The 115,343-nt window shown below is 50.8% G+C and carries 108 protein-coding genes and 1 riboswitch (1 of these 109 running past the window's edge); of the genes, 47 read left to right on the top strand and 61 right to left on the bottom strand.

The annotated features are described in order from the left end of the window. The 9 genes from EYB30_RS04925 to EYB30_RS04965 all read right to left on the bottom strand — a co-directional run. The coding region (locus EYB30_RS04925; RefSeq protein ID WP_166837753.1) for a calcium-binding protein at window positions 1-2,972 on the bottom strand (2,972 nt) is incomplete at its 3' end. 4 nt (window positions 2,973-2,976) lie between these two features. Beyond that, window positions 2,977-3,486 (bottom strand): hypothetical protein, encoded by a 510-nt coding sequence (locus EYB30_RS04930; protein ID WP_166837755.1) that lies wholly within the window; start codon window positions 3,484-3,486, stop codon window positions 2,977-2,979. 292 nt (window positions 3,487-3,778) lie between these two features. After that, window positions 3,779-4,489 (bottom strand): hypothetical protein, encoded by a 711-nt coding sequence (locus EYB30_RS04935; RefSeq protein ID WP_166837757.1) that lies wholly within the window; start codon window positions 4,487-4,489, stop codon window positions 3,779-3,781. Further along, complete coding sequence (locus tag EYB30_RS04940) at window positions 4,486-5,877, bottom strand: HlyD family type I secretion periplasmic adaptor subunit (RefSeq protein ID WP_166837759.1); 1,392 nt, start codon at window positions 5,875-5,877, stop codon at window positions 4,486-4,488. Before EYB30_RS04940 ends, EYB30_RS04935 begins: the two co-directional genes overlap by 4 nt. After that, complete coding sequence (locus EYB30_RS04945; RefSeq protein ID WP_166837761.1) at window positions 5,874-8,090, bottom strand: type I secretion system permease/ATPase; 2,217 nt, start codon at window positions 8,088-8,090, stop codon at window positions 5,874-5,876. Before EYB30_RS04945 ends, EYB30_RS04940 begins: the two co-directional genes overlap by 4 nt. Before the next feature lie 147 nt (window positions 8,091-8,237). Next, a complete protein-coding gene (locus EYB30_RS04950; RefSeq protein ID WP_166837763.1) occupies window positions 8,238-9,635 on the bottom strand; it encodes a DUF4397 domain-containing protein in 1,398 nt (465 codons plus the stop codon). 132 nt (window positions 9,636-9,767) lie between these two features. Further along, window positions 9,768-10,913: a ribonuclease D gene (gene rnd, locus EYB30_RS04955; protein ID WP_166837765.1), complete on the bottom strand. Its 1,146-nt coding sequence runs from the start codon at window positions 10,911-10,913 to the stop codon at window positions 9,768-9,770. A gap of 68 nt (window positions 10,914-10,981) precedes the next feature. Then, entirely contained in the window at window positions 10,982-12,637 is a 1,656-nt protein-coding gene (gene fadD / locus EYB30_RS04960) for a long-chain-fatty-acid--CoA ligase FadD (RefSeq protein ID WP_166837767.1), read from the bottom strand. Window positions 12,638-12,791: 154 nt separating this feature from the next. Further along, the gene (locus EYB30_RS04965; RefSeq protein ID WP_241697970.1) at window positions 12,792-13,640 is read right to left on the bottom strand and encodes a class I SAM-dependent methyltransferase; all 849 of its coding nucleotides are present in this window, start codon (window positions 13,638-13,640) and stop codon (window positions 12,792-12,794) included. A 245-nt stretch (window positions 13,641-13,885) separates the two neighbouring features. Between EYB30_RS04965 and EYB30_RS04970 the strand changes: the two genes are divergently transcribed. After that, window positions 13,886-15,184, top strand: coding sequence for an alkaline phosphatase (locus tag EYB30_RS04970; protein ID WP_166837769.1), 1,299 nt, complete (start codon window positions 13,886-13,888; stop codon window positions 15,182-15,184). 5 nt (window positions 15,185-15,189) lie between these two features. Here EYB30_RS04970 and EYB30_RS04975 read toward each other — a convergent pair whose 3' ends face one another. From EYB30_RS04975 to dapA, 13 genes are all read right to left on the bottom strand, one after another. Further along, on the bottom strand, window positions 15,190-15,690 hold the full coding sequence (locus EYB30_RS04975) for a chalcone isomerase family protein (RefSeq protein ID WP_166837771.1): 501 nt from the start codon (window positions 15,688-15,690) through the stop codon (window positions 15,190-15,192). Further along, window positions 15,674-16,174, bottom strand: coding sequence for a DUF2878 domain-containing protein (locus tag EYB30_RS04980; protein ID WP_166837773.1), 501 nt, complete (start codon window positions 16,172-16,174; stop codon window positions 15,674-15,676). Before EYB30_RS04980 ends, EYB30_RS04975 begins: the two co-directional genes overlap by 17 nt. Continuing rightward, window positions 16,171-16,911: an SDR family NAD(P)-dependent oxidoreductase gene (locus tag EYB30_RS04985; RefSeq protein ID WP_166837775.1), complete on the bottom strand. Its 741-nt coding sequence runs from the start codon at window positions 16,909-16,911 to the stop codon at window positions 16,171-16,173. Before EYB30_RS04985 ends, EYB30_RS04980 begins: the two co-directional genes overlap by 4 nt. Window positions 16,912-16,972: 61 nt before the next feature. Further along, on the bottom strand, window positions 16,973-17,275 hold the full coding sequence (locus tag EYB30_RS04990) for a hypothetical protein (RefSeq protein ID WP_166837778.1): 303 nt from the start codon (window positions 17,273-17,275) through the stop codon (window positions 16,973-16,975). Between the two features lie 130 nt (window positions 17,276-17,405). Further along, window positions 17,406-18,092 (bottom strand): tRNA (adenosine(37)-N6)-threonylcarbamoyltransferase complex dimerization subunit type 1 TsaB, encoded by a 687-nt coding sequence (gene tsaB, locus EYB30_RS04995; RefSeq protein ID WP_166837780.1) that lies wholly within the window; start codon window positions 18,090-18,092, stop codon window positions 17,406-17,408. A 78-nt stretch (window positions 18,093-18,170) separates the two neighbouring features. After that, entirely contained in the window at window positions 18,171-18,767 is a 597-nt protein-coding gene (locus EYB30_RS05000) for a hypothetical protein (RefSeq protein WP_166837782.1), read from the bottom strand. Further along, window positions 18,767-19,696: a hypothetical protein gene (locus EYB30_RS05005; protein ID WP_166837784.1), complete on the bottom strand. Its 930-nt coding sequence runs from the start codon at window positions 19,694-19,696 to the stop codon at window positions 18,767-18,769. Before EYB30_RS05005 ends, EYB30_RS05000 begins: the two co-directional genes overlap by 1 nt. 82 nt (window positions 19,697-19,778) lie before the next feature. Beyond that, window positions 19,779-21,698, bottom strand: a complete 1,920-nt coding sequence (locus EYB30_RS05010) for a DNA repair helicase YoaA (RefSeq protein WP_166837786.1) — start codon at window positions 21,696-21,698, stop codon at window positions 19,779-19,781. Window positions 21,699-21,786: 88 nt separating this feature from the next. Further along, entirely contained in the window at window positions 21,787-22,038 is a 252-nt protein-coding gene (locus EYB30_RS05015) for a hypothetical protein (RefSeq protein WP_166837788.1), read from the bottom strand. 96 nt (window positions 22,039-22,134) lie between these two features. Next, on the bottom strand, window positions 22,135-23,331 hold the full coding sequence (locus EYB30_RS05020) for a M24 family metallopeptidase (protein WP_166837790.1): 1,197 nt from the start codon (window positions 23,329-23,331) through the stop codon (window positions 22,135-22,137). Further along, window positions 23,328-24,833: an aldehyde dehydrogenase (NADP(+)) gene (locus tag EYB30_RS05025; protein ID WP_166837792.1), complete on the bottom strand. Its 1,506-nt coding sequence runs from the start codon at window positions 24,831-24,833 to the stop codon at window positions 23,328-23,330. Before EYB30_RS05025 ends, EYB30_RS05020 begins: the two co-directional genes overlap by 4 nt. Before the next feature lie 2 nt (window positions 24,834-24,835). Then, window positions 24,836-25,837: a 4-hydroxyproline epimerase gene (locus EYB30_RS05030; RefSeq protein WP_166837794.1), complete on the bottom strand. Its 1,002-nt coding sequence runs from the start codon at window positions 25,835-25,837 to the stop codon at window positions 24,836-24,838. A gap of 15 nt (window positions 25,838-25,852) precedes the next feature. Then, the gene (dapA, locus tag EYB30_RS05035) at window positions 25,853-26,776 is read right to left on the bottom strand and encodes a 4-hydroxy-tetrahydrodipicolinate synthase (RefSeq protein ID WP_166837796.1); all 924 of its coding nucleotides are present in this window, start codon (window positions 26,774-26,776) and stop codon (window positions 25,853-25,855) included. Between the two features lie 80 nt (window positions 26,777-26,856). On the opposite strand from dapA, the gene EYB30_RS05040 reads away from it, so the two are divergent. The 3 genes from EYB30_RS05040 to EYB30_RS05050 all read left to right on the top strand — a co-directional run bounded on the left by EYB30_RS05040 (window position 26,857) and on the right by EYB30_RS05050 (window position 32,662). After that, window positions 26,857-28,095, top strand: a complete 1,239-nt coding sequence (locus tag EYB30_RS05040; protein WP_166837798.1) for an NAD(P)/FAD-dependent oxidoreductase — start codon at window positions 26,857-26,859, stop codon at window positions 28,093-28,095. 94 nt (window positions 28,096-28,189) lie between these two features. After that, window positions 28,190-31,162: a TonB-dependent receptor gene (locus tag EYB30_RS05045; protein ID WP_166837800.1), complete on the top strand. Its 2,973-nt coding sequence runs from the start codon at window positions 28,190-28,192 to the stop codon at window positions 31,160-31,162. A 93-nt stretch (window positions 31,163-31,255) separates the two neighbouring features. Beyond that, window positions 31,256-32,662, top strand: a complete 1,407-nt coding sequence (locus EYB30_RS05050) for a peptide MFS transporter (protein ID WP_166837802.1) — start codon at window positions 31,256-31,258, stop codon at window positions 32,660-32,662. Between the two features lie 38 nt (window positions 32,663-32,700). On the opposite strand, the gene EYB30_RS05055 is transcribed toward EYB30_RS05050, so the two are convergent. Then, window positions 32,701-34,941 carry a S9 family peptidase gene (locus tag EYB30_RS05055; RefSeq protein WP_166837804.1) on the bottom strand — a complete coding sequence of 747 codons (2,241 nt, stop codon included), beginning with the start codon at window positions 34,939-34,941 and terminating at the stop codon, window positions 32,701-32,703. Window positions 34,942-35,057: 116 nt separating this feature from the next. On the opposite strand from EYB30_RS05055, the gene EYB30_RS05060 reads away from it, so the two are divergent. Then, window positions 35,058-37,787 carry a M9 family metallopeptidase gene (locus EYB30_RS05060; protein ID WP_166837807.1) on the top strand — a complete coding sequence of 910 codons (2,730 nt, stop codon included), beginning with the start codon at window positions 35,058-35,060 and terminating at the stop codon, window positions 37,785-37,787. Between the two features lie 42 nt (window positions 37,788-37,829). Here the strand turns inward: EYB30_RS05060 and EYB30_RS05065 are convergent, their stop codons facing one another. Continuing rightward, a complete protein-coding gene (locus EYB30_RS05065; RefSeq protein ID WP_166837809.1) occupies window positions 37,830-38,480 on the bottom strand; it encodes a GntR family transcriptional regulator in 651 nt (216 codons plus the stop codon). 141 nt (window positions 38,481-38,621) lie between these two features. On the opposite strand from EYB30_RS05065, the gene EYB30_RS05070 reads away from it, so the two are divergent. The 11 genes from EYB30_RS05070 (at window position 38,622) to EYB30_RS05120 (ending at window position 51,593) form a co-directional block, all read left to right on the top strand. Next, entirely contained in the window at window positions 38,622-39,695 is a 1,074-nt protein-coding gene (locus EYB30_RS05070; RefSeq protein ID WP_166837811.1) for a M24 family metallopeptidase, read from the top strand. Window positions 39,696-40,085: 390 nt separating this feature from the next. Next, complete coding sequence (hisG, locus tag EYB30_RS05075) at window positions 40,086-40,994, top strand: ATP phosphoribosyltransferase (protein WP_166837813.1); 909 nt, start codon at window positions 40,086-40,088, stop codon at window positions 40,992-40,994. A gap of 2 nt (window positions 40,995-40,996) precedes the next feature. Further along, window positions 40,997-42,316 carry a histidinol dehydrogenase gene (gene hisD, locus EYB30_RS05080; RefSeq protein WP_166837815.1) on the top strand — a complete coding sequence of 440 codons (1,320 nt, stop codon included), beginning with the start codon at window positions 40,997-40,999 and terminating at the stop codon, window positions 42,314-42,316. A gap of 7 nt (window positions 42,317-42,323) precedes the next feature. Further along, entirely contained in the window at window positions 42,324-43,424 is a 1,101-nt protein-coding gene (gene hisC, locus EYB30_RS05085; RefSeq protein WP_166837817.1) for a histidinol-phosphate transaminase, read from the top strand. Continuing rightward, window positions 43,421-44,491: a bifunctional histidinol-phosphatase/imidazoleglycerol-phosphate dehydratase HisB gene (gene hisB / locus EYB30_RS05090; protein WP_166837819.1), complete on the top strand. Its 1,071-nt coding sequence runs from the start codon at window positions 43,421-43,423 to the stop codon at window positions 44,489-44,491. Before hisC ends, hisB begins: the two co-directional genes overlap by 4 nt. Beyond that, on the top strand, window positions 44,491-45,084 hold the full coding sequence (hisH, locus tag EYB30_RS05095) for an imidazole glycerol phosphate synthase subunit HisH (protein WP_174978726.1): 594 nt from the start codon (window positions 44,491-44,493) through the stop codon (window positions 45,082-45,084). The genes hisB and hisH overlap by 1 nt, the downstream gene beginning before the upstream one ends. Beyond that, window positions 45,081-45,818, top strand: a complete 738-nt coding sequence (hisA, locus tag EYB30_RS05100) for a 1-(5-phosphoribosyl)-5-[(5-phosphoribosylamino)methylideneamino]imidazole-4-carboxamide isomerase (RefSeq protein ID WP_166837824.1) — start codon at window positions 45,081-45,083, stop codon at window positions 45,816-45,818. Before hisH ends, hisA begins: the two co-directional genes overlap by 4 nt. Continuing rightward, window positions 45,800-46,573 (top strand): imidazole glycerol phosphate synthase subunit HisF, encoded by a 774-nt coding sequence (hisF, locus tag EYB30_RS05105; RefSeq protein ID WP_166837826.1) that lies wholly within the window; start codon window positions 45,800-45,802, stop codon window positions 46,571-46,573. Before hisA ends, hisF begins: the two co-directional genes overlap by 19 nt. A gap of 272 nt (window positions 46,574-46,845) precedes the next feature. Next, window positions 46,846-47,493, top strand: coding sequence for a bifunctional phosphoribosyl-AMP cyclohydrolase/phosphoribosyl-ATP diphosphatase HisIE (hisIE, locus tag EYB30_RS05110; protein ID WP_277816726.1), 648 nt, complete (start codon window positions 46,846-46,848; stop codon window positions 47,491-47,493). Window positions 47,494-47,589: 96 nt separating this feature from the next. After that, on the top strand, window positions 47,590-49,290 hold the full coding sequence (locus EYB30_RS05115) for a PocR ligand-binding domain-containing protein (RefSeq protein WP_166837830.1): 1,701 nt from the start codon (window positions 47,590-47,592) through the stop codon (window positions 49,288-49,290). 146 nt (window positions 49,291-49,436) lie between these two features. Continuing rightward, window positions 49,437-51,593, top strand: coding sequence for a S46 family peptidase (locus tag EYB30_RS05120; protein ID WP_166837832.1), 2,157 nt, complete (start codon window positions 49,437-49,439; stop codon window positions 51,591-51,593). A 138-nt stretch (window positions 51,594-51,731) separates the two neighbouring features. On the opposite strand, the gene EYB30_RS05125 is transcribed toward EYB30_RS05120, so the two are convergent. Beyond that, the gene (locus EYB30_RS05125; RefSeq protein ID WP_166837834.1) at window positions 51,732-52,160 is read right to left on the bottom strand and encodes a CBS domain-containing protein; all 429 of its coding nucleotides are present in this window, start codon (window positions 52,158-52,160) and stop codon (window positions 51,732-51,734) included. Window positions 52,161-52,373: 213 nt separating this feature from the next. On the opposite strand from EYB30_RS05125, the gene EYB30_RS05130 reads away from it, so the two are divergent. After that, window positions 52,374-52,859: a fasciclin domain-containing protein gene (locus tag EYB30_RS05130; RefSeq protein WP_166837836.1), complete on the top strand. Its 486-nt coding sequence runs from the start codon at window positions 52,374-52,376 to the stop codon at window positions 52,857-52,859. A 7-nt stretch (window positions 52,860-52,866) separates the two neighbouring features. On the opposite strand, the gene EYB30_RS05135 is transcribed toward EYB30_RS05130, so the two are convergent. Continuing rightward, entirely contained in the window at window positions 52,867-53,745 is an 879-nt protein-coding gene (locus EYB30_RS05135; RefSeq protein WP_166837838.1) for an EamA family transporter, read from the bottom strand. A gap of 312 nt (window positions 53,746-54,057) precedes the next feature. On the opposite strand from EYB30_RS05135, the gene EYB30_RS05140 reads away from it, so the two are divergent. Together EYB30_RS05140 and EYB30_RS05145 are read left to right on the top strand one after the other, a co-directional pair. Next, on the top strand, window positions 54,058-55,341 hold the full coding sequence (locus EYB30_RS05140) for a DUF3422 family protein (protein ID WP_166837840.1): 1,284 nt from the start codon (window positions 54,058-54,060) through the stop codon (window positions 55,339-55,341). A gap of 65 nt (window positions 55,342-55,406) precedes the next feature. Then, entirely contained in the window at window positions 55,407-56,105 is a 699-nt protein-coding gene (locus EYB30_RS05145; RefSeq protein ID WP_174978727.1) for a lytic transglycosylase domain-containing protein, read from the top strand. Here EYB30_RS05145 and EYB30_RS05150 read toward each other — a convergent pair. The 3 genes from EYB30_RS05150 to EYB30_RS05160 are packed head-to-tail and all read right to left on the bottom strand — an operon-like array spanning window position 56,102 to window position 58,744. Then, the gene (locus EYB30_RS05150) at window positions 56,102-56,533 is read right to left on the bottom strand and encodes a CBS domain-containing protein (protein ID WP_166837843.1); all 432 of its coding nucleotides are present in this window, start codon (window positions 56,531-56,533) and stop codon (window positions 56,102-56,104) included. The genes EYB30_RS05145 and EYB30_RS05150 overlap by 4 nt on opposite strands. A gap of 27 nt (window positions 56,534-56,560) precedes the next feature. Next, the gene (locus EYB30_RS05155; RefSeq protein WP_166837845.1) at window positions 56,561-57,685 is read right to left on the bottom strand and encodes a PilT/PilU family type 4a pilus ATPase; all 1,125 of its coding nucleotides are present in this window, start codon (window positions 57,683-57,685) and stop codon (window positions 56,561-56,563) included. 6 nt (window positions 57,686-57,691) lie between these two features. Further along, entirely contained in the window at window positions 57,692-58,744 is a 1,053-nt protein-coding gene (locus EYB30_RS05160; RefSeq protein WP_166837847.1) for a type IV pilus twitching motility protein PilT, read from the bottom strand. 30 nt (window positions 58,745-58,774) lie between these two features. Between EYB30_RS05160 and EYB30_RS05165 the strand changes: the two genes are divergently transcribed. The 8 genes from EYB30_RS05165 to EYB30_RS05200 all read left to right on the top strand — a co-directional run bounded on the left by EYB30_RS05165 (window position 58,775) and on the right by EYB30_RS05200 (window position 65,342). Next, a complete protein-coding gene (locus tag EYB30_RS05165) occupies window positions 58,775-59,446 on the top strand; it encodes a YggS family pyridoxal phosphate-dependent enzyme (RefSeq protein WP_166837849.1) in 672 nt (223 codons plus the stop codon). A 6-nt stretch (window positions 59,447-59,452) separates the two neighbouring features. Next, window positions 59,453-60,307: a pyrroline-5-carboxylate reductase gene (gene proC / locus EYB30_RS05170; RefSeq protein WP_277816727.1), complete on the top strand. Its 855-nt coding sequence runs from the start codon at window positions 59,453-59,455 to the stop codon at window positions 60,305-60,307. Between the two features lie 20 nt (window positions 60,308-60,327). Continuing rightward, complete coding sequence (locus EYB30_RS05175) at window positions 60,328-60,867, top strand: YggT family protein (RefSeq protein WP_166837853.1); 540 nt, start codon at window positions 60,328-60,330, stop codon at window positions 60,865-60,867. Further along, window positions 60,864-61,160: a DUF167 family protein YggU gene (gene yggU, locus EYB30_RS05180; RefSeq protein ID WP_166837855.1), complete on the top strand. Its 297-nt coding sequence runs from the start codon at window positions 60,864-60,866 to the stop codon at window positions 61,158-61,160. Before EYB30_RS05175 ends, yggU begins: the two co-directional genes overlap by 4 nt. 41 nt (window positions 61,161-61,201) lie before the next feature. After that, entirely contained in the window at window positions 61,202-61,624 is a 423-nt protein-coding gene (locus EYB30_RS05185; protein WP_166837857.1) for a DUF4426 domain-containing protein, read from the top strand. Between the two features lie 9 nt (window positions 61,625-61,633). Beyond that, on the top strand, window positions 61,634-62,233 hold the full coding sequence (gene rdgB / locus EYB30_RS05190; RefSeq protein ID WP_166837859.1) for an RdgB/HAM1 family non-canonical purine NTP pyrophosphatase: 600 nt from the start codon (window positions 61,634-61,636) through the stop codon (window positions 62,231-62,233). A gap of 3 nt (window positions 62,234-62,236) precedes the next feature. Beyond that, window positions 62,237-63,379, top strand: coding sequence for a radical SAM family heme chaperone HemW (gene hemW, locus EYB30_RS05195; RefSeq protein WP_166837861.1), 1,143 nt, complete (start codon window positions 62,237-62,239; stop codon window positions 63,377-63,379). Between the two features lie 118 nt (window positions 63,380-63,497). Further along, on the top strand, window positions 63,498-65,342 hold the full coding sequence (locus EYB30_RS05200) for a DUF885 domain-containing protein (protein ID WP_166837863.1): 1,845 nt from the start codon (window positions 63,498-63,500) through the stop codon (window positions 65,340-65,342). Between the two features lie 50 nt (window positions 65,343-65,392). On the opposite strand, the gene EYB30_RS05205 is transcribed toward EYB30_RS05200, so the two are convergent. The 4 genes from EYB30_RS05205 to EYB30_RS05220 all read right to left on the bottom strand — a co-directional run bounded on the left by EYB30_RS05205 (window position 65,393) and on the right by EYB30_RS05220 (window position 67,453). Next, on the bottom strand, window positions 65,393-65,926 hold the full coding sequence (locus EYB30_RS05205) for a DUF924 family protein (RefSeq protein ID WP_166837865.1): 534 nt from the start codon (window positions 65,924-65,926) through the stop codon (window positions 65,393-65,395). Between the two features lie 44 nt (window positions 65,927-65,970). Then, window positions 65,971-66,378 (bottom strand): VOC family protein, encoded by a 408-nt coding sequence (locus EYB30_RS05210; RefSeq protein ID WP_166837866.1) that lies wholly within the window; start codon window positions 66,376-66,378, stop codon window positions 65,971-65,973. A 74-nt stretch (window positions 66,379-66,452) separates the two neighbouring features. Further along, window positions 66,453-67,001 carry an NADPH-dependent FMN reductase gene (locus EYB30_RS05215; protein WP_166837867.1) on the bottom strand — a complete coding sequence of 183 codons (549 nt, stop codon included), beginning with the start codon at window positions 66,999-67,001 and terminating at the stop codon, window positions 66,453-66,455. Next, window positions 66,998-67,453, bottom strand: coding sequence for a VOC family protein (locus EYB30_RS05220; protein ID WP_166837868.1), 456 nt, complete (start codon window positions 67,451-67,453; stop codon window positions 66,998-67,000). Before EYB30_RS05220 ends, EYB30_RS05215 begins: the two co-directional genes overlap by 4 nt. A gap of 100 nt (window positions 67,454-67,553) precedes the next feature. On the opposite strand from EYB30_RS05220, the gene soxR reads away from it, so the two are divergent. The 5 genes from soxR to EYB30_RS05245 all read left to right on the top strand — a co-directional run bounded on the left by soxR (window position 67,554) and on the right by EYB30_RS05245 (window position 72,511). Next, on the top strand, window positions 67,554-68,030 hold the full coding sequence (soxR, locus tag EYB30_RS05225) for a redox-sensitive transcriptional activator SoxR (protein ID WP_166837869.1): 477 nt from the start codon (window positions 67,554-67,556) through the stop codon (window positions 68,028-68,030). Window positions 68,031-68,105: 75 nt separating this feature from the next. Next, window positions 68,106-69,068: a magnesium transporter CorA family protein gene (locus EYB30_RS05230; RefSeq protein WP_166837870.1), complete on the top strand. Its 963-nt coding sequence runs from the start codon at window positions 68,106-68,108 to the stop codon at window positions 69,066-69,068. A 20-nt stretch (window positions 69,069-69,088) separates the two neighbouring features. Continuing rightward, the gene (gene mgtE, locus EYB30_RS05235) at window positions 69,089-70,438 is read left to right on the top strand and encodes a magnesium transporter (protein ID WP_166837871.1); all 1,350 of its coding nucleotides are present in this window, start codon (window positions 69,089-69,091) and stop codon (window positions 70,436-70,438) included. A 100-nt stretch (window positions 70,439-70,538) separates the two neighbouring features. Further along, window positions 70,539-71,456: a 30S ribosomal protein S6--L-glutamate ligase gene (gene rimK, locus EYB30_RS05240; protein WP_166837872.1), complete on the top strand. Its 918-nt coding sequence runs from the start codon at window positions 70,539-70,541 to the stop codon at window positions 71,454-71,456. After that, on the top strand, window positions 71,456-72,511 hold the full coding sequence (locus tag EYB30_RS05245) for a succinylglutamate desuccinylase/aspartoacylase family protein (RefSeq protein WP_166837873.1): 1,056 nt from the start codon (window positions 71,456-71,458) through the stop codon (window positions 72,509-72,511). Before rimK ends, EYB30_RS05245 begins: the two co-directional genes overlap by 1 nt. Window positions 72,512-72,526: 15 nt before the next feature. Here the strand turns inward: EYB30_RS05245 and EYB30_RS05250 are convergent, their stop codons facing one another. From EYB30_RS05250 to EYB30_RS05265, 4 genes are all read right to left on the bottom strand, one after another. After that, window positions 72,527-73,288 carry a DUF2884 family protein gene (locus tag EYB30_RS05250; RefSeq protein ID WP_206674571.1) on the bottom strand — a complete coding sequence of 254 codons (762 nt, stop codon included), beginning with the start codon at window positions 73,286-73,288 and terminating at the stop codon, window positions 72,527-72,529. A 98-nt stretch (window positions 73,289-73,386) separates the two neighbouring features. Beyond that, window positions 73,387-75,045, bottom strand: coding sequence for a DUF342 domain-containing protein (locus EYB30_RS05255; RefSeq protein ID WP_166837874.1), 1,659 nt, complete (start codon window positions 75,043-75,045; stop codon window positions 73,387-73,389). Window positions 75,046-75,152: 107 nt separating this feature from the next. Next, on the bottom strand, window positions 75,153-75,488 hold the full coding sequence (locus EYB30_RS05260) for a hypothetical protein (RefSeq protein ID WP_166837875.1): 336 nt from the start codon (window positions 75,486-75,488) through the stop codon (window positions 75,153-75,155). A gap of 59 nt (window positions 75,489-75,547) precedes the next feature. After that, complete coding sequence (locus tag EYB30_RS05265) at window positions 75,548-76,222, bottom strand: DUF2982 domain-containing protein (protein ID WP_241697971.1); 675 nt, start codon at window positions 76,220-76,222, stop codon at window positions 75,548-75,550. Between the two features lie 200 nt (window positions 76,223-76,422). Between EYB30_RS05265 and EYB30_RS05270 the strand changes: the two genes are divergently transcribed. From EYB30_RS05270 to EYB30_RS05285, 4 genes are all read left to right on the top strand, one after another. Further along, window positions 76,423-77,475: an efflux RND transporter periplasmic adaptor subunit gene (locus EYB30_RS05270; RefSeq protein WP_166837876.1), complete on the top strand. Its 1,053-nt coding sequence runs from the start codon at window positions 76,423-76,425 to the stop codon at window positions 77,473-77,475. A 2-nt stretch (window positions 77,476-77,477) separates the two neighbouring features. After that, window positions 77,478-80,603: an efflux RND transporter permease subunit gene (locus tag EYB30_RS05275; protein WP_166837877.1), complete on the top strand. Its 3,126-nt coding sequence runs from the start codon at window positions 77,478-77,480 to the stop codon at window positions 80,601-80,603. A 220-nt stretch (window positions 80,604-80,823) separates the two neighbouring features. Then, on the top strand, window positions 80,824-81,366 hold the full coding sequence (gene msrA, locus EYB30_RS05280; RefSeq protein WP_166837878.1) for a peptide-methionine (S)-S-oxide reductase MsrA: 543 nt from the start codon (window positions 80,824-80,826) through the stop codon (window positions 81,364-81,366). After that, window positions 81,356-82,147 carry a substrate-binding periplasmic protein gene (locus EYB30_RS05285; protein WP_166837879.1) on the top strand — a complete coding sequence of 264 codons (792 nt, stop codon included), beginning with the start codon at window positions 81,356-81,358 and terminating at the stop codon, window positions 82,145-82,147. Before msrA ends, EYB30_RS05285 begins: the two co-directional genes overlap by 11 nt. Window positions 82,148-82,167: 20 nt before the next feature. On the opposite strand, the gene EYB30_RS05290 is transcribed toward EYB30_RS05285, so the two are convergent. Both EYB30_RS05290 and EYB30_RS05295 read right to left on the bottom strand, forming a co-directional pair. Continuing rightward, the gene (locus tag EYB30_RS05290) at window positions 82,168-83,931 is read right to left on the bottom strand and encodes a TonB-dependent receptor domain-containing protein (protein ID WP_166837880.1); all 1,764 of its coding nucleotides are present in this window, start codon (window positions 83,929-83,931) and stop codon (window positions 82,168-82,170) included. 37 nt (window positions 83,932-83,968) lie between these two features. Then, window positions 83,969-84,154, bottom strand: a riboswitch (cobalamin riboswitch). A 74-nt stretch (window positions 84,155-84,228) separates the two neighbouring features. Further along, complete coding sequence (locus EYB30_RS05295) at window positions 84,229-84,711, bottom strand: YajQ family cyclic di-GMP-binding protein (RefSeq protein WP_166837881.1); 483 nt, start codon at window positions 84,709-84,711, stop codon at window positions 84,229-84,231. A gap of 93 nt (window positions 84,712-84,804) precedes the next feature. Between EYB30_RS05295 and EYB30_RS05300 the strand changes: the two genes are divergently transcribed. Continuing rightward, complete coding sequence (locus tag EYB30_RS05300) at window positions 84,805-85,161, top strand: VanZ family protein (protein ID WP_166837882.1); 357 nt, start codon at window positions 84,805-84,807, stop codon at window positions 85,159-85,161. Beyond that, window positions 85,128-86,030: a ketopantoate reductase family protein gene (locus EYB30_RS05305; protein WP_166837883.1), complete on the top strand. Its 903-nt coding sequence runs from the start codon at window positions 85,128-85,130 to the stop codon at window positions 86,028-86,030. The genes EYB30_RS05300 and EYB30_RS05305 overlap by 34 nt, the downstream gene beginning before the upstream one ends. A gap of 3 nt (window positions 86,031-86,033) precedes the next feature. Here EYB30_RS05305 and thiI read toward each other — a convergent pair whose 3' ends face one another. The 3 genes from thiI to pomA form a co-directional block, all read right to left on the bottom strand. Then, window positions 86,034-87,491 carry a tRNA uracil 4-sulfurtransferase ThiI gene (gene thiI / locus EYB30_RS05310; protein WP_166837884.1) on the bottom strand — a complete coding sequence of 486 codons (1,458 nt, stop codon included), beginning with the start codon at window positions 87,489-87,491 and terminating at the stop codon, window positions 86,034-86,036. Window positions 87,492-87,592: 101 nt separating this feature from the next. Continuing rightward, complete coding sequence (locus tag EYB30_RS05315; protein WP_166837885.1) at window positions 87,593-88,549, bottom strand: flagellar motor protein MotB; 957 nt, start codon at window positions 88,547-88,549, stop codon at window positions 87,593-87,595. 3 nt (window positions 88,550-88,552) lie between these two features. Then, the gene (gene pomA / locus EYB30_RS05320; protein ID WP_166837886.1) at window positions 88,553-89,317 is read right to left on the bottom strand and encodes a flagellar motor protein PomA; all 765 of its coding nucleotides are present in this window, start codon (window positions 89,315-89,317) and stop codon (window positions 88,553-88,555) included. Window positions 89,318-89,515: 198 nt separating this feature from the next. On the opposite strand from pomA, the gene xseB reads away from it, so the two are divergent. The 3 genes from xseB to dxs are packed head-to-tail and all read left to right on the top strand — an operon-like array spanning window position 89,516 to window position 92,524. Then, the gene (xseB, locus tag EYB30_RS05325; protein ID WP_166837887.1) at window positions 89,516-89,761 is read left to right on the top strand and encodes an exodeoxyribonuclease VII small subunit; all 246 of its coding nucleotides are present in this window, start codon (window positions 89,516-89,518) and stop codon (window positions 89,759-89,761) included. A gap of 1 nt (window position 89,762) precedes the next feature. Continuing rightward, on the top strand, window positions 89,763-90,650 hold the full coding sequence (ispA, locus tag EYB30_RS05330; RefSeq protein ID WP_166837888.1) for a (2E,6E)-farnesyl diphosphate synthase: 888 nt from the start codon (window positions 89,763-89,765) through the stop codon (window positions 90,648-90,650). Between the two features lie 14 nt (window positions 90,651-90,664). Beyond that, window positions 90,665-92,524, top strand: a complete 1,860-nt coding sequence (gene dxs, locus EYB30_RS05335; RefSeq protein WP_166837889.1) for a 1-deoxy-D-xylulose-5-phosphate synthase — start codon at window positions 90,665-90,667, stop codon at window positions 92,522-92,524. 38 nt (window positions 92,525-92,562) lie between these two features. Here the strand turns inward: dxs and EYB30_RS05340 are convergent, their stop codons facing one another. The 10 genes from EYB30_RS05340 to glyA form a co-directional block, all read right to left on the bottom strand. Continuing rightward, a complete protein-coding gene (locus EYB30_RS05340) occupies window positions 92,563-95,598 on the bottom strand; it encodes a ligand-binding sensor domain-containing protein (protein ID WP_166837890.1) in 3,036 nt (1,011 codons plus the stop codon). A 26-nt stretch (window positions 95,599-95,624) separates the two neighbouring features. Next, window positions 95,625-96,104 carry a phosphatidylglycerophosphatase A family protein gene (locus EYB30_RS05345; RefSeq protein ID WP_166837891.1) on the bottom strand — a complete coding sequence of 160 codons (480 nt, stop codon included), beginning with the start codon at window positions 96,102-96,104 and terminating at the stop codon, window positions 95,625-95,627. After that, complete coding sequence (gene thiL, locus EYB30_RS05350) at window positions 96,101-97,063, bottom strand: thiamine-phosphate kinase (RefSeq protein WP_166837892.1); 963 nt, start codon at window positions 97,061-97,063, stop codon at window positions 96,101-96,103. Before thiL ends, EYB30_RS05345 begins: the two co-directional genes overlap by 4 nt. A 33-nt stretch (window positions 97,064-97,096) precedes the next feature. Further along, complete coding sequence (gene nusB, locus EYB30_RS05355) at window positions 97,097-97,510, bottom strand: transcription antitermination factor NusB (protein WP_166837893.1); 414 nt, start codon at window positions 97,508-97,510, stop codon at window positions 97,097-97,099. 15 nt (window positions 97,511-97,525) lie between these two features. After that, on the bottom strand, window positions 97,526-97,990 hold the full coding sequence (gene ribH, locus EYB30_RS05360; protein WP_166837894.1) for a 6,7-dimethyl-8-ribityllumazine synthase: 465 nt from the start codon (window positions 97,988-97,990) through the stop codon (window positions 97,526-97,528). 117 nt (window positions 97,991-98,107) lie between these two features. Further along, entirely contained in the window at window positions 98,108-99,217 is a 1,110-nt protein-coding gene (gene ribBA, locus EYB30_RS05365) for a bifunctional 3,4-dihydroxy-2-butanone-4-phosphate synthase/GTP cyclohydrolase II (RefSeq protein WP_166837895.1), read from the bottom strand. Window positions 99,218-99,229: 12 nt separating this feature from the next. After that, window positions 99,230-99,880, bottom strand: a complete 651-nt coding sequence (locus EYB30_RS05370) for a riboflavin synthase (RefSeq protein WP_166837896.1) — start codon at window positions 99,878-99,880, stop codon at window positions 99,230-99,232. 21 nt (window positions 99,881-99,901) lie between these two features. Next, a complete protein-coding gene (gene ribD / locus EYB30_RS05375; protein WP_166837897.1) occupies window positions 99,902-101,020 on the bottom strand; it encodes a bifunctional diaminohydroxyphosphoribosylaminopyrimidine deaminase/5-amino-6-(5-phosphoribosylamino)uracil reductase RibD in 1,119 nt (372 codons plus the stop codon). Then, a complete protein-coding gene (gene nrdR, locus EYB30_RS05380) occupies window positions 101,020-101,475 on the bottom strand; it encodes a transcriptional regulator NrdR (RefSeq protein ID WP_040552497.1) in 456 nt (151 codons plus the stop codon). The genes ribD and nrdR overlap by 1 nt, the downstream gene beginning before the upstream one ends. A 95-nt stretch (window positions 101,476-101,570) precedes the next feature. Continuing rightward, window positions 101,571-102,824 (bottom strand): serine hydroxymethyltransferase, encoded by a 1,254-nt coding sequence (gene glyA / locus EYB30_RS05385; RefSeq protein WP_166837898.1) that lies wholly within the window; start codon window positions 102,822-102,824, stop codon window positions 101,571-101,573. 228 nt (window positions 102,825-103,052) lie between these two features. Between glyA and dinB the strand changes: the two genes are divergently transcribed. Next, complete coding sequence (dinB, locus tag EYB30_RS05390; protein WP_166837899.1) at window positions 103,053-104,117, top strand: DNA polymerase IV; 1,065 nt, start codon at window positions 103,053-103,055, stop codon at window positions 104,115-104,117. 84 nt (window positions 104,118-104,201) lie between these two features. Here dinB and EYB30_RS05395 read toward each other — a convergent pair whose 3' ends face one another. Further along, the gene (locus tag EYB30_RS05395; protein ID WP_027669659.1) at window positions 104,202-104,414 is read right to left on the bottom strand and encodes a cold-shock protein; all 213 of its coding nucleotides are present in this window, start codon (window positions 104,412-104,414) and stop codon (window positions 104,202-104,204) included. A gap of 270 nt (window positions 104,415-104,684) precedes the next feature. Beyond that, a complete protein-coding gene (locus tag EYB30_RS05400; protein WP_166837900.1) occupies window positions 104,685-105,995 on the bottom strand; it encodes a DEAD/DEAH box helicase in 1,311 nt (436 codons plus the stop codon). 147 nt (window positions 105,996-106,142) lie between these two features. Here EYB30_RS05400 and EYB30_RS05405 point away from each other — a divergent pair, with 147 nt between their 5' ends. Next, window positions 106,143-106,676 carry a DUF2058 domain-containing protein gene (locus tag EYB30_RS05405; protein WP_166837901.1) on the top strand — a complete coding sequence of 178 codons (534 nt, stop codon included), beginning with the start codon at window positions 106,143-106,145 and terminating at the stop codon, window positions 106,674-106,676. A 27-nt stretch (window positions 106,677-106,703) separates the two neighbouring features. Then, window positions 106,704-107,210, top strand: a complete 507-nt coding sequence (locus EYB30_RS05410; RefSeq protein ID WP_166837902.1) for a GNAT family N-acetyltransferase — start codon at window positions 106,704-106,706, stop codon at window positions 107,208-107,210. On the opposite strand, the gene EYB30_RS05415 is transcribed toward EYB30_RS05410, so the two are convergent. Beyond that, window positions 107,207-107,941: a class I SAM-dependent methyltransferase gene (locus EYB30_RS05415; RefSeq protein ID WP_166837903.1), complete on the bottom strand. Its 735-nt coding sequence runs from the start codon at window positions 107,939-107,941 to the stop codon at window positions 107,207-107,209. The two genes, EYB30_RS05410 and EYB30_RS05415, sit on opposite strands and share 4 nt — an antisense overlap. A 39-nt stretch (window positions 107,942-107,980) precedes the next feature. Here EYB30_RS05415 and gloB point away from each other — a divergent pair, with 39 nt between their 5' ends. From gloB to EYB30_RS05430, 3 genes are read left to right on the top strand one after another with little or no spacing between them, the layout of a single operon-like run. Continuing rightward, a complete protein-coding gene (gloB, locus tag EYB30_RS05420) occupies window positions 107,981-108,748 on the top strand; it encodes a hydroxyacylglutathione hydrolase (RefSeq protein WP_166837904.1) in 768 nt (255 codons plus the stop codon). A gap of 56 nt (window positions 108,749-108,804) precedes the next feature. Beyond that, a complete protein-coding gene (locus EYB30_RS05425; RefSeq protein ID WP_166837905.1) occupies window positions 108,805-110,403 on the top strand; it encodes a LysM peptidoglycan-binding domain-containing protein in 1,599 nt (532 codons plus the stop codon). Window positions 110,404-110,433: 30 nt separating this feature from the next. Then, a complete protein-coding gene (locus tag EYB30_RS05430; RefSeq protein WP_241697972.1) occupies window positions 110,434-110,910 on the top strand; it encodes a hypothetical protein in 477 nt (158 codons plus the stop codon). A gap of 17 nt (window positions 110,911-110,927) precedes the next feature. Here EYB30_RS05430 and EYB30_RS05435 read toward each other — a convergent pair whose 3' ends face one another. The 6 genes from EYB30_RS05435 to hppD all read right to left on the bottom strand — a co-directional run. Further along, window positions 110,928-111,137, bottom strand: coding sequence for a hypothetical protein (locus EYB30_RS05435; RefSeq protein ID WP_166837906.1), 210 nt, complete (start codon window positions 111,135-111,137; stop codon window positions 110,928-110,930). A gap of 51 nt (window positions 111,138-111,188) precedes the next feature. Next, window positions 111,189-112,115: a chemotaxis protein gene (locus tag EYB30_RS05440; protein ID WP_166837907.1), complete on the bottom strand. Its 927-nt coding sequence runs from the start codon at window positions 112,113-112,115 to the stop codon at window positions 111,189-111,191. Window positions 112,116-112,313: 198 nt separating this feature from the next. Then, window positions 112,314-112,952: a maleylacetoacetate isomerase gene (gene maiA / locus EYB30_RS05445; protein ID WP_166837908.1), complete on the bottom strand. Its 639-nt coding sequence runs from the start codon at window positions 112,950-112,952 to the stop codon at window positions 112,314-112,316. 2 nt (window positions 112,953-112,954) lie between these two features. Then, on the bottom strand, window positions 112,955-113,971 hold the full coding sequence (locus EYB30_RS05450; protein ID WP_166837909.1) for a fumarylacetoacetate hydrolase family protein: 1,017 nt from the start codon (window positions 113,969-113,971) through the stop codon (window positions 112,955-112,957). Between the two features lie 23 nt (window positions 113,972-113,994). Continuing rightward, entirely contained in the window at window positions 113,995-115,128 is a 1,134-nt protein-coding gene (locus EYB30_RS05455) for a homogentisate 1,2-dioxygenase (RefSeq protein ID WP_166837910.1), read from the bottom strand. Further along, on the bottom strand, window positions 115,121-115,343 hold the 3' portion of the coding sequence (gene hppD / locus EYB30_RS05460; protein WP_166837911.1) for a 4-hydroxyphenylpyruvate dioxygenase. It continues 851 nt past the right edge of the window; the window shows 223 of its 1,074 coding nt (coding positions 852-1,074); its start codon lies beyond the right edge, outside the window; its stop codon occupies window positions 115,121-115,123. The genes EYB30_RS05455 and hppD overlap by 8 nt, the downstream gene beginning before the upstream one ends.

A 115,343-nucleotide genomic window follows, 5' to 3' on the forward strand; every position in this document is an offset into this window, starting at 1 on the left:
ATACGATCATTAGTGCCCAACAGTGACAGCACCAAGCTGTCACCTGAACGGGTAACCTGTATATCTGCTGGCGCAATCCCCTCGGCAAACACTATCGCATCGGTTTTATCGCTGCCGGTATCGTAGTTATTAATGTTGTCCTGGCCCCAGCCACGTGCAAAGTGATATTCGTCACTGCCGGCACCGCCATTCAAGGAGTCATTGCCGGTACCACCGTGCAAACGGTCATTACCAGCCTGGCCGTGCAGCGTATCGTTACCGGCACCGCCGTGCAGCACATCGTCTGTGGCATAGCCATACAAGCTATCGTTACCATCGGTACTTTGCATCACCATGACTTTGATCTGATCAACATTCCAGACGGTGCCATCGGCAAAGAGGATCTCTTCCAGCTTATAAGCACCGTCACCATCGCTATCAAAGTAGCCATTCACCGTAATGCGGTCGGCGCTGCCCAGTAATGACAACACCAAACTGTTACCAGAACGGGTGACCTGAATATCTGCCGGTGCAATATCCTCGGCAAACACTATCGCATCGGTTTTATCGCTGCTGGTATCATAGTTGTAAATATTGTCCTGGCCCCAGCCCCGGCTGAATCGGTAGGTATCACTACCCGTACCGCCAGTTAAATAATCACTACCTTTGCCTCCAAGTAGCAAATCGTTGCCATCACCGCCGTAAATACTGTCGCTTCCAGTACCACCGATAAGCACATCTACACCAGCATTACCTTGCAGCGTATTGCCCAAATCGTTGCCACGTACTATCTCAACCCCGCTGTTACTGCCGTTAAACTGGCGTTCACCGGCAATCAGCTCTTTAACGACGCCATTTGTAACCAGCTCCTTCCAACTCTGTTCTGGATCAAGTTCTGCCAATATGCCAGTTTCAAGCTGCGCTATAAAACGGGCTGCATCCCAGCCTTTAGTAAATAACATGGCAGAATATTGAGAAACAAAGTCAAACAGATCGGCCATGCCATCTTGCGGATTTTGCTGCACTAACTCTGTTAGCTTTAATTCCATCGCAGTAAAATCAAGCACTAAGCCATTGGCGGCCATAGTAACGTCTACAGCATCAACTATAGGTTTTAAACGGGTTTGAAATGCCAGACTCAAGTACACTTGTTGTTTTAATTGCTCATAAGCGGTTTCTATAGCCGCTATGGTATTTAACTGATTGGTATGTAACCAACTGCCTTCTTGTACAGGCCGTGTTGGGAAAAAATAGTATGTTGGCGGTGTAGCCACTGCACCGCCGCCACCGCCGCCACCTCCTCCTTCAATTTGGATCATATTGTTGATTCGACGGCCATTAAAGGCTTCTAATATGCTGTATTTTCCCGAAATCTCGCCCAATTCCACGGTGTAGCGAACATCTGAATTGTTACGCCAGTTGGTTTGATACAAGGTACTGGTTTGCGACCCCAAGTGCCATTGCCATAATAGTGCATCCAGAGCAGCCAGTTGCTCATTGCGTGTAGTCCCTGCCGCGAGTTGTTCAACGAGCTCTGCTAACTCATCATTTAAAGTAGCCGCTTCACGCAAACTACGCAGACCGCCAGAGCCGCTAAAATCAGGCAGCGTCTCGGTTCGTTCGGTTAAAGGAATAGTATCGGTGAAACTATTTCTGAAATTATTAGCAGCAAAAAATAATGAACTTACTTCACCCCTATGGCCATCAGCCCACTCAAATGTCGATACAGAGTCAATTCTGTTACCATTTTGAGTATTGCCTGTTCTTTGGTTATCTAAATTAATAGAGGTAATACCCAAATCTGTCAGGCTAAACAGCTCATGTTCCTGACTCACACCATCTTGATTTAAATCGCGCCAAATCTGTAACTTTTCAAAAATTGCATCATTATGATCGATAACGCCATCAGCCCTGTTGTTGAGATCATTTTCATTGCGGTCGTAGTAGCGCAACGCTTCAAAACCATCACGGGCATTTCTTTCATGCATAGAACCAACATAAAGACGATGATTATCGCCGAATAACTCTCGTCCGCTGTTGATTACACCATCACTATTTATATCCCAAACCAGCAAGCCATCGTCGGCATTCACCCAACCGGAGCCATGTTTAACACCATCACCGTCGTGGTCAAATAAAATACCGGCATCAGTGCCGATGGTTTCAACGCCATCTCCGTCTAAATCAAATACCAAAGGATCACGCGGCGGGTTAATAGCACGATCTATCATATTGAATAGGCTGTTGATGTTATCTGATAAGCTTCCCGGAGCATCAAAACCAAACAACGATTGCAGCTTGGATAGGCTGTTCGAAAAGTTTAGCAACTTGTCTAAAATCAACGATTCAAAGGAACCTGGGGTTGTATCCGGAACAGGACTTGAGATCATCCAGTTGTAAATACCTTCAGCTAAATTGCCAGCCCAATTTATTCCGTCGTTTAGCCCTTCTGAAAAGCTATGTAATGTATCAGCAATTTTTACTGATAAATCAGAAGCATAATCTTGAAAGTTATCAGCGTAACTCGAAAAGCTATCTACGACAGAATTAAATGCCTGTATTGATTCGATATGAGCTTGATATTGGGTTGGCGTAAAGAAATTTTGAAAGTTGTTCACGCCCCCTGCTTGCAGTATCTTATTGACCACTGTTGCGCAGTTATCACCTAAAATTGAATGATGAAGATTTGGGCTATCGACAAGAAAGTAGGGCGGTGGGGAGTTTTTAAGCGAGTCTCCCATTAACTTCATACCATCATACATTTCTTGTGTAATACGCATCTCCACTCTGTAATCATCACGACCTATTGGTTCACTATAGTCCCGCATTGCGCCTGGACCATAAATCGTATTACCTAAACCATCAGCTGCAGGGCCATAGCTATATTGGAAACTGTTACCATCAGCATCCGTAAGAACAACCCAAACATGATAACCTTCTGAATTTTCGTGAGTTGAACTGTCAACAAAAACAGTTGCTTTATAACCTTCCATAAAACTAATCTCTCCTTCCATTATTATTCAAAACAATTGACCAAATAAAAAATACAAATATAAAAAACGTAAAAATCAAATCACCAACCAATGAATCAGCACCAACTCTTAGTATCATATTATTTCGACCAGGCAAGGGGGCCAAATATATTTTGCAAACTGCAAAACGCGCTCTAACAGCAAGCATGTCAACACCATTACTTTTTCGATGACTTACTGAACACATAGAAAATTCAGTAGGTGAAAAAACTGATTTAATACCTACACCACAACTATCACCATCACACGTAACCCCATCCAACTTGTAATAACTGACTAACGCAGGATGAATACTGAAGACATAAATATCGTCATCAATATTTTTACCATCACCAAAAACGCTAGATTGGTAGAAAACAAAAAAGACAAAACAAAACAATAATAACCCAAAGTAAAATGTAACATAACGCCTATACTTTTCCCCAAAAAATGCAACAGCAGCTGGAGCAAATAAAAAAACCGACCAAAAAAACATAAACCACCTACAAGCCAGTATTAAAAAATTAATTAAAAACTAAGCACTCTACTTGTGCCCAACTCTAATTCACAAACCAGAGAACGCCAAACATAAACATCAAGGAAAATATCAATACTTTTGAAATTATCATTGTTCTTACCCCTTCATCCACCGCTTTAATCACCGGTGATAATAAAAACTCTATAACCCGCCACCGGCCGGTTTCTACTTGCAAGCTAACGAAATATAATGACATAAAACAAAATAGACGTAACATTACTATTTAATTTTGTTATGGCTAAATTAATTTTCATACGACCCCATTTATTAGATTATTTTCTTCCTTTTCTTCTTTTATTAAATCGTCTGTGACTTTAAATTTGTCGACCAAAGCCGCCAGTCGATCAGTAATCAACTGCCAATCCGTTAAGTAATCTTTTGAAAATGAGAATGAGAAATAAATATCGTCGCTATAGTTGTAAAAACCACGACAAGATGGATATGGGACACTACCGTCTGTACTGCAAGAAAAATTCACTCTGTCGTATGCTTCATCCATCGGCATGACATATTGCCTATTTGCCGACAATCCTGGTGTCCAGATCCACAGATCCTGAAATACGTCTGGTTGGCCTCGCTGCCAAAGCTCTTCCCGCGTGGCAAAAGCTCGGCTTCCAACACTTTGTTTACCTCTCTTGCTGATACCAAAATTGACTTTATTACCCCATCCTGTTTGTTCTGAGCTTTCTTTAATAATCGGACTCATATCCGGATAAGCCGCACTCAGGTTTACACCGGCGGCTTTACAGCCTTTTAAGCCATCAACTGACCAGATATAAGAAGGCGGTATGCGAAAGATGTCGTCAGCTACCTGAAATTCAATAACCCCACAAGCACTGTAGTGCTGCGCGGATCGGTTCAGGTAAAACAGCACCACCAGCAGTAAAAACCCCAGTAATAGCAACACACCAATAAAGCCTGCAATAATCAGCGCCCATTTTTTAACAGTGTTTACACTCATCGCTCCCTTACCCCTTCATCCACCGCTTTAATAATCGGTGACAATAAAAACTCTATAATCCGCCGCTGGCCGGTTTTTACTTCTACTGTTACCGCCATACCAGAGCCCAGTGGCACGGTTTTATTACCGGCTTTAATACTGTGCTGTTTAAGCGCCACCTTTAACGGAAACACTAAACCGACACCTTCCATCTCCACCGCATCGGTGGAGATGTCGATAATTTCGCCGTCTATCACGCCGTATTTGGTAAATTCAAAGCTTTCCAGCTTTAACTCTGCGGTTTGCCCGACTTCAACAAAGCCGATGTCTTTGTTGAGCAGCCAGGCTTCGGCAACCAGTTGCTGGTCTAGTGGCACGATGCGCATCAGCTCTTGCGCGGGGGTGACCACGCCGCCGATGGTAGTGAGCACTAATTGCTCGATGGTACCATCTACCGGTGCCAGTAATTGCTGCTGGGCGTTGGTGCTTTGCGCTTTGATTAGCTCTTGTTCCAGTGTGCTGGCATCACGGTGGTATTGGTTTAGCGCATCACTAAGCTGGCGCTGAAACTCAGCTTGCAATACTTGCTGCTGTTGTTTGGCTTCGTTAATAGCGGCAGCCAACTGCTGCAGTTTGGCTTGTTCGATGCTCAGGCTTTCAGCCTGATTAATGCGGTTTAATTCCAGCTCTAAATACTGGCTGCGTGAGGCCAGTGATTTAGCCAGTAATTGCTGCACGCTATCGGCTTGCTCGGTGATCAGCGGTAAGGTTTTCTCAATACGGCCAATATTGAGCTGAGTGGTCGCTACTTCGGCGTCCAGCTTGTCGATTTGCCGCTGTACACTGAGTTGTTTGGCCTGGTATTCCTGCCAGCTGCTGTTTAGTGCCTGCTGTTGTGGTAGTGATAATGCAGTGATAGCTGCGGTGTCAGTTTGGCTTGGTTGTTGTAGCCGCTGCTGTAATAGCTCAGTGCGGGCAATATCCTGCTTAACACTATTCAGCTGCAGTGTTAAGCGCTGTAACTCGGCTTCGGTGATGCTGCCGTCCAGCGTTAGCAACACATCCCCGGCCTGTACTTTTTGCCCCTCACGCACATGAATGTGCTGCACCACGCCGGCATTAAGCGGCTGAATGGTTTTTACTTTGGCGCCCGGCACCAGCTTGCCCTGGGCGCTGGCGGTAATATCAATTTGCCCCCAGCAGGCCCAGGCTATGGCTAACACAAGCAGTACCATAATGGCCCAGAGGATAATGCGGCTATAAGGCGCCGGCGGCGCGGCTTCTATTTCCAGTGCCGCCGGTAAAAAGCTTAACTGCTCGCGGCTTAGACGTTTTGCCAGCGGTAGCTCAATCACATTCGATGCCGCGCTGCGGTTTTCTGCTGTAGCCGCGTTTGGGTTTTGCCTCATGGCCGCTCTCCCTTACCGGCAGCGGCTTGTGGCAATAAGCTGGCCACTTGTACGACTGCAGAGGTTTGGCTGGAGTTAGCCGCCGCTGCTGACCCGCCATGCTGTATTTGCATCAGATAATGGTAAATACCCTGCTGTTTTAGCAGCTCTGTGTGGCTACCCTGCTCGGCAATCTGGCCTTTGTCCATCACAATAATGCGATTACAGTCACGCACCGCCGATAAGCGGTGGGCAATAATAAACACGGTACGCCCAGCGCAGATTTGCGCCATATTGGTTTGGATAATGCGCTCCGACTCGTAGTCCAGCGCACTGGTGGCTTCATCAAAAATCAGGATTTTCGGGTTGGCAATTAACGCGCGGGCAATGGCTAAGCGCTGACGCTGGCCACCGGATAAACTGGCGCCGTGCTCGCCAACCATAGTGTCGTAGCCTTCAGCTAGCTCACAAATAAACTCATGCGCGCCGGCGAGTTTTGCCGCCTGTATTACCTGCTCGATACTGCTGGCCGGGTCGCTAAGCGCAATATTGTCGCGAATACTGCGGTTAAATAAAAAGCTCTCCTGCAGCACCACGCCCACCTGACGGCGTAACCAGGCAGGCTCTACTAACGCCAAATCAATACCATCAATCAGCACCCGGCCACCTTGCGGCACATATAGGCGCTGAATAAGCTTAGTGAGTGTGCTTTTACCTGAGCCGGAGCGGCCAACTATGCCGATACGCTCGCCGGCGCTGATGTCCAGGCTGACGTTATTTAAAATCGGCGCAGAGTCCGGCCGGTAACGAAAACTCACCTGCTGCAGGCTGACCTGGCCCTGCACGGCCGGCAGCGCGGTGCGGTTGGGGTTGTAGCCCGGCTCTGTCGGTGCGTTTAACACATCACCTAAGCGCTCTATCGATACCTTGGCTTGCTGAAAATCCTGCCATAAGTTAACCAAACGCATAATAGGGCCGGACACCCGCTGCGATAACATATTAAAGGCAATAAACTGACCAACGGTTAAGCTGCCTTCAACTACCGCAATAGCACCAAAATACAGCGTTAATAACGACACCACTTTATTAATGTAATTGGCAATGCTGGCGTAAATATTATTGATATGCGAGGCGTCAAACGAGCTGGACACATAATCGGCCAGTTTTTCTTCCCATTTGTTGCGCATTTGCGGCTCGACCGCCAGGGACTTTACTGTTTCTACGCCAGAGACCGACTCGACCAGAAACGAGTGATTCTCTGCACTTTTTTGAAACTTCTGCTCCAGCTTATCGCGTAAGGTTGGTGTTATTAACACCGACAGCAGGATATAACAGGGAATAGAGCCAACGATTATCCAGCTAAGTAGCGGCGCGTAATAAAACATCACCGCAAAAAACACTACACTAAACAGTACATCCAGCACCACGGTCAGCGACGATCCGGTAATAAACTCGCGTACTTTATCCAGCTCTTTTATCCGCGCTACAGTGTCGCCTACCCGCCGTGCAGCAAAGTAGGATATCGGTAACGACAGCATATGCCGGTACAGCTGGCCGCCAAGTTCAACATCCACCCGGTTGGTGGTATGGCTAAACACATAGGTGCGCAGTGCGGTGAGTAACACTTCGAAGGTAATAACAGCAAAAAAGCCGACCGCCAATACATCCAGCGTCGTCATGCCTTTGTGTACCAGCACTTTATCAATCGTGACCTGAAAGAATATTGGTGTGGCTAAGCCCACCAATTGAATAAAAAACGAGGCCATTAATACATCAGCAAATAAATGCCGGTATTTAATCAGCGCCGGAATAAACCAGCGAAAACCAAAGCGGGTCTTATCATCCAGCAAACTGGCGCGTTTGGTTAAATGTAGCAGCTCACCCGTCCACATTGCTGCTAAATTTGTTAACGAAATGCTTTGCGCCTGGCCGGTAGTGACATCCTGAATAAGGGCTTTATTGTCTTTAATCTTTGCCAGAATAAAGTAACTGCCATCATGGTTTTTACCCACCGCCGGCAATAGCAAGGCGTCTAATTTGTCAGGCGTTACGGCAATAAACTTAGCCTTAAAGCCTAAGCTTTTAGCGACCTTAACCAGGTAAATATCATTTAAATCATCAGATTGTGGCGTAAATTCACGCAGTAAACTACTTACTTCAGCAGGGGTTTGCTGCATACGGGCAACAATAGCCAGACACTGCACGCCAACGGCAAATGGCGAATTCTGTGACATAAGTTCCCTTTATCGGCATTGTAAAAAAACGCTGCATATTAATATCTAAATAAAAACAAATAAACACTTTTAGTTACATATATTAAATATTTAATAAAAAGCCCGCTTACGCGGGCTTTAACTTAACAGGACCTTCTGTTATTCATGTTACGGCTGGACGAAATCATCCATCAGGATCAGCCCGACATCGGCCGTTAAACCTGCACCATCACGGGCGATGGCGGTGTAAATGCTATTGGCCTCCAGGGTTAACGCAACCGGGCCAATGGCGGCCATTTTGCTACCCGCCGGGGTTACCGTTACTACATAATCGCCTGCGGCCAGTGGCACATAGCCGGTTTCTGCTTTAAACGGCACATCGGCAAAAGTGGGCGTTGCTGTACTGATATCTTCACTGTCGGTAACATAAATATCGACATTACCGGCCAGCGTTGAACCGTGCACAATACGCACCTGCGCTTCGGTGGCGATGCGACGTGGTTTGTCGGCCAGAACCAGTGGCTCTATAGCAAAGTCGTCAGCGCCATCCAGTGACCCTACGGCCAGCACAGTGTAGAAAGCACCCGGCTCCAGTGTCACATCTTCATCAATTACTGCTGTTTCTGTGCCTGATACCACCACTTTAACGTTGTAGTCGGCAGGTGCCGGGGTGACATAACCGGTAAAATCCGGGAATTCCAGCGCAGTCACCAATCGCTCGGTAAAGTTATCATTTACCACTACATCCACTGCCGGTGCATCAGACACGTTGTGCAATACGCGCAGCGATGCGCTTGCGTTTACATCTAATATCGCCAGTTCACTGCCGTCCTGCCCCACAGCCAGCAGCGATACCGGTGATTCACCGGAATAGGCACTGTCAATCGCTGCCACCACCAGATCAGTACCGGCTGTGTTGAGCGCTAAGGTGCCACTATCAAAAACGACCGTATCAGTGCCAGGTAACGTAATACGTACCTGATACTCGCCCGGGTCGACTTCTACATACTCGGTAGCATCTTTAAACATCAGGGTATCTAGTGGCGCACCCAGCTCTGCATCTGGTGCGGTTACATGAATGTCCACTTCAGGCGCGGTTGAGGCCGCATGCACAACCTGTAAGCGGATTTTGCCATCAGCGACGTCATCAACAGTGCCGGTGACCACTATCGGCTCCAGCGTTTCTTCCGCCACTTTACCCACAGCAAATACGGTGTAACGCACTGCTTCTTCCAGGGCTACGTCTAAGGGGCCAATAACAGTAGCCGTTTCATCGCCAGGCAACAGCGCGTCAACCGCTATGCTATAGGTTGCCGGCGGCAGTGACAGCACGTCAGACGCCTCACCAAACGACAAGCCTTCTATCACGGTATCACCGTTGGCCAGTACATTAACATCAGGCGCGTCAATTGAGGTGTGTACTACCTGAACACTGGCATTGACCACTGTTGGCGGCGGCGGAGGTGGCGGAGGTGACGGCAATGGATCTGAATCATCGTCAAGAAAACAGCCAGTTAAAGACAGCGACAGTACTGCAGGCAAAGCAAAGATTTTTATTCCTTTCATTGTTGTAACCCTTCAGTTATGAATTGCTGAAGTGTTACGCCGTTAACTCAATGGCCGATCAAGCAAACAGCGTGTTAAAAAACGAACAAAAAGCTGCAAAAATTATTCTGATCCCACTGCTCTGCTAGTACGTTAATTACCAGTTAACTCAACGATATGTGCCGGCTTGGGTAAAAATGGCCATAAATACTGTTTACGCCAACCCAGCATAAATTCGGGTAACGGCAATAAGGCTCTGTCATCATCAGACACCCGCCAGCACCAGTTAAGATATTCATTTAGTTGACGTTTTACCGATATAAACTCGGATGGAATCGCATGCGCCGCGCCCGCGGCTTTAATCGCCTTACTCAGTTGATCTACCGTTTCTTTATAACCGACAAAACCATCCGGGTGATAAAACCGCTGCGGACACTGTTGCTGCGGCAGCTCTTTTGCTGTCTGGATCAGCTCTACCAGGGTTTTAGCGTGACGGCGCACTTCCCGCAGTGGCATGCCGGGAATATTCAGTAAGCTCTCGGCTGTGGCCGGCCGGCGCTTTGCCAGTTCGACCAATTGTATATCTTTTAAGATCAGGCCGACTGCCAGATCTTTTTCCATAGCATAGCGCTGGCGCCAGGCTGCCAGCTCGCGCAGTATCGCCAGTTCCCGCGGCGTCAGCTGCCAGCTGTTTTTAATCTCCAGGTACTTAAATGCCAGCGGCAACTGCTGCGCACGGCGCCTTATCAGTTGCTCACCTTCGAGCAATAACAAAGACTGCTGCTGCGCTGTCATTTGCTGCCACAACTTTTCATACAGCGGAAACAAAAAGTGTACATCGTTCGCTGCATAGCGCAGTTGGGTGTCCGACAACGGCCGGGCTAACCAATCTGTACGGGACTCGCTTTTATCCAATACCTCGCCGGTAAGCTGTTCTACCAGCCGGGCATAGCCCATACTACTGCCCCAGCCCAATAGCTCTGCCGCCAGTTGAGTATCAAACAAGGGGGTAATTTGCGTTATGCCAATGGTGGCCAGTGCTTCGATATCCTCGCTACAGGAGTGCAACAACTTCACCACACCGGACGCGGCACAAAGTTGTTGCAGCGGTTGCCAGTCGCTGATCGCCAGCGGGTCAACCAGTGCCAACGTCTGGCCGTCATATAACTGAATTAAGCCAAGCTTGGGGTACAACGTGCTTTGACGAATAAACTCGGTATCCAGTGCCAGTACATTGCTGTTGCGTACCTGCTGACAATATGCTGCCAGCCCCTGATTGTCAGTGATTAACGGGATCATGCGTTACCTGTAAAATACCTTGAAAATAAAAAAACCGGCATCGAGGCCGGCTTTTATCGTGCTGTAACTTAACCGCGAAGCTCTCGGCGTAAAATTTTACCGACATTGGTTTTCGGCAATTCTGTACGGAATTCTACCAGTTTAGGTACTTTATAGCCCGTTAAATGTTGCCGGCAGTGTTGTATCACCTCCTGCTCGGTTAAGCTGGCGTCTTTTTTCACAATAAACAGCTTCACTGCTTCACCGCTGGCCTCGTTAGGCACACCAACAGCCGCTACTTCCAGCACTTTATCGTTCATGGCGACCACTTCTTCTATCTCGTTCGGGTAGACATTAAAGCCTGAGACTAAAATCATGTCTTTTTTCCGATCGACAATATAAAAGAAGCCTTCTTCATCCATACGGGCAATATCGCCGGTGTATAACCAGCCATCTTTTAATACTTTGGCGGTTTCTTCCGGCCGGTTTAAATAGCCCAGCATCACCTGTGGGCCTTTTACCAGCATTTCACCCGGCTCACCCGGTGCCACATCGTTACCTTCCTCGTCAACCAGACGAATATCGGTCGAGGGTGCCGGCAAACCAATGCTGCCGTTAAAGCTGTCTAAATCGTACGGGCTGACGGTTACCAGCGGACAGCATTCGGTTAAACCATAGCCTTCCACTAAGCGGGTACCGGTAATTTTCTGCCAGCGTTCAGCTACCGGCCGTTGCACCGCCATACCACCGCCCAACGACAGCTTTAACGTATTGAAATTTAGCTCAGCAAAACCCGGCGTGTTTAATAAGCCATTGAATAGCGTATTCACACCGGTAATGGCGGTAAACGGAAACTTTGACAGTTCTTTGACAAAGCCTGGCATATCACGCGGATTGGTAATAAGCAGGTTGGTACCACCATATTTAAAGAACGTAAAGAAGTTAGCGGTTAACGCGAAGATATGATAAAGCGGCAGTGCCGTTACCACGTTTTCACCACCTTTAACTAAAAAGCTGTCCAGACAACCGCTGACCTGCTCCAGGTTACCCACCATATTGCGATGCGTTAACATGGCGCCTTTAGACACGCCAGTGGTACCGCCGGTGTACTGTAAGAAAGCGATATCACTGCCCTGCAGTGCTGGTTTGCTATAGGCCTGGGTAGCGCCTTTCTCCAGCACCTGATTAAAGCGGACAAATTTGCGCAGTTTAAATGCGGGTACCAGCTTTTTAATATGCTTAACCACAAAATTGACAATACTGCCTTTTAGCAAGCCGAGGCGGTCGCCCATGGTAGTCAGGATCACATGATCCAGGTTTACCTTGCTCTCAATGGCTGCCAGGGTGTGGGCAAAGTTTTCCACGATAACGATGGCTTTGGCTTTGGCATCGTTTAACTGGTGTTCCAGTTCGCGCGGTGTGTATAACGGATTAACATTCACCACCACGCAACCGGCGCGCAGCACGCCCATTAGCGCTATGGGGTATTGCAGCAGATTAGGCATCATAATGGCAACCGCATCGCCCTTTTTCAGCCCCAGCTCAGTTTGTAAATAAGCGGCAAAGGCGGTGCTTTGCTGGTCTAATTCACGATAGCTGATGCTTTTACCCATATTGATAAAAGCGGTTTTATCCGGATACTGCGCAATGCTTTGCTCAAAAATATCTAATAATGACGGGTAATGATCGGCATTAATTTCTGCGGGTACACCTGACGGGTAACGTTTTAACCAAACTCTATCCACCGCCCTCTCCTCTTGTCTAAGGTTATTATTGTATAGATATAAAACCATTCTTACGCAATCTGTTGCTGCGCTTTAGTACGACAATGGCTTTATTGGAGTTATTACTCTAACGGCCAATCATCCCACAATTGTCTTGTTAACACAATTGCGGCAATCAGAGCGCCGGTTTGACAAACTTTAATGTCATACGGTCACTTTCACCAATCGCCAGATAGTAGGCTTGATCTTGCAACCCCATGGCCAATGTTGGTGGTAAAGCGTACACCCCCTTGGGGTAGTTTTTGGTATCCAGGGGGTTGGCGTTTAATTCACTGCTGGCCACCAGCTGAAACCCTGCCTGCTCCGCTGTCTGGATCACATAAGCCTCATCCAGATAGCCTTCAACCGCAGAGCTGGAAATATCCGACAGCCGCGCAGCCCGGTGTTCTACCATGCCCAGCACGCCACCGGGTTTTAATGCCTGAAAAATACTTTGTAAGGTCGCAAATAAGTGGCCATCTTCATTCCAGATATGGGCATTGCGAAATGTCAGCACCATATCAAACTGGGCGCTTTGCGACGGTAAAAAGGTCGGCGGATCCAATTCAATCAGTGCAGGGCTGCCAAAATAGTCACTATTGGCACTGATCCGCTGTGCCAGCTTATCACTGACCCGGGCCCAGAAAATACTGCGCTCATCTTTTAACGAGCCATCATTATGGCGAAATTGCGCTAGTGTCAGTTGACCGTCAGCTTTTAGAAAAGGTGCCAGTATTTCGGTATACCAACCATGACCAGGCCAGATTTCCAACACCGACATCTGAGGAGTTAAACCAAAAAACTGTAGCGTTTGCACCGGATTACGAAACTGGTTTCGGGCCTTGTGCTGGCTGCTACGCTGCTCACTGTCGGCCAGTTGTTGTAGCTGCACTGTATCATCTGCCGCCGTAACAGTTGCAGATAACAGCAAGCTGCTAAAGGCAGCGCTAAAGATGATTGTCTTTGTTGTAGTTATAATTGACATAGGTTAAACCTTACTGATTACTGACAACACAGTGCCGGTGTTATCCCACTACTGTGCACATTACCTGCTGTTTCGATTGTTCAGTTTTAATTCAGTTCCATCTGCAACTGATTTTTACCGGCGCTAACCATTACAAACCAGCTTTGGCCTGTCAAATTAGCACTTTATCGACATAGGTTTGTTTAAGCACTTGTATAAAGTACACTAGCAAACCAGAACATCAAGCCTATTTGAGGTAAAGCTGTATGCGCCGTCATCTTTTGTCGCTGTCTTTATTGCTAATCCCCGCTATTTCGCTGGCGGCCCCAAAGAATATTATTTATATGATTGGTGATGGTATGGGCCCGTCTTATTTATCAGCCTATCGCTATTTTAATGACGATAACACCACCACTGAGGTAGAAAATACCATTTTTGACCAGCTGTGGCAGGGCATGGCAACCACTTACCCGGATGATGATACCTACGTTACCGACTCCGCCGCTGGCGCCACGGCTTTGGCTACCGGCTTTAAAAGCTACAACGGTGCTATTTCAGTAAACCGGCAGCATATTCCTATTGGTACTATGATGCAGCTGGCAAAAAGCCTCGGTAAAGCTAACGGCATTGTGGCCAGCTCACAAATTAACCATGCCACACCAGCCTCATTTTTAGCCCACAACAAAAGCCGGCGTAATTACGATGCCATTGCCGACATGTATCTGGATTATCGTATTAACGGTAAGCCGGTCGCCGATGTGCTGCTGGGCGGCGGCACCAAATACTTTATTCGCGAAGACAGAAACCTGGTAAATGAATTTAAGCAACTGGGTTATCAATACAGTGACAACTGGCAACAGCTGTCAGCGCTGACTACAGCGCCGGCCATCGCTTTATTAGCCGAAACCGGCTTACCGGCCGTATTAAACTCTGAGCAGGATAGCCAACTGGCCAGGTTAACAACAAAAGCGCTGCAATTGCTAACACCGGCAAAAAAAGGCTTTGTACTGATGGTGGAAGGCAGCCAGATTGACTGGTGTGGCCATGACAACGACATCGCCTGCGCGATGGCCGAGATGGACGATTTTGCCAACGCTATCGCCGTGGCGAAAGCCTACGTTGATAAACACCCTGATACCTTACTGGTGGTCACCGCCGACCATGAAACCGGTGGTCTGTCGTTGGGCGCAGCAGGCGAATATCAGTGGTTACCCGAGGTGATACGCAAGGTAAAAGCCACTGGCCGGCGTATTGCTGAGCAACTGAAACAGGCAGAATCTGACGCCGACGCTTTAACCTTATGGACAGAGCTGACGGCAATCCGATTGACGGATGAAGAGCAGGCCACATTACTTGCAACACGACAACAGGACGAAACCGCACTGCGTAAGCTGTCTAACCAGTTAGTGGCAAAATATTCGTACACCGGCTGGACCAGTGGCGGCCATACTGCGGCTGATGTTGCCGTGCTGGCTTACGGCAAAGACGCGAAAGATTTTGCCGGCTTTCAGGATAATACCCAGATCGCGAAAAAGCTGATGCAGTATATTCAGCAAACTAAGTAAGTTGCTTATTGCGCCGCTATTAATTGGCGGCGCAACTTGGGCGCACTGGTATCCGGATGCAACCAGATATCAAAGAATGCCGCACCAAAAGCAGTATCATCTAACACACCGGTTTCAGTGCCGTTAAAATAAAACTGCACCCGTCCATCATCCAGCAACAACGCCGCTAAGCGATCACCTTCCTTCACATCCTGCCATAGTGTTTGCAACTGTGCCGCCCACTGCTGTTGTTGCTCAGCACTGCTATGGCCGAGCTTTTTCCACTCATCTACCGTAGCGTCGATAAACTGTTGTTTAGTAATGTCACGTTTATAGGTTAACTCCAGCAACACCGGCGCATTTTTCCGGTAATCGCTAAAGGCACCGTCAAGCGTAGCCAAGCGAGCATCGTACAGCTGCCAGAATAAATAGCGGTAAGATCCTTCGCCGACCGTTTTTAGTTCAGGCGTAGCCTGGACTTGAAATGCCATAACAACGGCCAATAACACACTAGCTGGCTTGAACATAAAACCTCCTGCTTTGGCCCAGCGCTATCGCAAACAACGCCCAGGCAATTACCAATACAGTGATTGAAAACAGTGGCGATGGGAATGCTAACACGCCGCCACTGAGCGCTGCGCCGCCACAATAGGATAAAGGCCCGCCACTGGCGCCAAGCAGTGCCGCCAGCCAGGGCCTCGCGAGTACCTTGGCCATAAATTCGACTGCTGCAAGCGCAAAAACGGCCCACAACAGCACAAACCACAGTGGCAACAGGCTACTGCCATTAAAATTCAGCACGTCCACCGCTATCAGTGCGCTATCGAGCAACACCCCAGCAAGTAAGATCAGCAGCACCGCCACCCGCTCTGAGCGGCCTAAGCGCCAGAAACCGTAAAGCCAGTACAGCAACACCGGTAACATGGCGTGCGCCTGCCAATACACCAGAGCGAACCAGCACAGCTCAAAGCCAATTAATGCGCGCCAATTAAAGCCTGGTTCTGTGCTCATTGCTGTTTCATCCGCTGCGCGACTTTATTGCGCAGGTTATACGGCAGCACAGACAACAGCTTTAACATATAACTTAGCCGGCGCGGAAAGCGAATGCGGCTTTTCCCGGCTTGTAAGCCATTCAAAATGCGCTCAGCGGCCTGTTCAACCGTTACCAGAAACGGCATGGCAAAATCATTCTTTTGTGTCAGAGGTGTATCAACAAAGCCCGGCTCAATCAAATGTACGCTAATGCCGCTGTCGGCGATATCCAGGCGCAAACTATCAGCAAAATAACTGACCGCAGCCTTGCTGGCACCATAAGCCTCGGCACGGGTAAAGGGGAAAAAGTGTGCCATTGAACTGACAATCGCCAGCTGAGGGTTAAGTGAGGCTTTAAGCAGCGGCATAAAGTATTTGGTGGCGGCCACCACCGCATGAAAATTAATGGCAAAAGTACGCTGAAAAGCGTCAAGCGCTAAATCTGCGGCATCAACATATTCGCAGGTACCGGCATTTAACAGCAGCAAGTCCAGCACAACACCATCGTCAAGTAATTGCTGTGCAGTGCGCTGCAGCGCTGCGCTATCAGTAAGATCAAGCGGCAGCGCGACGATGCCGGCGCTGCTGGCCAGCTCAGCCAGCTTATCTTTTGATCGCGCCAGCGCATACACCTTCCAGCCATTGGCTGCATAATGCAGCGCCAGCTGACGGCCAATACCAGAACTGGCGCCAGTAATTAAGCAGGTAGAAGTCATAACCGTCTCAAAATAAGTAAGTACTATTAAGACTACGGTAGCGGCAAAGAGTTGGATTTATTCAGGCGTAAAGATCGACGCCCAGCAAGGCTTGTACTTCACTGCGACGCTGCTCGTTAGCCTGGCTTTGATAGGCTTCAATCGCCTGCTGGCTGCGTCTGTCACTGCCGGCGGCAAAATTGCTTTGTTGACGACGTTCATCATCTAAGCGGTTAATCACTTCGGTACTTGCCCGCACACCCCGGCCTGGCGGCAATTCAGTGCGTTGTTCATCACGCTGCTGGGCACGGCGCGGCTCAGCGCCGTTAAGCACGGTACTGATGCTTTGTGTCGCATTTGCAGTGGCATTAATATTCAGCGTCATAGAACAAAACCCAGACCAACATAGCGCTAATTATAGCCAGCGCCGCTAACAAACCAAGCACTTTTACATTTTGGCTAGCCAAACTAATTTGACGTTGCAACCAATATCGCTGCAACTTCAGGTAAGACGGTTATCGCCCAGGCAGTTTTTGCCAAGTTACCTCATCGCGCACATACACTGGTTCAGCCTGCTCTGCAGTAACAAACTTCCCGGCTTGCAACGCAGGTAAAGCCAGCGTCAGCATATCCCGGGCTGACGGATACAAAATATCCGCAGCAATCTTTGCCTGTTGTTTTGCCAGTAACTGCTCAGCATAGGTTTGCCAGCCAGTACCAACCGCATAAACCTCTCCACTTATGTCAAACGCCGTGATATCAGCAGGTTTAACGGCCAGCTCTTCACCGTTAAGCTGCATTAGCCCCTGCTGCAAAGAGAAATGACCAATATAGACTTCAGCCATACGGGCATCAATTGCCGCGATAACCTGAGTTGCGCCATGTAGACGCTGGGCGGCCTGCGCCATCGCCGCCAGGGTCGATACGCCAAACACCGGCACATCGGCCCCAAACGCCAGGCCCTGAGTAACACCTACGCCAATGCGCACACCGGTAAAACTGCCCGGGCCGCGGCCAAACACAATGCCATCGAGCTGATTAAGGCTGATACCCGCCTGGTTTAACAGCTGCTGTACCATCGGCAACACCCGCTTACTGTGCTGCTGCGGGCAAGCTTCGTCCAACGTTAAAATATCTGTGCCAACCTGCAAAGCCACTGAGCAGGCTTCAGTGGAGGTATCTAAGGCAAGTAACTTTGTCATTCACAACAAACCATTTTCTGAAAAGAACTGGATCTTACCGTGAAAGCCAGACAAAAACTATGTACTCACTATTTAGAGTTAAAACCGTTTAAGTCTTGCCTGATATGCCTGCGCCAGTTGCTTAATGTGTTGCTCAGCTTCCTCTGCTGTCGGTCGCTCCCCTGCCGCCATTTTCGCATCCAGCCAATCTTGCACCTCACCGCTAACATTACGGCTGTCTTCCAGACAATATGCAGGATCACTTACCCAAATTTCCGGCGACAAAACACTGACGGATGTCAATGGGTTACAGTAGCTGTAACCGTGATTAGACATATAGCTGTCAATAAAAAAGCCACCGTATAGTATCCGAGCCAGAATAAATGCAATAAGAGAGGTAAATATCAATTTATAACTCAAGTTGTACAACTCTGTAGTCATTTTCTGCAGTTCAACCATAATCAACCCTACCGTTAGTAAAAGTACGGAGGGGATCAAAAAAACTAAAGGGATCAGATTATGAGAACCGACCAGATAAAGTGGCGCCTCATCAATACTAACTAACTGTTTTACCGAGAAAGTTATTTCCAGCAACAAATACACAATAACTGCAGAAAAAATAAATACCAGAAATATTGTAGATAGCCATCCGGATTTTTTTTGTTGGGTGACAATATCAGTATTAATACACGTCATTAAAACACCTTTAAATCAGGAATTGCGAACAGTCTCTTTAGAAAGCTTTCCTTATCGCTGGCATAATCTCTTTGTAGAGCTTTGGCGCTAGCCTTGACTCGTATCAGATCTGCTTCCAATTCTACGAACATTGTCGCAAGTTTATCCGACAATTTAAATTTTCGATCGAACATGTAAACAGCCAATGCCAGCAAAGTCCCAACAGCTACAACCGCCAACATTGGACCTACAGCCATCATAGAGGCTGCACCGACGTATTTTGCAATCGCTGCCCAAGAGACAACAGTAACTACTATGCTATATATCGTATCTGCCGCCACCCCGCCAACAAAATGATGCCAAGTGCGTTGGTCATTCATCAGTTGATCCAGCCCGTGAAAACTAACTGAAACTACTACTGACACTACAAAACCAACTTTGATTGCGTTTACTGCACCTAACTCACCTATCCCCATAGAGACAATTTTAGGGTTAGCGGCTAAATAGCGCGTACCGGTGAGGTGCTTTCTCATCCCAGCATAGCCTTCAAGTATAATATGCTGTTGCCCCTGGAATTGCTGCACCTGATATTTGGCAAAAACATTGCCGCTACGTTTTAAGTCTTTGGCAATAATTGTTAATGCGCGTGCGTCCAGGCCAATGGCAGTGAAACCGGCAATAAACTTAATATTATTTTCGTAGGTTTGCCAAACCCTATCTGCAGCGCTCTTTAACTCAAGTAGGTCAACCAGCCATTGTTGGGCTTGCTTAGAAGTCATACCGCCTTGCTGCTTTATGTTTAATGCCAGCTCAATAAACTCGGCCGAATTCATAACAACGAGCGTAGTATGGTGATTCTCAAGAACATGCGCCAGCTCGGCTTGCCGTTGCGATTTTTTAATCTGCTCTGCTTTGTGATTGGCGTAACTGTGACTGTTAGGGACTCTCATTTGCTATCTTCCTTGATTTATTATGCAGATTAGCATAGCAAAAACCCCCAATTAAAAAAATAAATGCCACAAATAATTTACTTTAAAGATTTATATCAACCAAAAATTTTACCGCAACATCCAGCGAGCGGGTGCGGCGCATTGGCGGTAAGCTGGTTAAAAAGACTTCGCCATAAGGTTTGGTGACTAAACGGTTATCGCAAATCACCATTACACCGCGATCGGTCACGTCACGAATTAGCCGGCCGACGCCTTGTTTTAGCGTAATCACCGCCTGCGGTAACTGTACTTCTGCAAAGGGATCCTGGCCGCGCATAACGCAATCTTCACTGCGCGCCTGTAATAACGGCTCATCCGGTGAGGCAAACGGCAGTTTATCGATAATCACGCAGCTTAGCGTATCACCGCGTACATCTACCCCTTCCCAGAAACTGCCGGTCCCCAAAAGCACCGCATTATCCAGTTTAACAAACTGCTCCAGCAGCAAACGTTTACCGGTGCTGCCTTGCACTAATACTGGCTGGCGTACTAAATCCGGCAGTTGTTGCGCCACCAGCTGCAACATACGGTGGCTGGTAAACAGGAAGAAACAGCGGCCGTTATTGGCTTCAATCAAGCGCACGGCAATCTGCAATAACTGCTTGGCCATGCCCTGTTCATGCGGCTCGCTTAAATAGCGTGGCACACATAAAAGCGCCTGCTCAGCATAATTAAACGGGCTTTCCAGCAGCAGGGTTGTGGCGCTGTTAAGCCCCATCTGCGCCGTGTAATGGCTAAAACCGTTATTTACCGACAAAGTCGCCGAGGTAAACACCCAGCTGCGTTCATGCTCAGCCACTATGGCGCTGAATTTATCGGCAATACTCAGTGGCGTTAAATGCAGATTGACATGCAGCCGGCTGGTTTCAAACCATAAGCTGACGCCCGTTTGCTGCATATCGGTCAGTTTTTGTAACCTGGCTTTAGCCAGCGCCAGCCGCTCAAAGGCATTATCGACAAGATCACTGCGGCCGAGGCTACTTTTCATCACCAGATACAGCATATCAATGGCTTCAACCACCCGGTTCAACGCCTGCTGCATGCCGGGCTTTTGATACTGCTCACGCCAGTTACCACGCGCAGGCTCGGGCGCAAACTGCAGCCGCCAGTCTTTAATCAGTTGTGCGACTTTATCGGCCGTTTTCACCAGCTGCGGATGGTCGCGCAGCTCGGTTTTACAGGCGACATCGATATCGCGGCATAGCTCCAGCAAAATACGGCTGGAAATATTCTCGCCAAAGTAATCACTGGCAATATCGGGTAGCTGATGCGCTTCATCGAAAATAATCACATCCATTTGCGGCAACAGCTCGCCAAAGCCGGTGTCTTTTAATGCCAGATCAGCAAAAAACAAATGATGGTTTACTACTACTAAATCCGCCGCCTGGGCTTTTTTACGCGCTTTAAGTAAATGGCAGTCTTCGTATACCGGGCAATCTTTACCCAGGCAGTTGTCGGTAGTGCTGGTAACGTACGGCAGCGCTTTAGAGTCTTCGCTGATATAGCTAAGCTCGCCAATATCACCGCTTTGGGTTTCGGCAGACCATTTTTTGATCAGGCTTAGATCCTGGATCAGTTGATCGTCCTGCATTGGTACATGGTTATAGTGCTGCTCAAGCCGGAACAAACATAAATAATTACTGCGGCCTTTTAGCAGCGCCAATTGCAACGGGCTGGCCAGCGCTTTAACCACTTTAGGCAAGTCACGAAAATACAGCTGCTCCTGCAAATTCTTGGTACCGGTAGATAACACCACTTTTTTACCGCTAAGCAGTGCCGGTACCAAATAAGCGTAGGTTTTACCGGTTCCGGTACCCGCTTCGACCACCAGGGCGCCTGGCGTTTCGATAACATCGGCCACTGCCTGCGCCATTTTTACTTGCGCCTCACGGGCGTTAAAGCCGGCAATATGGGCAGACAAAGCACCGCCGGGCGCAAAAGCACTGGCGACCTGCTTACGCATAACGACTCAGATTGTGACGAGGGGTGAACAGCACAAAGCAAACCAATCGAAAATTAAGGCGGCTATTATGCCTTAATAGCGGGCAAATTCAGACAAAAATATCCAGATGACCATCTTTATCAACGTGCTGATCTTCCTCTGGTGTCGTATAAGGGGCTTCAGGGTAATCCTGAGCCCGGCGCTCACCTTTGCGTGCTGGCCGGGCTAAAATCAGGTATTTCTGCTCATGCGGCTTAACCGGCGTTAAACGCGCATCCTTAAACACCGGCACCACCTGTTTTGGATCAGGCTCGACCGGCGTACCGGGTACACGCTGCACAAAGGGCATAAACGCATCCATTAGTCTCTCCTAACGCTATTTACCTGATATCGGCCAACAGAGTATTAACTTTATGTTAGGAGATACTAACAGTGGCTAAAGTTCCTGTAACCGGCTTCAGGCAAATGGCTGATCCACAGCCAGCGCGGGCTCGGTAAACCAGCGTGGGCCCTGCGCTGTCATATAAAAATGATCTTCGAGGCGCACACCAAACTCACCCGGCAGCACCAGCATCGGCTCGTTACTAAAGCACATACCGGCAGACAGCGGCAGTTCATTGCCTTCAACCAGATAAGGCCACTCGTGAATATCCAGACCAATACCATGGCCGGTACGGTGTGGTAAGCCGGGTAACTGATAGTCCGGCCCATAGCCCTGTTGCTGCAAATAGCCGCGGGCCGCCCGGTCCACCTGCTGACAGGGTACGCCGATAGCGGCAGCAGCAAAGGCCGCGGCCTGAGCGGCTTTTTCGTGCTGCCAGACGTCGCGCTGACGCGCACTTGGCGTACCAAACACATAGCTGCGGGTGATATCAGACAGGTAACCGTGCAGGCGGCAACCGGTATCAATTAACACCATATCGCCGTCATCCAGCGGCTTGGGCTTTGCCACACCATGCGGATAAGCGGTGTCGCCGCCAAACAATACGATGCAAAAATAACTGCCGTCAGTTGCGCCTACCTTGCGGTGCGCCGCATCTATAAAGCTTTCTACTTCGGCGGTGCTGATGCCGCTGTATAAGATACTGGCCACCGCTTTGTGCACAGCCAGGGTCATATCCATGGCCCGCTGCATAATAGCCAGTTCAGCCTCAGACTTACAGCGCCGGCATAGGGCACTGACGCTGGCAGCATTGCTTAACTGCAGTGCCGGGTTAGCCGCTTTTAAGCCATCAGCAATAAAAAAGGCGGCACTTTCATCCAGTGCCAGCGCGGTTTTGCCCTGCAACAGCGTTACACAGAGCTGATACGGGCTTTCATGCTCCTGCCAGCCATGCAGCTCACCCGGTAACAGCAAGAGTGGCGCTATCGTGCCGCGTTCAAACTCCGGAATAATATAGTGCAGGCTACCATCGGCCAGCAGCAGCGCCGCCACCAGCCGCTCACTGGCGTACCAGCGCAAGCCGGTAAAGTAGTACAAACTAGTGCCGGCCGTTAGCAGCATGGCGTCCAGTTGCTGCTGTTGCATCAACTGACAGGCTTTGGTTATACGCTGGCGAAACTCGTCAGCATTAATCGGCACCACACCGGCGGTCATATCGTCTAATTGTGCTAATGCCTCTGCGGCGCTTAGGCCACCTATTTGCCTGCTCATGCTGTATCTCCGCTTTGCGATGGAAAATTCTGATAACACAGCGGCCGTAAAAAACGCTGTACCGCCTGGCTACCGACGGCAGTATAGCGGCTGTCGGTACTGGCCGGAAAGGGGCCACCATGCTGCATGACGGCACAAACTTCAACCCCGGTCGGCATTTGGTTGTAAATCAGCCGGCCGCAGTGTAACGCCAGCTCATGCACTAAAGCCGACGCCGTAGCCAGTTCCGCCTCAGTGGCGTACACAGTGGCCGTTAACTGCCCTTGCAGTATGGTAGCCAGCATTTGCATTTGAGTGACATCAGTGCATTCAATCAACACCGTGGCCGGGCCGAAAATTTCCTGCTGTAACACGCTTTGTTGCATAAAGGTATTGGCTGAGCAGGCAAACAGCCGCGGCCTGGTATAACAACCGCTTTCTTCGCCCTGGCCTTGTGCCAGCAGGCTTACGCCAGCGGTTTGTTGCAATGCCAGACAGCCACTGCGGTAATGGCTGGCAATTTTTGCTGTTAACATAGCACCGGCCTGCGCCTGGCTGAACAGAGTTATCAGTTGCGCCTTAACGGCCTGCGCCGCTTTGGGTAAAAACACCAGTGCCGGCCGAGTGCAAAACTGGCCACAGCCGTTAAGCACCGATTGTGCTAACGCGGTGGCAAAGCTGTCACTGTGCTGTGCCAGATACTGCGGCAATACAAACAGCGGGTTTTGTGAGCCCATCTCGGCAAAAAACGGTATAGGCTCGGGCCGCTGCCAAATCAGCCGCTGAAAATGCATGCCCAGTTGCTCTGAGCCGGTAAAGGCGACCGCTTTGATTGCCGGATGGCGGATCAAGGCTTCAGAAAATGCATGCTGGCGGGCATGTACCAGGTTAAACACCCCGGCGGGCATGGCGGTTTTATCGGCCGCGGCGGCTATCGCTTGTGCTGCCAGCTCAGACGTGGCCGGATGGGCATTATGCGCTTTAACAATTACCGGGCAGCCGGCCGCCAATGCCGAAGCGGTGTCGCCGCCGGCAACTGAGAACGCCAGCGGAAAATTACTGGCAGCAAACACCACCACAGGGCCAAGCGGCATTTTCGTTAGCCGAAGTGCTGGCCTTGGCAGCGGCTGCCGCTCAGGTAAGGCCGGCAGATTACAATCGATAGCCGGTTGGCGCAGCTCGCTGGCAAACAAGCGTAACTGGTTGCAGGTGCGGCCCAGCTCAGTTTCGGCGCGGGCAGCTGTCAGCGCGGTTTCCAATACCATGCTGCCGACAATATCGGCTTTACGCTGCTCCAGCTCAGCAGCAATGGTATCGAGAAAATCTGCTCTGGCACTGGCGGTAACATAGCGATACAGCGCGAAAGCCGCGCTGGCCTGCTCAGTCAGGCTATGCAGTTCGGCCTGGCCCGCTTCCGCAAAGCACCAGGGCAAGGCAGCGTTTTGCGCCGGATTAAACGACGTATTTGTACTTTGCGGCTCACCACACCAGTGGCCGCCAATATAATGTTGACCTGTTATCATAATTACCTCACCAGAAAGCCTTCAGCGTAGGGATCTGCATCATCAATGCGGATCTGGTTATAACCAAACACATGAGCCCAGCCTTCAATGGACGGCACTATGGCCGGGCACCCCGCTACTTCAGTGACCGCTTCTACCCGGCCGGTAAACTGGCTGCCAATAAAGCTTTCATGCACATAGTGTTCGCCGGGTTTTAGCAAACCGCGGGCAAAACGTTGCGCCATTCTGGCGCTGGTGCCGGTGCCACAAGGCGAGCGATCTATAGCGCCGTCACCATAAAACACCGCATTGGCGCCATCGGAACCGGCAGTTTTAGGCTTACCGGTCCACAGCACGTGGCTAATGCCATTAATGCTGGGGTTAAGCGGGTGCTGACACTGATAGGCACGGTTTAATGCCTCACGCAGCAGCGGGCTAAAATGCAACACCTTGTCGGCGCTCCAGTGCTCTAAGCCGGGGAAGTTGGCCTGCGGCTCAACAATGGCGTAAAAGTTACCGCCGTAAGCGACATCTACGCTAAGCTCGCCGAGCTCAGGTACCGTAACGCAAGCATCGGCAATGGCCAGATAAGACGGCACATTAATCAGTTTTACCGCCAGCACTTTGTCGCCCTGCTGGCGATAACTGACCTGAATTTGCCCGGCCGGCACATCCAGCACCAACTCGCCCGGCGTTTTCGGCTGGATTAAACCCGCCTCTATCGCCGCTGTGACGGTGCCTATGGTGCCGTGGCCACACATCGGCAAACAGCCACTGGTTTCGATAAACAACACTGACGCATCGGCATTTTCTGAGCAGGGCGGATACAAAAAGGCGCCCGACATCATGGCGTGACCGCGGGGTTCAAACATCAGGCCTTTGCGGATCCAGTCAAAACGGCCGATAAAATCCAGCCGTTTTTCACTCATGGTAGCGCCTTGCAATTCAGGGTGGCCGCTGGTAACCAGCCGCACCGGATTACCGCAGGTATGGGCATCGATACAAAAAAAGGTGCCTTTTAACATCTACGCAGCTCCTGCTTATTCGGCCAGTAATGCCTGATAAGATGTTAAATCCGGCCGGCTGCGCAGCGCCTGCGCCACCACCTGTTCGACATAGTCGCGCTCGCTGCCCTGCAATGCCAGGCGTGGCAAACGCACATTTTCACTGCCCCGCCCCAGCAATTGCTCGGCCAGCTTGATGCATTGCACTAAGGTTGGAATGGTATCGAGCCGCAACAATGGCATAAACCAGCGGTATATTTCGCGGGCTTCTTTGATACGCCCAGCCCGCGCCAGTTTAAACAGCATTACCGATTCACGCGGAAACACATTGGTTAGCCCGGAGATCCAGCCGGTGGCACCCAGCAACACCGACTCCAGCGCAATATCATCCACACCGCAAAAAATCTGAAAGCGGTCGCCAAAGCGGCTTTGCAGCTCAGTAATGCGCCGGGTATCCGTGGTGGATTCTTTAATAGCAACGATATTTGGCTCTTCTGCCAATAGCGCCGTCATCTCTAGGTTAATATCAACGCCATAGCTGACCGGGTTGTTGTAAATCATGATCGGCAAGCGGGTGGCGCGGGCCACCGTCTGGTAATGCACCAGCACTTCACGGTCTGTGCCGCGGTACACCACCGCCGGCAGCAACATAATGCCATCAACGCCAATTTGCTCGGCAGCTTTAATATAATCAATAGCCTGAGCAGCGCTATGCTCAGTGCAGCCGGCAATAACCGGAATACGCCCAGCCACTGTTTTTACGGTTTGCTGTAAAAACTCGCGCTTTTCTGTCGCCGTTAAAGACGCATTCTCACCCACTGTACCCAACGCAATAATGCCGTCTATGCCATCGGCTATCAGTTGCTGCAGCATCGTAGCGTTGGCTGCATAGTTAATGCTGCCGTCAGCGTGGAACTGAGTGGAGATTGCCGGATAAACACCTTGCCAGTTTTGTTGCATCTTTTTTAACCTCTATCATTGATGTTGAATAAAGAATATTGTATACAATCTACATTATCAAGTGATTTTGGAGTTTTACGGTGCAACAACTTTGTATTATCGGTGCCGGTATAGTGGGTTTGAGTAATGCGTTGTTTTTGCAGCAAGCCTGTGTTGACGTGCTGTTGATCGATGCCAAAGGTATTGCGCAGGGCTGCTCTGCCGGTAATGCCGGCCACTTTGCTACCGAGCAGGTATTTGCGTTGGCCCAGCCGGCCCTGCTGGCCCAATTACCGGCGATGTTGTTAAATCCGCTTGGGCCACTGCATATCCGCGCCGGTTATTTACTGCAGGCGCTGCCCTGGTTTGCCCGCTTTGTCGCCAATATGCGTAAAAGCAAACGCGACGCCAACCACAAAGCGCTTAGCGCTTTAAACCATCACAGCCTGGCCAGCTGGCAAAAACTGCTGCATAGCTGCCAGCTAAGCCAGCAAATCCAATACCAGGGCGCGCTGCTGGTAAGCGAAAACCACAATTTAACGGCGTTAAAGCAGCAGTATCAGGCATACCGCGCCGCCGGCATCGACGTGCGCTGGTGCGACAAGCAGCAGCTACAACAACTGGAGCCAGCACTGGCCCCCGGGCTTGCCGGCGCGCTGGATTTTACTGAAGTCGCCCACAGCCAGGATCCGCTGGCCTTGTGTCAGCAGCTCTATCAGCAGTTTTGCCAGCTCGGTGGCCGCTATCTGCAGACAGAGGTACGCCAGATAATACCGGGGCCGAAGCAACAACAACTGATCTGCAGCGACAGAGAAATTAACTGCCAGCAGCTAATTATTGCCGCCGGCGCCCATTCGGCGCACTTTACCCGCCAGTTAGGCTGGCCGGTGCCATTAGAAGCCGAGCGCGGCTATCACCTGATGCTTAAGTCTGTTGCGTTAAGCCGGCCGGTTAGCTCACTGGAGCGCAAATGCATTATGACGCCGATGCAACACGGCTTACGTTTAGCCGGTACTGCTGAATTTGCCGGCCTCAACGGCAAAGCCGATTATCAGCGCGCCACTGTACTGCAGCAACATGCGAACCAGTTATTGTGCCAGCGCACCGCCGCTTTGAGTGACAACACAATGGACACTGTCTGGGCCGGTAACCGGCCATCGCTACCCGACTCTTTGCCGGTGCTGGGCCCCTGCCCGCGCCACAGCGGTATTTATTACAACTTTGGCCACCAGCATCTGGGCTTAACCCAGGCAGCATTTTCAGCCGAATTAATCAGCAGTTGTGTATTGAAACAGACGCCGGCGCTTGATCTGACACCGTTTCGGATCAATCGCTTCTGAATTTTTTTCTGTCGCTAAGCGGCGGAATTTTTGCAGCTGTAGGCAAAAACCTTTAACCAAAACTAAAATATACAATATACAGGAAGCAACAGAGATGAAATTTAACACAGGTAGCACCATCAGGCTGTCGGTACTGGCTTCTGCGATAGCCCTGACACTGTCGGCCAGCCCGGTACTGGCACAAGATAACACCACCGGCTTACTTAAAGGCACTATTAGTGCACAAAACGGCAACCAGCTGGCGGATGTGGTTATTACCCTGCGCCATCTGCAGCAAGGCTTTAGCCGTACCGTGCAAACCAACAGCAAAGGCGAGTATGTGCTGCGTGCGCTGCCGGTGGGCGAATACAGCGTTAGCGTAATGCACAATGGCAAACCGGTCATTGACGGAGAGCGCATCAATATCAGCCTGGGCCAGGCAGTAACCTACGCACCGGTGCTGAGCAGCAGCGACAATATTGAAAAAATTGCCGTTATGGGCTCACGCGTGCAGCGTATTGACGTTAGCGACTCTACCGCTGGCCTGACCTTTGATGATGCCACGCTGGAGCAAATGCCGGTGAATACCGGTTTTGAAAATATCGCCCTGCTAACACCGGGTGTAGCACGCAGCTCTGAATTTAAAGCCTCCAGCTTTGGCGGCGCCTCGGCGGCAGAAAACGGCTACTTTTTAAATGGTATGAATATCAGCGCCCTGCGTACCGGCATCGGCTCTATCGATTTACCCTGGGAAGCCATAGCGCAAACTCAGGTCAAAACCGGCGGCATTTCAGCAGAATATGACCGCTTTATTGGCGGTGTGGTCAATGCCGTATCAAAAACCGGTGGTAACGATACCCGCTTTGGCGCCGAGCTGCGCTTTGATCCGGCCGCGCTGCATTCAGCGCACGATACGGTGTATAACCCCAGCGGCAGCATCTCAATTAATAACAAAGACTTTGAAGCTGAATTTTATGAAGCCAATGTCTGGGCCAGTGGCGCCCTGATAGAAGATAAACTCTTTATCTATGCCCTGTTTAACCCAAGAAAATTTCAGTCGCAATATGCCAACAGTGCCGCCACTGTATTTACCGAATATGAAAAAGACGACAGCCGCTGGTTTGTTAATATGGACTGGTACATCAGTGATGACCATGTCGTCACCTTTACTGCTCTGGATAACAGCGCTAAGCTGCGTTACGACAACTATGGCTGGGATCAGCAGCAAGGCAAAGGCGAGGCAAGCGGTGTCACTAAAAGCACCTCTGGCGGTACTATGTACTCGGCGCGTTATCAGGGCTTTATAACCGACGATTTCTCTGTTTCGGCTACGCTGGGCCGGCTGGAAGACTCAACCGACACTGTTCCAACCAACCGCCTGCCCGGTATTTGGGATTACGTTAACCTGAACGGCCAGCGCTATGGTGACTGGACGACCAGCAACCTGATCAGCGAAACCTATCAGCGCGACCAGTTCCGCCTCGACTTTACTTACTTGCTGGATAATCACACCCTGCAATTTGGTTTAGACAGCGAAAAACTCAGTGTCGATTATCTGGAATATCAAAACGGCGTCGATGAAGCCCGTGGTTGGTGGGAATACCGCACCTATGTCGCCATACCGCGCATTGGTTTGGATGCCGGCACTTATGTGATGCGGCGCCAGCGCGACACCGGCGGTAAAACCGAAGTGAACTCGATGGCGTTTTACCTGCAGGACAGCTGGCAAATTAACGATAATCTGGTGTTAAACGCCGGCTTGCGTTACAGCAGCTTTGAAAACACCGCCACCACAGGTAAAAGCTATGTTGAGCTGGACGACCAGCTGGCCCCTCGCGTGCAGTTAATCTGGGACCCCAACGGCAACGGCGACAGTAAACTGTTTGCCACCTTTGGCCGCTATTTCCAGCCGGTTTCGGCCAATATGAATATCAAACAAGCCAGCGGCCAGCGCGATGTGTATAACTACTATTTGCCTGATCAGTTAAACAGCGATGGCAGCCTGGTGCTGGGTGCCGATGGCGCGCCAAGCCACGGTGCCCTGGTGGCGACCAACGTGGTGCAAAGTGGCGCGGTAGATGTGGAGCGTATCGCCGCCGACAACCTGGGGCCGATGTATTCTGACGAGTTTACTCTGGGTTATGAAAGCCAGTTCAGTGACCGCTTAAAAGGCGGCGTGCGTTTTGTCTACCGCAACCTGAAACAATCAATTGAAGACAGTGACTTAGGGCCGGTTGTCGCGCAGTGGCTTGAGCAGAACAATATTGCCAACAATGCCAACGAATACTACTTCTATACGCTGATTAATCCGGGTAAAAACGTCACCTTCCATTACGATTTTGATCTGGATGGCACTAAAGAAACCGTAGCGCTATCGGCAGATGACTTACGGCTGCCAAAACCGGAGCGTAAATATCTGGCCTGGGAATTTACCCTGGATGGCAAACCGACAGACGATTTGCAGCTGTGGTTTTCATACGTCTGGTCACATAACTGGGGCATGACAGAAGGTCTGGTACGCACCGATAACGGCCAGGCCGATCCGGGCTGGACCACCTCGTACGACTATGCCGATTTAATGGACCACGCCGCAGGTAACCTGCCGAATGATCACCGCCATGCCTTTAAACTCAGCGGGGTTTATGACATAAGCGACAACTGGGCACTGGGCTTTGTTGCCCGGGCCACCTCAGGCGCGCCACTAAACAAGTTTAGTATTCACCCCACCGGTGTCGACAGCTGCGCTGAGCCCAGCCTGTGGGCCGACTGGTGTGCCAGCCAGTGGTACGATGAAAGCTCGTTTTACGACTGGGACGGCACCCCGGCACCACGCGGCTCGGCCGGCCGGCTGGACTGGTTATATGAGTTTGACCTGAGCCTGACCTACCAGCGAGAGCTGGGTGATGGCGATTTATCGGTTAAAGCCACGGTGTTTAACCTGTTTAACTTTGACACGCCGCTAAGCGTGAACGAAGTGGCGCAAATTACCCAGACCGACAACAGCTTTGCCGCTAATCCGGACTGGAACACCGCCACCGGCCTGCAAACTAACCGCACCGTGTCCTTAGTGGTGCGTTACCAATTCTAGCCTGACGGCAAAACCACACCTATTAGGCGGGATAGCTGCGCCAGCAGCGCCCGCCTTGTGTTCAGTTAACCGATGAATGCGGACCTTGTCATTATGCAAGCAAACTCAACTGACTGCTTTGGCCACCCCAAAGGCCTGTTTTTACTGTTTGGCACCGAAATGTGGGAGCGTTTTTCCTATTACGCTATGCGCGCATTACTGGTGCTTTATCTGGTTGATCACGTTCAGGCGCAGGGCGGCGGCCTGGGCTGGGATCATGCCAGTGCGCTTAAACTGTACGGTAGCTTTACCATGCTGGTGTATGTTACGCCGCTTATTGGCGGCTGGCTGGCCGACAACTGGCTGGGGCAGCGCAGTGCCATTCTGGCCGGCGCCGTATTAATGGCGCTGGGCCAGTTTTGTCTGGCGTTGCCGCATAGCTGGTTTGCTTCACCACTGCCGGCATTCTACACTGGCCTGGCCCTGCTGGTGGCCGGTAACGGCTTGTTTAAGCCCAATATTTCTACCATGGTTGGCGAGCTGTACTCAGCGGCAGACCGTCGCCGTGACAGTGCCTTTACCGTGTTTTACCTCGGTATTAACGCCGGTATGTTTTTAGCCGGTATTGCCGTCGGCATTACCATTGACGCCTTTGGCTATCAGCAAAATGGTGAGCTGGTGCGCAACTATCAGGCGGGCTTTTTGCTGGCCGGTATCGGCATGTTATTGGCGCTGCTATTGCAACTAAGCCTGGCCAGACCGCTACTCGGTGCCATTGGTACTGAGCCGGCAGCACGCAAAGCCCGGCGTTTACAGCCAGAGCAAAATACACGCCTGAGCACAGAAGAAATTGACCGGCTTAAGGTATTACTGGTGATGGGGCTCTTTACCATCATCTTCTGGGCCGGTTTTGAGCAGGCCGGTGGCCTGATGAATATCTACGCCGACCGTTTTACCGAGCGCAGTGTCGGCAACTGGCAGATTAACCCGACTTACTTTCAGTCGCTTAACCCCTTGTTTATTTTAATTTTTGCCCCGCTGATGGCGGCCTTGTGGTTGAAACTGGGTAAAGCCGGGCCCAATTCGCCGGTAAAATTTGCGCTGGGGTTACTGCTTTTAGGGCTGGGCTTTTTATTTATGGTTGGTGCCAGTTGGCAAGCCAGCCCGCAACTTGGTGGCGATGGCAAAGCCAGCTTATGGTGGCTGGTGCTGGCCTATTTGTTTTTTACCCTGGGCGAGCTGTGCATATCACCTATTGGTTTAGCTCTGGTATGCAAGCTGGCACCGCTTCGGGTGGTATCGCTGTTAATGGGTGCCTGGTATCTGTTTCTGGCCGCCGCCAACAAACTGGCCGGCCTGATTGGCGCTTTGGTTGGCTCTGGTAGCGCCGATAATGACCAGCAGATGCTGAGCAATGCTCTGGCAATCTTCGGTGGCTTTAGCCTGACGGCGATACTGGCCGCGCTGTTGCTGTATCTGCTGGCCGATAAACTGGTGCACTGGATGCACCGCAAAGACTAAGCACATAGGGCGCAGCCTGCTGCTGCGCCCTCATCGTGTTAGTTATTGCTTAGCTGAAAAAACGCCGGTGGCGCTTTGCCAACCAGGTGCTGCACAAAATAGTCCCAGCGCCGGCGGGTAAAGTAGCTGTCTTCGCGCAAGTCATGGTCTTTATTCGCCAACAGCAGTAAGTCGACATCGCGGTTAGCAGCCTGGATCGCAGCCGCCAGTCTGAAGCTATTGGCCGGGTTAACGTTGTTATCCAGATCGCCGGTAGCCAGTAACAACTTGCCGTTTAGCTGATGCGCCAGCGTCATATTGTTGTTGCTGTCGTATTGCGTACCTTCATCTGGCATGCCCATCCACATTTCCGGCCACCAGGCTTTTGACATGCGGTGATCATGGTTACCGGCCGAAGACACCGCTACTTTGTAAACATCGCCATATTTTAATACTGCTCTGGCCGCATCATAACCGCCAGCAGAGTGACCGTAAGCGCCCACCCGGTTTAAATCCAGATATGGCCGTTTTGCTGCCAGCTGTTTCAGGCCGCTTAGGTAATCCGGCCCGCCGATATCGCCAAGGTTTTTATAGCTGTGCAAATGAAACGCCCGCGAGCGGTGCGCGGTGCCAAGCGGATCTAAATTCAGCACCACAATCCCCAGCTGAGCAATGGGTGTCTCAGTATTGGCAAAGGCGCGGGAGAAACGCTTGGCACTGACAATGGTATGCGGGCCGGCATACATATGTTGCACCACGGCGTAGCGTTTGGCCGGGTCAAAGTTAACCGGTTTATACAGCAGGCCGTATAGCGGCGTTTTACCATCCCGTGCCAGCACAGTAACAGGCTCGGGTGGTTGCCAGCCGGTAGCACGCAGCGCGCTGTCATCGGCCACGGCCAGAGTTTCCAGCACTTGGCCATCCATGCTCTGGCGCACGGTGCTGACGGTGGGCAAATCAACCCGGGAGTAGCTGTCGTAAAAATATTGCCAGTCTGGTGACACACTGACCTGATGATCGGCATATTCCGGCGTTAACAGCGTCAGCTCAGTGCCATCGAGCTTAATACGGTACAAGTAACGAAAGTACGGATCGCCACTCTCACGGCCGGACGCCGAGAAATACAGCTGCCGGTTTGCTTTATCAATACCATGCAGCTGGCGCACAACAAAGTCGCCGCGGGTCAGTTGCTGCGTTGTGCCATCGGCGTGCTGCAGATATAAATGGTTCCAGCCATCGCGCTCCGAGCTAAACACAAACTGTCCGCCATCCAGCCAGGCGATGTCATGTTTGGCATAATCGAGAAACTGCTCGCTGCGCTCCTGCCACTTGATGCTTGCCGCTCCTGTCGGGAGGATCTGCCACAGCGTCAGTGCCCGCATGCCACGATCGCGCGCCACCAGATAAAAAAAGCCGTCCGGGTGCCAGCTGACATCGCCCCAGTTTTGCGTAGTTTCCAGCGGCGGTAGCTGAGTCATGCTAACTTTGCCGTTTTGCGTATTGACTATCGCCAGTTGATAGTGCGAGCGCTGATCATCGCCCGGCAAGGCGCGCTTATAGGAATGCAGCACGGCGCTGTAGCCCTGCTGTGGCAGGTTTTGTAACATATGCAGCGTCGGCATAGTACGGCGGTCCAGCACAAAGGTCGCAGCAAAGCGGCTATCGTCTGACCAGACAAAGCGGCTGCTGCGTTTAGGTGGCTGTGCTACGCCATTTAACGCGTCCAGTTGATACCAGTCATTTAATTCGCCCCAGGCATAATCGGCACTGCCATCTGTGGTTAGTTGCTGTGTCTGCCCCGAGTTAACATCGGTCAGCTGCAGATTATGCGCCACACTATCAAGCTGCCAGCGCTGATCCGGAGACTTCACCGCTGTTGGCGCTACCACTATCTGACACTGATACGCCGAAGCCAGCTGACAATGCCAGCTTTGCTGCTGGTATTGCAACCTCGCCTGCCAGTGCTGTTCAGTGCGGTTAAGTGTTAGATTAAGTTTATCTACATCCAGCGCGTCATCTGCCGCCAGAGCGCGCGCAAGCTCAGCCATATTTAGCTGCTGCGGCGCCTGCTGCAAACTGTCGGCAAAGTAAAAGCGCCGGCCATCGGTTTCTTGCCGGCTAAACCAATAACCTTGCTGTTGCCAGTAAAACGGCAGTTCGGCATTGCGTACCAGTGGCCGCACCTTGGGGTAAAAAAACTGCGCCGCCTGCTGGTAGGCAGCCTGCATAGCGGGTGACTCAGCCGCAACCACCGGCATTACTATTAACGCGACTGTCAGCTGTACATATCTGGCTAACATACTCACTCCTAATATAAAAATGGCATTAGAGCATAGCAACACCCACATATGTATACAATATCCATTATGCAATTTACCTATTCTGGTTAGTTCAAAAAAGCAGCGATAATCCCGGAATGTATAAGCAAACAGTCTTAATGGGATATTGTATACAGTATTCTTTACGTTTAAATTACAAAAGCCGGCGATGGCGAGAACAACAACAATTTAATGCACAGGAACCAGACATGAGAACACAACAACAATCACTAAAAATCAAAACAGCATTAAGCGCATTGGCACTGGCTATTGGCGCATACAGTTCTGCTGCTTTGGCAAATGATAAACCTGCACCGCAGGCACAAAACTCATACGCGGTAAATCAAAACACAGGTACAGTAAAAGCGCCCGTTGAGCCAATACCCGACGCTTTGCAGCTCAAACATCAACAGGAGCAGGAATTTTACGAGTCTCATACTGCAATGCAGCTGAACCGTTCAGGACAGGCGATGATAAATGCGGTGGACTGCGACACTGTCTATAGCGGCTATGGCAACAAGACCGGTCAAGCATTAGTCGATCATATACTCGCTAACCCATCATCTTGTATCGACGCCCTGTATAACGGCGATTCAACCGCAATAGCAGCATTTCAGGCGGATAAAATGTATAGCGTAGCAAATGCTACGGCAGCTTTAGCAAGCAGCTACAACCCTAGCACTGCTACCGAAGAAACAATCGGTAAGCTTTACTACTTTTTACGAACAGGGTATTACGTACAATATTACAATCCCAGTGCCATCCCAGCTTATCCATCATGGGTGAAAACAGCTGTACGTTCAGCGTTGGATAATTTGTTTGCCAACCCTCAGTTTTATAGCAGCTCAGATCTACATGGCAGAAACATCCAGGATGCGCTAACGCTCATCGACAGCGCTGGCGAAAATACCCGCTATTTATATGTCGTTAAACAGTGGCTAAGCCGTTGGAACAGCAACACAGCAGCAAGTTGGAATATGCGCTCAGCAGTGAACTCCATTTTCACAGTATTGTTCCGTGGCCACTACGACGATACTTTCGTCCAGGCTGCAACTAATGATAGCCAGCTTATACAACAACTGGGCAGCTTTGCCACGTCCGACTGGATGCTTAATTCAGACTCTGCCTTTATGCAGGAAAATGCTGCGGCCGAACTAAGCCGCTTTCTGCAGTATAGCAATACAGCAACTTCTGCAACGGTTGATAGTGAAGTCGGCAAGATTTTAAGCCGCTACGATATGAACGGCACTGGTGCTAACGTATGGATAAAAGCCGCAGCGACTGTTGATTACTATGGTCGCTGCGCAGCTTTTAATATTTGTGGTTTTGCCGAGCAATTGGAACAACAGGTGTTAAATACGAGCCATTCGTGTAATGACTCATTGAAATTCCGTGTTCAGGATATGACCAATAGCCAATTTAGCCAATCTTGCAACACCTTAGTAGCACAGGAAAGTTTTTTCCATCAGTTCCTTGTAACAAATAACCAACCGGTGGCAGATGACTTTAATACCAACCTGGAAATGGCGGTATTTGATAGCAGCGATGATTATGGCCTGTATGCAGGACTATTTTTCGGTATAGATACCAATAACGGCGGTATGTATCTTGAGGGGAATCCGGCACAGGCAGGAAACCAGGCACGTTTTATCGCCTATGAAGCTGAATGGCTAAGACCGGATTTTACTATTTGGAACCTGACACACGAAATGGTGCACTATTTAGACGGCCGTTTTAATTTAAAAGGTGATTTTGCCGATGCCAGAACTGGCACACACAAAACCGTATGGTGGATTGAAGGTTTAGCAGAATACGTCTCTAAGAAAAATCGTAACGATTATGCTGTAAGCCTGGCCAGCTCACGTAAATTCACCCTTAGCGAAATTATGTCTAACACTTATAACAGCGGTACTGAGCGGATATATCACTGGGGTTACTTAGCCGTTCGTTTTATGTTTGAACGCCAACCTGCCAAATTAAATGAATTGCTGGCGCATTTCAGAACCGGTAACTATGACAGCTATTTAGCGGCGATAAACGCTATAGGCACCAGCTACGATAATGAATGGTCAGCCTGGTTAGGCAGTGTAACAAGTAATGACACGACCCCTGATGTGACCTTAACTAATCCAACGGATCCAACAGACCCGCCAGGAACAAATGAACTCATCTCCGGCCAGAGCAAAACGGGCTTATCTGCTGCGCGCAGCGAATGGTTGCATTACTATATTGATGTACCTGCCGGCCAAACTAAGCTGACCATTATCCAGGCAGACGGCAGCGGTGATGCTGATCTTTATGTTAAACGAGGTCAGGAACCTGCTTTACGTAACTATGATTGCCGGCCTTATAGAAACGGCAATAACGAAAGCTGCGAGTTCACTTCACCTGCTGCCGGGCGTTGGTATGTTTCAAGTCATGCCTATAGCACTTTTAGCGGCGTATCACTAACGGCAACCCTGGAAGGCGGCTCGACCCAACCTAATGCTTGTGCAACGCAAGCGCCGGTAAACTATATTCAACTTGCGCCTGACAACCAATACTGTGTTGCAGCAGCGAACAATGGCGATTATACGTATTTCTATCTATACAACACCGTTGCCAATGCGCGTTATACCTTTAACCTTTATGGTAATGGCGAAGGCAATGCAGATTTATACTTCAGTAATGCAAGCTGGCCAACGTCTGATGACAATCAGCAACGGTCAGTAAGCGCAGGAAGTAATGAATCTATTACCACTCAAGCCTTACCTGTTGGCTGGTCGTATATTAGTATCCACGCTAATAGCCAACGTCCTGAGACCACGCTCACTGTTACGATGAACTAGACAGCAGCAGAACAAGGGCTTCGCAACTGAGTCCTTGTTCTGCTATTTGAGCAAAATATTGACGATTTCTCTCGCTGCACCCGTAATATGGTTATGCAACAACTGACAAGCTTCTTTCACCTGCTTTTTGCGGCAAAAATTTAGCAGTGCAGAATGCTCAGGATCAGCTTTATTGATCCCCCCCGCCAATAACAGGTGAACTCTGATATATCTATCTGAATTAACAATTAAATTTTGAACTATTTCAAAGGTTAACGGCCGATCTGCAGCTTTATATAAACTTAAATGAAAGCGCGTATTTAACTCGCTCCAGGAGCTCTTAGTTCCCACATCATGAAAAGCCGAAGCCATCTGCTGCAGTAATTGCTCACTTTGCGCCAGTTCAGCCTCAGTCAGCTTTGGGATCGCAAGCCGTAATAGCTCGCACTCGAGTAAGGCACGCAGTTCAAATAACTCGGTTACCTGCTCAGCCGATAACTTGGTTGCGGTGGCACCTTTATGCGCTTCAAACTCAACCAGACCTTCGGCTTCCAGTTGCAGCAGCGCCTCACGCACCGGAATACGGCTAACCTTTAACTCGTCTGCCAGCGCCGCCTGGCGTAATGGCTCACCGGCTTTAATGGCACCGGTAAGAATTTTTTCCCGGATCGCCTCAACTACTACCTGGGTACGGGTTTTATATTCAACAACCATCAGTCAGCCTGCTTTTACCTAAACATGGTATGCAGTATATCAAATACATTTATTGCTGCAGCAATAACTTAGCCTGGCGTTAAAAACATCACTTGCTGAGACTGGTAACATTGGATATTGTATACAAAAAGGAGATTGCCGATGCGTTTAACTAAATTACGCCAGCTGATGGCCCAGCTGGACTATCAGGCCCTGCTGCTGACAGAACCACTCAATATCCGCTACCTGTGTGGCTTTAGCGGTAGCTCGGCCAGTTTGTTGCTCACCGCCGAGCGGCAATTTTTAATCACCGATTATCGCTACACTGAGCAAGCCGAAACCGAGTGCGCCGGCTTTGACATTATCTGCCGCGATCGCTCAGCGCAAAGTTTGGGGCAATGCATCGCCGCCTTGTTGCGGCCCTTGCCGGTTAACCGCTTACAGTTGGAATATGGCCATCTTAGCGTCGAGCTATTTTCGCAGTTGCAGCATGATTTGCCGCTAACACTAAGCCCCTCAACCAATCTGATCGAGCAATTGCGCGCCTGCAAAGATCCACACGAGCTTAAATGCCTGCGCCAGGCGGCCACTATTGCCGACAGCGCTTTGGTCTGGTTACTGCCGCAACTGCGGCTGGGCATGACGGAGCGCGAAGCGGCCGATTTATTGCAGCAGAAAATCTATGCACTGGGCGCGGATGAGCTAGCTTTCCCAACCATTTTACTGTCCGGTGAGCGCAGTGCCCTGCCCCATGGTAAGCCGGGCCAGCGCCGTTTTCAGCACGGCGATTTTATCCTGCTTGATTTTGGTGCCCGCGTCGAAGGCTACCGCTCGGATATGACCCGCACTGTGGTACTGGGTCAGGCCAGTGCTGAACAGCAGCAGTTTTATCAAACCGTTTTTAACGCCCAGCAGGCGGCGTTGGCGGCGGTAAAACCCGGTATCAGCGGCCATCAGTTAAATCACATCGCACAGCAGGTACTTAACGCCTCGCCGTATGCCGTTTATGCCGGTGAAGGTTTAGGCCATGGTGTCGGCTTAGCGCTGCACGAATACCCGCTAATGCGCCGCGGCTGCCAGGTCGCATTGCAAGCCGATATGGTGGTTACCATTGAACCCGGCCTGTATAAACCGGGCTTTGGCGGTGTGCGCATCGAAGATGATATTGTTATCACCCGGCACGGTTATCAGCTTTTGACGTTAAGCCCAAAGCAGCTGCAACAGCTACCCGTCTGACACAAATTGACTATACAACCAGCGCAATTATTAACCACAAAAGCAGCGCGACACAGCCAGCGGCGTGCAAATATATTTTTCACGCCAAAAGCAACAATCATTAAAAGCCATTTAAAATCATACAATTAATAATCTCCCATTTAAAAATAAAAACCAAACTTTTACTTGCAGTTTAACGCGCCAGCGATTAAGTTGTATAACATCTTAGTTAGCAAGAATTGCCCAATGAACAACGTCACTGTACTGCATCATCATAGCGACTAGCCGTCCGGATATTTCGGAGGGCTATTTTCTGGCGCTCCGGTGGTACAGCAACAAAAACCCCGAGCCCAGGCCCGGGGTTTTTGTTTATTCGTATTACACATTTTACTTATCGTCACGGAGACCAGTATGAGTCCGGCAACAGAATCAAAACGTTTACGCATCGCCATGCAGAAATCTGGCCGTTTATCGGTCGACTCCCAAGCCCTGCTGACCAGCTGCGGCTTAAAAATTAACCTGCGCGAGCAGCGACTAATTGCCCATGTCGAGAATATGGATATCGATATCCTGCGCGTACGGGATGACGATATTCCGGGTTTGGTGATGGATGGCGTTTGTGATTTAGGTATTGTCGGCGAAAACGTGCTGGAAGAAGAGTCATTGCAGCGCAAATTAGATAACGACAGCTTTGATTACACTGTACTAAAGCGGCTGGATTTTGGCGGTTGCCGTTTATCCATTGCCGTGCCGCAGGAAGAAAACTACCAGGGCGCTGCCTCATTAGACGGCAAAACCATCGCCACCACTTACCCGCGTTTGCTCGGCCGTTATTTAAAACAGCAAGGCGTAAATGCCCGCATTGTGAATTTAAAAGGCTCGGTTGAAGTCGCGCCGCGCGCCGGTTTAGCCGATGCTATCTGTGATCTGGTGTCTACTGGTGCTACGCTCGAAGCCAATGGTTTAAAAGAAGTGGAAGTGATTTACCGCAGCAAAGCGGTACTTATTCAGCGCAAAGGCTTAAGCGATGAGCGTCAGCTAAAACTTATCAATAAGCTGATGCCGCGCATTAACGGCGTGATGCAAGCCAATGAAAGCAAATACATTATGCTGCACGCCCCACGCGCCTGCCTGGATGAAGTGATTGCGCTGCTGCCGGGTGCAGAAAACCCCACCATGCTGCCACTGGCCGGTAATGATGCCATGGTTGCTATTCATGTGGTGAGCAGTGAAACGCTGTTTTGGGAAACCATGGAGCAGTTAAAAGCGCTGGGCGCCAGCTCCATCTTAGTGCTGCCAATTGAAAAAATGATGGAGTAAACATGAGCCGCGTTATTGATTGGGCTTCATTATCCGAAAGCGGGCAACAGGCGGCTCTGGCAAGGCCTGCGCTGGCGGATTCAGCATCGTTAAGTGCGCAGGTGGCAGAGATTATCCGCAATGTTCGTGCGAACGGCGATGCGGCGCTAGGTGCCTATAGCCAACAGTTTGATGGCCTTGATAGTAACCCGTTAGCGTTAAATGCCAAAGAGAAACAAGCGCAGCTGGCAAAACTGTTACCCGGGCGTAGAGCGGCTATTGAGCTGGCATACGATAATATTCGTAAATTTCACGCGGCTCAGCTGCCGCGTGATATCGAAGTAGAAACCAGTGCCGGTGTTGTGTGCCAGCTAAAAAGCCGCGCCATAGCAGCGGTCGGTTTGTATATCCCCGGCGGCAGTGCGCCACTGCCTTCAACCGTATTGATGCTGGGTATACCGGCGCAACTGGCTGGCTGTAGCCGTATTGTGCTGGTAACACCACCGGGTAAGCCGGCAGCGGGCGATATCGCGCCGGAGATTCTGTATGCGGCGGAGCTGTGTGGTATCAGCGAGATTTACACCATCGGCGGCGCCCAGGCCATTGCTGCACTGGCTTATGGCACCCAAAGCATCGCCAAAGTGGATAAAATCTTCGGCCCGGGTAATCGTTATGTTACTGAAGCCAAGCAGCAAGTCAGCCAGGATGCCAAAGGCGCTCAAATAGATATGCCAGCCGGCCCGTCGGAAGTACTGGTACTGGCCGATAGCAGCGCTAACCCAGCCTTTGTTGCTGCCGACTTGTTATCGCAAGCCGAGCATGGCCCGGACTCACAGGTGATCTTAGTCAGTGACAGCAGCAACTTAATAGCTGCCGTGCAGGCAGAAGTCGCCAGCCAGCTATCGCAACTGCCACGCAAAGACATCGCAGAGGCCGCGCTTAGCCACAGCCGCTATATTTTAACCGCCGATTTAGCTCAGGCGGTGGCCGTTACTAATGCTTATGCGCCGGAGCATTTAATTGTGCAAACAGCCTGCGATGATGAGCTGGTAGCGCAATTTAACAGCGCCGCCAGTATTTTTGTTGGTAAATGGACGCCGGAGTCTGCCGGTGACTACGCCAGCGGTACCAACCATGTGCTGCCGACCTACGGTTACAGCAAAACGGTATCCAGCTTATCGCTGGCCGATTTTTACCGCCGCTTCACGGTGCAAAAGCTAAGTGCACAGGGTATGCGTAATATCGGCCCGGCTATTGTTACCCTGGCCCAAGCCGAAAGCCTGGACGCGCACGCCAATGCGGTGCGGCTACGTCTGGCAGAACTCACAACTATTGAAGGTTAAGCACAAAATGGTAAACACTACCCCAACTGGCGTAAACAACCTGGCCAGACAAATTGTCAAAGACCTCGTGCCTTACGCCTCGGCGCGCAGCAGCATGAGTGGCGGTGCAGTCTGGCTTAACGCCAATGAAAATGCCTTAGCGCCCAGCTATCAGCTGGATGGCACTTTTAACCGCTACCCATCCTGTCAGCCAAAAGCGGTGATCGAATCTTATGCCGCCTATGCCGGTGTATCACCTGAGCAGGTACTGGTAAGCCGCGGCGCGGACGAAGGCATTGAGCTTTTGATCAGAAGCTTTTGCGAGCCGAAACAGGACAGCATTACTATTTGCCCGCCAACCTACGGCATGTATGCGATAAGCGCTGAAAGCAACCAAACGGCTGTGAATAAAGTGCTGCTGATTAATAATGAGCAGCTGGATTTAACCGGCATTTTTGCCACCAGCCCCAAGCTGGTGTTTATTTGCAGCCCGAATAACCCGACCGGCGATCTGATCCCGCGTCAGCAAATTATTGCCGTACTTGAGCATTTCGCTGGTAAAGCGCTGGTGGTGGTCGATGAAGCCTATATCGAGTTTGCGCCACAAGCGACACTGGCGAGTGAATTGGCAAACTACCCGCATTTGGTCATTTTACGCACCTTATCTAAAGCCTTTGGCCTGGCCGGCTTGCGCTGCGGCTTTACCTTAGCCGCACCAGAAGTGATAAACGCACTTAAGAAGATGATCGCGCCCTACCCGATCGCCGAGCCGGTAGCGCAAATTGCCGCCCAGGCGTTATCCACAGCCGGTATTGCGCAAATGCAGCAAAGTGTGGCGACGATAAACCAGCTAAGAGACCAGTTTATCGCCTTTGCTAACACACAAAACGGCATAAGCAAGGTGTGGCCAAGTAATGCTAACTATGTGCTGCTGCAGGTGAAAAACGCTGCAGATTGCGTAAACACACTTATTAAAAGCGATATTCTAATTCGCAATCAGTCCAGTCAGCTGGGTTTATCTGAAGTGGTGCGGGTATCCATTGGTAACGCCGATGAAATGCAACGTCTGACACAGGCGATGCAGCAGTATTTTTCTAACACCGATAGCAAAGAGAGAGTAAGCGCATGAGTGGCCAGCCTATTTTATTTATCGACCGCGACGGCACCATGGTAGAAGAGCCGCCGATTGACAAGCAGCTCGATAGCCTGGAAAAGCTGGCTTACGAGCCTGATTTGGTGCCCTCTTTATTAAAATTGCAGGCTGCAGGTTATCGTTTAGTGATGGTGACCAATCAGGATGGCCTGGGTACCGATAGCTTCCCGCGTGATACCTTTGATGCACCGCACGAAAAAATGATGCAGCTGTTAACCTCGCAAGGCATCAAATTTGACGATGTGCTGATTTGCCCGCACTTTGAACGTGATAACTGCAGCTGCCGCAAGCCGAAGCTGGGGTTGGTCAAAGACTACCTGCAGCAGGGCAAAATCGACTTTACCAACTCTTATGTGATCGGCGATCGTATCACCGATGTGCAGCTGGCCGAGAACATGGGTCTGCCGGCGTTTCAGTATAACCGCGACAACTTAGGCTGGGCGCAAATCACCAAGCAGCTGTTAAGCCGTGGCCGTAAAGCGACCGTGCGTCGCACCACGCGGGAAACCGATATTGAAATCAGTGTCGATCTGGATACCAATGGCAATAACAGCTTTAACACCGGCGTCGGCTTTTTCGACCATATGCTGGAGCAAATTGCCACCCACGGCGGCTTTTCTCTGCAGGTAAAGGTGGCAGGTGATTTGCACATCGACGATCACCACAGCGTTGAAGATACTGCACTGGCATTAGGCCAGGCGTTAAAACAAGCGCTGGGCAATAAACGCGGCATTAACCGCTTTGGCTTTGTGCTGCCAATGGATGAATGCCGCGCTGAATGTGTGCTGGATTTATCCGGCCGGCCACTGTTTGTGTTTAACGGTGAGCTGGGTGAAGGCGCCGTGGGCGGTTTAACGCTAGAGATGGTACCGCACTTTTTCCGCTCATTAAGCGATGCCATGCTGATGACGCTGCACCTGAGCATTACAGAAGGCAACAAACACCACAAAGTGGAAGGCCTGTTTAAAGCCTTTGGCCGCGCATTGCGCCAGGCTATCACGGTGTCGGGTGAAGCGCTGCCAAGCTCAAAAGGAGTGCTGTGATGAAGCTGGTGATTGTCGATACCGGCTGCGCCAATATCAGCTCGGTGTACTTTGCTTTTAAACGCCTGGGCGTTGAGGCCAGCATCAGCCGTGATGCCAAAGCCATTAAAGCCGCCGATAAGGTGCTGCTACCCGGCGTTGGCACCGCGCACAACGCCATGGCCAAACTTCAGCAAGCCGAGCTTATCGATACGTTGCAACACCTGCAGCAGCCGCTGCTGGGTATTTGCCTGGGTATGCAAATGCTGACTGCGCACAGCATGGAGGGCGATGTCGCTTGCTTAAACCTTATCCCGTCGGAAGTGCGGCCCATGCAAAGCGCTGGCCTGCGCCTGCCACATATGGGTTGGAATACGCTGCACAGCATCAGTAACCACCCGCTGCTGCGCGGCTTTTCTGTCACAGACTATGTATATTTTGTGCACAGCTTTGCGGTGGCACCCGACGAGTACAGTCTGGCGCAGTGCCATTACGGTACTGATTTTGCTGCGGTCATTGGCAAAGACAATGTCGCCGGCGCCCAGTTTCACCCTGAGCGCTCGGGTAAAACCGGCGCACGGTTATTACAGAATTTTCTGGAGTGGCAGTTATGATTATCCCCGCCATCGACTTAATTGACGGCAATGTAGTGCGGCTTTATCAGGGCCGTTACGACAACACCACCCAATATGACTTCAGCCCGCTTGGCCTGCGTAATCAATACGCCGAGGCTGGTGCTAACTGGCTGCATATTGTCGATCTATCCGGCGCTAAAGATGCCACTAAACGTCAGTTGGCACTTTTAACCGAGCTGATGACCGCTTCACCTTTACATATTCAGGTTGGCGGTGGTGTGCGCAGCGAGCAGGATGTGATTGATTTACTTGATGCCGGTGCCGGCCGTGTCGTTATAGGCAGTTTAGCAATACACCAGAGCGAGCTGGTGCAAGGCTGGGTGCGCAAATATGGCGGCGAGCACATCGTACTGGCGCTGGATGTCGCCATAAATGACAAAGGTGAGAAAACCCTGCCCTCGCATGGCTGGATTGAGCAATCCAATATCACCTTAGAGCAGGTGCTGGACGGTTATATCGCTGCCGGTGCTAAACATGTGCTTTGTACCGACATCAGCAAAGACGGCACCTTAACTGGCTCTAATGTGCAGCTTTACAAAGAGCTGGCCAGCAAGTATCCGCAAATTCAGTGGCAGGCCTCGGGCGGTATTGGCAAGCTGGATGATATCCGCGCCTTAATTGGCAGTGGCGTAGCCGGCGTTATTTTAGGCCGCTCACTGCTGGAAGGTAAATTTACGCTTGAGGAGGCCATTGCATGCTGGCAAAACGGTTAATTCCCTGCCTTGATGTACGCGATGGCAAGGTGGTAAAAGGCGTACAGTTTCGCAACCATGAAATTATCGGCGATATAGTGCCGCTGGCGCAGCGCTACGCCGAGGCCGGCGCCGACGAGCTGGTGTTTTATGATATCACTGCGTCGAGCGATGGCCGGGTGGTCGATAAAAGCTGGGTGCAGCGTATTGCCGAGGTCATAGATATTCCGTTTTGTGTCGCCGGTGGCATCAAAACAGTGGCCGATGCCGGCAAAATTCTGGAAATGGGTGCTGATAAAATTTCGATAAACAGCCCGGCTCTGCTAAGACCTGAGCTGATTAACGAGCTTAACCACAGCTTTGGCCAGCAGTGCGTTGTGATTGGCATCGACAGCTTTTTTGATGTCACTTCCGGCCAGTATCAGGTATACCAGTTTACCGGTGATGAAAGCCGCACCCGAAAAACCCAGTGGCTGACCCGCGACTGGGTCAGCGAGGTGCTAAGCCGGGGTGCCGGCGAAATTGTACTTAACTGTATGAATCAGGATGGGGTGCGTCAGGGCTATGATATTGCCCAGCTAAAAAGCATCCGCGAAGTGTGCAGTGTGCCGCTGATTGCCAGTGGTGGCGCCGGCACTATGCAGCACTTTACTGATGTATTTGAAAAAGCCGATGTTGATGGTGCTTTGGCCGCCAGTGTGTTTCACAAAGGTATTATTGAAATTGCTGAGTTAAAAGCCAAATTGATCGCTGATGGCATCAGTATCCGGCCTTGATAATGACAATGACTAGCTGAGCCAAGGCGTATGTACTTTTTTCGGCGACCGTTGGAGGCCATGGATGGCCGGAGTCGAGCCCCAGGGAAGGTTTATGGCGTGTCGCAGAAAAAATGTACGGAGTCTTGGCGCGTTCGAAGAGCATGCCTCTTGGTTCAGGCTCTGAGACCTGACTACACGCAGAGACGCCGTAGATACTTCCCTGTAGGCTCCTCTGTGGCATCCATGCCACAGACGCTCTGCTTAGCAGTCAGGTCTCGTCGCTTAGCAAATTGGCGCAGCATCAGAAAAAACGAGAACATAAGATGAAAACTGAGAAAATTAACCAACTAAGCTGGCCGGAAAACCAACTGCTGCCAGCGATAGTACAGCATGCCATCTCCGGCAAGGTGCTAATGCAGGGCTATATGAACCCGGCGGCACTTGAGCACACACTGCAAAGCGGCAATGTCACCTTTTACAGCCGCAGCAAACAGCGGCTGTGGACCAAAGGCGAAAGCTCAGGCCATACCCTGCAGCTGGTCAACGTCGACAGCGACTGTGATGCCGACAGTATTTTAGTGCTGGCACTGCCGCAAGGGCCCACCTGCCATGTTGGCACCGAAACCTGCTGGCATGACAACAGCGCCAATAGCCCGCAACTGGCGTTTTTATATGACTTAGAGCAGGTAATTAAATCCCGGGAAGGCGCCGATCCGGCCAGCAGCTACACCGCCAGTTTATTTGCTAAAGGCGTAAAACGCATTGCGCAAAAAGTCGGTGAAGAAGGTGTTGAGTCGGCTTTAGCGGCGATGGCTGGCGATAAAGAAGAGCTAGCCAACGAAGCGGCTGATCTGATCTTCCATTTGCTCGTATTACTACGCAGCCAAAAGCTGGAACTGAACGATGTTATTAAGGTATTACAACAGCGGCATAAGTAAGCAAAACAACTGGCAGCATCACTGTACAGCAGCAGACATAATTCATTCTTGTCAACTGTGGCGGCGCAACATTCTGCTAGCTACACTTATGTCGTCATGACAAACAAATCGCCGCATTTACACCGCGAGGCAAACCTGATCCAAATGCTGGATCCAATGTCCACTGACTGGAATCAGGCATTGCCTGCCCCCAATACAACGGTAACCAGTAAACTGGTTGCTGCGCTGGATTTTTCCCGTTTAAACACCTTGTTTGAAAATTTTCTACAGGTGATGAATGTACCGATTGCACTTATTGATCTTAACGGCAAAGTGCTGGCATCCTCGCGCTGGCAACGGGCTTGTGTTCAGTTTCATCGGCAGACCGGGCCAACTCTGCAGCGCTGCCTGGAAAGTGATCGCGATTTAGCCTTACAACTAGAGCAAGGTAAAAATTACTCGATTTATCGCTGTCGCAACGGTTTAACTGATTGTGCCACACCCATTATTCTCGATGGCGAGCATATCGCCAACCTGTTTATTGGCCAGTTTTTATTGCAGGAGCCCGACCCGGAATATTTCAGCGCCCAAGCCAAAGAAGCGGGTTTTAATAAAGAAGACTATCTGGCCGCCCTGGCTGAAGTTCCCATTGTCGATGAGGCCAAACTGCCCGCCATGCTGAATATGCTTGCGTCCTTAGCGCTGCAAATTACCGAATTAAGCCTTGTTAATAACCGTTATCAACAAAGTTTGTTCCAGACTGAACTTAAAGTACTGCAACGCACCCAGGAGCTGACACTGCAAAACCAGATTTTAAGCCTGATCAGCGAAGGTGCTGAGTTAAAAGCCGTGCTGCATAATCTGGTGACTCAGGTCGAACAGCTGCATCCGGAAACACTGTGTTCCATTTTATTGTTGGATGAAGACGGTAAAACCCTGCGCCACGGCGCGGCGCCGTCACTACCTGATGCTTATAATCAGGCGATTGATGGCGTCGAAATTGGTCACGGTGTCGGCTCTTGCGGTACAGCCGCCTTCAGTGGTGAAACCGTTATCGTTAGCGATATCAGCTCACACCCGTACTGGCAACCTTACCGGGCGTTAGCTGAAATGGCGCAGGTGAATGCCTGCTGGTCGCAACCGGTTAAAAATGCTCAGGGGAAGGTACTTGGCACCTTTGCCATTTATCATAAACAAACCGCTGAGCCATCAGCTGAACTACTGGAAAAGATAAAAACCTATAGCAATCTGGCTGAACTTGCCATCAGCCGCAGTTTAACCAGTGCGCAGATCCGCCGGCTGGCATTTTATGACAGCTTAACCGGCCTGGCGAACCGGCGCTTACTGGAAGAACACCTGCTGCAGGCGATGGCAGCAAGCCAGCGCAGCCAAAAATACTGTGGCCTGATGTTTATCGATTTGGATAACTTTAAACCGGTAAACGATATTTATGGCCATCGCATGGGTGACAACTTGTTAGCAGAAGTCGCGCGCCGCCTGCAAACTGCGGTGCGTCAGGCCGATACCGTCGCCCGATTTGGCGGCGATGAGTTTATTGTATTGCTGCGCGATATTGACACGGATACCCGCCGCAGCCGGCAACATATGCAACTTGTTGCCTGTAAAATAGTACAGGAGCTGTCCAGACCCTACCCGCTTGACGATAACAGTATGCACCAGTGTGCCTGCAGTATTGGCCTGGTGTTATTTAAAGGCGACACCAACTGCGACGAGTTATTGCGCCAGGCCGATACGGCGATGTATCAGGCCAAGCGCGGTGGCCAGAATCAGCCTTGCTGGTATCAAGCTCCTCAATAAACCGCTACAACGCACGCTGTCATCCATTTAGCGCATAAAAATGTAACAGCCTTTGTCTGTCTATTGACAAGCCCCGCCCGGACCATGACTATAGCTGCGGTCTAACGTTTAACACTTCTGTTAACACTATAAATAAAAGAGTTGCTATGAAAAAATCCTTACTTGTGCTGGCATTAGCCAGCAGCTTCGCCATGGCTGATGAAGGCATGTGGATGCCGCAACAACTGCCACAAATTGCCAACGAATTAAAAGCCGCCGGTTTAGCTTTGAACCCAGCCGATTTAACCAAACTGACTGAATTTCCGGCTGCCGCTATTGTTAGCTTAGGCGGTTGTTCGGCGTCTTTTGTTTCGCCTAATGGTCTGGTTGCAACCAACCATCACTGCGTCTATGGCAGCATTGCGCATAACTCAACGCCCGAGAACGACTTACTAGCCAATGGCTTTTTAGCCAAAACCTTAACTGATGAAGTGCCTGCTGCGCCGGGCAGCCGTATCTTTGTTACCAAGGCGGTCGATAACGTTAGCGATAAAGTGATTGATGCCGCCACTGCCAAGCTAAGCGGCAAAAAGCGTATCGACGCCATTGAAGCCAACCAGAAAGCGCTGGTAGCTGAGTGTGAAAAAGACGAAGGCCACCGCTGTACTGTAGCTGCATTCTACGGCAGCCTGGAGTTTTACCGTATTAAACAGCTGGAAATTAAAGACGTGCGCTTAGTGCATGCGCCGGCTGAAGGCGTAGGTAAATTTGGCGGCGACACCGACAACTGGATGTGGCCGCGCCACACCGGTGATTACAGCTTCTATCGCGCCTATGTCAGCCCACAAGGTAAATCGGCTGACTTCAGTGCCGACAACGTGCCCTATAAGCCAGATTTTCATTTAACCCTGGCCAAAGACGGCGTAAAAGAAGGTGATTTTGTTATGGCCATGGGTTACCCGGGCCGTACTAACCGCCACCGCCTGCCAAGTGAAGTCAGTGAGACCTTTGAATGGGCCTACCCTAACACCGTAGCGCATTTTAAAAACACACTGGATATTATTGCCAAACAAACCGCCGACGATAAAGATGCTGAGCTAAAATACGCCAGCCGCGTGGCCGGTTTAAATAATTATATGAAAAACCGTCAGGGTATGCTGGATAGTTTTGCCGACAGCGACTTTTTAAGCCGCAAGCAAGCCGAACACGCTGAACTGACCAAGTGGGTGAACAGCAGCCGCGATAACAAAAAAGCCTACGCCGATGACTTAAAAGCTATTGAAAAGCTGCTGAAGCAACGTCAGGACAAAGATCGTAAAGACTATTTACTGGACAACGCTAAACCACGTTTGCTTACCGTTGCAGGCGCACTGTATCGTTTAGCACAAGAGAGCACTAAACCGGACGCAGAACGCAAAGCCGGTTTCCAAAGTCGTGATCTACCACGCTACAAAGCTTTTATCGCAGGTATGGAGCGTAACTTTGCGGTTAGCGTAGAAAAAGCATTGGATCTGTATAACCTAAGCCGTTATGCCGCCCAGCCGAAAAAGCAACGTGATAGCGAATTCGACAAAGTAATGGGCATCAAAGATGGCATGTCTGAAGCCGATCTTAAAGCGCTGATTGACAGCTGGTATGCCAACACAGGTTTAACCGCACTGGATAAACGCACTGCGCTGCTGGAAATGACACCAGAGCAAATCGCTGCGGTAGATGACAGCTTTGTCAAAGCGGCTGTTGCCCTGCATAAATGGAACTTAAAACAGGAAGCTGCAGAAGAAGAGCTGGCCGGTAAAATTCAGCAGGCTTACGCCAGCTATATGCGCGCCAAAATCGCCTTTATGCAGTCGAAAGGCCAGGCCGTTTACCCGGATGCCAACAGCACACTGCGGGTAACTTATGGCAATGTTAAAGGCCGTGCGCATGGCAACGAAGATGGCAATGCCTGGGCACCGTTTACCACGCTGCGCGGTATTACGGCTAAAGCCACTGGCGAAGGCGAATTTAACGCCCCGCAAAGCCAGCTAGACGCGATAAAAGCCAAGCAATATGGCCCATACAAAGTAGAAAGCTTAAACTCAGTGCCGGTTAACTTCTTAGCGACGCTGGATATTACCGGTGGTAACTCAGGTTCAGCGGTATTAAACAGCAAAGCCGAACTGGTAGGCCTGGCGTTTGACGGCACGCTGGATTCGATTATTTCAGACTGGGACTACAACCCGGATAACACCCGCTCAATTCAGGTAGATCACCGTTTTATGCTGTGGCAAATGCAGCTGGATGGCGCTGATAATCTGTTAAAAGAAATGGGCGTGAAGAATTAGCGAGCAGAGGATTACTCTAAGCCAACCGTTGAACGCATGGATGCGTGAGACGAGCCCCCATGGAAGGGTTTACGGCGAGTTGGCGTGAGTAAACCGGCGTGAGCCATACAACCTAGGCCGGCGGTATAGTCGGCTTTTTTATTGCTTTTCCAATAATTCTGCTGCCAGCCGGACAAAATCTGACGAGGTTAAAATGCCTTTCAGTTTGTTGTTTTCATCCACCACCGGCATACAACCGTGGCGGTTTTTGACAAAAAAGCCAGCCACTTCTTTTAACGATTGCTCCGGCGTTACTGCAGCAAAATCGGTTGCCATCATGTCCGCCACCAGCTGTTGTTTTTCTTTGCGCTCCAATGCAGTAGCACCATATTGCGCCATTAAGCCCATCACTTTGGCAATCATAATTTTCTGTGTCAGCATGCCGACTAACTCACCGTTTTTTTCAATCACCGGAATATGACGGATATTCTTCTGCCGCATTAAATCATGTGCATCTTTTAAGCTGGCGTCCCGGGTAACGCACAAAGGATCGGCGGTCATCAGTTGGGCAACAGTGGTAATGGTCATATCAGGCTCCTTTAAGCAGTATTTGGCGTGTTAATAATAGATATAGCGAAAAAGCTGGCGGGCTGCAGCGAACTGGATCAACTTTTTCACCGTACGCGCCGAAAAACTCATCGGTTTAGCCACAGCGCAAAAAGATAAATCTGATCTGCCAGCTGACAACTGGCGTTTTTATAGCCGACTCTTGTGTCCCATTCAGACAAAAAAGGAAACGCTATGAAATTGTCACAGCTTATTACCACCACTGTACTGTTAGGCTCAATGCTGATTACGGCGCAGGCGCACAATCATAAAACCAAAGCAGACATCGTTGATACGGCCGTCGCAGCCGGTAACTTTTCTACCCTGGTTACTGCAGTAAAAGCGGCGGAGCTGGTAGATACGCTGAAAAGCGAAGGCTCCTTTACCGTATTTGCACCTAACGACGCTGCGTTCGCTAAAATTCCGGCAGCTGATTTAAACGCATTGGTTGCAGACAAAGCCGCACTGACTAACGTACTGACCTACCATGTCGTGGCCGGCAAAGTAATGGCCGCTGATGTGGTCAATCTGACCTCTGCCAAAACAGTACAGGGCCAGGAACTGAGTATCGAAGTTAAAGATGGCAAAGTCTTTGTAGACGGCGCCGAGGTCATTGCCACTGACATCGTTACCAGCAACGGCGTTATCCATGTGCTGGATAGTGTTGTAATGCCAAAATAATACTGTGCTAGCTCGTCTCAGGCACTTTAGCCTGAGACGAGGTTAACGAACTACCGAGCGACGCTACGATCACCAAGCCAATCGCCAGCCACTGCCACAGCGTTAATAGCTCAGCGAGAATTAAAAAGCCTGCCAATGCGGCTATGGCCGGCTCCATGCTCATAAACACACTGAAATTCTGTGATGTCATGTTTCTTAACGCCACCATCTCCAGCGAATACGGAATAGCACTGGATAAAATACCGACCAAAAAGCCCAGCGGCAGTACGTCCCAACTGAACAGCGCCATGCCCTGTGTAACAGCACCTACCGGCACCAGCACCAGTGCCGCCACTGTCATGCCTAAGGCCACGGTAATACCGCCAGAGCTTTGCGTGTTGGTTTTTTTGCCAAATAAAATATAGCCGGCCCAGCAGGCGCCGGCAGCCAGCGCCAGCATTACACCAACAGGGTCAAGTGCATCCACGCCGTGCATATCTGGCAGTAGCAGTAAAATACCGGCGATAGCAAAACCCACCCAGATTAAATCGCGCTTACGCCGTGAGGAAAACAGCGCCACCGCCAAAGGCCCGGTAAACTCCAGTGCTACGCCTATCCCGAGCGGAATGCGCGCTATCGCCAGATAAAACAGAATATTCATGCCGCCCAGGCACAAACCGTAAACAATAACAGCCTGCCAGTCACGCCCTTCAGGCAAAGCCCGCCAGGGCCGGAACACTAACCATAACACCAGCGCCGAGAAACCAAGTCGTAGCGCTGTTGTGCCTTCCGGGCCGATCAGTGGGAATAACTGCTTAGCGATAGAGGCACCGGATTGAATGGTGATCATCGCCAGCAAAACGCTGATTACCGCGACAACCAGGCTGCGGTTTATTAATACAGACATAACAACAAAGATCCGAATGGACGTACAAGACGCGAAGACGTTAATTGTAGCCTGTGGCCATGACAAAACGTAAGCCAGAGCGCACTGTATTGCGTCACCTGTGCGTTATTTCGGGGCAAAAGCCAGCAACAAAACGCCAGCGCAGCGGCGGCAATGTTAACACGTCAAAAAAATTTCACGCTATGGCAATTATTTAACGGCAAATTGGCCGCTAACGCTTAAACCCGGCGACTGTGGCATAACAACTGCAGAACACCGCTATCGGTATTTTTGCTCACGCTATTTTTTGTCCTCTGACCCAGGAGCATAACTATGACCGGATTACATAACCGCAACCATCCTTTGCGTGATGTACTGGATAAAGAATTGCAACAGCGCACCTTTCCGGCGCTGGTTGCGCCCTGTCGCTTGTGTCAGTTTATGTTAACCGTTGCGCCGGCCTCGCGTAGCAACGAACTAAGCTTTATGCAGCAGCTGGCCCGCCAACAGGGTAGCTATTTTAGCGAAACTGACCACGACATTAACCTGCCGTTGTTCGGCGGAACCCTAAGGTTTGAAAAACATGGTGAATTTTCCAGCTATGTGTTTATTCAGCCGGGCAGCGAGAAACAGCTGTTTGACGATCCACTGGATTTTTTGCCCAGCAAAGACTGGCTGGATAGTATCCCCGGGCAGATCTTTCGCGTAGTGCAGCTGAGTGTTATTACACCGGCCCAGCTAACAGCGAACACGGATATTGATCAGCTGTTTAACCCGGACAATTGCATCAGCAGTATGCTGGCAGGCAAAAAAGCCAGGATCTGGACAGACTTTCAAAAACACGCTGAAGGTGCCGGTCGCATGCTGCTACTGGATCAGGGCTTAAGCCCCTCAGCGCTGGGCCGTCTGGTGCAGCAACTGTTTGATCTGGGTAACTACCGCAAGCTGTCTTTACTGGGCTGGCCTTTATCGCGTCAGGCGCTGGCCAGGCTCACCTTACTGGAACAACAACTGTCCGACATTATCCAACGTATTGAACATAAGAAAAATGATGATGAGCACCTGCTAAACGAAATTACCACTATGGCAGCACAAACTGAGCATTTAATTGCCGATACCAGCTCACGGCTGCAAGCCACTGCCGCCTATTATCAATTAACGCTGGATCGGATCAAAAGCTTAAATGAAACGCCAATAGAGGGCCTGTTATCACTACAGGATTTTACCGAGCGGCGCTTAACGCCGGCATTTCGTACCAGTGAGTCAGTGGTGTTCCGGCAAAATGCGCTCTCTGGCCGCCTGGGCCGCTCTACTGAACTGTTGCGTACCCGGATTAACTTAAAACTGGAGCAGCAGAACCAGCAATTGCTGGCATCGATGGATAAACGCGCCAAACTGCAGCTGAATATGCAACAGATGGTTGAGGGCTTATCCCTGGTCGCTATTAGTTACTACGCCGTACAGCTCTGTGACAAAGCCATTAGCGCCCTAAGTTACTGGTTGCCGCACCTGGATAGCCCGCGCTGGCAAAGTCTGAGTGTACCGCTGGTGATAGTCACGGTTTGTCTACTGCTATTCTGGTTAAACAGGCAGTTGCATCGCGATAAATCAGGCTGACTGCTTGAGATCTGGCTGGCTAAGTGCTTTACTTGCAATCCCGTTACAGCTTAAGGAATAAAGCCGTGCTGCGTGTTGTCGTTGTGTTCAGTTGTCTGAGTGTTGCCTGTTTTGCTGCAGCAACAGAGCCAGACAGCCACACCGCGAAAAAACAACTCAAGCTGGTGCCCGGTCAGTCATTGCACCCTAGCGTCGCGCCAGCGACTGACGCGTCTGCTGGTCAGATAGCAGTGTATAAATCGGTCAAACAGGATGGTACAGCGCTATTTTCCGACCGCCAACCACTGAACCGGCCTTATCAGCTGATGCGCTTTGATTGTTTTGCCTGCGATCCGGTGTCCAATATTAATTGGCACACCGTGCCTTTATATACCAAACCTTATAACCGTATTATTGCCAAAGCAGCAGATGCCCACCTGTTGGACCCCGCCTTGATCCGCGCGGTGATCCATGCCGAGTCATCGTTCAGGCCACAAGTAGTATCGAAAAAAGGTGCTGTCGGTTTAATGCAACTGATGCCGCAAACAGCAGCGTTTTTAGGTGTGCAAGATGCCAGCCATCCGGAGCAGAATATTATTGCCGGCAGCCGTTATCTGGCGCAATTGCTAAAACAGCATAACAGTGATTTAGCCCTGGCATTAGCTGCCTACAATGCCGGTGCCAGCAATGTAAAACGTTATGGCGGCATACCACCGTTTGCTGAAACCCAGGCCTATGTACAGCGCGTGACCATATTACATAAGCGCTATCAGCAGCAGGGTTAGCGGCTTTGCACCGCAGCTTTGTTCAGCGCAGCCCGCAGTATGTCTTTCCACGACACCAGCCCAAGCAAATGCTTATGTTCATCTACCACCGGTAAACAGCTGATATTGTGTTGTAGCAGTAAGGCCGCTGCCGCTTTTACCGCCGTGCTTTCGCCGATGGTGATAACAGGGCTTACCATTACCTGATGTACCTTGCGTGTCCGCATAAACATGCCGACAGAGGGATCGGATGCGGAGTCCATAACCGGGCTTAACTCACGAAAGTAATCTTTTACCGATACGATCCCCACCAGGCGGTTGCTTTGGTCGACTACCGGCACATGCTGAAAACGCGCTTTGGCAAAAACCTCACGCAAGGAGGCCAGGCTGGCATCCGCCATGGTCGTCACCAACTTGCTGCGGTGCGTCATGATCTGAGCAATACTCATACTGGCCTCTTTGGCTGAACCGTCTGGTTAATCGTCAGTCTTTTCAAAACCTTCTATCGTTACACCTGACAGGAAACCGGCACCTTTGGTATCACCACTGCGCAGTTTAATCATTAAACGCAGATCATTCGGTGAATCAGCATGGTGCAGGGCATCGGCGTAACTGATACGACCGGCTTGATACAAGTCATACAATGCCTGATCAAAGGTTTGCATACCCAGCTCGCGGGATTTGGTCATTACCGCTTTAATCTCACCCATTTCACCGCGGGCAATCAAATCTGCAATCAGTGGCGAATTTAACAGCACCTCTATTGCCGCTACCCTACCCTGACCATCTGCGGTGGGCACCAGTTGCTGCGCGACGATACCGCGCAAGTTTAGTGATAAATCGAACAACAGCTTCTGGTGCATTTCTTTTGGTACCAGGTGCATAATGCGGTCTATCGCCTGGTTGGCATTGTTGGCGTGCAGAGTCGCGATACATAAATGCCCGGTTTCCGCAAACGACAGCGCATATTCCATGGTATCCTGGCTGCGAATTTCACCAATCAGGATCACGTCCGGCGCCTGGCGCAATGAGCTTTTCAGCGCGGCTTCAAACGACTCAGTGTCAATGCCAACTTCACGCTGGGTAATTAAGCTTTTATGGTGCTCATGCACAAACTCTATCGGATCTTCGATAGTTAAAATATGACCTTTAGCATTGCGGTTTCGATACCCCAGCAGCGCCGCCAGTGATGTCGACTTACCGGTGCCGGTACCACCAACAAACAGCACCAGGCCGCGCTTGGACATGATCACTTCTTTCATGATCGGCGGCAGGCCTAAGTCATCAACATTCGGAATTTGCGTTACGATGCGGCGGATAACCATACCGGCACAATCACGCTGCCAGAAGGCCGAGATACGAAAACGCCCCAGCTCATTGGCAATGGCAAAGTTACACTCTTTGCTGGTCATAAACTCTTGCTGCTGTTTATCGTTCATTGCCGACAATACCAGCTTTAACGAACCGGCATCGGTCAGAGGTGCATCGTCAATTGGCAGCAGCTCACCATTGATCTTTGCCGCCACCGGCATGCCGGCGGTGACAAACATATCAGAGGCTTTCTCAGCCACCATTTTTTCAAGAAAATCATCTAGCTGCATAGCGGTTTATATCCTGCCCATGGTGCCAAAAGTATTCTTATCCTGCGCTTTGGCCGCCGCATCTTTTTGCGTCACTAAACCGCGGTTGACCAGATTCACCAGACACTGATCCATGGTTTGCATGCCATGAGCAGCACCGGTTTGAATTACCGAATACATTTGGGCAATTTTATCTTCACGTATCAGGTTACGGATAGCCGGTAACCCGACCATAATTTCGTGCGCGGCAATACGGCCACCACCTACTTTTTTCAGCAGGGTTTGCGAGATAACCGCACGTAATGATTCAGACAACATAGAACGTACCATGTCTTTTTCTTCGCCCGGAAACACGTCGATAATACGGTCAATGGTTTTCGGCGCCGAGGTGGTGTGCAAGGTACCAAATACCAAGTGGCCGGTTTCTGCGGCGGTCATCGCCAGACGGATGGTTTCTAAATCGCGCAATTCACCCACCAGTATCACGTCCGGATCTTCCCGCAGTGCCGAACGCAGTGCATTACTGAAACTGTGGGTATCGCGGTGCACTTCACGTTGGTTAATCAGGCTGGATTTATTGTTGTGTACAAATTCGATCGGATCTTCAATCGTTAGAATATGGTCGTGGCGCATGGTGTTAATGTAGTCAATCATCGCGGCCAGGGTGGTCGATTTACCCGAACCGGTTGGCCCGGTAACCAACACTAAACCACGCGGGTTTTCAGCGATGGTTTTAAAGATATCCGGTGCCCCTAAATCATCCAGCGTTAACACTTCGCTGGGGATAGTACGGAACACCGCGGCTGCACCGCGATTAGTGACAAAAGCATTAACCCGGAAACGGGCCAAATTGGGTACTTCAAAGGAGAAGTCTGATTCGAGATTTTCTTCGTATTCTTTACGCTGCTTGTCGGTCATAATCTCGTACACCAGGGCGTGAACTTCTTTATGTGACAGCGGCGGAATATTTAACTTGCGTACATCACCATCTACGCGGATCAGCGGTGGCACACCGGCAGATAAGTGTAAATCTGATGCCTTATGTTGCACACTAAAAGCCAATAATTCGGTAATATCCATGACAATTTTTACTCCACTTTGCCAATTGATATGAATAACATAGCAGAACAACTTAGCCTCGCCTATCAGAACCTGAACGAAAAGTGCCAGGCACAGGCTGTATCAAAGCCGGTACAGTTAATTGCCGTCAGTAAAACCAAGCCATTGCAGGCCGTCATAGCGGCCTACCAGGCCGGGCAGCGCCAATTTGGCGAGAACTACCCGCAAGAGTTGGCAGATAAAGCCGCTCAGTTGGCCGCGTATGCAGATATCAGTTGGCACTTTATTGGCCCGCTGCAATCGAATAAAACCAAACTGGTGGCAGAACACGCCGACTGGGTACACAGTATTGACCGGCTAAAAATTGCCCAGCGCTTAAACGAGCAACGCCCCGCGGCTAAGGGCAAGCTTAAGGTGTTGCTGCAAATTAATATCAGTGCTGAACAGAGCAAAGCCGGCATTGCCGCCAGCGACATGCTAAGCCTGGCCGCAAGTATCAGCACGCTGCCACAGCTGGAATTAAAAGGCTTGATGGCGATACCGGCGCCGGGCCACAGCGAAAGCGCCTTTGCCGCCATGCAACAACTATCGATACAGTTGCAGCAACATTACCCACAGGCCAGTGAGTTATCTATGGGAATGTCTGATGACTGGCCACTGGCTCTGATATATGGCGCAACTATGATACGATTAGGCACTGCAATTTTTGGTGCCCGTAGCTAAAGCTAAATGGGTGCCCCGACGTTAGCAAGAGGAAGAATGAAACAGATGAATGACAATATGGTTGCGTTTATTGGTGCCGGTAATATGGCTCGCTGTGTGATTGCCGCTATGGTAAAAGCCGGTTATCCGGCCGACAACATTATTGCCGCCAACCGCAGCCAGCCCAAATTAACCGCCCTGGCGGCCGATTTTGGCATTCAGACCACACTGGATAACATTGAAGCAGTAAAAAAAGCCGATGTTATCGTGCTGGCGGTAAAACCACAGATGATGCAGGACGTCTGCACTGCACTGCTAGAGGCCGCACCGGAGATCACTGAAAAGCTGTTTGTCACTTTAGCGGCAGGTATTACGGTCGCGCGTTATCAGCAATGGCTGGGGCAAGTTCGCCTGGTACGGGCTATGCCCAATACACCGTCGCTGGTCGGTTTAGGCGTAACAGGGCTCTTTGCTACTGCCTGCTCTAACTATGAAAAAGCCTTTGTTGATCATATGTTCAGTGGTACCGGCATGACGGTGTGGCTGGATAACGAAGCGCAAATTGATCATGTCATCGCGGTTACCGGCAGCTCACCGGCGTATTTCTTTTTCTTTATGCAGGCGATGCAACAGGTTGCCGAACAACTGGGCTTTGATGCAGTACAGGCCAAGCAAATGGTGGCACAAACGGCGCTGGGCGCCGCTACTATGGCGCTAAACAGCGAGCACAGCTTTGCTGAATTGCGTGCCCAAGTGACCTCAAAAGGCGGCACCACCCATGAGGCGGTCAGCACTTTTGCTAACCAGGGCCTTGAAAAAATGGTTTCCGATGCCATGTATGCCGCCATCAAGCGGGCGCAGGAAATGGCGCAGAGTTTATAAATTTTATTGCCGGAGAGCTTATGCAAGCTGTGCTGTTTCTGATAGATACCGCCTTTAGTTTATACCTGATGGTGGTAATACTACGCCTGTGGTTACAACTGGTACGGGCCGACTTTTACAACCCTTTTAGTCAGTTCGTTGTTAAAGCCACTAACCCGTTGGTGCTGCCGCTGCGGCGCATTATTCCCAGTATTGGGCGCCTGGATACTGCCACCTTAGTATTGGCCTATACCATTATGCTGGCCAAGTTAGCGACACTGCAGTTACTGCAGTCTGGCCAAATGCTGGTCGTGCCCAGCCTGATTTTTGCCGTAATTTTTTTAGTCAAAGAAGTCTTTACCCTGCTGTTTTGGATCTTAGTGATCCGCGCCCTGCTAAGCTGGTTTAGCCAGGGTCGCAGCCCGGTTGAATATGTTATGCATCAGCTGACCGAGCCACTGTTAAAACCCATCCGCCGCATTTTGCCGCCACTGGGTGGCCTGGACTTATCCGTACTGGTGGTGCTGATTGGCCTGCAATTTTTAAATATTCTGTTTAGTAGCTGGTTTAGCGGCCTTTGAGCGCGGCAGTATTCGTCGGGCCGGATCTGCGCTTACAGCTGTATATCCAGCCTAAAGCCAGCCGCGATGACTGGGTTGGCTGCTATGGCGACGAGATAAAGCTGGCCATTACCGCGCCGCCGGTTGATGGCAAAGCAAATAGCCATTTACAGAAGTTTCTGGCCAAAAGCTTTGCCGTGGCCAAATCACAGGTGGTGATTGAAAAGGGTGAGCAAAGCCGGCACAAAACCGTCGTTATTATCGCCCCCAAGCGTCTGCCCGAGCTGGTAAAAAGCCAGTTGGCGCTGGTTTAAGCACTATACTTAACAGTCAATATCTGACACTGGAGTACATCATGAACCGCTTTCTGCTTATATTGCTATTGGGACTTAGCATCAGCCTGTCTGCACAGGCCGAGCAAAAACAGCAACTGGGTAGTTGGGATGTGCATTATATTGCCTTTCCGGCCCCCTTACTGACTGCCGAAGTAGCGCAGCAATACCGGCTGCAACGCAGCAAATACAATGGCATTATTAACATTTCTGTACTGGACAGCAGCACACAGCAGGCGCAAAAAGTTGCGATAAGCGGCATTGCCAAAGATTTGCAGGGCCGCCAGCGTACGCTGGAGTTTAGCGAAGTAATTGAAGGCGATGCGGTGTATTATCTGGCGCAGTTGCCATTTCGCCATGAGCAGCGTTTTAGTTTTACGCTTAATATCAGCAGTGGCAACCAGAGCCAGCAGCTGAAATTCGACCAGACATTTTACGTAGATTAATTTTATCTCATGACAAACAAAATCGTGCTGGCTACCGGCAATAAAGGCAAGGTAGCAGAGTTAAGCCAGATGTTGGCACCGCTAAATTTTAGCGTTGTGCCGCAAACTGAACTCGGTGTCACCGACGCCGATGAAACCGGCCTGACCTTTATTGAAAATGCTATTTTAAAAGCCCGCCATGCGGCGCTGGCCACCGGCTTGCCGGCGATTGCCGATGATTCGGGCCTGGCGGTGGATGCCCTTGGCGGCGCGCCAGGTATTTACTCTGCGCGCTACGCCGGTGAGGCCGCTGGCGATAGCGCCAATATTGACAAGCTGTTGTTAGCGCTAAAAGACGTACCCGATGATAAACGCAGTGCCCGTTTTCATTGTGTGCTGGTGTACTTACGCCATGCCGAAGATCCGACGCCGCTGGTATGCCATGGCGTCTGGCAGGGCCGAATCACTCAGGCCCCGGCTGGCAACGCTGGCTTTGGTTATGATCCGGTGTTTTTTGTGCCGTCCGAAGGCTGCACTAGCGCTGAGCTAAGCCGTGAGCATAAAGCCCGGCTTAGTCATCGGGGCAAGGCACTGGCCCAGCTGTTATCGCAGCTGGAAGCCGGGTTCTAAGCGGTGGCGCTGCAACTGCCGCCGCTGGCGCTGTATATTCATATCCCCTGGTGTATACAAAAATGTCCCTATTGCGATTTTAATTCACACGCCGTTAAGCAAGGTATACCCGAGCAGGAATACATTGCCCATTTACTGGCCGATTTAGCGCAGGATGCCCCTTTAGTGGCCGGGCGCACCGTCAGCAGTATTTTTATCGGTGGCGGCACCCCCAGCGTATTTTCAGCCGCCGGCATCGGCCAAATCATCAGCGGCGTGAAACAGCAGTTAGCCTGTGACGATGCGATGGAAGTTACCATGGAAGCTAACCCTGGCACCGTCGAGGCGGAACGCTTCGCTGGTTATGTTGGCGCTGGCGTGACACGATTTTCTATTGGTGTGCAAAGCTTTCAAAGTGCACAACTCAAAGCGCTGGGGCGTATTCACGACAGTGATGAAGCAATACGGGCCGCCAAACTGGCGCAGCAATTACCGCTTAAAAGCTTTAATCTGGATTTAATGCATGGCTTGCCAGCTCAGGACATCCACGGCGCCCTGGCCGATTTGCAACAGGCAATAGATTTAGCCCCACCGCATTTATCCTGGTATCAGCTGACTATAGAGCCCAATACCGCCTTTGCTTCACGCCCACCGGTGCTACCGCCGGACGATACCTTATGGGATATTCAGCAGCAAGGCCTGGCGCTGCTACAACAGCACGGCTATCAGCAATACGAAATTTCAGCCTATGCCAAAGCGGGCCAGCATTGTCAGCACAATTTAAATTACTGGCGTTATGGTGACTACTTAGGTATTGGCTGTGGCGCCCACGGCAAAATTACACTGCCTAGCCGGAACAGTATTTTGCGCACGGTAAAAATTAAGCACCCCAAAGGTTATATGGATATCAGCCGCGGCTATGTCGACAGTCGTGAGCAAGTTGCGCCGGAAGACCGGCCATTTGAGTTTTTTATGAACCGATTTCGCTTGCTCGAGCCCTGCCCTACTGATGACTTTACCGCCTATACCGGCTTGCCGCTAAGCACTATCAGCGCTGCCATTGCCGAAGCTGAGCAAAAAGGCCTGCTGCATGTTGGCAAGCAGCACTGGCAAATTACCGATAAAGGTGCGCGCTATCTGAACGACTTACTGACCTTGTTTATCTAGCCCAGTGCAACCCGCGCTGGGGCGTGTAACAGCCAGCATGCGATAGTTGGCCTGTTTATTCGCTGGCAGTGACGTAAAATCAGTTACCCGCATAACGACAATGAAAAAGGAAACCGATATGACACCAAGGTCTTTACGCCGTTTAGCTTTGCCCGTGGCAATCAGCGCGGCCTTACTCGCCGGCTGCGGCCCACAACAACAAACCACAACAACGGCGCAACCGGCAGTCGTCGTGCAGCAGCAAAGCGAAAGCGACAAAGCCAATGCGTTGTTTGAACAAATTTTTATGGACAATGTGCGGCGCAATCCAGTGACGCAAACCCGGCTGGGTATCAAAGACGACTATGATAAGTGGCAGGATTTATCAGATGCGCATTATCAGGCAGGGCTGGAGTTAGCCAGGCAGCATCTGACCATGCTGCAAGCCATAGACGTTAACGCGTTGGATTCGAATACCCGCGTCAGCTATTTGCTAATGCAGCGCAATTTGGAGCAAACCCTGGCCGATGCCAAGTGGCGTTTGTATAGCTATCCGGTTAACCAGATGTTTGGCACCCACTCGCAGGTGCCGTCACTGTTGATAAACCAGCACAGTATCAGCGATGAGAGCGATGCCAAAGCCTATATCGCCCGTTTAAATGCGGTGCCCACACTGTTCAGCCAACTGCAGCAGCAACTAGCGCAGCGCGCCGAGGCCGGCATTATTGCCCCTAAATTTGTGTTTGCCCATGTGATTTCGGCCAGTGAAAATGTGATTAAAGGCGCCCCCTTTGACGACGCTGAGGACAGCACTTTACTGGCTGATTTCAGCCAAAAGCTGGCGAAGCTACAGTTGGATGATAACAGTAAAAAACTGTTACTGGACGAAGCCAAGGTTGCACTGTTAACCAGTGTCAAACCGGCTTACACCAGTCTTATCAGCTATTTACAGCAACTGGAGCAACAAGCTGATACGGTAGATGGTGTCTGGCGCTTTAAAGACGGCGATGCCTTTTATAACGCTGCCCTTAAGCGCACTACCACCACGGACTTAACGGCAGAGCAAATTCATCAGATTGGTCTGGACGAAGTGGCCCGTATTCACAGTGAAATGCGTGCCATTATGCAAAAAACCGGCTTTGACGGCGACTTAAAAGCCTTTTTTAACTTTATGCAAACCGATGCGCAGTTTTACTATCCGGATACTGCAGAGGGTAAAGCCGCTTATCTGGCAGAGGCAACAGCGGTGATAGACCAGATGCGCTCGCGCTTAGACGAGCTGTTTTTGGTTAAACCCAAAGCCGACATGATAGTAAAAGCAGTAGAGCCGTTTCGCGAACAAAGCGCCGGCAAAGCCTTTTATCAGCAGCCATCAATGGATGGCTCACGGCCGGGTATTTACTACGCTAACCTGTACCGTATGAGCGATATGCCGAAATACGAACTGGAAGCACTGGCCTATCACGAAGGTATACCGGGCCATCATATGCAGCTGGCGATAGCGCAAGAGCTGACCGATATGCCTAAGTTCCGCCGCTTTGGTGGCTATACTGCTTATATCGAAGGCTGGGGCTTATACACTGAACTGCTACCGAAAGAGATTGGTCTGTATCAGAACCCCTACTCTGATTTCGGCCGCTTAGCCATGGAATTATGGCGTGCCTGCCGTTTAGTGGTCGATACCGGCATTCATGCCAAAAAATGGAGCCGCGAAGATGCCATTCAGTACTTGCTGGATAACACCCCGAATACCGAAAGTGCAATTGAAAAAGCGATAGAACGCTATATCGTGATGCCCTCGCAGGCGACGGCATACAAAGTTGGCATGATTAAAATTATCGAACTGCGCGAAAAAGCTAAAACCGCACTGGGCGATAAATTTGATATCCGCGTGTTCCACGATGTAGTGCTGAAAAACGGCGCCGTACCACTGGATGTGTTAGAGCAACTGGTCGACGAATATATTGCCGCCACCCAGGCCTGAGCGCCTTAGGTGTATAACAGCCAGCCGGTCAACTGACCGGCTTTTACTTGTTAGAAACCGGAACCGGGTAGCTTAAGAAATTCAACTTCTTCCGCTGTTGAGCTGCGCGCTAAAATATTATTGCGATGCGGGTAACGGCCAAAGCGGTCGATAATGGCTTTATGTTTTAACTCAAACTGATAGTTATTGTCCGGTGCATACTGCTTAAACAACAACTCGGCCTGCTGATGAATAACAGCCGATTCACTGTGCATATAAGGCATTAGCAAAAAATTACGCTCGTCGGCATTGAGCTGTAACAGCGCGCCACTGGCTACCGCCTCCTGCGCCAGCACCAAAGCCATAGCATCGTGGGCAAAGGCTTTGGCTGTGTCGCGATAAATATTACGCGAAAACTGATCCAACACTATAATCTCGGCCAGCCGCCCTTGCGCAGTCTGGCGCCACGGATACAACTCGCCTGCTGCCGCTTGCTGCAGGGTTAGCGAAAAACGTTTGCTGATAAACTGATCAAAAGCCGCATCTTTTATCCACCACTGCTGCGGGCTTATTTCGTTAAACCAGAACTGTAAGACTGTTTCCATTATAGGATTAACCTCATTTAAAGCTGCTAGTCGTTTGCCATGGGTTAGCCCGACGTTAACTGTAATAAATCCCATTTATTGCCATATAAATCTTCAAACACCGCAACGGTGCCGTAGGGCTCTTCGCGGGGCGTTTCGTTAAACTGCACACCTTTAGCGACCATCGACTGGTAGTCGCGCCAAAAGTCGTTCGTGTGCAAAAACAACCATACCCGCCCACCAGCCTGATTACCCACCGCCGCGCATTGCTGTGGCTTGCTGGCTTTGGCCAGCAGCAAGTTGCAATGACTGCTGCCGGGTGGGCTTAGCTGCACCCAACGCTTGCCAGCGCCCAGATCGCTGTCTTGCAGCAACCTAAAGCCCAACTTTTCCGTGTAAAACGCTATTGCCTCATCATAGTCATGTACCAGCAAGGCAATGCTGCTGATATGTTGTTGTATAGCGTCAGCCATAGTGTTGCCTCATTACAAAAATTGTGGCTAAGTCTAGGGCCCGACGCCAATAACACAAGCAATAATTGCCCCCGCTAAGCAGCCTGCTGCTGAATATGCTGCTGCAGCTTAAGCGCAGCCTGTTGTAGCTGAATAAACACGGCACTGTCTTTCACCAGTTGCACCTGCGGGTCGAACACCTGATGGAAATTGGCAACCGACACTGTACCCGTTAGCCGGGCCCCCATATAGGGCGCAGCGCTTACCGCCGCCTGCAGCACGCTTTTTGCCCCACCCGGCCCCGGCGCGGCAGCAAGAAACAGCGCCGGTTTATGCTGAAAAATATGCCGCTGTGCGCGTGAGGCCCAGTCGTATAGATTTTTAAACGCAGCGGTAAAGCTACCGTTGTGCTCGGCAAAGGCCACGATCAGACCATCGGCGGCAGCAACGCGCTGTAAAAATGCACTAACCTGGGCCGGTACACCCAGCGCTTGTTCGCGCAGTTCGCTGTACACCGGTAAGTCATAATCATCAAGCTGCAGCGTCTCTACTTTGGCCTGCGGCAGCAATCTGGCCGTGCTTAACGCCAGTTGCTGATTGATCGATTGCGGGTGGTTACTGGCAGCAAAGGCGAGGATCTTCATAGCACCTCCCGCTTATTGCTTTGTGTTTGGGCTTTATCCAGGTTCAAATTACGCTCAGCCGGCAGATCACTTAAATACTCAACAAACTCCACCTCAAAGCCGGCCGGGTCAACAAAGTAAATGTTTTTGCGGTATGGGTCTTCAGCGCCGGGCTTAGCGATGGCATAACCGGCGCTTTGTAGTCTATTGATAACTGCAGTTAAATTATTGGTAACATAAGCAAAATGTGCCAAACCAACACTGTGCCCCTCAAGTTTACGGTTTGGCCCTTCACCATGATCGCTCAGCGCCAGATAATGATAATCATCACCAAAGTGCAGCCAGCGCCGTGGCTTACCGTACCACTCGCCTTTGCCTTCATCCCGGATGCGCCAGTGAGGAAAAGCCGCGCGGTAAAAATGTAACATGGCATCCATATCAGCCACCACCAGATTAACGTGCTCTAAGTACATACAGGGTCTCCTTGCATTAAGTCGACCAGCAGGGTAAAACCTTAACCTAAGTTAAGGTAAAGTGTTTTTTTGAAAAAACAGAAAAAAATCGGAGCAAACAATGTCTGAGGCAACGTGGAGCGTCGGCCGGGTAGCAAAACGCTGCGGCGTGAATGTCAGTACACTGCATTTTTACGAGCAAAAAGGCCTGATCAAAAGCTGGCGTAACAGCGGTAATCAGCGCCGGTATAAACCGGAAGTGCTGCGCCGCATAGCGGTGATTAAAGCCGCACAAAAAGTTGGTATTAGCCTGGAGGAAGTCAAACAGGCGTTTTTATCGCTGCCGGATAACCGCACACCCACTATGGATGACTGGCAGCAGTTATCAAAAGACTGGCAGCAAATGCTTGATGCCCGTATTGCCTATTTGCAAACACTGCGCGATTACCTGACCGGCTGTATTGGCTGTGGCTGCCTGAGCATGAGCAAGTGCCCGCTGTATAATCCGGATGACAAACTGGCGCAGCAAGGCTGTGGTGCGGTGATCCTGGAGCAGGCAGAACAGCGCAGTCTGGCTGATAAATCCAACACTGCCTGATTTGCCCGTTATGCGTTTTTATAGGTATGCTGTAAACACTCGCAGATAACCGTCCGTTTCGGCAAGAGCAAGGTCATGATTTCAGTTAACTATTTTGAACCCGAAAGCCAAAGCTGGCATGTTCGCAGCTGGCAGCAGTTAGCTGCGCCAATCCCGGCCGATGCCCGGCTGTGGATTAACCTGAATGATGCCAGCCTGGATGAACAAATGCAGGTACTGCAGCGCTTTGCGATTACGCCGACCATTGCCGAAGACTTTAGTCGCCAGCGCCATCCACCTAAGCTGGAGGCACAAACCGACTTTACCCTGCTAATATTGCGCGGCTATGCTGATGCTGATTTTACTGAATACACCCGCAGTGCTCAGGTTAACCTTTTGTATTCAAAACAGGTTTTAATAAGCCGCGTACATTGCCATAATACCCAGCTGCAAGAGCAGCTAACGCCGAAAATGGCCGCTGGCCAAAGTGCTGTTATTGCTGACTGGATAAAACAATTGATCCTGGCAGTATCGGCCAGTTATCTGGAAAAGCTGATTAACTTTGAAGATGAACAAAGCGAGCTGGAAGATGTGATGCTGCATCGTGGCAGCGACGAGCAGATGGCGCTTATTATGCGTTACCGCTCGGTACTGCGTAAAATTAACCGCAATCTGGCCTACCAGAAAGATATTTTCTCAGATGCGCTGTATGAAGAGCAAAATCCATTGCTGCGGCAGTTTAGCAACGCTGAAATTCGTGATTTTTATGAAAAATTTGAGCGGCTGCACAGCATGACTGATTTATACTACGATCAGCTTAGCGATCTGGTCGAAGGCTATCTGTCTACTACATCGCATCAGATCAACGAAAGAATGAAAGTCCTGACCATTGTCAGCACCATTTTTATTCCGCTAACCTTTATCGCCGGTATATACGGCATGAACTTTGTTTACATGCCCGAGCTGCAAATGCCTACCGCCTATTTTATCGTGCTGGCGGCGATGGCACTGGGCGGTATAGGCGGGCTGATTTGGTTTAAAATACGCGGCTGGTGGTAACACCAAACGGAGAGTTGTAGATGGCTGAAAACCAACCGCTGGATATTGAAGAAATAGTACGCGACAGCTTTGACGAGAACGAAGCCGGGCAGCTGACCGACAAGCTTAGCCAGCTGGAGCCGGAAGAAATCGCGATTGCGCTCGAAGCAATGCCGGTAGAGCAGCGGGTAAGCACCTGGCTAAGCCTGCGCACCGATGATCAGATAGCCGCTCTGACGTATATGCGGGTCGACGCGCGGGATAATATCTTTAAACAACTGGATGAAGCGCAACTGCGCAATCTGGTTGAAGATATGGAAGTTGACGATTTAATTGAGTTGTTAGATGAGCTGCCACAGCGCATTTACGACTACGCCTGCTCCCGGCTCGACGCCAGCCAGCGCCGTTGGCTGGATACCGCTTTAGGTTATGATGAAGATCAATGTGGTCGTTACGCTGACCACGATATGCTGATCATCAATAAAAACGCCAAAGTGCGTGATGCAATTCGCATGTTTCGCCAGTTAGCAGAAGACGCGGAATACCATGACGCCTTATTTGTCGTCGACCGCACCGGCCGCTATGTCGGCCTGGTGCATGCCACGCAATTACTGGGTCTGGGCAGCCACTTACCGATTGAAACCGTTATCGATAAAGATGCGCCGCTGGTGGAAGGTGAAATGGAGCTGGATCAGGGCTCAGATATCGTCTCGCGCTCGGGCTACACTGCCCTGGCGGTCGTCGATGCCGAGGGCAAGCTGTTGGGGCGTTTATCCATCGGCGAAGCCCTGGAAAACGTGCGGCGTAGTTTAGAAAGCCAGTTTATGCACACCGCCGGTTTAGATGAAGAGGAAGACTTGTTCGCGCCGGTGTTTGACAGCGCCAAACGCCGTGCCCTGTGGCTGGGCATAAACCTGTTAACCGCCTTTTTGGCCGCCTGGACCATAGGCTTATTTGAAGCCACCTTACAGCAAGTGGTCGCGCTGGCCGTGTTAATGCCAATAGTTGCCAGTATGGGCGGTATCGCTGGCAGCCAAACCTTAACCCTGATTATTCGCGGCCTGGCGCTGGAGCAAATTACCCCGAAAACCTATATGACACTGCTACGCAAAGAGCTTGGCGTTGGCGCTATTAACGGCGTGCTCTGGGCGTTGGTTATTGCGCTGACTACCTATTTCTGGTTTGGTGACTGGGTAATTGGCGGCATTATTGGTATGGCGATTATTATCAACATTGTGGTGGCGGCTATTGCCGGGGTCCTTATTCCAATCTGGCTGGAAAAACTGGATATTGACCCGGCCTTATCAGGCTCAGTCATTTTAACCACGGTGACTGATGTCATTGGCTTTTTTGCCTTTCTCGGCTTAGGTTCATTATTTCTGTTAGCCTAAAAAGCAACAACAATATTTGTGCTGGCAACAAGTATTGTTGCTGCTACAACTATGGCAGGCTTTTACAATAGGCAAAAATATATCGCTTGTCGGAGCACGCATGAAAATTGCGATTTTATCGCGTAATGCAGAACTGTATTCCACCAAACGTCTGGTTGAAGCCGCCACGGCCCGCGGCCATGAGGTGCAGGTAATAGACCCGCTTACCTGTTACATTAACGTTAACCGGATTAAATCCTCGATTCACCACAAAGGTGAAGCCTTAGAAGGCTTTGATGCTGTGATCCCACGTATCGGCGCCTCTATTACCTTTTACGGTACCGCTGTGCTACGTCAGTTTGAGATGATGGGGGTATACAGCTTAAATGAGTCTGTCGCCATTAGCCGGGCCCGCGACAAACTGCGCAGCCTGCAGCTGCTGGCGCGTCAAGGTATAGGCCTGCCGGTAACCGGTTTTGCCGACAAACCCGGCGATATCCCCGACTTAATTGATATGGTTGGCGGTGCACCTTTGGTGATCAAATTGCTTGAAGGCACTCAGGGTATCGGCGTAGTACTGGCCGAAACCCGCACCGCAGCAGAAAGCGTGATTGAAGCCTTTATGGGCTTAAATGCCAATATCCTAGTACAGGAATATATCCGTGAGGCCAACGGCGCCGATATCCGCTGCTTTGTCGTGGGCAACAAGGTCGTCGCCGCCATGAAACGTCAGGCCAAGGCCGGTGAGTTTCGCTCTAATCTGCACCGCGGCGGCACGGCATCCACGGTGCGGCTAAGTAAGGATGAACGCAGTACCGCGATACGTGCAGCAAAAACCATGGGCTTAAATGTGGCCGGCGTTGATTTACTGCGCTCTAACCATGGCCCTGTGGTTATGGAAGTAAACAGCTCACCGGGCTTAGAAGGCATAGAAGCGGCCACCGATAAAGATATCGCCGCGCTGACCATTGCTTTTTTAGAGCAGAAAGTGGCCGCGCATAAAACACGGCGTAAACTCAATACCAAAGGAACCGGCTAATGCAAACAGGCAGCAGAGCAGCCTTTGTGCTGGGCAACAGCACTATTCCACCCGGTAGCCGTGCCGTAGTGGATATTCCGTTTGGCAAATTGTATACCCACACTGAGCTGAATATCGGCGCCCATGTTATTCATGGCCGCAAAGACGGGCCTGTGCTGCTGGTTGCCGCGGCACTGCATGGTGATGAAATTAATGGCGTGGAAATATGCCGCCGCCTGCTAAAACTGCCAAGACTGAACCAACTAAAAGGCACCCTGGTAGTGGTGCCGATAGTGAACACTTACGGCTTTGTGCAACAGTCGCGTTATTTACCAGACCGGCGCGACTTAAACCGCAGCTTTCCCGGCAGTGAGAAAGGCTCGTTAGGCAGCCGGATGGCGTTTCAGTTTACCGATAAAATTTTAAAAAACTGTACGCATGCCATCGACTTGCACACCGGAGCTATTCACCGTTCAAATTTGCCGCAGGTGCGGGCCAGCGCAAAAGATAAGATGGCACTGCGCATGGCAGAAGTGTTTAACGCGCCGATTATTATTAAAGCGGCCAGCCGGGAGGGCACCATGCGCGGCACCGCGAACACTCTGGGCATTCCCATTTTATTGTACGAAGCCGGCGAAGCGCTGCGCTTTGATGAACAGGCAATAAATGTGGGCGTGCGTGGTATTTTAAACGTCATGACCGACCTGGGTATGCTACGCGCCGGGCGCAAACGGCCGAACACCAAATCGTTATTTTCGAAAAAGAGCAGCTGGGTTAGGGCTGAGCACGACGGCATAGCACGTTATTACGTCACCCTGGGCCAGACGGTAAAACCGGGTGATATCTTGGCGCATATCTACTCACCCTATTCTGACTTTGAAGTGGCTGTACAGGCCAGCTTTGCTGGTATTGTTATCGGCCGCAATAACCTGCCGTTAGTCAATGAAGGTGAGGCGCTGTTCCATGTGGCTGAAGTCAGCTCTTTGGCTGAAGCAGAGAAAACCCTGGATGCAATAAATGATGAAGTGGATAACGCCATGCCACCGGTGCTGGGCGAAGAATATGGCGTTGTCTGACGCGGTAATAGCCGCCTAGTCTTTTTGCACCACGACATCATAAGCGCTTAACGCCGGCAGCCGCTGCTGCAGCTGTTGCTCTATTTTATCCAGCTCTTGCATGCGCTGGCAAAACAGCGCCGATTTTGCCTCCAGCTCGACAGCCTTGGCGTCCAGGCCCAGATTAATTTTATCTACCAGCTCGCCTACTGATTGCCACTCCTGATTATCACTGCGCTCAAAGTTACTGTCAGAGTGGCGCAATGCATCACGCAGCGCCCCCCAAACGGCGCCGACAGTATGCCGGGCCAGATTATCCAGTTGCGGCTTAAGCTCGCCGTGCAAAAAATAATCCAGCTCGTTCAGACTTTGCGGTGCCAGATAAAAATGCTCGTTAGTACGCACAAAACGCGACATCCACTGAAAGGTCGTCTCGCGCACCAGCTCCCGCCACTCGGCCTGCTGTGCTTTGCTGCCAATACCGGTAAACATCGCCTCAATACTGGACAAACCCAGTTCAACACCGTCTACGGCAATACTAACAATTTCAGGTACAAATTTACGTAAACCCTGGCTGTACTGGAATAACAATTCTGTGTCTTGTGTGGTTAACGTTATCCACTCACCGCGGATAAACAATTGCTTATCGCCGTTGATCTGCACATGGGTACGGTTATTCTGCAAGATGCGGATATGCTCAGGCGCTATTAATACGCCATGTGCAAAAGCCATATTACACTCGGCAGCAGCTAGACTATGGCTACATAACAGCAGGCTGAGTAATACTTTCAGTTTCATGAGTCGGGCCCGATGATCACACTGGCATTAAGTGTACGCCCGACAGCCGCTAAGCACAGGGCCTGATACCGCAGCAGTACGGCCGGCTATCGAAAATATCACAGGAATGGCTCTATCGCCGGGCTGCCATCGATCAGCAATATCTTCGATGGCCCATATTCGCGCCGGCTACGGATCAAATCTTTACCAAAATGCACTTCCACTGCGGAAAACAGTTGCTGACGCGCAACGATTAACGTCGCGTCCAGTTTTTCGCGCCGCTGCGTCTCCAGCAATTTCACATCTTCAATCAATGCCAGCGCAACGTCACGATGCTCTTCAAACTGGTGCTGCAATTCCTGTTTACGGCTTTCTATCTGGGCATTACCTTCTATTTTTTTCAGCTTCTCCAGTTGCTCACGAATATCCTGCATGTCTTTTTTCGCTGCACTGATACTGGTACGCAATACTTCCTGCTTCTGCGCTATAGGGTCTACCAGACGGTTAAGCTCAATTAAAATATTGCTGCTCGACGGCGCCCCCAGATTACCGGTGTAAATACCGTAATCCAGATAAAAATAGCCACCTATCACCTTGCCATTCGGGTTGTCTTCCGGCCCGGCATACACCTTGGCCGCGGCAACGGCACAATGCATCATCTGCTTGTTAATGTAGACATTGCCATCACAGCTTAACCTGGCATATTGGGCAATATTACATTGAATATCGCCCTTCGCTTTCAGTTCAGTACTGTATTGGCTGTCCTTTTCCGCCGTGGCTATCTGATGGCCAATAATAGAACCGCCAATTTTAATGTCGCCGCCGGCTTCAATCAGGGTGCCTTCAACAAAGCCTTTAACAAACACATTACCACCGGCAATCACTTTCATGCCTTCGGTTACATCGCCGTTAACCACCACCGAGCCTTTAAAAATAATATGCCCGGTCGCCAGATCGACATTTTTAACGCTGAACACTTCATCGACAGTGGCCCCATTGTCAATGACCCGGGGCAAACCATCACGCGCAGCGACCAGTAAATCGGTATCGGCAGCCGATAATTCTGCACCTTCGGCCAGATTCCATTCCACTACCTGCCCGGGTACCGCAGCGATAGCCGAACCGGTAACGGTCATGCCATCAACACCCGCTGTCGGAGGATGGCGGCGCATTAAGGTGTCGCCGCTACGTACTGCAGGAATAACACCAAAATCGCGCAGATCGGCTTTTTCTTCAGATTGCACCAAAGGTTTATTGCGCCGGCTTTGCATTTCTGGGATCAGCGGTTCAAAGCGTGAGTTCTCGCCATGTACCACCGGCCTGCCGCGCGCAATCACCAGTTTTACTTTGCTGCCAGGCTCGGCCTTACTGGCATGGCTAACCAATTTGATAATATGCTCTTTGCTAAAGCCAAATACGATACCGGCTTCCTGCGCACTTTTTACCAACGCATTGGCCGAGACCGGCGCGCCGCCCCAGGCCGCAGTAATGATAGCAGCGGCCGACATTTGATCATCGGCAATGTTAAAACTGATCTCGGCATCACGCTTTTCAGCTATACGATATGTCAGCAGTGCGCCTTCAGGCTGCAGCTTTTCTTTAATTTTTTGCTGGATTTGTTGGTACTCTACCAACAAATTGGTGATTTGATCCTGAATAATCAGGCAACGGCCAAAACCGGCGGCCTGCAGCTGGGTATTTACGTCATGCGCACTGAGTGCGTCAAGCGTCACTGGCACGGCTATTTTTATACTATTGTTGTGCTCGGTAAATTGCATAAGGCTTCACACTGTTAATTACTGCACGTAAGCTCAGCTAATGAAACAAATAACCGGCGCAAAGGCAAGCCCTGATTAATACTGCAGGGCCATTTAGCCTGATAATATTAAATATAGTTTTCCTGGTGAATACGAATAAACAAGTCTGTACCTTTTTTACTGTAATCCACTTTATATTCTTTATTATTAATTGCCTGAATAAATAACAGCGTTTTCACTTCGCCAAACACGTCAGAACTGGAAATGTCGACCACCTCCATATAACGCTCTTTGGCTTCTGCGCGGTTGGCAGGAACACTTTCAGTGAACAGTTTAACGCCATGCCGGGTGACAATAATATTTGGATCATCATCATCATTCACCACAACCAAATCTAGCTTTTTGTTTTTGTGGATCAAGGTGTTACGACCGCTAACCAAAAAAGGCTTTTCGTAATTATTCATTTACTACCCTGCTAAACCTGTGATAATGCCAATATTATGATACAGACGGCCCAGAGTGTCTAGGTGACTGTATTTTGTATTAATTGTAGTCTGGCCTGATTAATTTGCCGACATAATTGCTCTGCGTCATGCTCAGCCAGACTTACCGGAATAAACACGTCAAACCCGGTTTGGCTGTTTAACCTTTGCATGCGCCAGGCAAAAGCCGCCTTAATGCCATTATACTGTTGCCGCTTCGTACTAAAATTGTCACCTTCAGCCAGTAACTCACTGGCACACTGACCATCGCTGCAGCCCTGGCGCACAGCGGCAATATACAATGCCCGCTGCTCCGTCATAATCCGCACGGCTAAACGCGGGGGCAATTGTTGCAAAAAGCTGTCATAGTCTGTCAGCCTGAAGGCGATAAACGCCATACCTTGTTGGTTATACTGCGGTATACCACTGTACAGAAAGCCATGCCAAGGCAATACCCAGCTGCCATGGCGGTGCTGATAGCGTACGCCAGCCTTGTCATACTGCAAAAAATATTTTGGCTGCGCCAATTTCGCCCAGCCAGCAAACACACCCAAACCGGCAGCAACTATCGCCAGTGCATGCCAGACAGCCAACTGCTCTAACCACTGTAAACTGAGTAGCAACACCAATAATATGGCGCCGCTGATTAACATCAGGCTGGCACCACCCCGGCTTTCTGCCCCTTGAATTTGTACTGTCTGCATCTGCTTTTGCACTTTGTCACCCCTGTGGGTTTTCGATGACAGGAGATCCGTAAAAGTTCCACAGCCACACTGTACATCTTGCCGTCAATCTGCGCAAACCCATGCGGCTAAATCGACCAACGCCTACAGCATTGCGATAACAGGAAATCTAAACCGCCGTTTCTTCCATACAATAAGGCTGGATTTCTTATTAGCGGTTACATGGGGTTACTGTGGCAAAATTACATTCAAAACTGATCTGGTTTATCCTGATCGCGCTGGCGCTCTTTGTCGGCTATCTGTACTGGGCGCCCAGCCAGCAATCTGAAGCCCGACGCGGTCCGGCCAGTGTAGCGGTAAGTACTGCCAAAGTTGAAACCAAAGCCATGATCCGCAGTGTCAGTTCGCTTGGCACCGGCATTTCTAATAATTCGATTACGCTGATATCCCCCACCAGTGACTTTATTACCGAGCTAAATGTACGCGAAGGCAAACGGGTGCAAAAAGGTGACGTCATTGCCCGGCTGCATGATGTTGAAGAGCGTGCCAGAGTGACCGAGCTGGAGGGCATTTTGGAAGATCAGAAGCGCCAGCTGGCGCGACTGAAAAACCTGGCAACCACCCAGGCCACCGCCCAGTCTTTGTTGGATGAGCAACAAACCAAGGTTAATACCACTTTAGCACAGCTGGATATTGCCAAAGCCCAACTGGCTGAGATGATCATCAGCGCACCTTTTGACGGCTATCTAGGCCTGCGTCAGGTCAGTGAAGGTGCTTATATTAATGCCGGCACCGTGATCACTACGCTGGACGATTTGAGCACCTTACGTGTTGCCTTCAGCGTTGCCGAGCATTATCTGGCCGACATTAAAGTAGGTATGCCACTAAGCGTAACTAACGCCGCTTACGGTGAGGTGCGTTTTAACGGCAAGGTAAGTGCGGTAGATACCCGGCTCGACCCGGTAACCCGCACCGTAACCGTGCATGGCGCACTGCCCAACAGCGATTTACGCCTGCGCCCCGGTATGCTGCTAAATGTCAAACTGGAGCTGGATAACCGCATGGCAATGCAAATTTCCGAAAAAGCGCTGGTACCGCAACAGCAAAAGCAATTTGTGTATAAAGTGGATGCCGACAACAAGGTGCAGCAGGTTGAAGTGACTATCGGCCAGCGCATTCCGGGCTGGGTCGAAATTTTATCCGGCCTGGAAGAAGGCGATGAGGTGGTGGTAGAAGGCATTCAGAAACTGCGCTCAGGCCTGACGATTAACCGGGTCGGAGGTTAAGCATGTGGTTATCTGATACCTCGGTTAAACGGCCGGTATTTGCCAGCGTCGTCAATTTGCTGCTGGTGGTATTTGGCATTGTTTGCTTTAGTATGCTGCCGCTGCGGGAATATCCGGATATTGACACCCCTATTGTTAGTATCAGTACGAACTACCCCGGCGCCTCGGCCGAGATTGTTGAATCGAAAATTACCCAACTGCTGGAAGATCGCATCAGTGGTGTTGAAGGCATAAAAAATATTAACTCTACCAGCCGCAATGGTCGCTCGAATATATCTATCGAGTTTAATGTTGAACGCGATATTGATTCGGCTGCCAATGACGTGCGCGACCGCGTATCGCGGGCCCTGAACAACTTACCGGATCAGGCCGACCCGCCAGAAGTCTCCAAAGCCAGTGATGATGAAGATACCATCGCCTGGTTTGTGTTAAACAGCGAAACCATGACTTCACTGGAGCTGACCGATTATGCTGACCGCTATATTGTCGAGCGTTTTTCGGTGGTTGACGGTGTCGCCCGCCTGCAACTGGGCGGTGCCCGGGATTATGCGATGCGTATCTGGCTGGACCGTGACGCCATGGCATCGCGCGGCGTTACCGTGCAGGATATTGAGAACGTGCTGCGCGCAGAAAACGTCGAATTGCCCGCCGGTAACATTAAATCAGACGAGCGCGATTTTACCGTCCGCGTGATCCGCAGTTATAAAACTCAGGATGACTTTCGCAAACTGGTCATTAAGCGTGGCAGTAATAATTATCTGGTGCGGCTGGGCGAAGTCGCGGATGTCTTGCTTACCGCTGAGAACGAAGAAAGCGAGTTCCGTGGTGACGGCAAAAACCTGCTCGGTATCGGTATTATTAAGCAGTCAAAGGCCAATACGCTGGAAGTTGTGCAAGCTGCCCGGGCCGAGATGGAACGCATTAAGCAAACCTTGCCTGCCGGTACTACCATAGAGCCGGGCTACGATTCCTCACTGTTTATCGCGGAATCGATTAAAGAAGTGTACAACACGCTGGCCATCGCCATGGTGCTGGTGGTGGTGGTGATCTTTTTATTCCTCGGTAATATCCGCGCCACCTTTATTCCGGCGGTAACAGTACCGGTGGCACTGGTAGCGGCAGTCACCGTATTGTTTGCGCTGGATTTTTCAGTAAACCTGCTCACCTTACTGGCCATGGTGCTGGCAATAGGTCTGGTGGTGGATGACTCTATCGTGGTACTGGAAAACATCTACCGCCGCATAGAGCTGGGCGAACATCCGCTGGTGGCCTCTTACCGCGGTGCCCGCGAAGTGGGCTTTGCCGTTGTCGCCACCACCCTGGTGTTAATTTCTGTATTTGTGCCCTTGGTGTTTATGCAAGGCCAGCTGGGTAAGCTGTTTACCGAATTTGCCCTGGCCATCGCTGCGGCCGTGGCGTTTTCCAGCGTTACTGCCTTAACGCTATCCCCCATGCTGTGCAGTAAACTACTAACGCACCAAAAACGCGAAAGCAAGTTAGGCTTGTGGTTACATGCCGCCTTTCATAAGCTTGAAGCCGCTTACCGGCGCCAGCTGGATGTGGTTTGTGCGACACGCTGGCCGGTAATGGTGGTGGTTGCGCTGTGTTTTGTTGCCAGTTATCTGCTGGTAAAACTGCTACCCAGCGAGCTGGCGCCACCGGAAGACCGCGGCACATTTTTCGTTATGATGAGTCCGGCCGAAGGGGCCAGCTATGCCAGCAACAGCCGTAATATGCGCCTGATTGAAGACGTCCTGATGCCTTATTATCAACAAGGCGAGTTTAACCGTTTACTGGTGCGGGTACCCGGCTGGGGCAATAGTGGCGGTGTCGCCATTGTTGGCACCGAAAACTGGCACAATGGCAAGCGCCGTACGCAGGAGCTGATGGGCGAAGTGGGCCAAAAACTGAACGAGATCCCCGATGTACGTGCTTTTACCTTTATGCGCAGTGGCTTAGGTGGCAGCGGCGGCGGCGGCCGGCCCATTCAGTTTGTGTTGCAGGGTAACACTTATGAAGAGCTGGCACGCTGGCGCGATATTGTTATTAGCAAGGCAGCAGAAAACCCGAATATTCTGATGTTGGACCACGATTACAAAGAAACGGTACCGCAGGTATTGGTCGATATTAATACCGAGCGCGCCGGCGATTTGGGTATTTCGGTTGGCGCTATCGGCCGCTCCCTTGAGGCGATGCTGGGCGGACGCCGCGTTACTACCTTCCTCGACCGCGGTAAAGAGTATGACGTGATTATTGAAGGACTGGATGATGACTTCACCGCCCCCGGCAGTATCACGAATGTCTACTTACGCTCTGAAACGTCCGGCCAACTTATTCCGTTGGATAATCTGGTCACCTTACGCGAAGAGGCAACCTCTTCCAGCCTGAACCGCTATAACCGTATGCGCAGTATTACGCTTACCGCCAGTATGGCGCCAGGTTATAGCCTGGGTGAAGCGCTGGAGTATCTGGAAAACATTGTTAAAACCGAAATTCAGGACACGGTAGGCATTGACTACAAAGGCGAGTCCCTGCTGTTTCAGGAAAGTGGCAGCTCTACGCTGATGGTGTTTATTCTGGCGTTACTGATCACCTATCTGGTGCTGGCGGCGCAGTTTGAAAGCTTTGTTCACCCGCTGGTGATCCTGATCACCGTACCGCTGGGATTGGTAGGCGCTTTATCTGGTCTGTACTTTACCGGCATGAGCCTGAACATATACAGCCAGATTGGTTTAGTGATGCTGATTGGTCTGGTGGCAAAAAATGGCATCCTGATTGTCGAATTTGCCAACCAGCTACGCGATGCCGGCGTTGAGTTTAGTCAGGCGATAAAACAAGCTGCCAGCCAGCGCCTGCGGCCCATCGTCATGACCGCCTTTACCACGGCAATGAGCAGCATACCGCTGATTGTCGCCTCAGGGCCGGGCTCAGAAAGCCGGATGGTGATAGGTATGGTGATCTTCTCCGGCGTAGCACTGGCCACCCTGATGACAATCTACGTCGTGCCGGTAACCTATATGGTCATAGCACGCAACACCGGCTCGCCGAAACGGCTGGAGCAAAAGCTGCATCAGCTGGAAAACGAAGCACCGGATGAACACGCTGCAGACGAGGTGCACCCGCACTAGGTGTTCAGCAGTGTGCTGTTAAACATGCTTAATTAAGGCGCCAACCGGCGCCTTAATTATTTGGCTTCGCCCCTATTGGGCACGGTGCCAGTATGCTGGCCTCATATCTGCAGGCGCGGCTTGTACATGGCAAAATCATTCGCGAAAAGATCGATCCAGCGCTATCTTGCGTACTAACAGGCCATCACTATCAGCGACGGCCTAAAACAGGAGTAATACCATGGCAATACAAACCGCCACCTTTGGCGCAGGCTGCTTTTGGTGTATCGAAGCGGCAATGAACCAGTTAAACGGTGTGATAGTGGCACTAAGTGGCTATATGGGCGGTAGCGCCGACAGCGCAAATTATCAGCGCGTCTGTGATGGTGACACCGGCCATGCCGAGGTGGTACAACTGCAGTTTGACGATAGCCTGTTAAGTTTTCAGCAGCTTTGTCTGGTGTTTTTCAGCCTGCATGATCCAACCCAACTGAATCGGCAGGGACATGATATTGGCAGCCAGTATCGCTCGGTCATTTTTTACCATAATGACGAGCAGCGGGACCTTGCACTACAGATAATCAACCAGCTTAGCGCTGAACAGGTATTCGATGCGGCTATCGTCACTGAACTCAGCCCGGCTAGTGCGTTTTTTGTCGCCGAAGAATATCATCAAGGCTACTTTTTACAGCATCCCGGCCAGGGCTATTGCCAGGTCGTGGTAGCGCCCAAACTGGCTAAATTCCGTCAGCGGTATCAGGAGTTATTAAAGCATGACGCTTAGCAGCACTGCGTTTTTACTTTCACTATTAACCAGCGTCAGTGGCATGGTGCAGGCAGAGCAGCAGGTGCCGCTGCGCTTTTGTTTTGAAGACAAACAACTGCTGCCTTACTACGCTGGCGAAGGCGCCCGGGTTGCAAGCCCGCCGGGTGTGACCATTGAACATTTGCAAGCCGCAATTACCGATGTGCCGCAGTTACAAATGCAACTGCAGCGTAAACCCTGGTTACGTTGCCTGCAGCTATTGCAGCAAAATAAAGTAGATGCGCTGGTGGCTACCTACGCCACATCGCGAACTAACTTCGCCGTGTTTCCAATGCGTCAGGCAGGTGTTCCGGATGCCAATCTGGCACTTAGCCAGCATGCCACTTGCCTGGTGCAACGCTCGGGCGATAACCTGATGCAGCGCCTTAATGCTGGAGTGGTTATTGCCAGGCCACTGGGCTATGTTACGCCGGTGTATCCGCAAGGAGTGAATATCGTAGAAGTGCAATCACAACAGCAGGCCTTTAAGCTGGTACAAGAAGGCAGAGTAGACGCCACCACCAGTCTGTGCGAAGTAAACCACGTGCCTTTGCCGTCATATCTGAGCACAGCGTTACAGGTGCTAAGGCCGCCGCTGTACCGCACCACTGGTTATCTGGTGTTTAGCAAGGCATTTTATCAGCAACATCCGGCTCTGGCGCAGCAGTTATGGCAAGTACTGAAACAACACCGTCAGAGCGAACGGTATTTTCAGTACCTGCAAGCAGAAGAGCAACAACCGGCCAATGATCTCCCTTAGCCAGCCACGCGGCTACTTTGCTAATGTGGCGTATAACTCAGGCTAAGACCAAAATTGATCCCTGCCGTGGCATAGCCGGCACTGCTTTGATAGTGTTTATCAAACAGGTTATCTACTTTCGCCCGCACGGCCAGTGTTTGACTCCACTGATAGCTGCCGCCGAGGCCCCACAACGTAAAACCACCTAAATCACTCACCGGTGCAAAAGCGCCCTGATAGGTTTCGCTTTGATAATCCGCACTGACGAATACCGACCAGGTATCTGCATCATACATACCGCGCCAGTTAATGCTATGCTCAGGCCGACGCTCCAGCTTAAAACCAGTGCTATGGTTTTCGCTATCCAGCCAGGTATAGGCAACGTCAGTACTCAGTTGTTGCCATTGTTGTTTTACACTGAACTCAACGCCGCGAATACTGGCTAATAGCACGTTTTCTGCCTGCTCTACGCCCTGAATTAAATTAGTCACATCGCGATCAAACCAGGCCAACTGGGCTGTGTGTCCACCACGCTGGTACGTTAATGCCACCTCGTCAGAAATTGACTGCTGCGGCTTTAAATCAGGATTGGCAAAGCCGGGGTAATACAGTTCGTTAAAGCTTGGCGCTTTAAAAGCCGCGCCCCGACTGACGCGCAGCTGCCAGTGCTCAGACAATTGATAGCCGCCTGCCAGTTGCCAGGTGTTATTGCCACCATACTGATTGATCAGATCGCGCCGCACTGTAGCTTCCAGTTGCAGCGCCGCTTGTTGATAAGTTAAACCGGCAAACAGCGCCCGGTTTATCCGGCTGTCCTGTTCAAAGTTTGGCGCGGCCTTGCTGACCTGCTCCTGATACCAATTCACCCCCGCCAGTACATTAAGCGTATCAGTTAATGCTGTCGCAGCCTGATAGCTAAATTCGTCACGTTCGGTATTAAACGGGCTGCGTGAATCAGGGCCAAAGGTTGCTTCACGGTCAAGGTTGCGGCTTAGCTGTGCCTGATGCTGCCATTGCCCGTACTGATGCTGCCAACCCAGCAGATAAGCACGGTTCAATGTATCGGTTTCATCTTCACTGCCCCAGGCAGTGTCAAACTGATAAAAACCCGAGTTAACATCAGCCTGCGCTGTTACTACCCCCAGCGTGGTCTGATAATCGGCCGCCAGCTTAATAAACTTCTGGTTGTAGCCATCTTTATCAGGGTCCAGATCTTCGCGCACATTAAAGCCATCTGCCCGGCTTACCCCCGCAGTAGCACTTAACCGAAGCGCCCCGGAGTTGTGGCTGACACTCATGTCTGTTGCCGCCTGACCATAGCTACCCATACTGGCATTCAGTTCAACCCCGGCCGCGCGGCGGGTCGTAATGGCAATAACACCCGATAACGCATCTGAGCCATACCAGGCCGCGCGTGAGCCGCGGATCACTTCAATGCGCTCGATCAGCTCCAGCGGCAGCATCGCCAGCGACTTATAGCCTAACGTCGCGGAGCCGCTGCGCACGCCATCAATCAAAACCAGTGTATGGCCGGTATTACCACCGCGAATATATACCCCACTACTTTGGCCACGGCCACCGTCACGCGATAAGTTAACACCAGGCAGTTGCGCCAGCAGTGCTGGTAAATCATTGGCCTGGCGGGCGACAATCTCATCGCGCTGCAGCACTGTCACACTGGCCAGTACCTCTTGCTGTGGTGTTGCCGTGCGGTTGGCGTAAATACTGATATGTTCGATGTCCTCAGCATAGGCTGAGCAAAAACAGGATGCGACCATCAAGGCCGCTAAAGCAGGTTTAAACATGTAAGCTCCAACAATGTGCCCACCGCACATCTGACAAGTTAAGGAATTTTTTCTGGCCGGTCTCCGGGCTGACAACCTGCTTGCGCCTGTCTCCGCCTTCCCATCTTGCGACAGTGGCTGTGGGGACAGTTCAGTTGTTTACCGTTGCGGGGGCAGCTCTGGCTTTACACCAGATTCCCGTTTACCTGCAGTGGCCTGCAGCACCTGAAAAAGCGGCTCCCTGTTGGAGCCGCGAGCAGTTTACGCTGAAGCGGCTAAATGTCAATAGCCGTCTGGATAGCTAAATATGCTCTACTGCTAGTCGCGGAAGTTTTTAAACTGAAATGGCTGGCCCAGATCAGAAGTGCGCACCAACTGCATTACCGCCTGCAAATCGTCACGCTTTTTACCGGTAACACGCAGCTCTTCGCCCTGAATGGCCACCTGCACCTTAATATTACTGTCTTTAACAAGCTTAACGATTTTCTTTGCCATGTCTTTATCAATGCCCTGCTTAATGCTGACATGGCGCGTGATAAACTTACCGTGACGCTCTTCTTTTTCAATTTTGAAACTACTGACATCCAACTGCAACTTGCTGGCTTTAGTCGCAAAAATATCGAATAACTGCATCACTTGCTGATCCGCTTCAGCAGTCAGCTCAATTTGCTCTTTGTTTAGCTCAATCTTGGCGTTAACACCGCGAAAATCAAAACGGGTTTCAAGCTCCCGCTTGGCGTTTTCCACCGCGTTTTTAGCCTGGTTCATATCAATTTCCGAAACAATATCGAATGAAGGCATGACAAGTCTCCTTTGCTTAAGCCATTCTGTCTGCTGGTGATTATAACCAGAAAACTGTTACAATCCGAGCGACTTCTGGATCGGGGACTCGTTGTGTCGCAAGCTTTTTATCGCAGGTTGTGTCTGCTGTGCTTTTTATTGGCTACCGCAGGTTTTTTAGCTGAACTCAGTGGCCATAAAATTGGCGGCGGTTTCGCGCATTTAGATAAAGTGGCGCATTTTGCTATTTTTGCGGTGCTGGCGGCCCTGTTGTGGAAAGGTTTTAAACTTAAAGCCCTGACCGCCTTTATAATATTGGGTGGTTATGGCGGTGCCATTGAACTGGTACAGGACAACTTTACCCGCCGCAATGGTGATTGGTGGGATTTACTGGCGGATATTGCCGGCGTAGTCAGTTTTTATCTGGTGCGGGCCCTGTGGCACAAAATACGCCCACGCAGCCAGCGTTAAACTGGACTATCGTTGGCCAGGGCGCTATTGGCGCACTGGCGGCGTGTCACCTAAAACAGGCCGGGTATCCGCTCAGCCTGTGGCTGCGACAGCCTCGCCCACTACAGATCCACTTTGCCGGTCAGCAGTGGGAATTCTCACCGTCTGACAGCGCCATTGACGCCGTACTGATACCGGTAAAAAGCTATGCGCTGCTTGATGCCGTGCACCAGCTGCTACCGCACCTCAGTGCTCATGCTCAAATAGTATTAAGCCATAACGGTATGGGGACCATCGATGCGGTGTTACCTTTATTGCAACCTGGCCAGGGCTTATGGTTTCTCACCACCACCCACGGCGCTTTAAAGCAAGGTGCCAGCTTACAACATACCGGCAAAGGCCAAAGCGTATTAGCCGCGCTAAACCGTGCGGCCGCGCCCTATTGTCAGGCCGTATTGCAAGCAATGAATGCGGCGCTGGGGCCGGTTACCCTGACAGAGGATATTACGCCGTTTTTATGGCAAAAACTGGCAATAAATGCCGCGATAAATCCACTCACAGCGTTGTATAACTGCCGCAACGGTGAGCTGCGACAAACACAATTCCAATCCACGCTGGCAGCGGTATTACAGGAAGTCTGCCAGGTGGCCAGCGCCTGTGGCGTGGCATTGGACGAAGCCCAGCTGCAGCTCAAACTGCAGCAGGTGCTTAGTGCAACGGCAGAAAATTATTCATCTATGCAGCAGGATATTGCCCATAAACGCCGTACCGAGATTGACGCTATCACCGGCTATGTAGTACGTCAGGCGGCACGCTTTGCTATAGCGGTACCGCACAACAGTGCACTGCTTGAACAAGTGCTGCAACTACAGTTAAAGCTGCAATCTTAAAGGTTAAGGCCGGTATACCGCCACATTGCTAAAGCCTTGCTCTTGCAATACCACGGCCTGCAGACGGCTCATGACACCACGCTCACAGTAGCAGTAATAGTGTTTGCTCTGATCCAGCGCAGCAAACTGCGATGCCAGGCGGAAAAACGGCAGTTCAATCACCTGATGGCCGTCTACGCTTAGTGGTTTAATATCGGTTTCTTCCGGACTGCGGATATCCAGCACGATGGCGTCTTTGGGAAGTTGTGCCAGCTCGGTTACCACATGGGCCTGTTGCTCCGCCTGATAATCAATAGTGCGGATATCCAACACTTTGGCCGAACTGACGGCGTGTTCTAACACGCTAAAATCAAACTGCTGCTCACTGGCTAACACTTCAGATAGCACAGCATTGACCGTCGGCTTCTTCGATATCACACCGCAGTATTCCGGCATACTTTTAGCGATATCTTCAGCGCCAATCTTGCGCGCCAGATCAATAATTTCCTGTTTGTCCTGATAAATCAGTGGTCGCAGGATCAAGGTTTCGGTTACCCGGTCTATCACACTCAAATTGGTAATGGTCTGGCTGGATACCTGGCCAATACTTTCGCCGGTAACAATGGCTTTAATGCCTAAGCTTTCTGCCACACTGCTGGCAGCACGCATCATCATACGTTTTAATACTACGCCCATTAAACCGTTGTCGATAGTTTCGAGGATCTGATCAACCACAGGGGCAAAATTCACACTGACAAATTTTACCTTGTGCGACAGGCTATATTTCTGCCAGATATGAAATGCCATTTCCCGCACCCCGGCTTCATGGGCGGCGCCACCTAAGTTAAAAAATAAATAGTGGGTGCGCAGGCCTTTACGGATCATCAGATAACTGGCCACCGCCGAATCATAACCGCCAGAGATCAGTGACAACACATCTGACTGCGATGGCAGCGGAAAACCACCCATGCCCTGATGCACCTGCCGCACCATGATCAGTAAGTCTTTTTTTATTTCCAGCGATACCACCAGATCCGGCTTTTTCAGCTGCACCCGGGCACTGCCGACATGCTGGTTTAAGCCACCGCCAATATAGCGCTCGGCTTCAATCGAGGTAAAATCATGATTGCCGCTGCGCCGTACCCGCACACTAAAGCTTTTATGCTCAAGTTGCTCGGCATAAACGGCCAGCACCTGTTCAAAAATATCATGCAAAGAACTAAACCGGCTTGATTGCATTTCAGCAAAGGCAACAATGCCGGGAATACATTGCAGCCGCTCTATCATACGCTGGCGTAATGTAACGTCATCGCTGTCACAGCGCACGGTAAGATGATCAAAATTATTGCTGACGGCAACCCGGCTATCCACCTGCAACAAAATGGTTTTCAGGTTGCGTTCCAGCAGCAGGGTCTGGCGCTTGCGCACCGACTTACTTTTAATGGCAATTTCAGGGTGCAGTTTTATTAAAAATTCAATCATCAGACACAAGCACAAGTTAGCAGGAAAAAAAGTGGCGCAGATTATAGCGGATCTGTCTGCAAAGACCTAATCTGCGCACTATTTAGCGGTTAATTCCCGGCTTACTGTGCAGGCGGTTCCAGGCTGATGGGCTCTGACTCTTTGGCTTTACCCTGCATAATCGAAATTTCAACCCTGCGGTTACGCCGCCGGTTCAGTTCAGTGTCATTCGGCACCAAAGGCTTAGTATCAGCATGGCCAACCACCACCAGGCGGGTGCGGTCGAACCCCGGTGCTCTGATCATTTCCGTCGCCACCGACACCGCACGTTTAGCCGATAAGTCCCAGTTATTGCTGTGCAGTTCATCAGAGACCTGAATATCATCGGTATGGCCAGTTACGGTGATTTCCCCGGGCACATCGTTTAACAAGCTGCCAATACGCTGAATAATGGGTTTAAAGCGCGGCTGTAAAAACGACGAGCCTGACGGGAAAGAGCCGTTCTCACGAATACGGATAATAATTTGCTGGCCCAGCGATTCCAGTTCAATAGCACCGTCAACAATTTGCTTTTCCAGCTGCTCAGCCAGCTTTTTAACCATCTCGTTGGTTTGGTCCTGCTGCGCTTGACTCTCGCCTTCAGCAGCGGCTGACTCGCCATCCATCACTTCTTCGGCATTACTTACCGACTGGCCGCCGCTTAAATCTTCACGTTGCTCTTGCCGGCCACCGGCCGAGTCTTCTTCACCGGCCTGAAACTCGATTACCTGCTGAGTAATTTCCATCGTTTGCTGTTGCAGGGTTTCAATCGGCGTTGGGTCGGGCCGGCCGGGACGAAATTCCATAGCAATAACACTGGTGCCCTTAGGAATATCTTCTACTTCTATTTTATTTTGCACACCAAAGGCAAATTTCATTGAACCGGCAATCTGCTTAAACTTCAGCACATCCATTTCAGAAAACGCCAGTAGCAATACGAAAAAGCACATCAACAGCGCCATTAAGTCGGCAAAAGTTCCCATATAAGCCGGCAACCCCGGCGGGGGGCATTTGCATTCTTCTTCTGCTTGCTCGCTCATGCTTTACTCCGCTGCCGGCTCACGTTTACCCTGCGCCAGATAGTTGCGCAAAATGCCTTCAATCACTTTCGGGTTCTGGCCATCCTGAATGCCTAAAATGGCATCCAGGATCAGCTGATTATTCTGCTTTTCTTGTTGGTTGCGGATCGCCAGCTTATCAGCCAGCGGTATCGCAATAATATTAGCAATAAAAGCGCCGTACAGCGTTGTTAATAAGGCGACGGCCATCGCCGGGCCTATGGCTTTAGGATCATCCATATTCGACAGCATCGCCACCAGGCCAATCAGGGTACCTATCATTCCCATCGCCGGCGCCACATCACCCAGGCTCTTAAAAATGGCAATGCCGGTTTCGTGCCGCTTTTCGGTCAGGCTAATATCCTTTAGCAGAGTCGCCCGCACCACATCCGCGTCATGGCCATCTACCAGCATATTTACGCCCTTTTGCATAAAGGCATTCGGTATTTCCGCCTCTTCCAGTGCTAAAAAGCCTCCCTTACGGGCTGAATCGGCCAGTTGTACCGCCTTTTCAATCAGCTCTTCCGGGGCTTCAATTTTAAATATAAAGGCTTTGGCGGCCACTTTACCGGCGCCGAAGAACTGCCCCAGCGTAAACTTAGAAATGACAACGAAAATAGAGCCACCAAACACGATAAGCACCGACACCGTATCGGCAAACATGCCGGGCGCACCGCTACTGCCCAGGATCATCGCCATCACAACAAAACCTATTGCACCTAACATACCGACCAGGGTAGCTAAATCCACTTTATTCTCCTTAGTTACAACACTGCAGCGTCCGCTATGCGTTTAAGTTTATCTCAGACGATAGCTGTTTATCGACAAAAGCGCGCAATGATTAAGTATAAATTACATGAAATTATCAATTTAGCCTTTCACATCCGCTTTCTGATTGACCATAATAGCCTGCTAGGTTACCTTTGCGCACACTTTTGTGGGGGTGGTATGAGCAAGAAAAAAGCTGATTTAAGTCAGTTTGAACAGACGTTATCAGAGCTTGAACAAATAGTGCAGCAACTGGAACAGGGCGAACTATCACTGGATCAATCGCTGCAGCAGTTTGAGCGCGGCATTACCCTTGCCAGGCACAGCCAGCAATTACTGCAAAGCGCCGAGCAAAAAGTCCAACTATTAATGCAGCAACAGCAGCAAGAAAGCCTGTTGCCTTTTGAACCAGAACAGGAAAACTAAGGTGTTGCCACTAAACCTGTCGCATTATCAACAGCGGGTAGAGCAGTATCTGCAGCGGGTGCTGACACAGCTGCCAGCAACAGATAACCGGTTACTGGATGCCATGTCGTACAGCCTGTTATTGGGCGGCAAAAGAGTGCGCCCCTTTTTAGTGTACAGTTGCGGCACTATGCTCGGTGCCAGTCTGGATGATTTAGACGGTCCGGCCGGCGCACTTGAAGCGCTGCATAGTTACTCGCTGATCCATGATGATTTACCGGCGATGGACAACGATGACCTGCGCAGAGGCAAACCAACCTGCCATAAAGCCTTTGATGAAGCCACCGCCATTTTGGCCGGTGATGCACTGCAAACATTGGCCTTTGATATTTTAGCCAACCATCCTTATCAGCAGGTACAGGCCAGTGAAATCGTTGCTATGCTGCAAGGCTTTGCCCGCTCTGCCGGTTATGCCGGTATGTGTGGCGGCCAGGCGATAGATTTGGCACAAACCAACCAGCACACCAGCCTGGCACAGCTGGAAAGAATGCACCGGTTAAAAACCGGTGCCTTAATTGAAAACGCAATCGAACTGGCCTGGCTGTGCAGTCCAAAGCGTCAGCTGGACGACAAAGCTAACCTGCTGAGTTTTGCCCGCGCCTTAGGGCTGGCTTTTCAGGTGCAGGATGATATTCTCGACATTGAAAGCGATACCCAGACCCTGGGCAAGCCACAAGGCTCAGACAGTAAGGCAAATAAATCAACTTACCCGGCGTTGCTGGGTCTGGACCAGGCTAAAGCCAAAGCCCGACAATTGTATCAGGATGCACTGAACGCTCTGGCACGCTTACCGTATAACACTGATGAATTACGCGCTTTTGCGCAGTACATTATCGAACGCAGGTTTTAACACAGGCATGGATTATGGCGTTAGATATTAACGATTACCCGCTTTTAGCGCAGGCTAATCTCCCCGAGCAGCTGCGTCAGCTGCCGCAAGACAAGCTGGTGGCACTCAGCGACGAGTTACGCAGCTATTTATTACAGAGTGTCAGCCAAAGCAGCGGCCACTTTGCCTCAGGCCTGGGCACGGTAGAACTTACTGTAGCGCTGCATTATGTCTATAACACGCCGTTTGATCGGGTGATATGGGATGTGGGCCATCAGGCTTATCCGCATAAAATTCTGACCGGCCGCGCCGAGCGGATGCACACGATCCGCCAGAAAGATGGCTTGCATCCGTTTCCGTACCGCGAAGAAAGCGAATACGATGTATTGTCCGTGGGACACTCCAGTACCTCAATCAGTGCCGCTCTGGGGATGGCCATTGCGGCACAGCAGGCGTGCAGTAACCGTAAGGTCGTGGCCGTGATTGGCGATGGCGCTATTACTGCGGGTATGGCATTTGAGGCGCTGAACCACGCTGGCGAAGTACGCCCGGATATGCTGGTGATACTGAACGACAACGAGATGTCGATTTCGGAAAACGTCGGTGCCTTAAACCGCTATTTCGCCCGCATCTTGTCCGGCAGCTTTTATACCAGCCTGCGTGAAGGCGGCAAAAAAATCTTAAGCGGTGTGCCACCGCTGCACGAGCTGGCCAGCCGCGCTGAAGAACATTTTAAAGGCATGGTGACACCGGGTACCTTTTTCGAAGAGCTGGGCTTTAATTATATCGGCCCGATTGACGGCCACGATGTGCTGGGCCTGGTCGATACTATTCGTAATATGCGAAACTTAAAAGGCCCGCAACTGCTGCATATTGTAACCAAGAAAGGTAAGGGCTATGCCCCGGCCGAAGCCGACCCTATTGGCTATCATGCGGTGGCTAAATTTAACCCGGAGCAAAACAAGCAACCGGCGAAAAAAGCCAGCCAGCCCAGTTTTTCCAATATTTTTGGCAACTGGATTTGCGATATGGCGGCCGAAGACGAACGCTTACAGGCGATTACGCCGGCCATGCGTGAAGGCTCGGATCTGGTGCGGTTCTCCAAAACCTTTGCCAAACGTTATTTCGATGTTGCCATTGCCGAGCAACACGCCGTGACACTGGCAGCCGGTATGGCCATTGAAGGCTTAAAGCCGGTAGTGGCCATTTACTCCAGCTTTTTGCAACGCGGTTACGACCAGCTTATTCACGACGTCGCCCTGCAAAATCTGGATGTGTTGTTTGCTATTGATCGCGCCGGCGTAGTGGGCGCTGACGGCCCAACCCATCAGGGTGCTTTTGATATTAGCTTTATTCGCTGCATCCCCAATATGGTGCTGATGGTGCCGTCTGATGAAAATGAATGCCGGCAAATGTTGTATACCGGCTACCAGTACCCGGGCCCCGCTGCCGTGCGTTATCCGCGCGGCAGTGGCACCGGCATAACGCCGGACAGTGCGATGCAGTTACTGGCCATAGGTAAGGGCCGGGTAGTGCGACAGGGTGAAAAGCTTGCTATTCTGGCCTTTGGCCCACTGCTCAGTGCCTGTCAGCTGGCCGCTGAGCAACTGAATGCCACTTTGGTCGATATGCGCTTTGTTAAACCACTGGATGAGGCCTTGCTGCATAAATTAGCCAAGCAACATAGCCGGTTTGTGACAGTGGAAGATAACGCCATTATGGGCGGCGCAGGCTCAGCGGTGAATGAGTTTATCGCCCGCTCAGGCCTGGCTGTACAATGCCAGAACCTGGGCCTGCCAGATCATTTCATTAAACACGGCAGCCAGCAGGAAATCTATACCGAGCTGGCGCTGGACAGTGACGGCATTCTGGCCAGCATTAACGCTCAGCGTTAATGAAATATTCGCCTGCCCCCGGTAGTGCCGGGGGCGGTTCAGATACTGGTATTTTTCAGCACAAAATGCGCCAGGCCTGCGGCTAATAATCGTTCGACCTGGGCTTCAATATGGGCGGAGTCTTCAAACTCAAAGGCATCGACCTGCTGATCAAATTCAATCGTCGCTACGCCATTCTTGCCGGCATGTTTAACATGGTACAACGCCATCTCGGCCAGCTGCAGTGAAATTTCCCAGTTAATTAACTGACCGCCCAACAGGTTCAGCGGATAAATAGAATAGCCTACTGAGCAGCTTAAACGGGTACGGTGACCATCGGGCAAACTAAACACGGTATTACCGACCAGCTCATTCAGACGATAACTAAACTGCTCGACCAGTTCAGTTTGTATATCACGCAATACCAGCACAAATTCTTCGCCGGCAAAGCGCACGACATAATCTGAACCGCGGGTTTCGCGGATCAATAAGCCGGCAACCTGCTGAATACAGCTGTCCCCTGCACTGTTACCATATTGATCATTTACCTGTTTAAAATTATCCAGATCCAAATGAATCAGCGCGACACATTTACCCTGCGCCAACATCGACTCGCGGTTACGCTGAAAATGCTCAATATCTTTGGGCAGTTGTTCAAACATAAAGCGGCGGTTGCGCAGGCCCGTCAGGCTGTCTTTATGGGTAAGCAGCACCAGCTGCTCGTTCAACTCATTTAGCTTAAGGTTGCTGTTTTCCAGCTCTTGAGTGCGCTGGCGTACCAGCCGTTCCAGCTGTTGACGCTGATATACGGTGTTGCGCCGCATCAGCCACAGCACCCCATACAAACAAAATAGTGCCAACAACAACCAAAGCCCGCGATAAATCAGGGTTTCATCAAACCGTTTTGGCACTATCAGCTCCAGTTGAGTCGACTGCGCATCTTGCCAGGCTTGATTATCAAATCGGCTTTGCAAACGAAAGATAAAACGGCCCGGCGTCAGGTTGGTATAAACGGCCTCGCGTCTGTCAGCCACCTCATGCCACTGCTGATCAAAGCCTTGCAGCTGATAACGAAACTTTAATGCCGCCGGTTTAACAAACTCTAGCGCCGAATAGCTAATCGTCAGGTTACGATCATCCAGTTCAAGGACCAGCCGCTGACGTTGATTATTGATGTTATACCAGTGCTGCCCCTGCACATTTTTAATCACCGGCTGCACAGTGCGGTTAAACTTATGCTGCAGTTGTGTCGGCACCGCTACCAGGCCTTTTAGCGTTGGATACCAGTACTGTTGCTGCCAGTAAGCGACTTTGGCATGGCCAGCCCCGTTGCAGCAGCGGCCCGGCACTGTGCCCAGCTGACGGTCATAGGGGCCCAGCACTTCCTGTGCCAACACAGCGCCGCTGTTTAACTGCGCCAGTGCTTCTGGCTTAACGCGAAAAATGCCCTTGTTACTGCTGATCCACAGTAAGTCCTGCGCAGCATCAAATGTCAAACTGACCACAGGGCTTTGGGTTAAGCCATTGCCGGTATGCCACTGCAACCATTGCTGCTGTTTGGCAAAGCGGACAAAAATGCCATCATCCAGGGTGGCCACCACCACAGTGCCGTCCGGCAGAACTTGTAAGGCCGTGATATAGCTGTTGTACAGCGCTGTACCGACTCCCAGCCGGGTTAAACCTTGTTGCTGGTATTGATACAAACCACGGGTGGTGCCAAACACCAGCTGCTGCTGACTATCCTGCAAGACGGTAATATTGCGTGACTCCAGCTCATCATTCAGCGCAAAAGGCCGTAAGGTATCATCGCTAAAATGATACAGGCCCATAACGCCACCAATCCAAACACCGTCGGCGGCGTCGGGCTGCAACACACGCACAGTAAAGCCAGCTAAATTAGCAAACTGCGGCGTTAATCCGCGCTCACCGCGCTGATAGCGCTGTACACCATCGTCAGTCGCCAGCCACATTTGTTGTGCCGACGGCCAGTACACATCATAAACGGTACTGGCGCCCAAGGCGCTGGTATCAAGCAATTGCTGATATCCCCCTTCGGCATTTATCTCACCAACGTCAGACTGGCCGGCAATTAACAGGGTGTTGTCCGGCGTCACCGCGACACTGCGAATAACGGGATCAGCTTGCTGCGGCACAACACGGCGGATATGGCCGGCTGAAGCGCGATAGATGCCATCACTGAAACTGGCCAGCCAGATGTTTTGTTCTTTGTCTTCAAAGATGTCACTGAACCAGGGATAACTGCCCAGCTCATCACCGGTGATGTGCTGCCAGTCTTGTCCGCTGTGTTTATGGAACAGTTTACGGTGCGCCGAAATCCAGCTATTGCCGCGGCTATCGCGCAGCAGTTTATAGACGGCGGTGTTGCTCTGATCCGGTAACTGACATTTCTTGACTGTGCCCTGAGCATCCAGATGATAAAAACCGGCTTCGCCGGCGATATGTAAGCCATTTTCGGTCCAGTACAAATCATACACCGGGGTCTGCATCAGCTCCGCAGGTAACACGAAGCTCTCTATGTTACCTTCAGTGTCAAGCCGGTACAGCTTTTCAGCACTGGCAACCCAAACCTGATTATTAACCAGTTCTAATTGGCTTACCTGACCAAGAATTTGTTCTACCCGGCTGACTTTGCCATCGCGAATACGGAACAACGAGTCTGCAGCCACCCAGATTTCACCGGGTAAGACTTCCACTATCGCCGTCACTTCCGACAGGATCTGATAGCGGTCAAAGGTGAGTGTGGCCGGATCAAAACCAGATAAGCCTGCCTTGGTGCCCACCCACATATAACCACTGCTATCAGCTAATAAACGGGTAGTTACATTACTGGCTAAATGCCGCTGCGTTTCTCTACTAAAATGCTCAAACTGTACGCCATCAAACCGGTTTAAACCGTATTGCGTGGCCAACCAAATGTAGCCCTGAGCATCCTGACTCACGGCACGTACCGAATTGCTGGCCAGGCCGTCGCTGCTGCCCCAATGCTTGATGTCGAAATCGTAAACAGATTGCTGGGTATAAGAGAAACAGGCAAAAGAGCACAGCAATAAAAGCAACAGTAAGGTGTGTTTCATTGCGCGGCTCCCGTCCCTGAATAACGTTAGTTCAAAGGTAAATAAGGCAGTAACAGGTGCAGCACTGCCAGAGTGGCAATACCGGCCGCGATATCATCAAGCATAATTCCCAGGCCGCCATGCACATGTTTGTCCAGCACACTGATGGGCCAGGGTTTTACAATATCAAACAGCCGGAATAACACAAACCCCAGCAATAAGGTTTGCCAGTGTAACGGCAGCCATAACAGGCTAATGCCATAACCGATAATTTCATCCCAGACGATGGCTTTATGATCATGCTCACCGATATCGGCTGCGGTTTTGCCGCATAAATAAACCCCCAACACAGCGCCGGTTAACACAAAACCCAATAAATAGCTGTTGCCTAACCACAGTAACAGCGCAACCAGCGGCACCGCGGCCAGAGTACCAAAGGTACCCGGCGCCTTGTTAGCCAGGCCACTACCAAAGCCCAACGCGAGAAACTGATACCATTTTTTCAGGTTAAACTGAACTGTACTCATGAGAAATGCACAAAGCCCTGATGTTGATAGTCTAACAGCTGCTCGCCCTGCTTCAGTTCCAGCTTACCGGCCACGCCGGTAATGCGCCCGATACAACTTAAGTTAATGCCGTAGGGAGACAACAGCACGTCAAGTGAACCCCGCCGGGCTTCAGGCACGGTAAACAGCAATTCATAATCTTCACCACCAGACAATGCTAACTGCGTCGCGGTTGCGTTATCGCAGCTATCTTTTACCGCCTGCGATAAGGGTAATTTGCTGACATCAATACTGGCGCCGACGGCAGAGCGTTTTAATATATGTTGGATATCGCTGTACAGGCCATCGGATAAGTCCATCGCGCTGCTGGCAATATTTCGCAGTGCCTGCCCCAGCGCTACCCGGGCCGATGGGTAATGAAAGCGTTGCAGAATATGGGTTTGGTGCTTTTTGCTGACTTCATGCAAGCCCTGGCACAACTTCAAGCCTAATGCCGCATCGCCCAAAGTGCCGGTCACGTAAATATAATCACCAACCTTGGCACCGCTGCGGGTAATGGCTTTACCGCGCGGGACTATGCCTTTGGCCACCATCGTCAGGCTAAGCGGCCCTCGCGTGGTATCGCCGCCAATCAGCTGACAATTATAGTACTCAGCGGTTTCGTGCAAGCCAGCGCTAAAGGCGGCTAACCAGGCATCATCTACTGTTGGCAAGGTCAGCGCCAGTGATAGCCAGGCAGGCTCTGCCCCCATCGCTGCCAAATCGCTAACATTGACCGTAACCAGTTTATGGCCAAGCGCACGCGGGTCGTCGTCAGGATAAAAGTGCGTGCCAACCACCATGGTATCGGTCGTCACGACCAGATCGTAGCCATCACGTACCTGCAATACGGCACCATCATCGCCGACACCAATGGCGGCATCGCTGCGCTGAACGCCACATTTGGCAAAATAGCGGGAAATGAGTTCGAATTCACCCATAAAACTAAGAAGCCGGCTAATGCCGGCACTCCTTTAACTTGGACGCAGTACGCGAACGGCTTTGTCCAGAATGCCGTTAACAAACTTATGGCTGTCATCAGCAGCAAAGGCTTTAGCCAGCTCTATCGCTTCGTTGATGATCACCTTGTAGGGCACATCAATGCGGTACTTCAGTTCATAAGCCGACACCCGTAAGATGGCTTTTTCGACAAAATCAATTTCGTCAAATGGCCGATCTAAATAAGGTTTTAGTGCTTCATCCAGCGTAGCGTGGTTTTTAACCACACCACGCAGCAAGTCCTGGAAATAACCTACGTCAATATGCTTAACGTTGGTTTCCAGCAACAATTGTTGTTCAATATCTGCAATCGGGTTCTGGCTAACATGCCAGCTGTAGATCCCCTGTACTGCAAGTGACCGCGACTGACGACGGGCATTAGGTTTCATGTGTGTCTCTTCCTGTTACAGCTTGGCCAGCAGATTAACCATTTCCAGCGTTGACATGGCCGCTTCGCTACCTTTGTTACCGGCCTTGGTACCGGCGCGCTCTACCGCTTGCTCAATACTGTCTACCGTTAATACGCCAAACGCGACCGGGATATCGTGCTGCATCATGACCTGAGCAATACCCTTAGTACATTCACCGGAAACATATTCAAAGTGCGGTGTTCCGCCACGGATCACGGCGCCTAGCGCAATAATGCCATCATACTTTTTGCTGGCTGCCACCCGCTGCACCGCCAGCGGCAATTCAAAAGCACCGGGTACACGGATCACAGTAATGTCCTGCTCAGCCACATTGCCGATACGCTGTAAGGTATCAGTGGCGCCGCTTAATAAACTTTCAACAATAAAGCTGTTAAACCGCGCTACCACTAACGCAAACTTTTTACCGTTGGCAGAAAACCCTGCTTCAATCACCTGCATACGTTGCCCTTAAAATCTGACCGCTAAAAATTAGCCGTGCATAATAGCACAACAGTGCGCAAACCGGCATAGTCTTTCTGGCTCACTGTTGCGCTTCATGTTATCAAGTTACCGTTGTTACTCGCTAACGTAGTCCACCACTTCCAGGCCAAAGCCCGACAGCGCATGGTATTTTTTCGGCTGGCTAAGTAAGCGCATTTTTTTAACCCCCAGACTGGCCAAAATTTGTGAGCCGACGCCCACATTGCGTGAGGTACCGTTCCAGGGTGTAGTGCGCGGCTTTTCACCTTTATCTTCAGCTTCAAAGCCCTGCACCGTGTGGATCAATTGCTCTGTCGTTTCGTGTTTACCCAGCAGTACTAAGACGCCACCGTCTTTAGCGATGCGCGCCATTGCAGTATGCAGTGGAAAACTGCGGTTGGCTGCGCGGTTTGCCATCAGCAAATCACTAAAAGTGTCATGCAGATGCACCCGCACCAGCGTCGGCTGCTCCGGGTTTATCTCGCCCTTTACCAGCGCAAAATGAATTTGGTTATCAATGGTGTCTTTAAAGGTTATCAGCTGAAAATCACCGACTTCGGTCGGTAACTGGCAACTGGCGACCTGTTCGATCGTGGTTTCATTTAAATTACGGTATTCAATTAAATCGGCAATGGTGCCAATTTTAATGCCGTGCTTTTTGGCAAACACTTCTAAATCTGGCCGCCGCGCCATAGTACCGTCGTCATTTAAAATTTCGACGATCACCGCCGCCGGCTCAAGGCCTGCTAACCGGGCTAAATCACAACCGGCTTCGGTATGACCGGCGCGCACCAGTACACCACCGTCTTGTGCCATCAGCGGAAAAATATGGCCAGGCTGCACGATATCGGCCGGACGGGCATCACGCGCCACGGCGGCTTTTACAGTGCGGGCCCGGTCTGCTGCCGAAATGCCGGTCGTTACGCCTTCAGCCGCTTCAATTGACACGGTAAAGTTAGTGGCAAACGGCGATTTATTGGCATCCACCATCAGTGGCAGCGCCAGTTGGCTACAACGCTTTTTCGTCAGGGTTAAACAAATTAAGCCGCGGCCATAGGTGGCCATAAAATTAATCGCTTCAGGCGTAACATAGTCTGCCGCCATCACCAGATCGCCTTCATTTTCGCGATCTTCATCGTCCATCAGCACCACCATTTTGCCCTGACGGATGTCTTCGATAATTTCAGCAGGAGTATTCAGTTGCATAACAGACCTTATTTATAAAAAGCCACGCTGCGACAGCAGCGCCAGACTGACTCCGCCGGACGCACCAGCGTTGTCTTTGTTCAGTAGCCGTTCGAGATAACGGGCAATCAAATCGACTTCAAGGTGAACCTTGCTGCCCACTTTCAATGCGGCAATAGTGGTGTGTTGTGCCGTGTGCGGCACTATGGTTAAACGAAACGCATTCTGACTCAGCTCATTGACAGTCAGGCTGATACCATCCACCGTAATGGAGCCCTTAGTAGCAATGTAGCGCGCCAGCTGCTTAGGCAACGCCAGCCAAACCTGCCAGGCACGGCCACTTTGCTCCAGCTTCACCACCTGACTAACGCCATCAACATGGCCACTGACTATGTGCCCGCCCATGCGGGTACTTGGCAGCATCGCCTTTTCCAGATTAATCCGCTGCCCGCGCTGATAATGACCGAACAAAGTATGCGCCAGTGTTTCAGACGACACATCAGCGTCAAAACTGCGCTTACCCAGCGCCGTCACCGTTAAACAGACGCCGTTACTGGCGATACTATCACCAAGCTTAACGTCGCTAAAATCCAGGGTTTCGCTGACGATAGTCACGCTGAGATCATCACCATGCGGGCGGATGGCACTGAGCTCACCTGTGGCTTCAATAATACCTGTAAACATCGGTTATCCTTGTTACATGCCTTAGCCTAAAGTTGCCGTCAGGCGTAAATCCGGCCCGACCATACGCACATCGCGCCAACTAAGTTCGGGTACCTGTGCCAGGGCGCTAAATTGGGGTAACACCGCCAGTGGTTGTGCCGTGTTACCCAGCAGCTTGGGCGCTAAATACACGATCAATTCGTCAACCAGTTTTAATTGCAACAAAGCGCCGGCCAGGGTTGCACCGGCTTCTACCCACAGAGTGTTTATCTGCTCGCGCAAGGCTAAATGTTCCAGTAACAGGGGTAAGTCAAACTGCGCCTGCGCGTTAAGTGGGCAATGAATTTGTCTGGCAATATTGGGGAGCTGCCGGTTGTTTTCAAGCTTGCTGACACACAGCAGCACTTCTCCGCCGTCAGCAAACAGTGCCAGTTTATGATCCAGGGTACCATTGCGATCGAGGATCACTCTTTTGGGCTGACGTAACTGGCCGCTTTCCAACCGTTGCACCTGATATGGCAGTTGTTCAGCACGCAGGTTTAATCTGGCGTTGTCTGCCAGCACTGTGCTGGCGGTAGATAAAATGGCACAGCTTTGCGCCCGGTAATGCTGTACATCGGCGCGCGCCGCCTCACTGGTTAACCATTTACTGTCACCGTTGGCCAGCGCCGTGCGGCCATCTAAACTGGACGCCAGTTTTAACTGTACATAAGGGCGTTTCAGCTCCATCCGGCTTAAAAAGCCCGGGTTCAGCGCTCTGGCCTGCGTTTCCATTAGGCCAACATCGACCTGGATACCCGCCGCGCGTAGCATTGCCACGCCCCGCCCCGCCACCTGCGGGTTGGGATCTTGCATTGCCACCACCACCCGGCTGACACCGGCGGCCATCAGCGCCTCAGCACAGGGCGGCGTGCGGCCATGATGGCTGCAGGGTTCCAGCGTCACATAACACGTCGCCCCTTGCGCCGCGCTACCGGCTTCGCGTAAAGCGAATACTTCAGCGTGGGGCCCGCCAGCCTGCAGGTGATAGCCACGACCTATTACACGGCCGTCTTTTACCAACACGGCACCAACATTCGGGTTCGGGCTGGAGGTATAGCGGCCAAGCTCAGCTAAGCTTAGCGCCTTCGCCATAAAGGCGCTGTCGGCAGCGCTGAACATCAGGCTTTTTCTCCTAAGCGCGCAATTTCTTCACCAAATTCACGGATATCCTTAAACGAGCGATATACCGAGGCAAAGCGCACATAGGCCACTTTATCTACCTTCACTAACTCGTCCATAATCAGGTTACCCAGCAACTGGCTGCCAACCTCGCGCTCGCCGGTCGCGCGCAACTGCGATTTTATTTTATTGATCAACTGCTCTATCTGCTCGGTCGATACCGGGCGCTTTTCCAGTGAGCGTAACAAACCACTGCGCAATTTATCTTCGTTGAATGGCTCGCGTGAGCCATCACGCTTTATAATGCGCGGCATGACCAGCTCAGCCGCTTCAAAGGTAGTAAAACGTTCATGGCAAGCCAGGCATTCGCGCCGGCGCCTGACCTGGTGGCCGTCTGCCACCAGCCGTGAGTCGATTACCTTGGTATCATCTGCATTACAAAACGGACAGTACATAATTCATATCCTGCTAAGCCTGGCAACAGCGCTATAAAGAAAAGCCAGATAAAGAAATGGCCGCAACAGCGGCCATCATAGCACTTAATCCGTGTTTAGGCATAAACCGGGAAGCGGCTGCACAGCTCGCCGACCTGGCTACGTACTTTATCAATCACTGCCGCATTGCCGCGACTGTCCAGTACATCACAAATCAGGTTTGCCACGCTGCGGGCTTCGGTTTCGCCAAAACCACGGCGGGTAATAGCCGGGGTACCAATACGCAGGCCAGAGGTTACAAAAGGCGAGCGCGGGTCATTGGGTACCGAGTTTTTATTGACGGTAATGTGTGCCTGTCCCAACCAGGCATCCGCTTCTTTACCGGTGATGTCCTTGTCAATTAAATCCATCAGGAACAAGTGATTCTGCGTACCGCCAGAGACGATTTTATAACCGCGCGCCATCATCGCATCACACATGGCTACGGCGTTTTTCAGTACCTGCTGCTGATAGACTTTAAATTCAGGTTGCAGCGCCTCTTTAAACGCCACGGCTTTGGCGGCAATAACATGCATCAGCGGGCCACCCTGGCCACCCGGGAATACGGCAGAATTAAGTTTCTTCTCAATTTCTTCGTTTTTACGTGCCAAAATCAAGCCACCACGTGGCCCAGCCAGCGTTTTATGCGTGGTGGTGGTTACCACGTCTGCAACCGGTACCGGGTTAGGATACAGGCCTGCCGCAACTAAACCGGCAACGTGCGCCATATCAACCATCAGATAAGCGCCTACTTTGTCGGCGATATCGCGAAAACGCTGCCAATCAACAATACCGGAATACGCAGAGAAACCGGCAATAATCAGTTTTGGCTTGTGCTCCAGCGCTAATGCCTCTGCCTGATCATAATCAATCACACCGGTTTCTGGGTGCAGACCGTACTGCACGGCATGGTACAGTTTACCGGATGAGCTAACATGCGCACCGTGGGTTAAGTGACCACCATGCGCCAGGCTCATACCTAAAATGGTATCACCGGCATTTAACAGCGCTAAGAATACTGCAGAGTTAGCCTGAGAACCCGAGTGCGGCTGCACATTGGCGTAGTCCGCGCCAAACAACTCTTTAGCACGGGCGATGGCTAAATCTTCAGCAATATCAACATATTCGCAGCCACCGTAGTAACGCTTGTGCGGATAACCTTCGGCATATTTGTTGGTCAGCTGAGAGCCTTGCGCTTGTAATACGCGTGGGCTGGCGTAGTTTTCTGACGCAATCAGCTCAATATGCGCTTCCTGACGGTCAGTTTCTTGGGTTATGGCTTGCCATAATTCCGGGTCGAAATCGGCAATATTCATATCACGCTTTAACATGCTCTCTCCTGGTGCGGCTTGCACGCCTAGTCTAAAAAAATGCGGTACGGTAAAACGGGCTGATAAAAATTGGCCGCTATTCTACCGCTAATTTGCGCTTTATGCACTGCGAATTTAGACATCTAAATGTCTAAATAAAAATTAACCACCGCGCAGCTGTGTCACAGGCTTTACAACAGGCCAACACCCTCCTAATATACTGTATATATAAACAGCCAAGGCAAGGCTATGCGTAAAATCATACATATTGATATGGATTGCTTTTTCGCCGCAGTGGAAATGCGTGATAACCCGGCTCTGCGCCATGTTCCAGTCGCCATTGGCGGCTCCCGCCAGGCACGCGGCGTCATCTCCACCTGCAATTATCCAGCCCGCGCTTTTGGCGTACGCTCAGCCATGCCAACCGGTCAGGCACTGAAGCTCTGCCCACAGCTGACGCTACTGAGCGGCAATATGGATAAGTACAAAACGGCCAGCCGGCAGATCAGGGCCATTTTTGCCCGTTACACTGAGCAGATAGAGCCGCTGTCGCTGGATGAAGCTTATCTGGATGTCAGCGACTGTACGCTGTTTCATGGCAGCGCCACCCGCATTGCCGAAGATATCCGCCGCAGTATCTTTGCCGAAACCGGCCTTACCGCCTCTGCCGGGGTGGCGCCGAATAAGTTTTTAGCCAAAATTGCCAGTGACGAAAACAAACCCGATGGCCTGTTTGTCATTACACCGGGCCAGGTTGCAGATTTTGTCAAAACGCTGCCATTAAAACGTCTGCCAGGGGTCGGCAGCAAAACAGCTGAACGCTTAAGCCAGCTTGGGCTGCACAGCTGCGCCGATATTGCCACGGCACCACTGGCGTTGTTAGTCAAACATTTTGGTGCCCAGGCCGATAGCCTGCTAAAGCGTAGTCAGGGCATAGATGAACGGCCGGTGTGTAGTAATGAGCAGCGTAAATCGCTTGGTGTAGAGCGTACGCTGGAGCATGATTTAGTGAAATATACCGAGTGCGTCGAAACCTTAAGCCAACTACTACCGCAACTGCAGCGCCGGCTCGAGCATTACAGTAACACGGCGGCAGGGCGCATGACGCCGGTACAAAAAGTAGGCGTTAAATTAAAGTTCAGTGATTTTCGCCAGACCACAGTGGAAAAACAGGGCCAACCCCTGCAACTGGATAAATTATTGCCGTTACTGGATGAAGCCTGGCAGCGGCGGCAACAACAGGGCGTACGCCTAATTGGCCTGCAAATCGGTTTTAAAACATCGGCATTGCAACAACTGGCTTTACCCTTTTAACGGCCGATATTCCGGGAAACCATTTCGCGGGTTCCCAATAACAGAAAACCGGCAAATGCCGGTTTTATGCAAGCCTGGCCGGAATTATCCGATAACAGTTACGTTCTCAGCTTGTGGGCCTTTTTGGCCTTCAGTTACTTCAAAAGTAACTTTCTGACCTTCAACTAAAGTTTTACGGCCGGTGCCATTAATAGCGCGGAAGTGAACAAAAACGTCCTTACCACCTTCACGCTCCAGGAAACCGTAACCTTTCTCTTCGTTGAACCACTTAACTGAACCGGAAATTAACTGTGACATAACACTCTCTTACTTTAACTAAATTTGCCAGCTCGCTGGCGACTTAAATATTACCGGCCATATCTGCTAGCTAGTATATATTTTCGCCCTCATTATCAGTTAAGCCATATAAGGGGTCAATAACCTTGCCTGCTGCAGTGCAAATATTTCTGCTCTGGCCGTATCAGCAATATGAGCCACACTACTGATAACCCTGTTATTGTTGCTATGTTTAACAATAACAACTTGAGTGTAGCAGCAATAATGCTGAAAAAATAATCAGCGTAAAATTTATTTTTGCTTACGCTTAACCGGTGCCATACCATCATCACCGCCCTGAAAAAACTGTGGCCTGGCGGTGCTGGTTTTAGCTTTAGGCTTTGTTGGACGTTTAGCGCCCACGGCTTTATCCACTGCCCGCTTTTTCGTTGCCGCCGCAGCAGGCCGCTGTTTGCCATCAAAACTTGCTGCTAGGCCATCAATAACACTGAAGTCGACAGGCTGGCGCAAAAACGCTTCAATCCGCTGCAGTGCTGCAATATCTTTTGGCCCCACTAACGAAATGGCGGCACCTTTGGCTCCGGCTCTGCCGGTACGGCCAATACGGTGAACATATTCTTCGGCATGTTTGGGCAGATCAAAGTTAATAACATGAGACACCTGCAGTAAATCCAGGCCACGTGAGGCTAAATCTGTGGTTACCAGTACCTGATATTTAGCGCTGGCAAAAGCCTGCATCACGCTGTTACGACTGCTTTGCGACAGCTTGCCGCTTAAGCCCACTGCGGTTTTGCCCAGCGATTGGCACAACTGCGCTAAACGTTCAGCATCCTCACGGGTGGCAGTAAAGATAATCAGTTGATTAATATCAGCTTGCTGTAAAAAATGCTGCAACAAGGCTTCTTTATGCGTTAAATGGTCGGCCAGATAAAATTGCTGGCTAATATCCTGATGCTGCTGATACGAGGCGCCAATTGCGACCCGGTACGGATTTTTCAGCAGCGCCAGTGCCAGTTCATCCACTTCAGCGTGATCCAGTGTGGCCGAAAACAACAGAGTCTGCCGTAGCCGATGGTCGGCAGCTTTATTGATAATGGTCAACTGTGGCATAAAACCCAGATCAAGCATGCGATCGGCTTCATCCAGGATCAGCATTTCCAGGCCATTAATAAAAACCGATTTATGCTCAAGGTGATCAACAAAGCGGCCCGGTGTCGCCACGATAATATTGGGTTCACGCTTTAACAGCTTTTCCTGATCGTTAAAGTTCTCACCACCAACAATGAGTGCAGACGTCAGTGGCGTGTTGGCAACAAACAGTCGCAGCTGGGCATACACTTGTTTTGCCAGTTCACGGGTTGGTGCCAGGATCAATGCCCGGGCATCGCGCTTTGACAGCGGCCGGCTTTTCAGCAGACGCTGCATCATTGGCAGCAAGTAGGCCAGGGTTTTACCGGAACCGGTTTGTGACGACACGATAAGGTCGCGTCCCACCATCACCGCCGGTATGGCTTCCTGCTGAATATCAGTAGGTTTAACAAACCCCAGATGCTGTACCGAACGCAATAAACGCGGATCGAGCGATAAATCATGAAATGGCAAAATGAACCTCATCAACCTTAAATTACCGCTATATGATAACCGAAGCTGGCTATTTGGGTTAGTTTGATTTCGATTCTGTGTCGCTTTGCGTTACTATAAAGCTATTATTTTAACCGCTAACCAACGCATCATCGATCAGGGTTAACCATGAGTAATGCATTAAAAGAACAACTGCTTAAAGCTGGCCTGGCTGACGCCAAAAAGCTCAAAGCGGTTAAAAAGGAAAAACATCAGCAAAAAGTGCAGGCCGGCAAAAAGCAGCAGGTGGTAAACGAAGCCAGTGTGCTGGCTGAGCAGAGCCGCCAACAACAAATTGAACGTGACCGCTTATTAAATCAGCAAAAGCAGGCACAGCTGCAACAAAAGGCTATAGCGGCCCAGGTCAGACAGCTTATCAATAACAACATCATCAAAGCGCAGGGCGATGTGGCTTATAACTTTACCGATGGCAAATTGGTAAAACGGCTGTATGTGAACAACAAACTGCATGACGAATTAAGCCGCGGCTTGTTAGCTATTGCCAAACAAGACGAGCAGTATTTCCTGGTACCGGCTGCCGTGGCTGAGAAAATTCAGCAGCGGCAAAGCGATAGCATCATAGTGCTGAACGTGAAACAGCAACAACAAGACGAAGATGATCCTTACGCCGACTTTAAGATCCCGGATGATTTAATCTGGTAAGCGGTTAGCAGAAAAGTGACATTGACGATGACGACGCAGCTGGCATTAGCCAGCCTAAATCAGATGAGTCAGCTACGCAGCTGGTTTCACAGTGCCGCTGAGCAACAAAGCTGGGGCGGCGATAACTTTGACTACCCCTGTAATGACGCCCGCTTTTTAGAGCTGTTATGCCGCTCTGGCACCCAAAGCTATAGCCTGCTGACGCCAGATGGCGCTGAACTCCTCGGTTTTGGCCAGCTATGTGACCGCTTTGGTTGTCATCATCTGGCCCGGTTGGTTATCAAGCCTGAATACCGCGGTCAGGGCCTGGCCAAAACACTGATTTTTGCCTTAATCAGCCAGGCATTAAGCCAACAACGCCGCGACATTTCTCTTTATGTCCACCGTCACAATACCGTTGCGTTGCAGTGTTATCAGACTCTGGGTTTTATTATCGCTGCGCCACCCGAGCAGGAGAATACACGGCTTTATTTTATGAAACTTGACGCAGACAGCGCCCTTGCGGCCGCCCGGCGCTATATACAACAAGCTTAATCAGCCTGTTGTCTGGCACTTACCCCTTTTACCGATTGCGCAAAAGCGGGGTTTAACTGCCATTTGGGCCTGATGGGCGTCAGGGGCAGCTCACGTTTGCGTGCAACGATAAGATAACTTGAAGCAAAGTAACTCAAATGCTGCTCAGCCCATTGTTTGACATGGCCGGGGCGATAATCGCGCGATAACATCGCAGAGCAGAAAAAGCGCTGTTCGGATAACACTTCAAAGCCAACCAGATGCAGCCAGTCTTTAATCCGTGATGCCGAAAAAAACCGGCCCTGCCATGGATAGCGCTGTTGCAGCGCTGGCCAGTACTTCAGTATGCCAACCAGACTAATGGGATTAACACCGGTTAATAGCAGATAGCCATCGGCGCGCAATACCCGATGCGCCTCGCGCACCACATGGTGTGGGTCCGGCGTAAATTCCAGGCAATGGCTTAACAGCACCGCATCTACACTGTGCTCACTAAACGGCAGGGCATCAGCTTCGGCGTGTAACATCACATCCTTGCCATAACGGCCAACATTAATCTGATGGCGTATCTTGCAACCGCTGGTATCAAGCTGACAGCTCAGATCACCCACTTTTAGCAGATAGTAGCCAAAAATGCGCTGCCACCAGGATGTTAGCTCACTGGCTATTGCGCCCGACAGCGCGTCCCCCTGATTAAATTGCTGCCATTCAGAGGGACACCGCCGGTCTTTTTCGCTTAACGCCGGTTTCATGCTAAATTGTGCCTTAGTTTAATCACGGTAACTGCCATTATGTTTCAGATTACACCCATACCAGCCTTTGAGGATAACTATATTTGGGCACTGTGTCAGCCTGATACGCCTTATTGTTTGGTCGTCGATCCGGGTGATGCTGATGCTGTACTACGTTTTTTAACGCAGCATAACAAGCAACTACACACTGTGTTAATCACGCATCACCATCACGACCATACCGGTGGCATTGCCCGCTTAGCCCAGCAATTTCCTCAGCTAAGGATCATAGGTCCTGGCGCTGAGCAGCAGCGCATCGACGGCCTGACTGAACAGGTACAACAAGGTGATACAGTGCACCTGCCTGAGCTTAACCTGCAATTTAACGTCATAGACGTTCCCGGTCATACCCTTGGGCATATTGCGTTTTATTCAGCCCCGGTTTTGTTTTGCGGTGATACCTTATTCAGCGCTGGCTGTGGTCGCCTGTTTGAAGGCAGCCCGGCACAGATGTGGCAATCACTGCAAAAGCTGGCCGCCTTGCCGGACGACACTCAAGTGTATTGCACCCATGAGTATACCCTGGCAAACCTGAAATTTGCTTTATTCGCGCAACCCGACAATGCTGAGCTGGTCAGTTATGCCCGGCATTGTGCGCAGTTAAGACAACAAAATAAACCAACTCTGCCAGCTCTGCTGGGCAGGGAGAAACAAATTAACCCGTTTTTACGCTGTAATAACAAACTGTTGCAACAGCACTGGCAGCAAGATAATGCTTTGGCGCTCTTTACGGCGTTAAGAGCAGCAAAAGATCAGTTTAAAGCCTGACTTGCAATCGTGCAGCGAAACGGTAACATTCGTATTTTTAGACGTGGAATGAAGTAATGTTGATAAGAATTTCTGCTGTGGCTGCGGCCGTTTTACTCGCCGGTTGCGTAAGCAATAATACGTCTGACGCAACAATTCCCCAGCCAGCAACGACAGCAGTGTCGTCAGCAGATTTTCATAAACAGGCGGCCAGCGCTGAACAGATTGCTAACCGGCTGTGGTATCAGGGGCAACTTCCCGACAACGAGCCCCCCACTCCAGATGCCACAGAGCTGGAAGATTTGTGGCAACGCATACAGATGCAGTTGAGCTTTCACGTGCCGCAAACCCGGCCCATCGTCGAACAACGCAATTTTTACAGCAGCCATCAGGCTTATCTCGACCGCATTGCCAACCGCGCCCAACCCTTTCTGTACCACATAGTACAGGAAATTGAGAAACGCGGCATGCCGCTGGAGCTGGCGTTATTACCTATCGTCGAAAGCGCTTTTGACCCTTTTGCTTACTCACATGCTGCAGCGTCCGGCATGTGGCAGTTTATGCCGGCAACCGGCAAACGTTTTGGTTTAAAACAAAACTTCTGGTACGACGGCCGTCGCGATGTGATCGCCTCAACCCGTGCCGCACTGGACTATCTGCAATACCTGCATGACAGATTAGAAGGCGACTGGCTAAATGCCATTGCCGCCTACAACTCTGGTGAAGGCCGCATCCTTAAAGCCATTAAGCGCAACAAGCAAAAACGCTTACCTACCGATTTCTGGTCACTGGACCTGCCGGCTGAAACCACGGCCTATGTACCAAAACTGTTAGCTCTGGTCGATATTCTAAAACGCCCCGATGATTTTGATATCGTCTGGAAGTTTATTGCTAACGAACCCAAAATTGACGTTATCGAGGTGGGCAGTCAGATAGATCTGGCCATCGCAGCGGAAATGGCCGGCCTTAGCGTATCAGAGCTACAGGCACTTAACCCCGGTTTCAACCAGTGGGCAACCGATCCGGACGGCCCGCATTATCTGGTACTCCCCAAACAGCACAGCGCGCAATTTAACCAGCAGCTGGCGCAGACCCCGAGCCAGAACTGGTTGCGTTGGCAACGCTATACGGTAAGCAAAGGCGACACTTTAGGTAAAATAGCCAAACAGCACAGTACGAATATCAGCGCTATTCAACGCATTAATAAATTAAATGGCAGTACTATCCGGCTGGGCCAGCACCTGTTAATACCGGTGGCGGCGCAGGACGACAGTAATTACGACTTAAGCGCGCCAAACCGCATAGCTAAAGCACAACAACAGGTTAGCGGCACTAAGTTGGCCTATACTGTACAGCAGGGTGATACACTGTGGGATATCAGCCGTGAGCATAAAGTTACTGTGGCACAGCTGGCGAAATGGAATGGTATAGCACAGCGCTCAGCGCTGAAGCCCGGGCAACAACTGCTAATCTGGCAACAGCCTGATCAGAAGGTAACGGCTGGTGTTTCCCGAACGGTGACCTACAAGGTACGCAAAGGCGACTCGCTGGCACGTATTGCACAACGGTTTAGCATTAGCATTGCCGATATAGTGAAGTGGAACAACATCAACACTGACAATTATTTACAACCCGGCCAACAGTTAAAACTGGTGGTCAATATGACTCAGGTTTAAGCTAAAACGGCTAATCAAAGGAGCCGACTGATGAAATACTGGTTGCTGTGCAGTTTGCTGTTGATTAGCCCTTTAAGTGTTGCGCAGTTTGATATTTCCGGTGAAGGTACGGTGTTCCTCAGCAATGGTAAAAGCCAGCCCTTTGATTTTGGCTTCAGCTATTTTCGCCAGGATGGCCAGTACCGCTTTATTGTCGGTCGCTACAGCCTGATGGTGCCCTCAGTGCCACAAAAATACTCTTTAGCGCTGATTCTGCAAGACGATAAGCAAGTATGGGCATCTGACTTTATTAACGAGCCGATTAATGGCTTCACCCTGGAACTGGACGGCCATGAACTGGCGTTGTACCAGGACACCTCTGCCGTTAAAGCTAAGGGCCATTTTGTGCTGGAGTTAAATGGTGAGCGGTTTTATTTTGATCGCGGCCCCGCTCAGGTAAACTTTCTGTTTACCGAACAAGGCATTAAAGAGGTGCGGGTGGAAGGCATGTTTAAACCGACAAAGTAACCGCACGGTTTGCACTGTTACTTAAACTCTTTTTGCAGCTGCAATGCCGGCACAGCACCTGAGGCAATACACAGCAGAGGCGCTCCCAGTGTGATCCACCAACCTAGCTGTAAATTGACACCATGCCACCAGGCATATAAGGCGGCTGTCAGCTGAAATACTATGCCAAACAGCCCTAAATAAACCAAGGCCCGGTTTAACACCCGTTTGGGCCAACATAACTTCATCGTATCAACCTGTTATTAACTGAGAACCTTCGGTTATCCGGACAGCTTATCTTATTTGTCCGTCATCCATTTTTGTACCGCCGACACTAATTCATCAGGATGAAATTTAGCGATAAACTGATCGGCCCCCACTTTTTTCACCATCGCTTCGTTAAACACCCCGCTTAGCGATGAGTGCAGCACAACATGCATATTGCGCAGCAAAGGATCGGCTTTAATTTCAGCGGTCAGGGTATAGCCATCCATTTCTGGCATTTCAATGTCTGAAATCAGCAACGGCACCTTGGCTGAAATATCGCCGCCTAATTCAGCCGCTTTGGCGTTTAGCCAGTCCAGCGCCAGCTTACCGTCATTAACCAACTCAACTTTAATGCCAATCGACGTTAGTGCCCGCTTTACCTGATTACGCGCCACAGCCGAGTCATCCGCCACTAACACAATTAAGTCGTCAAAATCGCGTTCGGTTGCTTTGGTCTTTACATCTTCACTCACATCTTCGTTTACCGGTGTGATCTCAGAGAAGACCTTTTCAACATCAATAATTTGCACCAGCTTGCCGTCTATTTCGGTGACCGCGGTAAGATAATGCCCTGCGCCAGCTCCTTTGGGCGGCGGCAAAATCTGGTCCCAATTGGTGTTGACTATACGGTCGACACCATTGACTAAAAAACCCTGGGTATGGCGGTTATACTCCGTCACCAGAACATAGGCGGTAGACAAATCTTCTATACGTTTACCACCGGTAGCCTGGCTTAAATCAATTACCATTACCGGCACGCCACGCAAATGGGCAATGCCCCGCACATGTGGGCTTGAACCTGGCATTTCGGTCAATTCAGGACATTGCAGCACTTCGCGCACTTTAAACACATTTATGCCGAAGGGTTGCGCGCCATGTAAGCGAAATAACAACAGCTCGAGCCGGTTATTGCCTACCAGGTTCGTGCGCTGGTTTACTGCCGCCATCAATTTACTCATAGTGTGCTACCCCTGAGCCCGCTACCGGACTAACCAATGATTGATGCCTATAAACAATACTACAGCATGTTGCCACAGGCTGCATAAGAAAAACAAAATACAGCTTAAGCATAGGCGAGGTTTAATGCTCGTCCAGAACCTATTAACCTTTGTCGACATTAACCAAAATAAAACCGGCTGCGTTAGCAGCCGGTGATGTTACTGGGCGTCAGGTTGTTGCTCGGGGGCGGCCAGCGCAAAAGCGGCCAGTTGCATACAGTTATGGTATACCGCATTAATTGTTGGGTAAGGTGTCATATCCAGTGCAAAGCGCTGGGCGTTGTACACCTGCGGTACCAGGCAAATATCAGCCAGTGTCACGGTATCGCCAACACTATACTGGCCAGCACTTTGCGCTAAACGTTGCTCCAGCGCCGTAAAACCGGTGCTTAACCAGTGCGTTATCCACGCCAGCTTTTGCTGCTCTGTTAACGCCAGCGGGCCGGTCAGGTACTGCAGCACCCGCAAATTATTCAGCGGGTGAATATCGCAGGCAATATCCAGCGCCAGCGCCCGCACTTTAGCTTTAGCTGCGGCAGCTTCGGGCAACAGGGCTGGCTCGGGGTACGTATCATCCAGATAGTCAATAATCGCCAGCGATTGGTTCAGACTAAGATCGCCATCGACTAAGGTAGGCACCAGCTGCGCCGGGTTTAGCGCTTTGTAACTGTCGCTATGCTGCTCACCGCCGTTTTTCACCAGATGTACCGGCAGGTTGTCAAAGCTCAGCTGTTTTAAATTCAGTGCGATGCGCACCCGATAAGCGGCAGATGAACGCCAGTAGCCATAGAGTTTCATGGTTATCCTTGATACTTCACTACTTGCTGGTCAATAGCACCAAAAATGCTATTGCCCTGCTCGTCCAGCATTTCCATGCGGATAGTGTCGCCAAACTTCATAAATGACGTTGACGGCTTACCATCACGGATGGTTTCAATCATACGGATCTCGGCAATACAGCTGTAACCTACACCGCCCTCTTCCACTGAGGTACCGTGATCAGTACCCTGCTTATTCGACACCGTGCCCGAGCCAATTATAGCGCCGGCACCCAGGTTGCGGGTTTTCGCCGCATGCGCCACCAGTTGGCCAAAGTCGAACGTCATATCGACACCGGCATTAGGTTTACCAAACAACTTGCCGTTGTAAGTCGATAGCAGCGGCAAATGCACCCGGCCGCCCTGCCATTTATCACCGAGTTCATCCGGCGTTACTGCCACCGGACTAAAAGCCGATGCCGGCTTCGATTGAAAGAAACCAAAGCCTTTGGCCAGCTCATTTGGAATAAGACCACGCAGTGATACATCGTTTACCAGCATCAGCAAACGGATTTTGCTACGCGCCTCATCGGCGCTGCACGCCATAGCAACATCGTCGGTAATGACTGCAACTTCGCCTTCAAAATCGATACCGTAATCTTCGCTTACCACTTCAACATTATCTCGCGGGCCAATAAAGTCGTCTGAGCCGCCCTGATACATCAAAGGATCGGTCCAGAAACTGGGTGGCATTTCGGCATTACGAGCTTTACGCACCAGCTCTACGTGGTTGACGTAAGCACTGCCATCAGCCCATTGATAAGCACGTGGCAGCGGCGACTCACATTGCACCTGATCAAAGGCCATTTCGCCATCAACTTTGCCGCTGTTCAGTGCCTGATATACCTCTTCAAGCTTTACACTTAACTGCACCCAGTTATCCAGCAGTTGCTGCATCGTCGCCGCCACTGTCGGCACTGCGACACAACGGCTTAAATCACGGCTGACTACCACCAGCAGACCATCACGGCTGCCATTTTTTAAACTTGCTAACTTCATGTTTTATCCTTAACCAAGCGTGCTCAGGGTTTTACTTTCCAGCTGTTAACGTATTCCGGGTTTTCGGTGGCCAGCGCCGCCTCCCCCATTTCCAGCGCATCGCGGGTATCGAGCATTACCGCTACTTCGTCGGTAAACTTCTTGCGGTACTCCAGGCCGGCCTGAAACGCTTTCGGGTGCGGGCCATGGGTAAAACCGGCCGGATGGAAAGTCACCATACCTTTTTCGATATTGTCGCGGCTGAAAAAATCACCGGCATGGTAAAACAGCACTTCATCATAATCATCATTGTTATGATAAAACGGCACTTTTAATGCACCCGGGTCGCTTTCAATCGGCCGCGGCACAAAGGTGCACACCACAAAGCGCTGCGCGACAAAGGTGGTATGCGCCGATGGCGGTAAATGATAGCGATGACTCATCAGCGGGCGGATATCACGCCAGTTAATACGCATTACCGCTAAATCGCCGTGCCAGCCAATGGCATCCAGTGGATTATAGGGGTAAGTAATCACTGACACCTGACCATGACGTTTTACCTCAACCTGCCAGCTGTCTTCGCTGTATTGTGCTTTAAAGGCGTCGTTAATTTTCGGTGTATCCAGCATCGCAGCATCAAAAATAGCATGGTTACCTACCAGCCCCTTTTCCGGCAGCTGATAGCTGTCGTTGGTGGCTTCAATCAGTAGGATAAACATCGGCTCTTTTGGCTCTAAACGCCACATGGTGGAGCGCGGGATCACAATGTAATCACCGTCGCGCACTGACATATGGCCGTAGTCGCAGTAAAGCTCAGCACTGCCTTCATGGATAAACAGCAGCTCATCACCATCGGCATTACGCACCAATTTGCTCATGCTGTCAGTTAAGCGCCAGGTACGCATTTTACAATGCGCATTAAATAACAGGTTTGGCACCGCCCAGGGCGAGTTAGCATTGTCTTTGCCAATCTCGTTAAAGTTAAACAGGTGCGGCCGAAGCGGCCCCTGCCAGTCGGTCCAGCCGGTCGGCGCATGGCGATGATGAAAGTGCGTCGCCGGGCCAAAAAAACCGCTACGACCGGTTTCGCGCTCATAAATCGCCTGCTCAGGAAAATCAGCATGCGCCTGACGTGATACATCCCCTTCCTTTAATGGAAACGATGCCCATTTACGCATTGCTTAACACTCCGCGCTGAATTTGGTCTTCTTCAATCGATTCAAACAGGGCTTTAAAGTTACCCTCGCCAAAACCTTCATTGCCTTTACGCTGGATAATTTCAAAGAACACTGGGCCAATAACGGTTTTAGTGAAGATTTGCAGCAAAATACCGTCTTTCATTGGCGCGCCGTCAATCAGAATACGCAGCTCGCGCAGCTGATCTAAATCTTCA

The organism is Rheinheimera pleomorphica (genome assembly GCF_011634895.1).
In the GTDB taxonomy this organism is placed as follows: domain Bacteria; phylum Pseudomonadota; class Gammaproteobacteria; order Enterobacterales; family Alteromonadaceae; genus Alishewanella; species Alishewanella pleomorphica.

Bases quoted from the DNA above. Each gene is read 5' to 3' on its own strand.
- EYB30_RS05285 (WP_166837879.1), top strand. From the start codon at position 81,356: ATGACGCTTAGCAGCACTGCGTTTTTACTTTCACTATTAACCAGCGTC.
- thiI (WP_166837884.1), bottom strand. From the start codon at position 87,491: ATGATTGAATTTTTAATAAAACTGCACCCTGAAATTGCCATTAAAAGT.
- hisD (WP_166837815.1), top strand. From the start codon at position 40,997: ATGAGCCGCGTTATTGATTGGGCTTCATTATCCGAAAGCGGGCAACAG.
- EYB30_RS05340 (WP_166837890.1), bottom strand. From the start codon at position 95,598: ATGAAACACACCTTACTGTTGCTTTTATTGCTGTGCTCTTTTGCCTGT.
- EYB30_RS05440 (WP_166837907.1), bottom strand. From the start codon at position 112,115: ATGAGTAAATTGATGGCGGCAGTAAACCAGCGCACGAACCTGGTAGGC.
- EYB30_RS05045 (WP_166837800.1), top strand. From the start codon at position 28,190: ATGAAATTTAACACAGGTAGCACCATCAGGCTGTCGGTACTGGCTTCT.
- EYB30_RS04975 (WP_166837771.1), bottom strand. From the start codon at position 15,690: ATGTTCAAGCCAGCTAGTGTGTTATTGGCCGTTGTTATGGCATTTCAA.
- EYB30_RS05250 (WP_206674571.1), bottom strand. From the start codon at position 73,288: ATGAAACTGAAAGTATTACTCAGCCTGCTGTTATGTAGCCATAGTCTA.
- EYB30_RS05275 (WP_166837877.1), top strand. From the start codon at position 77,478: ATGTGGTTATCTGATACCTCGGTTAAACGGCCGGTATTTGCCAGCGTC.
- EYB30_RS05165 (WP_166837849.1), top strand. From the start codon at position 58,775: ATGAATAACATAGCAGAACAACTTAGCCTCGCCTATCAGAACCTGAAC.
- EYB30_RS05140 (WP_166837840.1), top strand. From the start codon at position 54,058: ATGACCGGATTACATAACCGCAACCATCCTTTGCGTGATGTACTGGAT.
- EYB30_RS05230 (WP_166837870.1), top strand. From the start codon at position 68,106: ATGATTTCAGTTAACTATTTTGAACCCGAAAGCCAAAGCTGGCATGTT.
- proC (WP_277816727.1), top strand. From the start codon at position 59,453: ATGGGTGCCCCGACGTTAGCAAGAGGAAGAATGAAACAGATGAATGAC.
- EYB30_RS05370 (WP_166837896.1), bottom strand. From the start codon at position 99,880: ATGTTTACAGGTATTATTGAAGCCACAGGTGAGCTCAGTGCCATCCGC.
- hisF (WP_166837826.1), top strand. From the start codon at position 45,800: ATGCTGGCAAAACGGTTAATTCCCTGCCTTGATGTACGCGATGGCAAG.
- EYB30_RS05455 (WP_166837910.1), bottom strand. From the start codon at position 115,128: ATGCGTAAATGGGCATCGTTTCCATTAAAGGAAGGGGATGTATCACGT.
- EYB30_RS05435 (WP_166837906.1), bottom strand. From the start codon at position 111,137: ATGAAGTTATGTTGGCCCAAACGGGTGTTAAACCGGGCCTTGGTTTAT.
- maiA (WP_166837908.1), bottom strand. From the start codon at position 112,952: ATGAAACTCTATGGCTACTGGCGTTCATCTGCCGCTTATCGGGTGCGC.
- hisH (WP_174978726.1), top strand. From the start codon at position 44,491: ATGAAGCTGGTGATTGTCGATACCGGCTGCGCCAATATCAGCTCGGTG.
- EYB30_RS05210 (WP_166837866.1), bottom strand. From the start codon at position 66,378: ATGGCTGACGCTATACAACAACATATCAGCAGCATTGCCTTGCTGGTA.
- EYB30_RS05395 (WP_027669659.1), bottom strand. From the start codon at position 104,414: ATGTCACAGTTAATTTCCGGTTCAGTTAAGTGGTTCAACGAAGAGAAA.
- EYB30_RS05150 (WP_166837843.1), bottom strand. From the start codon at position 56,533: ATGAGTATTGCTCAGATCATGACGCACCGCAGCAAGTTGGTGACGACC.
- EYB30_RS05220 (WP_166837868.1), bottom strand. From the start codon at position 67,453: ATGTACTTAGAGCACGTTAATCTGGTGGTGGCTGATATGGATGCCATG.
- hisA (WP_166837824.1), top strand. From the start codon at position 45,081: ATGATTATCCCCGCCATCGACTTAATTGACGGCAATGTAGTGCGGCTT.
- EYB30_RS05135 (WP_166837838.1), bottom strand. From the start codon at position 53,745: ATGTCTGTATTAATAAACCGCAGCCTGGTTGTCGCGGTAATCAGCGTT.
- EYB30_RS05120 (WP_166837832.1), top strand. From the start codon at position 49,437: ATGAAAAAATCCTTACTTGTGCTGGCATTAGCCAGCAGCTTCGCCATG.
- EYB30_RS05055 (WP_166837804.1), bottom strand. From the start codon at position 34,941: ATGTTAGCCAGATATGTACAGCTGACAGTCGCGTTAATAGTAATGCCG.
- EYB30_RS04980 (WP_166837773.1), bottom strand. From the start codon at position 16,174: ATGAGCACAGAACCAGGCTTTAATTGGCGCGCATTAATTGGCTTTGAG.
- EYB30_RS05015 (WP_166837788.1), bottom strand. From the start codon at position 22,038: ATGGATGCGTTTATGCCCTTTGTGCAGCGTGTACCCGGTACGCCGGTC.
- EYB30_RS05005 (WP_166837784.1), bottom strand. From the start codon at position 19,696: ATGAGAGTCCCTAACAGTCACAGTTACGCCAATCACAAAGCAGAGCAG.
- rnd (WP_166837765.1), bottom strand. From the start codon at position 10,913: ATGATCCCGTTAATCACTGACAATCAGGGGCTGGCAGCATATTGTCAG.
- xseB (WP_166837887.1), top strand. From the start codon at position 89,516: ATGAGCAAGAAAAAAGCTGATTTAAGTCAGTTTGAACAGACGTTATCA.
- EYB30_RS04985 (WP_166837775.1), bottom strand. From the start codon at position 16,911: ATGACTTCTACCTGCTTAATTACTGGCGCCAGTTCTGGTATTGGCCGT.
- EYB30_RS05410 (WP_166837902.1), top strand. From the start codon at position 106,704: ATGACGACGCAGCTGGCATTAGCCAGCCTAAATCAGATGAGTCAGCTA.
- dinB (WP_166837899.1), top strand. From the start codon at position 103,053: ATGCGTAAAATCATACATATTGATATGGATTGCTTTTTCGCCGCAGTG.
- EYB30_RS04970 (WP_166837769.1), top strand. From the start codon at position 13,886: ATGCGCCGTCATCTTTTGTCGCTGTCTTTATTGCTAATCCCCGCTATT.
- EYB30_RS05415 (WP_166837903.1), bottom strand. From the start codon at position 107,941: ATGAAACCGGCGTTAAGCGAAAAAGACCGGCGGTGTCCCTCTGAATGG.
- rdgB (WP_166837859.1), top strand. From the start codon at position 61,634: ATGACAAACAAAATCGTGCTGGCTACCGGCAATAAAGGCAAGGTAGCA.
- dapA (WP_166837796.1), bottom strand. From the start codon at position 26,776: ATGCAACAAAACTGGCAAGGTGTTTATCCGGCAATCTCCACTCAGTTC.
- rimK (WP_166837872.1), top strand. From the start codon at position 70,539: ATGAAAATTGCGATTTTATCGCGTAATGCAGAACTGTATTCCACCAAA.
- gloB (WP_166837904.1), top strand. From the start codon at position 107,981: ATGTTTCAGATTACACCCATACCAGCCTTTGAGGATAACTATATTTGG.
- EYB30_RS05405 (WP_166837901.1), top strand. From the start codon at position 106,143: ATGAGTAATGCATTAAAAGAACAACTGCTTAAAGCTGGCCTGGCTGAC.
- soxR (WP_166837869.1), top strand. From the start codon at position 67,554: ATGTCTGAGGCAACGTGGAGCGTCGGCCGGGTAGCAAAACGCTGCGGC.
- EYB30_RS05115 (WP_166837830.1), top strand. From the start codon at position 47,590: ATGACAAACAAATCGCCGCATTTACACCGCGAGGCAAACCTGATCCAA.
- nusB (WP_166837893.1), bottom strand. From the start codon at position 97,510: ATGAAACCTAATGCCCGTCGTCAGTCGCGGTCACTTGCAGTACAGGGG.
- EYB30_RS05245 (WP_166837873.1), top strand. From the start codon at position 71,456: ATGCAAACAGGCAGCAGAGCAGCCTTTGTGCTGGGCAACAGCACTATT.
- hisG (WP_166837813.1), top strand. From the start codon at position 40,086: ATGAGTCCGGCAACAGAATCAAAACGTTTACGCATCGCCATGCAGAAA.
- EYB30_RS05205 (WP_166837865.1), bottom strand. From the start codon at position 65,926: ATGGAAACAGTCTTACAGTTCTGGTTTAACGAAATAAGCCCGCAGCAG.
- ribBA (WP_166837895.1), bottom strand. From the start codon at position 99,217: ATGCAACTGAATACTCCTGCTGAAATTATCGAAGACATCCGTCAGGGC.
- EYB30_RS05070 (WP_166837811.1), top strand. From the start codon at position 38,622: ATGCGTTTAACTAAATTACGCCAGCTGATGGCCCAGCTGGACTATCAG.
- EYB30_RS05050 (WP_166837802.1), top strand. From the start codon at position 31,256: ATGCAAGCAAACTCAACTGACTGCTTTGGCCACCCCAAAGGCCTGTTT.
- EYB30_RS05175 (WP_166837853.1), top strand. From the start codon at position 60,328: ATGCAAGCTGTGCTGTTTCTGATAGATACCGCCTTTAGTTTATACCTG.
- EYB30_RS05000 (WP_166837782.1), bottom strand. From the start codon at position 18,767: ATGACGTGTATTAATACTGATATTGTCACCCAACAAAAAAAATCCGGA.
- dxs (WP_166837889.1), top strand. From the start codon at position 90,665: ATGGCGTTAGATATTAACGATTACCCGCTTTTAGCGCAGGCTAATCTC.
- EYB30_RS05260 (WP_166837875.1), bottom strand. From the start codon at position 75,488: ATGAATAATTACGAAAAGCCTTTTTTGGTTAGCGGTCGTAACACCTTG.
- EYB30_RS05345 (WP_166837891.1), bottom strand. From the start codon at position 96,104: ATGAGTACAGTTCAGTTTAACCTGAAAAAATGGTATCAGTTTCTCGCG.
- hisC (WP_166837817.1), top strand. From the start codon at position 42,324: ATGGTAAACACTACCCCAACTGGCGTAAACAACCTGGCCAGACAAATT.
- EYB30_RS05060 (WP_166837807.1), top strand. From the start codon at position 35,058: ATGTATAAGCAAACAGTCTTAATGGGATATTGTATACAGTATTCTTTA.
- EYB30_RS05125 (WP_166837834.1), bottom strand. From the start codon at position 52,160: ATGACCATTACCACTGTTGCCCAACTGATGACCGCCGATCCTTTGTGC.
- nrdR (WP_040552497.1), bottom strand. From the start codon at position 101,475: ATGTACTGTCCGTTTTGTAATGCAGATGATACCAAGGTAATCGACTCA.
- EYB30_RS05020 (WP_166837790.1), bottom strand. From the start codon at position 23,331: ATGAGCAGGCAAATAGGTGGCCTAAGCGCCGCAGAGGCATTAGCACAA.
- EYB30_RS05450 (WP_166837909.1), bottom strand. From the start codon at position 113,971: ATGAAGTTAGCAAGTTTAAAAAATGGCAGCCGTGATGGTCTGCTGGTG.
- EYB30_RS05290 (WP_166837880.1), bottom strand. From the start codon at position 83,931: ATGTTTAAACCTGCTTTAGCGGCCTTGATGGTCGCATCCTGTTTTTGC.
- EYB30_RS04965 (WP_241697970.1), bottom strand. From the start codon at position 13,640: ATGTCAATTATAACTACAACAAAGACAATCATCTTTAGCGCTGCCTTT.
- EYB30_RS05160 (WP_166837847.1), bottom strand. From the start codon at position 58,744: ATGGATATTACCGAATTATTGGCTTTTAGTGTGCAACATAAGGCATCA.
- EYB30_RS05155 (WP_166837845.1), bottom strand. From the start codon at position 57,685: ATGCAGCTAGATGATTTTCTTGAAAAAATGGTGGCTGAGAAAGCCTCT.
- EYB30_RS05425 (WP_166837905.1), top strand. From the start codon at position 108,805: ATGTTGATAAGAATTTCTGCTGTGGCTGCGGCCGTTTTACTCGCCGGT.
- EYB30_RS05130 (WP_166837836.1), top strand. From the start codon at position 52,374: ATGAAATTGTCACAGCTTATTACCACCACTGTACTGTTAGGCTCAATG.
- thiL (WP_166837892.1), bottom strand. From the start codon at position 97,063: ATGGGTGAATTCGAACTCATTTCCCGCTATTTTGCCAAATGTGGCGTT.
- EYB30_RS05295 (WP_166837881.1), bottom strand. From the start codon at position 84,711: ATGCCTTCATTCGATATTGTTTCGGAAATTGATATGAACCAGGCTAAA.
- glyA (WP_166837898.1), bottom strand. From the start codon at position 102,824: ATGTTAAAGCGTGATATGAATATTGCCGATTTCGACCCGGAATTATGG.
- ribD (WP_166837897.1), bottom strand. From the start codon at position 101,020: ATGTTCAGCGCTGCCGACAGCGCCTTTATGGCGAAGGCGCTAAGCTTA.
- EYB30_RS04945 (WP_166837761.1), bottom strand. From the start codon at position 8,090: ATGTCACAGAATTCGCCATTTGCCGTTGGCGTGCAGTGTCTGGCTATT.
- EYB30_RS05430 (WP_241697972.1), top strand. From the start codon at position 110,434: ATGAAATACTGGTTGCTGTGCAGTTTGCTGTTGATTAGCCCTTTAAGT.
- EYB30_RS04935 (WP_166837757.1), bottom strand. From the start codon at position 4,489: ATGAGTGTAAACACTGTTAAAAAATGGGCGCTGATTATTGCAGGCTTT.
- EYB30_RS05025 (WP_166837792.1), bottom strand. From the start codon at position 24,833: ATGATAACAGGTCAACATTATATTGGCGGCCACTGGTGTGGTGAGCCG.
- EYB30_RS05215 (WP_166837867.1), bottom strand. From the start codon at position 67,001: ATGAAGATCCTCGCCTTTGCTGCCAGTAACCACCCGCAATCGATCAAT.
- hisB (WP_166837819.1), top strand. From the start codon at position 43,421: ATGAGTGGCCAGCCTATTTTATTTATCGACCGCGACGGCACCATGGTA.
- EYB30_RS05185 (WP_166837857.1), top strand. From the start codon at position 61,202: ATGAACCGCTTTCTGCTTATATTGCTATTGGGACTTAGCATCAGCCTG.
- EYB30_RS05255 (WP_166837874.1), bottom strand. From the start codon at position 75,045: ATGCAATTTACCGAGCACAACAATAGTATAAAAATAGCCGTGCCAGTG.
- EYB30_RS05315 (WP_166837885.1), bottom strand. From the start codon at position 88,549: ATGAGCGAGCAAGCAGAAGAAGAATGCAAATGCCCCCCGCCGGGGTTG.
- EYB30_RS04990 (WP_166837778.1), bottom strand. From the start codon at position 17,275: ATGACGCTGAATATTAATGCCACTGCAAATGCGACACAAAGCATCAGT.
- EYB30_RS05200 (WP_166837863.1), top strand. From the start codon at position 63,498: ATGACACCAAGGTCTTTACGCCGTTTAGCTTTGCCCGTGGCAATCAGC.
- EYB30_RS04940 (WP_166837759.1), bottom strand. From the start codon at position 5,877: ATGAGGCAAAACCCAAACGCGGCTACAGCAGAAAACCGCAGCGCGGCA.
- EYB30_RS04950 (WP_166837763.1), bottom strand. From the start codon at position 9,635: ATGAAAGGAATAAAAATCTTTGCTTTGCCTGCAGTACTGTCGCTGTCT.
- EYB30_RS05010 (WP_166837786.1), bottom strand. From the start codon at position 21,698: ATGCGTAAGCAGGTCGCCAGTGCTTTTGCGCCCGGCGGTGCTTTGTCT.
- EYB30_RS04930 (WP_166837755.1), bottom strand. From the start codon at position 3,486: ATGTTTTTTTGGTCGGTTTTTTTATTTGCTCCAGCTGCTGTTGCATTT.
- EYB30_RS05030 (WP_166837794.1), bottom strand. From the start codon at position 25,837: ATGTTAAAAGGCACCTTTTTTTGTATCGATGCCCATACCTGCGGTAAT.
- tsaB (WP_166837780.1), bottom strand. From the start codon at position 18,092: ATGACAAAGTTACTTGCCTTAGATACCTCCACTGAAGCCTGCTCAGTG.
- ribH (WP_166837894.1), bottom strand. From the start codon at position 97,990: ATGCAGGTGATTGAAGCAGGGTTTTCTGCCAACGGTAAAAAGTTTGCG.
- msrA (WP_166837878.1), top strand. From the start codon at position 80,824: ATGGCAATACAAACCGCCACCTTTGGCGCAGGCTGCTTTTGGTGTATC.
- EYB30_RS05065 (WP_166837809.1), bottom strand. From the start codon at position 38,480: ATGGTTGTTGAATATAAAACCCGTACCCAGGTAGTAGTTGAGGCGATC.
- mgtE (WP_166837871.1), top strand. From the start codon at position 69,089: ATGGCTGAAAACCAACCGCTGGATATTGAAGAAATAGTACGCGACAGC.